Here is a 107,100-nt window from a genome sequence, read left to right on the forward strand (position 1 = left end):
CCGGCGACCATGGCGAAGCGTTTCGCATAGGCCTTCCGGTTCAGGCCGTTCCGTGTCGCCAGGATCAGGCTGAAGCCGACGATCGCGAGGAAGGAACCGGCGATCAGGCGGGCGAAGAGGCGCCAACCGGGATCGGAGACGACATCGACGCGGATCAGCCGGAAGAAGGAGAGATCATAGGCGAAATGGTAGACGAACATGGCGAGCAGGGCGATGCCGCGCGCCAGGTCGAGCAGTTCGATGCGGCCTCGGGCCGGGGCGGAGGTCTTGGCCGAGGCCGTGGCTTGCTCGCTCATGGGCTGAACTCTTAGGCGGTGAGCAGGGGCTGGGGAAGGGGCGTGTACCGGCGGCGCTTAGCTTGTTCAGGTCGTTCCGGCTCTGCGCTTCACTCCGGCCGGGACGACTCCAAGCGATGAGGGCGGGCGCGCGGCAGGGACGCCGCTGCATGCTGCCATGCCGATGGGCGCGGCTACCAAAACCCGCCCCGCCATGGCACAGCAGACGCAACAGTTTTCCAAAGAGCGGCGCGACGACATGCAGCGATTCGATTCCGACGGCGTCAGCCTCGCCTATCTCGACCTCGCCCCGACCGTCGAAGGTGGCTCGGGCGATCCCATCGTGCTGGTGCACGGCTTCGGCTCGAGCCACATGGTCAACTGGGTCAACACCCAGTGGAGCAAGACGCTGACCCATGCCGGCTACCGGGTGGTGCTGCTCGACAATCGCGGCCATGGCCAGAGCCAGAAGCTCTACGATCCCGCTGCCTACAACTCGAACATCATGGCCGAGGATGTGCGCCGGCTGATGGACCATCTGCGCATCGAGCGGGCCGATGTGATGGGCTATTCGATGGGCGCGCGCATCTCGGCGCATCTGGCGCTGGCGCATCCCGATCGGCTGCGCTCGCTGTTGCTCGGCGGACTCGGCATCCATCTCGTCGAGGGCGTCGGCCTGCCGCTCGGCATCGCCGATGCGATGGAGGCGCCCTCGCTCGCCGATCTGACCGACCCGATGCAGCGCATGTTCCGGGCCTTCGCCGAGAACACCGGCAGCGACCTGCGCGCGCTCGCCGCCTGCATCCGCGGCACCCGCCAGACGCTGACCGTCGCCGAGGCCGGCGCCATCGCGGTGCCGACCCTGGTCAGCGTCGGAACCAAGGACGATGTCGCCGGTTCCGGGCCGGAGCTCGCGGCGCTGATCCCGGGCGCCGAGAGCTTCGACATCATCGGCCGCGACCATAATCTGGCGGTCGGCGACAAGACCCATAAGCAGGCGGTGCTGGAGTTCCTGTCGCGCCGGGCCTGACCTTTGGTCCGGAGAATAACCTTCTCCTGAGAGAGAATATTATTCTCCATCAATGGCTTGCATGGAGCCGTTCGCATTTCGAGTCTTGTCCTTCACGGCTTGATTCAGCTAGAAGGCAGGCCCATCTCCTTCTGCGCGACGCCGTCGTGCCGGAAAAATCGCTCATCGAGCGCACCGTAGCGGAGAACGCCATGCCATCGGGACGCCCGAACATCGAAGCCCGTGATCCCGCCACCGGGCTCGATCGGGTCGATCCCGTCTGGTCGCGGCTGCGCCGCGAGGCCGAGCAGGCGATCGCCGCCGAGCCGGCGATGACCAGCTTCATCCTTTCGACCGTGCTGAACCAGCGCAGCTTCGAGGAGGCGGTCTCGCATCGCGTCTCGGCGCGCCTCGCCCATGCGGCGGTGCCGGCCGAGCTGATCGACCAGGCCTTCGAGGAGGCGCTCGCCGCCGATTCCGAGATCGGGCAGGGCATCCGTGCCGATGTCGTCGCCGTGCTCGACCGCGATCCCGCCTGCTACCGGCTGCTCGAGCCGGTGCTCTATTTCAAGGGCTTCCACGCTTTGCAGGCCCATCGCCTGGCGCATTGGCTGCTGAAGCAGGGCCGGCGCGATTTCGCGCTCTACCTGCAGAGCCGCTCCTCCGAGGTGTTCCAGACCGACATCAATCCGGCCGCGAGGATCGGCAAGGGCATCTTCCTCGACCACGCCACCGGCCTCGTCGTCGGCGAGACCACGGTGATCGAGGACAATGTCTCGATGCTGCAGGACGTCACGCTCGGCGGCACCGGCAAGCAGGGCGGCGACCGCCATCCGAAGATCCGCAAGGGCGTGCTGATCGGCGCCGGCGCCAAGATCCTCGGCAATATCGAGGTCGGGCAATGCGCCCGCGTCGCCGCCGGCTCGGTCGTGCTGGCGGCCGTGCCGCGCAACACCACGGTGGCGGGCGTCCCGGCCAAGGTGGTCGGCGAGGCCGGCTGTGCCGAGCCCGCCCGCTCGATGGACCAGATCCTGACCAGCGATTGCGGCGGCGGCATCTGAGGCGCCGCTAGAGGCTGTTCGCCAACCATTCCATGACCCGTGCCCGCAACGGGTGTGGCTTGCTGGCCGGCGCTGGCAGGATCGTCAGCCGGTCGCCGCTTCGCATCGCATCAGCGAAAGGCGTGGCCAGCCGGCCCTGGGTCAATAGCGGCGCGATCAGGCTCGTCCGGCCGATGAGGATGCCGGAGCCGCCGAGCGCGGCGTCGAGCGCCAGCGCATAGAGCGAATAGGACGGGCCGCGGCCGGGATCGATGCCGGTCACGCCGGCATGCCTCAGCCAGCGCGCCCAGTCGCCGCGCCAGACCGCATCATGCAGCAGGGTTTTTCCGCCGAGATCGGCGGGTGTGCGCAATTGCTGCGCCAGATGCGGCGAGCAGATCGGGACCAGGCTGTCTTCGGCAAGGGCGAGGGCGCCCGGCGGCGGCTCCGCCAGATAGAACAGAGCGAGGTCGAAGGCCTCGCGCGGCCCGCTCGGTGGCGCCTCCATCGCCGAGATCGAGATCTGCAACTCCGGAAAGTCCTGCTGCAAGGCCGGCAGGCGCGGCGAAAGCCAGAGCTGGGCGATGCAGGGCAAGGCGGCGATGGCGAGCGCCCGGCCGGCATGGCTTGCGCGCAGATCGTGCACCGCGAGCGAGAGCGCCTCGAAGGCCGCGCCGAGGCGCGGCTGCGCCTCGGCGCCGGCTTCCGTCAGCGCGACGCCCTGGGGCAGACGCCGGAACAGCGGAAAGCCGAGGAACGCTTCGAGCTGCCGGACCTGCTGGGCGATGGCGCCGGGCGTGACGCCGAGTTCCTCGGCGGCGCGGGCGAAGCTGCCGAGCCGCGCTGCCGCCTCGAAAGCGCGCAGCGCGTTGAGTGGCGGCATGGGCGGGCGCGGCGGTGCGACGGGCATGGTCAGGCTTCGGCTTTCCAGGCCTAGATTTTCTAGGCCTGGAGACGACGATAACTGGTTTGCGCAGGGCGCGCCAAGCCGTTCCAATGCGGGCACGAAACACAGATTGGGGCAGGGCAGGCGGATGAGCGCGAAACTGGCGAGGCGGGACTGGGTGCCGGCGGCGAGCGAGGACTATGTCCTGCGTGTTGCCGGAGAAATCGCCGGGCAGGATCGGGCGGCGACGGAGGCGCGGCTCGCCGGGCTCATCGCCGAGAATCGGGCGATCCATGAGCGCGACTGCGTCAACCTCAACCCGGCGACCAATGTGATGAACCCGCGTGCCGAATCCGTGCTCGGCCAGGGCATGGGGGCGCGGCCCTCGCTCGGCTATCCCGGCGACAAATACGAGATGGGGCTGGAGGCGATCGAGCAGATCGAGATCGTTACCGCCGAGCTCGCCGCCGAGGTTTTTGGCGCGGGCCATGCCGAGATCCGGGTGCCTTCCGGCGCGATCGCCAATCTCTATGTCTTCATGGCGGCGGCGAAGGCGGGCGACTGCATCATCGCGCCGCCGCCTTCGATCGGCGGCCATGTCACCCATCACGGTGCCGGCGCGGCCGGTCTCTACGGTATTGTCACCTATCCGGCGCCGGTCGATGCGCAGAACTACACGGTGGACCTCGATAAGCTGCGTGCCGACGCGCTGCGGCTGAGGCCGAAGCTGATCAGCATCGGCGGCAGTCTCAACCTGTTCCAGCACCCGATCCGCGAAATCCGCGCCATCGCCGACGAGGTCGGCGCCATCGTGCTGTTCGATGCGGCGCATCTCTCCGGCATGATCGCCGGCCACGCCTGGCAGCAGCCGCTGGCCGAGGGCGCCCATGTCATGACGATGAGCACCTATAAAAGCCTGGGCGGGCCGCCTTCCGGGCTGATCGTCACCAATGACGCGGCGATCGCCAAGAAGCTCGATGCCATCGCCTATCCTGGGCTGACGGCCAATTTCGACGTGGCGAAATCGGCCTCGCTCGCGATAACGCTGATGGACTGGCAGGAATTCGGGCGCGACTACGCGCAGATGATGGCGGCGACAGCCAAGGCGCTGGCCGAGGCGCTGGTCGAGCGGCAGGTGCCGGTCTTTGCCCGCGAGCGCGGCATGACGCAGTCGCACCAGTTCGCCATCGAGGCAGCGGCCTATGGCGGCGGTCAGGCGGCGGCGAAGCGGCTGCGCGCTGCCAACATCCTGAGCTGCGGCATCGGTCTGCCGATCGCGGAAGTGCCGGGGGATGTGAACGGGCTCCGGCTCGGCACGCCGGAGATCGTGCGTTTCGGCATGAAGCCCGAGCACATGCCGGAACTCGCCGGCTACATCGCCGATGGTCTGTCGGGCGCGCGTCCGGCGGCGGCGGTGGCGCAGGAGGTCACCGCCTTCCGCAAGCGTTTCACCGACTTGCACTACATGCGCTGAGGGCTGTTGCCTTCAGGATGAGGGGACGGGCGCTGGCGGCGAGCCGATCCTGCTGGCAAACACGCCGTCGTCCCGGGCCTGCCCCGGGACCCATCGCAGTGCGCCGCGCCTTACGATGGATCCCGGCGTTCCGCTTCGCTCCAGCCGGGATGACGGGCGGTTGCCGGGAAACCGGGCAGGCTCAGCCTTCTACCAGCTCGATCGCCGAGCGGATGGCGGTGGCGTAGCCGCGGGCGCCCAGGCCGGCGATGATCGCGGTCGCGGCCAGCGAGACATAGGATTTGTGGTAGTGCGCCTCGCGGCGATGGATGTTGGAGATGTGGAGCTCGATGATCGGGCCCGGGAACATCTTCAGCGCGTCGAGGATCGCGATCGAGGTGAAGGAATAGGCGGCGGGGTTGATGATGATCGCGCTGCCTTCGTCGATCGCTTCATGGATCCAGTCGACCAGCTCGTATTCGCGGTTGCTCTGCCGGAACTCGACCGGCCAGGCGCCGGCCGTCTCGCGGCACATGGTCTCGACCTCGGCGAGCGTGGTCTTGCCGTAGATATCCGGCTCGCGCTTGCCCAGGCGGTTGAGGTTCGGCCCGTTCAGGACATAGATCGGCTTGTTCACGGCAGCACCTGTTCGTGGTTTCCGTTCGTCCGGGTTCAGCCCTGGTAACCCATCAGCCGGGGCAGCCAGAGCACGAGCTCGGGAATGAAGGTGATGAGGGCCAGCGCCAGCAGCATCGCCCCGAGGAAGGGCATGCACTCGCGGACGATGTCGCGCAGCGGGACGCCGGTGATGTTGGTCATGACGAAGAGCAGCAGGCCATAGGGCGGAGTGATCAGCCCGAGCATGATGTTGACCACCACGACGACGCCGAAATGCACCATGTCGATGCCGAGCGCCTTGGCGGTCGGGATCAAGACCGGCACGACGATCAGCAGAATCGCGGTGCCTTCGAGCAGGCAGCCCAGGACCAGCAGGATCAGGTTGACCAGGATCAGGAAGCCGATCGGCGAAAGATCCCAGCCGGAGAGGAAGACCTTCAGGCTCTCCGGGATGTTCTCGATGGTGACGACGTAGTTGAAGACCAGCGCGCCGGCGATCAGCATGCCGATCGAGGCGGTGGTGCGGGCGCTGTAGGCGAGCGAGGCGTAGAAGGCGCGCAGCGAGACGCTGCGATAGAGCAGCACCGAGATCGCCAGCGCATAGGCGGCGGCAACCGCCGCGGCCTCGGTCGGCGTCGTCGCGCCGCCATAGATGCCGCCGAGCAGGACGACCGGCATCATCAGCGCCGGGAAGGCACGCCAGGTGATGCCGGGGAGCTCGCGCAACGGCACCGGAGCCTCGACCGGGAAATTGCGGCGGCGCGCGGTGGCGCCGATCAGGCTCATCTGCGCCAGGGCCATCAGCAGGCCGGGCACCACGCCGCCGAGGAAGAGGAAGCCGATCGAGGCATCCGAAACCAGAGCGTAGAGCACCATCGGGATCGAGGGCGGGATGATCGGCCCGATGACGGCCGTGACCGCCGTCAGCGCCGCGGCGAAGCTCGGCGGGTACTTGCCGTCCTTGGTCATCATCGCCTGCATCATCCGGCCGGTTCCGGCGGCGTCGGCGATGGCGGAGCCGGACATGCCGGCGAAGATCACGCTCTGGACGACGTTGACCTGGGCGAGGCCGCCGCGGAAACGGCCGACCAGCGCATCGCAGAAGCGCAGCAGACGCTCGGTCATGCTGCCGATGTTCATCAGCTCGGCCGCCAGGATGAAGAGCGGCACGGCGAGGATGACGTAGTTGGTGTACATGCCGTTGAGCAATTGCTCGGCGGCGATGGAGAGATCCTGGCCGGCGAGCAGCAGATAGAAGATCGAGCCGGCGATCATGGCATGGCCGATCGGCAGGCCGAGCAGCGACAGGGCGACGATCGTCGCGATGCAGAGGGCGAAGGGGCTCATACGCCGGAGCCCGCCTTGGTCGGGTCGAAGGCCTCCGGCGCCTTGCCGCGCAGCGCCCGTGCGCAAAGCCAGAGATAGCGGGCGATCGCGGCGACCGCGAAGGCGAGGTAGATCGAATAGACCCAGTTGAAGGGCAGCTTCAGATAGGCCGTGCGCTCGACCTTCATGAAGGAGACGTAGTCCGCCATGGCCGGCAGCGAGATCGTGTAGAGCACGATCAGGGGCACGGCGGTGAGCACCGCCATGACGCGCCGGGCCTTGGGGCCGACCGCGCCATAGATGATGTCGAAGCGGATCTCGTCGCTCTCGCGGGTGACGAAGGCGGCCCCGAACAGCACCAGCCAGAGCCAGAGCAGAACGCTGATCTCATGCGTCCAGCCGATCGGCAGGTTGAAGACGTAGCGGAAGACGATCTGCACCAGGAACACGGCGAACATCGCGCCGAGCATCAGCACGAGAACATTCTCGGCGCGGCGCGCCAGCCAGGCTCCGAGCGGTTTCAGCGAGCGCAGCATCGGTCCTCCCGTTAAATTCGGCGCGCCGACCCCTCAATCGGCGGGCCGCGCCGGCCTCGAAGGGCCGGCGCTGAAACTGGATCGCCCGGCGCGCCGGCCGAAGGCGGCTGATGACGGAGCCCGTGCCGGTCGGCCCGCAGGGCAGGCTGACCGGATGATGCGTTCCCTATCGATGGTTCAAAAGGCGGAGCTGCCGGCCGGACCGCCCCGACCCGGCCGGGACGGCTCTAAAGCGCGTTGATCTTTTCAAGCATGCCCGGCGTCCAGCCTTTGGCGAGGTCGGAGGCGAGGTATTTCTGCTGGGCGAAGTCGCGGAAGGCCTTGAGATCGGGCGTGTAGACCTCAAGCCCCTGCTTCTTGAAGAAGTCGACGAGCTCGACCTCCTTGGCGAGGTGCTCCTTGGTGCTCCAGTCGATCGCGGCATCGGCGGCGGCCTGGAAGGCGGCCTGCTTCTTGGCATCCATGCCGTCCCAGACGCGTTTGGTGACGCAGAGCAGGTCAAAGCCGACGAGATGCGAAGTCAGCACGATCTGCGAGGAGACCTCGTAGAACTTCATGTTCTGGACGTTGGGCAGCGGATTGTCCTGGCCGTCGATCGCGCCGCTTTGCAGGCCGGTATAGACCTCGGCATAGGCCATCGGCGTCGGATTGGCGCCGAGAGACTGACCGAGGAACTGCCAGGCGTCGCCGCCCGGCATGCGCAGCTTGATGCCGGCCATGTCGGCGGGGGTGTTGATCTTCTTCTTCGGCTTCAGGCCGACCTGGCGAGCGCCGAAATAGGTCGGGCCGAGGATTTTGATGTTGAGCTTGTCCTCGGCCATCTTCTTGAGCTCGGCGCCGACCGGGCTGGCGAAGACCTTCTTGAGATGGTCGGCGTCGCGGAAGAGATAGGCGGAGGTGACGATCGACCAGGCCGGGATCTGGTTCGAGACGTCCTGCGGCGCGATGTTCCCCATTTCGAGGTTGTTGCGCTGCATCGCGACCAGCTCGGTGCCCTGCTTGAACAGGTTGCCGCCGTAATAGGGCTGGAGCGTGAAGTCCTCTTTGATGGCCTCGCCGAACTTCTTCATCATCTCGGCGCGGATGTCCTGCTCGGAGAACACCGCGGAGAAGCGCAGATTGGGCTTGGCCTGGGCCATGGCCGCGCCGGTGAGGCCCATCGTCGCCGCAGCGGCGCCGCCGGCGAGCAAGGCGCGCCTGTCGATCCTGAATGTCATGCCGATCCCTCCCTCATGGCGGCTTATCGCTCCGCCTATTGCCGGCACTATCGCCAGAGGTTGGAAACTGCGCAACCTCGATTTTCGCTTTCGTATGAGATTTTCGGTTTCGACATAGGATTGTCTATTACGCTGAGGCTGCGCTAGCATCAGCCGGCGGCACGGGCGGGAGCTTCGGCGCCGGCATGATCCGTTCACCCGCATCGAGGCCGTGAAGATGCTCACCATCGCCCCGCCGGACGCGTCTGTCGGAGAGCTGGCTTATCGCCGTATCCGCGCCGACATCATCTTCGGCAGGCTGGCGCCCGGGCAGAAGCTCAAGCTCGAGGTGCTGCGCGAGGGCTATGGTGCCAGCGTCAGCACCTTGCGCGAATTGCTGAACCGGCTCGCCTCGGAAGGGCTGATCGCGGCCGAGGGCCAGAAGGGCTTCATGGTCTCGCCGGTCTCGGCGACCAATCTGCGCGAGATTGCGGCGATGCGGCTGCTGCTCGAAGGCCACGCGCTGGCCCAGTCCTTCGAAGCCGGCGACATGGAATGGGAGGGACGCGTCGTCGCCGCCCATCACAAGCTCGCCCAGATGGAAAAGCGCATGCTCGACAAGGACCGGGCCGATGCCGAGCTCTGGAAGCGCTATGACTGGGAGTTCCATCACGCGCTGATCTCGGCCTGCGGCTCGCAGGTGCTGCTCGAGACCCATGCCGCGATCTACGACAAATATCTGCGCTACCAGATGGTCGCGGTGATCTTTCGCGGGCAGATCGCCGCCGAGGAGCATCAGATCCTGCTCGATTCCGCGTTGAAGCGCGATCAGGAGCGGGCGGCCGCGGTGCTCGGCACCCATGTCAACGCCTGCGTCGAGCATACGCTGGGATTGAGCAAGCTCGGTTAGCTCCAGCGGTGGGCTGCTTTTGGGCAGCCGCGCGCTTACGATCCGGCATTTGCTGTCTTCATGCGAAACCTTCGCCGTCATTCCGGCCGCAGCGCAGCGGAGTGCCGGAATCCATCATAGGGCTCAGTGCCTTCCGATGGATTCCGGATCTGCGCGGCTAGCGCCGCTTGTCCGGAATGACGGCGTAGGTTTGGCGAAAAATTCGCAAGGCTAGCCGCTGGCCCCGCCATAGCGCTCAATCATCTCGGCGCGCAGCGCGTCCTCGCCGATCGCCTGGCCGCCGCCGAGCCAGACCGACGTGACCTTGCCCGCGCCGTCGCGCGCGAGCCGGGTGGGCTCCCCCGGGCTGTGGAAGGCCGAGGCTTTGACGATCCGGCCGCGATCGGGGGCCTCGACCGTGATCTCCGGGGCGTCGAGGAAGGGGGTGAACAGGGCCGGATTGGCGCAGAGCACCTTGCTCTCGCCCGGCACGAGGTCGCCGGCTCCCCAGATCGTCCACCAGCGGCCGGTCCAGTCCTGCGTCGTCCTGGAGGGGGCGCCGTGCTCGGAGAAGGCCTTGAGGATGTGGACGACGCCGTCGAGCCAGGGATGGGCGAGGCCGTCGATCGCATTGGTCAGCACCGAGACGGTCAGGTCCTGCTCGGGCAGGATGACGGTGCGGGTGATGAAGCCCTGGAAGCCGCCGGAATGGCCGACCCAGTGCCAGTCGCCTTCGCCGCCGGAGATGGTGCCGAGCCCGTAATGCCGGCCGAGGCCGCTTTCGCTGTCCGGCCAGAGCCGGCGCGTCATCTCGCGGCGGCTGAGCGGCGACAGGATGCTGGCTTCGGCGCGCGGCGAAAGCTGCGCGAAATAGCGGGCGACGTCGGCGGCGGTCGCGACGAAGCCGGCGGCAGCGGTCATGGCGTTGCCGGGATTGTCGGCCGGGATCACCACGCGCCGGCCGAGCGGCTGGGTGCCGCTATGGCCCTTGGCCATCGGGCCGGTCCACAGGCCGATATCGGGCTGCGTCTCGCGCAGGCCGGCGGGGGCGACGATCTCGCGGAGAATCCAGTCGGGATAGGTTTCGCCGGTGACCGCCTCGATCACCAGCCCGAGCAGGGCGAAGCCGTGATTGGAGTATTTCAGGCGCTGGGCCGGCGGGTAGACCGGCGGCTGCGCGAGGTCGGCCAGCAATTCCTCGCGGCGGCTATAGGGCCGACGATCGAAGAACTGGCTGGAATCGGCGCCGTCGCGAACGAGGCCGGCGCTGTTGGAGAGGAGCTGGGTGAGAGTGACCTTCGCGACGTCCTCGTGCAGACCCGGCACATGGGCGCCGACCTCGTCGTCGAGGCGCAGGCGGCCGGCCTCGGCGAGGCGCAGCAGGCCGGCGGCGGTGAAGCTCTTCGAATGCGAGGCGATGCGAAAGCCGTGGCGCGGCGTCAGCACCTCGTCGCTGGTGAGGTCGGCCTTGCCGAAGGCGGCCTCGAGCGCGATCTCGCCGCCGCTGGCGATGGCGAGCGCGCAGCCGGGCTGGTCGTGATGGCGACGCTGGAAGGCGAGCCAGCTTCCGATATAGTCGAGGGCGGCGGGCAACCAGGGTTTCATCGCAAGACCTATCCTTCGAGCCGGTTCAGCGGGAACATGTCACGCGCGGCGCCGTTGCGTCAGGTGCTCGGGCGGATGGGCCCATGCAGGTCGCGCTCGTCCGGGGGAGGTGCCGTTTCGCTTGCTCTCGCCGGCCTCGCATGGCATCCGTCCGCCCAACGCAAAAGGATCGCCCACGTGGACAAGACCGAACTCGCCAAGCTCGAAGCCTATCTTCGCCGCACCTTCTCGAACCATCAGATCAGCGTGCGGGCGCGGATGAAGAAGACCGATTCCGCCGAGGTCTACCTCGCCGACGAGTTCATCGGCATCATCCATGTCGACGACGAGGACGGCGACCGCTCCTTCAACTTCACCATGGCGATCCTCGACGTCGATCTCGACGATTGAGGCCGCCGAAGGCTTGGCGGAAACGTGCTTTCCGGCCGAGCCGAGCTCGCCATGCCGGCAGGCGGCGGAGCCGCTCAGCACCGGAAACTATCCTGGAACGCCGGAGTCCCGCGCTGGATTCCGGCGTTTCGCTTTGCTCCGGCCGAAATGCCGGCGCTTCCGGCGCTGACCCCTCTATAGCGTCGGACCGAAAGCGGACTCCGCTTTTCGGGAAATTCCGATGCCGTAACAATGAGATAGATCGCAGCGACCGCGTCCTGACGGACGCGCGGCGATCTAGCGCACCAGCCGGTCGACGGTGCGGCGGACGCCGCCGAGCATCAGTTCCCAATCGGCGATGATGGCGCGCGGGAAGCGGATGTTCACATCCATGCCGCGATGGCGGAAGGTCACCCGGCAGAGCTCTTCCAGGCCCGAGCCCGCCACCTCGACCGGGCAGCGTGCCGCAAAGCCGCGCCCGTCCGGCACCGAGACGAAGAGTTCGTCGCCTTCGAAAGGCGAGCCCTTGCGGAAGCCGCGCACCACCAGCCCGCCGGGATTGGACCAGACCGTGTGCGTCAGGAAGCGGGCATAGACCGAGAGCTGGGTCGCCGGCTCGTTGACCTTGTCCTGTGGGCTGAGGGTCACCAGCAGCCGGCGGCGCGTCTCCGGCGAGACCGGACCGAGATCCGGCCAGGCCAGCCGCAGCCTGGCCATGCCGACGAGGCGGCCTTCCTCGGAATCGGCACCGGTCAGATTCTCGGGGATCGCCAGCACGGTCGCGCCGACCCGTGTCGCCTGAAGCTCGTCGCCGGTGTCCTGCGGCGTGCGGCTCGCCAGCAGGGCGAGCCCGGTGCCGGCGATGCCGAGGGCGAGCACGGCGCCTGCGAGGCGCAGCAGCGCCCGGTCGCCGCTCGGCAGAACAGGGGCCGGCCGGCGCTGCAGCCGGTGGCGGATCAGCGTCGCGACATCGGCGGCGGCGTGGCCTGGATAGTGGCGTTCCGGTGTGGCGTGAAGGCTCATGATCGATGCATCCGGGCAGCCGGCGGCGCGGCCTTTGCCAAGACTGAATCAGAGCGGGCTTAACGCGGCGTAAACCATGTTGGCCGGGCCGGATCTCGCCGGCGGGAGGCGGCATGGTTAACCAAAGGTTACGAAGCTGCTTTCCGCTCCGGCCGGCTTGCGTCATGCTCCGGCATCGCCAGTCGCGTGAGGCCCGTGTTCCCGTGTCGCTCGAACCTGCCGCCGTGGAGGCGCTGAAATCGCTGTTCGTCGGCTTCGCCTTCGCCGGGCTGCTGGCCAGCGCCTTCGAGTTGTTCACGCAGCGTCGTGCCGGCTTCGAATTGCTCGAGACCGGCGGGGTGAGGGCGGTGGCGAGCGTTCCGGTCGTCGTCTTCAGCGCGCCCTTCCTGATCATTCGCAATACGGTGATCGGCCGGCGCCTCGAGGGACGTCCCTTCTTCTTCGTGATGGCGGCGAGCATGATCGCCTCGCTGTGGAGCCTGATCAGCGGCCGCGTCGTGCTCGACCTGCTGCTGCTGCTCGGCGCGGCTTGACGGCGGGGGCGCGGGCCCTGCAATCCTCGGCTTCCGCCAAACGAGGATCATGCCGATGCCGCTTTATTCGCTCGATGGGACCCAGCCGGAGACACCGCCGGAAGGAGAATGGTGGCTGGCTCCCGACGCCCATGTGATCGGCCGCGTCCGAATCGGCCGCGAGGTCGGGATCTGGTTCGGTGCGGTGCTGCGCGGCGATAATGAGTGGATCGAGATCGGCGAGCGCACCAACATCCAGGAAGGCTGTGTGCTGCACACCGATATGGGCTCGCCGCTCAGCATCGGCGCCGGCTGCACCATCGGCCACCGCGCCATCCTGCATGGCTGCACGATCGGCGAGAACAGCCTGGTCGGCATGGGCGCGACCATCCTCAACGGCGCAAAGATCGGCCGCAACTGCCTGGTCGGCGCCAATGCGCTGGTGACCGAGGGCAAGGAGTTTCCCGACAATTCGCTGATCGTCGGCTCGCCGGCTCGCGCGCTGCGCTCGCTCGACGAGGCCGCGGCCGCGGATCTGGGCGATTCGGCCGCCGGCTATGTCGCGAACTGGAAGCGCTTCGCCGCCGGGCTGAAGCAGATCGACTGAGACCGCCGCCCATCCGAAAACGAAGCGGGCCGGCCCCCCGGGGAAAGGGGGCCGGCCCTAGACGTCGCCCGGTCGGGGACGGGTGGGTGGGGACGTGACCGGGTCGCGCCATCGATCCGGCAGGGCGTCAGCGCTATGCGCGTCCGTCGCTGCCATTGTTCTCGATCGCGCCGGAGTCCCCGTCCGGCGCAGATCCGGTCCAGTTCAGCGCAGCGACGCCACGGTCGGCGTCGACAGGCCGCCGAGCGAGGTCCAGCCGACGCGGGCTTGCGACTCGCGCTTCACATAGGTGTAGCCGGTCTGGCTCCAGGGCAGGATCGCGTTGCGCTTGTTGTCGAGGATGAGGTCGCCGCGATCGGTGCGGATCATCAGCACCGCATGCCCGGCATTGTCTTCGTCGATCACCACGGTGACGCGCATGGCCCGGCGCGGGATGCCGGCCTCGGCGAGGCGCTTGCGCTTCAAGAGCACGTAATCCTCGCAGTCGCCCTTTCCGTCGGTCGGAATGTCCCAGCGGTCGACCACGCCCCAGTGATCCTGGTCGGTGATCGCCTCGATCTCGCGATTGGCCTTGAGATTGGTGGCGACGACGATCTTCCAGAGTTTCGGCGTCAGCTCGACCGTGTCGTCTTCCTGCGTGTTCACGGCGCATTCCGACGGGGTGCGCTTGCAGAAATCCGTCCAGGCATAGGGCGCACGGGCATCGCCATTGGCGATGATCGGCGCGCTGGCGACCGGCAAGCCCGCGCTCTGCGACTGAGCCTGTGCCGTGGTGGCGGCCAGACCGATCGCGGCGGCGAGCAGGCAGCTGTGAAATCCCCGAACCTTCGAAAACATGTCGTCCCCTTTCCTGTCCCGGGGATGACTTTGACTTGCGGCTATCCAGATCGCTTGAAGTGAAAGCGAGCAATTTTATCTAAATCGGCTTTTGCGCCGAGCATCCAATTCAGTACAAATCAAGTATAAATCTCATTGTAATAATTTTGAGCGCTCGCGCAAGGATTTGTTAACCAGCCGCGCGCCGCTGTCGGTGCAGCGCCGCCACGTCGGACATGATCGGGAACGCAGCGGGGGGAGGCTCGGCGGCCGGGCTTCGGCCGCTCGGGCGCAGCGCGGGAAGATCGCACGGGCGGAGCGCCGGGCGTGCTGGCGGACGCTGCCGGGCGATCTGACGCCCTGTCGGTGGGGATGTTCGGAGCGTTGCGGCCCTTTCCGGGCCGCGGCCGGCTCAGAGCTCGAGATTCTCGTCGAGCAGATCGGCGGAGAGGGGCATCCGGAACTCGGCGGCATAACCGCCGTCGAAGCGCCGCACGATCCTGGCAGGAGTGTTGCCGAGGCGCACGGGGGTGCCCATCGGCAGCTGGTGGTCGGTGGCGAAAGCGGCGCCGGAGAGCGAGAAGTCGATCAGCCGCACGGAATGCTCGGTGCCGTCCTCCAGCGTCACGACGCAGCGCGGATTGCGCGGCACGACGCGCTCATGGCGGCGATCCTCGGGCAGGCCCAGCTCGTCGCGGTTCGCGAGCCAGGTCAGCTGCGCCGTGAACTTCTCGCGCTTGCGGCTCGTCGCGGTGATGGTCATCGCGAAACCGTCCGGCGTATTGCGGACGGCGAAGCCCTCGACGCGGCCGAGATGTTCCAGATAGATGATGACGCGGTCGCCGGCCGAAGGCTTCGCCGGGGCGATGACGCGCAGGCCGCCGGGCGAGATGTCGGTGGTCTGGCAGGGGTATTCCATGCGGTTCGGCAGCATATAGCGGCCGAGAAGCACGACCTTCATGCGCTGATGGCGCCTGCGCTCGACAGGCGCCGCCGCTCTCCTCTGATTGTTCGGCGCGGTCAGCATGGCAGGTTCCGGTTCTTAACCGGAGTTACCCTAGGGTGACGCTGGTTAAGAGTTGGTTAGCCTTTTCAGGCACGACCGCCGGGCAGGAGCAGCAATTTCGGCCGCTTGTCGGAAGCCGGCGTCTCGATCTGGCGAGGAGAAGGGGTTCCGGGCCAGATCATCCTGAGCGAGATCATCCGCATCGAGTCGAGGGTGTCGAGCCCGAGCCATTCCGGCGTCACCGCCGGGGAGAGGGCGCCGAGAACGCGGGCATGGGTGCGGCCACGATAGCGCAGCGGCAGCAGGAGCAGCTCGAGATGCACGCTCGCGCCGGAGATGGTTTCGGCGGACAGCCCGGCGACCGCACCGGCGGTTTCATCCATTACGGTCTGGACCAGCCGGCGCATCTCACCCTGGGCCTCGACACCGGGCCAGAGCGCGGCGAAGGCGCGGCCGCGCTGCTCGCGGCCGAACAGGGCGCAGAGCCTCGTACCGGCGAGCCGGAAGACCGGGCCGATCGGCTCGTTCTCGAGAACGAAAGTGTCGGCCAGCGCGTGGCGCAGCGCACCGGGCTCGATCTCGCCGCGTTCCGGGGCGTTGCGCTCGCCGCGCAGCTCGTCCCAATAGTTAAAAACCAGACGGGTGCTGGGGTTCTTCATAGCATGGTCCAATCGGGGCCTCGCCCTTCGATCTGTGGCGGATGCGTTCCAAACCGGGGCGCATCCGTGCGAATCGGGGACGTTTGAGTCCTTGGCTGAGCGAGGGACGCAGAGTGCGTGCCGGGATGCCATGGCGGCGTGCCGAGATCGGCCGGCAGGGGGTTGTTAGGGTTAACAAATCGTTAGGATTGTGGATAACCGCTTAAAATGCGATCTATTCGGCCTGCGGAATTTGCCGTCGCGCGCTGCGTGCCGGCATCCGGCTCGAAGGGTGGCGTGGGGACGCGACCGGCCAAGGGGGCGGGAAGGGGAGGGCTCGCGCGCTCCCCTTTTCCTTTTCCCGCCTTTGCGATTGTCTGGCGCGCCAGCTTGAGCCAGTGAAGGACCCATGTCCGCGAACCCAGACGATCGCCTCCGGCTCCCTCCGCGCGAGCCCATCCTCAACCTGCCCGCCGCCGTGGTCTGGCTGATCGCGGCGCTGGTTCTGGTCCAGGGCGCGCGCGAATTCCTCGACGCCTATGACGATTTCGTCGTGATGTCCTGGCTCGCCTTCGTCCCGGCGCGGCTGAGCTTATGGCTCGAGCCGGAGCGGCTGAACGAGCTGGTACAGTCGCTCGGTACCTTCGGCAGCACCGAATTCGGCCAGCGTCTGCAATTGATCAGGTTGCTCCTGGCCGATGGTGGCCCGCGTCTGTGGACGCTGGTGAGCTATGGTCTGCTGCACGGTTCCTGGCTGCACCTGGTCTCGAACGTGGTCTGGCTCGCCGCCTTCGGCAGCCCGGTGGCAAGGCGCCTCGGGACCGCGCGCTTCCTCAATCTGATGGCGCTTTCGACGATCGCCGGAGCCTTGCTGCACTGGTGGTCGCGCGAGCTCGACGTGCTGCCGCTGGTCGGCATCTCGGCCGGCGTCTCGGGGGCGACGGCGGCGGCGATCCGCTTCGTCTTCTCGCCGGGCGTGCATTTCGGCGGACTCGGCCATGACGAGGCGGTGCGGGCGATCCCGGCCGAGCCGCTCGGCAGCCTCTGGCGCAATTCGCGGGCGCTCCTGTTCATCGTGATCTGGTTCGTCACCAACATCCTGTTCGGCGCCGGGCTGGTGCCGATCCTCGGCGAGGAGACCAGCATCGCCTGGGAGGCGCATATCGGCGGCTTCGTCGCCGGATTGCTGCTCTTCCCCTTGCTCGACCGCGGGCCGATCCGCCGGCGCTGAGGCCGGCAGCGGGATCGCAAGGACCGCCTTGCCGTCGCCGCAGAGTTCGCCCACATTCGAACCAGTCCAGCGTAACGCCGGATCGCAGATGGGGGCGACCTGTCGGCTGGCGGCGTTGCAGTGGTTCCAGTGGCCTGCGCGCCCTTTGCGGCGCCTATCGTCGGAGGAATACTCGATGAACGTCGCTCATATCCTCGGAAACAAGGGTCACGAAGTCGTCGCGCTGCAGCCGCATCGCACGCTGGGCGAAGCTGCCGGCACGCTCGCCGAAAAGCGCATCGGCGCCGTGGTCGTGACCGGGGCCGATGGCAGCCTGCTCGGCATCCTCTCGGAGCGCGACATCATCAAGGCGCTCGGCGCGAGCGGCGTCGATGCTCTGTCGAGCCCGGTGTCGCGGGCGATGACGGCCAAGGTGGTGACCTGTCGGCTGGAGACCAGCATCGACGAATTGATGGAGATCATGACCTCCGGCCGCTTCCGGCATGTGCCGGTGGTGGAGGACGGGCGCATCGCCGGGATCGTCTCGATCGGCGACGTCGTCAAGCACCGCGTCGCCGAGATCGAGGCCGAGAGCAAGGCGATGCGCGACTATATCGCCATGGCCTGAGGCTGGAGCCCCGATAGCGCGCTCAATTCTCCGCGCGTTGCACTGTCATCCCGGGCTTGTCCCGGGATCCATCGCAGAGCGTCGGAGCCTTCCGATGGATCCGGGATCGGCTCCGCTTCGTGGCTTGTCCGGGATGACGGCGTGGCTCCGCGCCCGCCTCAGGAAAGCGGCACCCGGTTGGCGGCGATGACGGCGGCGATCTCGTCGAGCGCGCGCTCGGTCGCCTGGCGTCCGAGCGCGATCGCCTCTTCGGCACGATGGAAATCGAACAGGCCGACACGGCCGAGCTTCGGGCCGATCATCACATCGGGCGGATCGCCGGCGAGACGCGAGCGCGAGATCCGGTCCTGGGTGATGTTGAAGGCGTCGATCATCACGCCGACCAGACCGGGCTGGTCGTTGTTGCGGCCGGTGAAGCCGCGCACGCGCTCGCGCACGCCGCCGAACCAGCCGGAAACCGCCGGCGCCGGCTCGCTGGCAAAGGTCTCGGGGTCGGGATCGGCACCGTGCGACTGGATGACGGTGCCGCGCCCGGCCATGTCGGTGTTCAGATTGACACAGAGCACGACATCGGCGCCGAGCGCCCGGGCTGCGGAGACCGGGACCGGATTGACCAGGGCGCCGTCCATCAGCCAGCGGCCGCCGAGCTTGACCGGGTCGAACACGCCGGGCAGCGCGTAGGAGGCGCGCAGGGCATCGACCAGCGAGCCGCGCGTCAGCCAGATCTCGTGGCCGGTGCCGAGCTCGGTCGCGATGGCGGCGAATTTCGGCGGGAGATCGGCGATCTGTAGCCCGGCCAGATCGCGCTCCAGCAGCCGCTTCAGCCGGCCACCGCCGATAAGCCCGGCGCCGCCGATATGGAAGTCCATCAGGCCGACGACGCGCCGCTTGGTCAGGCTGCGGGCGAATTCGGTGAGTTCCGCGAGCTTGCCGGCCGCGAAGCAGCCGCCGACGACCGCGCCGATCGAGGTGCCGGCGATCACGTCGGGGGCGTAGCCCGCCTCATCCAGGGCCTCGAGGACGCCGATATGGGCCCAGCCGCGGGCGGCGCCGCCGCCGAGCGCCAACCCGACCCGCGGCCGGCCGTAGCGGGCCCCGGTTTGGATGGTGAGATCGTTCATCACAGCTCCGCCGCCGCCCAAGCCGAAAGCGCGCCTGGCAATCTGATCCAGTCTCATTGGCACGGTCCTCCGCGAACCCAGAGAATCGCGCCGGCCGGTGAGCGCCAGGTGAATGCGCCTGGAGCGCGAGGCGGTTACCGGTCGCTTTTGAAATAAATATGAAAGCTTGGTTTAAGGATTGCCAATGCCCTGCCTCAGGCGAGGGTCAGGGGCGCTCCGGCCTCATGGCGCAGCGGCACCGAGCGGTAGAAGCAGCTGCGCCGGTGGGTATGGCAGCAACCGCCATCGCCGCCGACCTCGACCTTGATCCAGAGCGCGTCTTGGTCGCAGTCGACGCGCATCTCGACGATGGTCTGGACCTGGCCCGACGTGTCGCCCTTGTGCCAGAGCTCGCTGCGCGAGCGCGACCAGTACCAGGCCTCGCCGGTCTCGATGCTGCGCTTCAGCGATTCCGCGTTCATATGCGCGACCATCAGCAACTCGCCGGTCTTCGCATCGGTTGCGATGCAGGTGACGAGGCCGTCGCGGTCGAATTTCGGCGCGAGCACGGCGCCCTCTTCGATCGCCCGCTTGTCGGAAAGGGTGGGGAAGGCGGTCATGCTGGGCATTCCTGGCTGGGCTGGCATCGCTTGTCTGCTCTCGTGGTCATTCCGGACTAGCCGCCCTCGGGTCCGGCCTTTGGCCGGCCCAAGGACAGGCTCCGCGGCGACGACCCGGAAGCCATCGCAGGGCCGCGGCACTCTACGATGGATTCTGGGACTGCGCTGCGCTTGCCCGGAACGGCGGAGTGGTCAAAGCCCCGGCGATTTCACCATTGTGAAGAAGCGGACCTGTTCGGCGGCGTCGCGGAAGCGGCCGGTATACTGCGTCGTCAGGGTCGAGGAGCCCTGCTTCTGCACGCCGCGCATCGACATGCACATATGTTCGGCCTCGACCAGGACGGCGACGCCATGGGGCTTCAGCGACGTCTCGATCGCATGGGCGATCTGGGCGGTCATCGTCTCCTGCGTCTGCAGGCGTCTTGCGAAGACATCGACGACGCGGGCGAGCTTCGACAGGCCGACGACGCCGCCATTCGGGTAGTAGCCGATATGGACCTTGCCGACGAAGGGCACCATGTGGTGCTCGCAATGCGAATGGAACGGGATGTCGCGGACCAGGACCATGTCCTGATAGCCGTCGACCTCCTCGAAGACCCGGTCGAGGATCTCGCCGGCGTCCTGGTCATAGCCCCTGTACAATTCGCGATAGGCCTTGGCGACGCGGGCCGGGGTCTCGAGAAGCCCTTCCCGCGACGGATCGTCGCCCGCCCAGAGAATCAGGGTGCGGACCGCTTCCTCGACCTGAGCCTGCGTCGGCTGGGTGATGATGAACTTGTCTGCGGAGGGGCTGATCGCCCGCTCTACGGACAAGGACTTAACCACATTGTCCATGTGGAGCCTCCCGTTACGGTTTAGCCGGCCTGCTCGTGCGGGCCAGCGTGACAGACAAGTTCGCCCTGCTCGTCCAAAATACCGGGCGCCCTCCCCGAGAGAGCGCCGGCACTCTATATTGGGTGCGAAAGCCGGCAACTCCAGACCCGGCCGGGGCGGCCGATGCTGAACGAAGTCTATAACAAGCGTATCCTGGAACTGGCAGGAAACATTCCGCTGCTCGAGCGGCTGCCAGAACCGGACGCGACCGCGACGGCGCATTCGCGCCTGTGCGGCTCGACCGTGACGGTCGATCTCACCATGGCCGGCGATATCGTCACCGGCTTCGGGCATGATGTGCGCGCCTGCGCGCTCGGCCAGGCTTCCTCCTCGATCATGGCGCGCCATGTCGTCGGCTCGACGGCGGCTGAGCTGCGCGAGATCCGCGAGCGGGCGAGGGCGATCCTGAAGGAGAACGCCGAGCCGCCGGACGGCAAATGGGGCGACCTTGCCGTGCTGGTGCCGGTGCGCGAGTTCAAGGCCCGCCATGCCTCGACCATGCTGACCTTCGACGCGGTGGTCGATGCGATCGGCCAGATCGAGGCGAAGCGGGGCGAGACGGCGACGGGTTGAGCCGCTTATTTGAGCCCGAAGGCGAGGCGGATCTCCGGCAGCGTCTCGTTGTAGCGGACGCGGAAGGTCGGGTCGGCGAGAAGGGCCTTGCCGACGACGCGGCCGATCTTGTCTCCGGCCTCGAGGTCGCTGCGGAAATGGAAGCCGCAGACGAGCCGGCTCTCATTATAGGATTTCACCCGCTCCTCGAACCTGTCCGCGAGCTCCGGCACCGCTTCCGAGAGCAGGGTCGCATAGAGCGCGGCGGTCGCGGCATGGGCCGAGGGGAAGGAGGTGCCGCTCGGGCGCCCGCCCGGGCAGGGCTTGATGCGGACCTTGCTCCACATCAGGAAGGGCCGGGTGCGGTTGGTCAGGCGGTTGACGCTGCGCAGCAGGATGCTGAGCTCGATCTGCGCCTCGCGCATCAGGAGGCGCACCTCGCGATGGGTGTTCTCGACATAGGCGTGGTCGATGCCGTTCAGGAACGCGTTGAGTGTCTGGTACTGGTCGGCGATGGCGGCCTTCTCGCGCTCCGGCGTGCGGGCGCCGGAGATCGCCTGGACCTCCTCGAACTCGGCCTTGGCTTCGGGGGTGTTCTGGCCGGGCGGCAGGCCGATCACCTTGGCGACGTCGATTTTGGCGGCGTCGAGCCAGATCAGATAGGGTCGCTGCTGGGCTTGCGCCGGTACGGCCGCGGCCAGGGCAAGCATCAGCCCGGAGAGGGCGAGGGTGTTTGCGAAGGAGCGAGCGCGCATCATGTCCACTATTACAGAGGGCGGAATCGGCTGACGATGAAGCCGGTGCTATCAAGCCATGTCATACTTGCCTGAACATGCTGAAAAAAGCCTTTCATGGCGTCGCATGATCGCGCTGGCCCCGAGGCGGGCTGCGCATCTCATGATCCGCGCCTATCAGCTCAGCTTTTCCATGCTGGTCGGGCGGGGCTGCCGGCACTGGCCGAGCTGCTCGAGCTATACCGACGAGGCGATCCAGCGCCATGGGCTCTGGCGCGGCGGCTGGGTCGGTTTCGCGCGGATCTGCCGCTGCACGCCGCTCGGCACATCCGGCATCGACCTCGTCTGCGAGGAACTGCCGCCTGACAGCGCCTGGTATAGGCCCTGGTCCTATGGCCGCTGGCGCGGCGTCAACGCGCCGCCGGTCGAGCCGGAATGATGGCGCACGGCGCAACAAGCGCCCCGACATGGCCCTGGGGCCCTCATCCTGAGGAGCAGCCGATAGGCTGCGTCTCGAAAGATGTTCCAGAGAGCTCGGGCGCCTCCTGAGCCATCCTTCGAGACTCGCTCTGCGAGCGCTCCTCAGGATGGGGGCTGCGGGGGCAACTGTCCTTGAGCAGGCGCTCCGCCACTCTATTCCGCGATTGCCTGCGCCCTCCCGCTCGTATAGGCCTCGCCGGCGCGCGCCGATCCGGCTGCCGGCCGCGCCCTTCAAAGGCAGCCGGCCTTGACTTACGGGGCTCGTATCCCCGAGTGAGCAGGAGCGCGATCGATGACGATCTCCCTGACTTTTCCCGACGGCGCCAAGCGCGAATTCCCCTCCGGCATCACCGGCAAGGAGATCGCGGGCGGCATTTCCCCCTCGCTGCTGAAGCGCACCGTCGCCATGGTTCTCGACGGCACGATCGTCGATCTCGCCGACCCGATCACCGCCGATGCCAGGATCGAGTTCCTGAATCGCGAGGATCCGCGCGCGCTGGAGCTGATCCGGCATGATTGCGCCCACGTCCTCGCCGAGGCGGTGCAGGAGCTCTATCCCGGCACGCAGGTCACCATCGGCCCGGTGATCGAGAACGGCTTCTTTTATGATTTCTTCCGCAACGAGCCGTTCACGCCGGAGGATTTCGCGCCGATCGAGAAGAAGATGCGCGAGATCATCGCGCGCGACAAACCCTTCACCAAGGAGGAATGGAGCCGCGACCGGGCGAAGCAGTTCTTCCGCGACAAGGGCGAGGCCTTCAAGGTCGAGCTGGTCGACGCCATCCCGGAAGACCAGACGCTGAAGATGTATGCGCAGGGCGACTGGATCGACCTCTGCCGCGGCCCGCACATGACCTCGGTCGGCAAGGTCGGCAACGCCTTCAAGCTGATGAAGGTGGCCGGCGCCTATTGGCGCGGCGATTCCAAGAACCCGATGCTGACCCGGCTCTACGGCACGGCCTTCGCCAAGCAGGAGGAGCTCGACGCCCATCTCAAGCAGATCGAGGAGGCGGAGAAGCGCGACCATCGCCGCATCGGCCGCGAGATGGACCTGTTCCACTTCCAGGAGGAGGGGCCGGGCGTCGTCTTCTGGCACTCCAAGGGCTGGCGCCTGTTCCAGGAGATCCTGACCTATATGCGCCGGCGCCTCGCCGCCGACTATGAGGAGGTCAACGCCCCGCAGGTGCTCGACAAGTCGCTCTGGGAAACCTCGGGCCACTGGGGCTGGTACCAGGACAACATGTTCGCGGTGAAGTCGGCCTCGGCCTTCGAGAACCCGGCCGACCAGGAGCGCGACCACAAGGTCTTCGCCCTGAAGCCGATGAACTGCCCGGGCCATGTCCAGATCTTCAAGCACGGGCTGAAGAGCTATCGCGACCTGCCGATCCGGCTGGCCGAGTTCGGCAATGTCCACCGCTACGAGCCGTCCGGCGCACTGCATGGGCTGATGCGCGTGCGCGGCTTCACCCAGGATGATGCGCATATCTTCTGCACCGAGGAGCAGCTCGCGGCCGAGTGCCTGAAGATCAACGAGCTGATCCTCTCGGTCTACGAGGATTTCGGCTTCACCGACGACCTCGTCATCAAGCTCTCGACGCGGCCGGAGAAGCGCGTCGGTTCGGACGAATCCTGGGATCACGCCGAGGACGTCATGAACAAGGTGCTGGAGACGATCGCGGCGCAGTCCGGCAACCGGATCAAGACCGAGATCAATCCGGGCGAGGGCGCCTTCTACGGGCCGAAGTTCGAATATGTGCTGCGCGACGCCATAGGCCGCGACTGGCAGTGCGGCACGACGCAGGTCGACTTCAACCTGCCGGAACGCTTCGGCGCCTTCTATATCGGCTCGGACGGCGAGAAGAAGCAGCCGGTGATGGTCCACCGCGCCATCTGCGGCTCGCTCGAGCGCTTCGCCGGCATCCTGATCGAGCATCATGCCGGGCATTTCCCGCTCTGGCTGGCGCCGGAGCAGATCGTCGTCTGCCCGATCACCTCGGAGGCGGACGCCTATGGTGAGGACGTGACCATGGCGCTGCTCTCGGCCGGCCTGCGCGCCCGCGCCGATCTGCGCAACGAGAAGATCAGCTACAAGGTTCGCGAGCACTCGCTGGCCAAGGTCCCGGTCATCCTCGCCGTCGGCAAGCGCGAGGCCGAGGAGAAGACGGTGACCGTGCGCCGCCTCGGCAGCCAGGCCCAGACGGTGATGAGCCTCGAGGCCGTGATCGCGGCGCTGAGCGAGGAGGCGATGCCGCCCGACCTCGCGCGGGTGAAGAAGGTGCGGGCGGGCTGACGAGGCCGCTTTCCGTCAGGCGATCGCCTTTAAGCGTCATTCCGGCTGGAGCGAAGCGGCGCTGCTCCGGAATGACGTTTCCGCCAGAGCGAATTTCGCTCTGGAATCATGCCGCTCCGGCGTTCCTGTTCGGACTCCGGGTGCGACGCAGATCGGCCGTGCGCGAGAGCAATTGCTCAGCCCTCGCCAAACCACCTCTGACCATGCCAAATGGCCGGCGATGTTGACAGGTTCCTATCGCAAGCGGCTCGACGCCGATCTCAACCGCTGGGTGGGCGAGGGGCTTGTCAGCCTCGAGAGCGCGACCACCATCCGCCGCTCGCTGACACAGGAGGGCGGTTTCCGGCTTCCGGCCCTGCTCGGCCTGTTCGGCGGCCTGCTGATCGCCGCCAGCGTCTCCGCCTTCGTCGCGGCGAACTGGGAGGAGATGCCGCGGCTGCTGAAGCTCGGCCTGATCCTTTTCGGCCTCGCCGGCTCGTTTGCCGTCGCGGCCCGGCTGGAGAGCCGCGGCTCGACCGGCGGCGCCGATGCCGCCGCGACCTGCGGCACGCTGATCTTCGCCGCCGGCGTCGCGCTGGTCGGGCAGATGTATCATCTGCCGACCGACTGGCCGGGCGGTGCCCTGCTGATCGCCGTCGGCGCGCTGGTCGCCGCCTTCCTGCTGCGCTCCAACGGCGCGCTGGTCATCGCCCTGATCGCGATCTGCGCCTGGGCTGGCGGGCGCTGGGACGAAAGCAACGGCCAGATCGGCTACGGCTTCTGGCTCGCCTTCCTGCCGGCCTTGTGGCTGGCCTGGAACAGGCGGAACCGGCTCGTCCACCATATCGCCGTGCTGGCGGCGCTGCTCTGGTTCGTCACGCTGCCCGGCCAGACCATCTTCATGCATTTCGACTACGGGCTTCTCGCCTATGGCCTGGCGCTCTCCGTGCTGTTCGTCGTGCTCGGCGCCTTCGCGCTCGACCGGGGCGGGCCGGAGCTGTTGACCGCCTGCCTGCCCTGGGGGCTGATCAGCCTGGTGCTGATCCTCAATCTCGAGCTCGGCCGCATCCTCGACATGCATCAGGCGCGGGCGGGCACCGCGATGTCGCTCAACTATTTCGCCTATGCGCTGGCCGTCCCGGCGCTGACCGGGCTGGCCTTGCTCGGGCGCGAGCGCCGCTTCGTCTGGCCGCTGGCGTTGGCGCTGCTGCTTTCGCTGATGGTGCCGGTGGTATTCTGGAGCGGTGGCGTCGTCGCATTGGCCGGCAAGATCGCGATCGCGACGCTCGTCCTGGTGATCGCGATCGCGCTCGTCCTCGCCGGCGCGGGCGGGGGCGTGCGCCGCCTGACCATCGCCGGCTCCGCCCTGTTCGCCATCGCCGTCCTGATCCTGCTCTGGCAGACGATCGGCACATTGCTCGACCAGTCGCTGTTCTTCCTGGCGGCCGGTGCGATCCTGATCGGGCTCGCCAGCGGCGCCAGGCGGTTGCTGGCGAAATTCGCCAAGCCGATGGAGGCCTCGCCGTGATCCGCCTTCCGGCCGCAGACCAACTCGTCGGCCGCCTGCCGGTGCTCTGGCGGGCGCTTGCCGCGATCCTGATCCTCGGTGGGCTGATCCTGCTGCTGGTCGAATCCCGCGCCCGCATCCTGCGTTCGGGTACCGAGGTCCGGCTGGCGACGGCTCCGGTCGATCCGCGCGACCTGTTCCGCGGCGACTATGTCATCCTGAGCTACAAGATCAGCACGCTCGATCCGGCAGCGCTCGACGGCGAGAAGGCGCTGAAGCGCAATCAGACGGTCTATGTCCGCCTCGCGCCGGGAGCCGACGGTTTCGCCGAGGCCAAGGGCATCTATCTCAGCAAGCCGGTGGCGGCTCCCGGCGAGAGCGTGATCGAAGGCCGCGTCACCTCGACCAGTAGCTGCCTGACCGGCGCCGATGGCGAACCGGACTGCAAACTCGGCACTCGTGCCATCCGGGTCGCCTATGGGCTGGAGAGCTATTTCGTGCCGCAGGGCACGGGCAAGGCGATCGAGAGGACCGAGCGCAAGCGGATCGAGATCGTCGCGGCCGTCGCGGCCTCCGGCCAGGCCGCGATCAAGCGCCTGCTGATCGACGGCAAGCTCGTCCATGCGGAGCCGCCATACTAGAGCCTTGTCCGATCAGGTCGGACCAAGCTGATCTGAACGGGCTCCGGAAGAGCGGGCAGCCGCAGTCCTCAGGATGAGGCAGCAGAAGGCCCCAAACAGCCTCGGAGGCGGGGCCGGAACGCACCGGCGCCTGCCGCGTTCATCTCCCCAAGCACAGTGTCGTGATCGCCGCCGGCGGAGCCTTGTCGGTGACACAATGTTAAGATGAACGTCAGATGAACGAGAGGCTGGCGGCCTTCCGATTCAGCCTTTTGACGGAGCGGTGTGACGTGAGCGGTTTCTGGCGCCTGATGCTGTTCGGGAAGGGGCCGCGTGAAGCGGCCTTGCCCGGGCGCGATCTGCGCATCGACGCCATTCGCGGCCTGATCCTGCTGATCATTTTCGTCAACCACATGCCGGGCAATGTCGTCTCGGCCTGGATGCCGCATAATTACGGTTTTTCCGACGCCGCCGACATCTTCGTGCTGCTCGCCGGCGTCTCGGCCGCCTTCGCCTATGGCCGGCTGATCGACCAGCGCGGCATGTTCGTCGGCGCGCTCAAGGTCGGCGCCCGGATCTGGACGCTCTACATCGCCCATCTCGCGCTGTTCGTGCTGGTCTGCGGCATCATCGCCACTGCGATCGTGCGCACGCAGAACTCGCTCTACATGGAAGCGATCAACATCCAGCCCTTCTTCAGCGACACGCCGGCTGCGGTGATCAACGCGCTCGGGCTGACTTATCAGCCCTATTATCTCGACATCCTGCCGCTCTATATCGTGCTCTTGGCGCTATTCCCGCTGATCTATGTCGCGGCGCGCACCAGCCCCTTGCCGACGCTGCTGGCTTCGCTCGCGCTCTGGCAGGTCGCCACGCATCTCGGCTGGAACCTGCCGAACCATCCCGGTGAGGCTGGCTGGTTCTTCAATCCCTTCGCCTGGCAGGTGACCTTCGTCCTCGGTGTCGTTCTCGGCCGGCTGGCGCTGGTCGGCGCGAGGCTGCCGCGGCTCGCCCTGATCGATCTGATGGCGCTTAGCGTGCTGGTTTTCGCCGCTTCGGTGAAGCTTGCCTCCGGCAACTTCCTCGCCGGCGTGCCGATGCTCGGCGAATGGGTCGACGGATTGCAGATCGGCATCGACAAGACCAATCTGGCGCCGGTTCGGCTCGTCCATCTCCTGGCCCTGGTCTGGCTCGTGCTGCGCTATCTGCGCCCGGGCTCGCCGATCCTGCGCAGCCGGATCGGCGGCGGGCTTGCCGTGATCGGGCGCCATTCCCTGGAGGTCTTCTGCGCTGGCATCGTGCTCGCCATCGCCGGACAGATCATCCTGGCCGAGACCTCTTTTGCCCTGTGGGTGCAATTGCTTGTCAACTTCGCAGGGATTACGATCCTGGCCGGGCTAGGAATGTTTCTGTCGTGGTACAAGACGCTTACGGCTCGCGCCGCCGGCGCCCCTCGCGAGCAGCCTGTCGCGGCCTGATCGCCGTCGCCTTCGCATTGGCGTGCGCGCCGGTGCTCGCGGCGCCGAAGCCGTTTGCCCCCGCCAATGACGTGCGCTGCCGGGCCGGCGCCAGCCAGCACCCCTTCGTGCCGGTTCTGCCTGCCGCGAAGCGCGCCCTGACCGAGACCAATCAGCTCGTCATCGTCGCCTTGGGATCCTCGACCACAGCGGGTTCCGGCGCGAGCGAGGCCAATAGCAGTTACCCGGCCGTGCTCGAGGCCGAGTTGCGCCGGCGCCTGCCGGGGCGCGAGATCAGGGTGATCAACAAGGGCGTCGGCGGCCAGTCCGCCTATGACATGCTGCTGCGCATGGAGAGCGATGTCATCGCCGAAAAGCCCTCGCTGCTGATCTGGCAGACGGCGGTGAACGACGCGATCCGCGATATCGGCGAGGAGAAGCTGGCGAAAATCCTGAAGAAGGGCATCCGCCAGGTACAGGGCGCCGGCATCGACCTCGTGCTGATGGACCTGCAATGGCTGCCGCGCGAGGGTCGCTATCCGAAATATGACGACTACCGGGCCGTGCTCGCCAAGACGGCCGCCGAGAACAATGTCTCGGTGTTTCCGCGCTACGGCATGATGCGGAGCTGGTCGCGCAGCAAGCAGTTCACCGCGGAGGAGCTGGTCGGCATGGATGGCGACCTGCATCTCGTCGATGCCGGCTATCGCTGTCTCGCCGTGCGCCTCGCCGACGGGATCGCGGCGGCGCTGACCGGGACGCGATCCGACGGCAAGCCGACCAATTGAGGCCGTGAAGCGCCCGGATCAGCGGGCGATCACCTCGATGTCGCGGTCGCGGCCGGCCTCGACCTTGAAGTCGCGCGAGAAGACCTGCCCCTCCTGCCGGGCGATCAGGACATAGTCGCCTTCGGCGAGGATGACCTGCGGGAAGGCACCGATCGCCTCGCGGATGATGTCGCCGCCGGGGGTGAGCACGCTGAAGGCGGTTCCGGCGAAGGCTTCGCCGCCGGGGCCGGCGACGAGCTTGAGCGTCACCATCGCCGCCCGGTGGTGAAGGGTCGCCTGCGTCACCTTGCCGGCTTCGACGCGGACATCGGCGCGCTGGATGGCGTTCGAGTCACCATAGGTCGAGACGATGTGGTAGGTGCCCTCGGGCAGCCGGATCAATTCGCCGGCCTTGGCGTTGGCGACGACGAGGCGGCCTTCCGAATTGCCTTGCAGCGGCACGAAAACCGAGAAGGTGAGCTGCGCCGGAGGGATCGGCGTCTCGCCGATCGAGCCGGCCAGCGAGAGGGCGCCGGCGCTGATGCTGATCCTGTCGCTCAGGCCTTGCGGGCCGAGCGTGACGCGCCGCGTGCCGCTGGCGAAGCCATAGGCGGCGTGCAGCAGATAGACGCCGGGCTCGAGCTGGAACACCGGCTCGGCATCGTTCGAGCGGGCGACGATGCGCGGCGGCGTTCCGTCCGCGGTCTCGACGAGAACGCGCCAGACCAGGCCGGAGCGGATCGGCTTGCGATCGGCAGAGAATTGCGCGCCGAGCGCCAGCGTCGCCTGGCCGGTGCGCGTGCCGAGGAAGCTGTTCGTGGCCGGGGCGGGGCCGGGGGCCGGCGGCGCAGGGGATTGCGCCTGCGCCAGGGCGGGCATGGCGACGAGAGCCGCCAGGAGGATGGCTGCGCAACGGCGGGCAGCCCGCTCGCCGCCAAGCTTGAACTCTTCGGTTTGAAACATGCGCCGTGCCGTCATCATCCTTGCGCCGGAGTAGGAGCAGGCTCGCTTGTCCTCATCATGGCAAAACCTTAACTCAGGAGCGGCCGCCAGCGGCGTTCGCCCTGCCATCCTCTCCTGCCTGGATCGTTCATGACCGACACGCTCGCCCTGCTCAAGCTCCGCCGCTCGGTTCCGCCGCAATTTCTGGCCGCGCCCGGCCCGGATGAGCGCCAGCTTTCCGAACTCCTGACCATCGCGGCGCGGGTGCCCGACCATGGCAAGCTCGTGCCCTGGCGCTTCATCGTCTTCTCGGGCGCGGCCAAGGCGAAGGCCGCCGCGCTGGTCGGCGAGGTCTTCCGCAAGCGCAATCCCGATGCGCCGGAGGACAAGGTCGCGTTCGAGGCCAAGCGTCTCGCCCATGCGCCGGTCGTCATCGCCGTGGTCTCGCGCGCCCGCCAGCATGAGAAGATCCCGCTCTGGGAGCAGGAGCTCTCGGCCGGCGCCGTCTGCTTCAATCTGCTCGTCGCCGCCGAGGCGATGGGCTTTTCCGGCTCCTGGCTGACCAACTGGTTCGCCTTCGACCGCGACGTTCTGGATGCCTTCGGCCTCGCCGCCGACGAGCGCATCGCCGGCTTCGTGCATCTCGGCACCGCCGACACCAAGCCGGCCGATCGCGAGCGGCCGGATCTCGCCGCCATCGTCAGCCATTACGGGCAGTGAGCGCGGCGATGGTCTATTCGAGCAGCGGCGAGCCGCACGACCTCAAGCACGATCCGTTCAAGGCGATCGTGGCGCCCCGGCCGATCGGCTGGATCAGCGCGGTGAGCGCCAAGGGCGAGGTCAATCTCTCGCCCTACAGCTTCTTCAACGCGATCTCCTCGCGGCCCAACATCGTGATGTTCTCCTCGGAGAACCGGAAGGACGCGGTCGCCTTCATCGAGGAGACCGGCGAGTTCACCTGCAGCCTGGTCACAAGGGCGCTCGCCGAGCAGATGAACCTGACCTCGGCGCCGCTGCCGCGCGGGGAGAGCGAATACGCCCATGCCGGGCTCGCAATGGCGCCGTCGCGCTTCGTCAAGCCGCCGCGCGTGGCGGCGAGCCCCGCCGCGCTCGAATGCAAGCTGCTCTCGGTGCAGCAATTGCGCGATCTCGACGGGCAGGAGGTGCCGCGCTGGATGGTGCTCGGCCAGGTCGTCGGCGTCTTCATCGACGAGGCCTATATTCGCGATGGCCGCTTCGACACCGCCGGCGCCAACCTGATCGCGCGCTGCGGCTATGCCGACTATGCCGAGGTGACCGAGCTGTTCTCGATCGCGCGTCCGCCCGGCGGCTAGACGCGGATGCCGCCGCCCGATGACGAGCAGGACCCGGACTGGCGGATGACCGTCAACCTGCTCGCCATCGTCGCGGTGCTGGCGCTGCTCGGCCTCGGCTTCTGGCTGCTGCGCGAGCTCAACGAGAGCCGCAAGGCGCAGGATTGCCTGTCCTCGGGACAACGCAGCTGCCGCCAGATCAGGACGCTGTGACGGCCTGCCATGTGGGCGATGCGCCGCCCGCAAGGCCGGGCCGCAATCGCCAAAGCCTGATCGTCCGAATCGGTTGGCGGCTTCGCTTAATCTCTCGTGCCAACCCGTGCGGCGGGCTGACGCAACCGGCGCGGTACCGCGCCACCGGAGCCTTGCGTGGCTTCGATGATCAGCCGCCCGAGCTCGCGGGCGCAGGGCGTCTTGCCGCCGGGCGACCAGATCAGCGCGAATTCCAGGTCCGGCAAGGGCGGCAGGCCATAGGCGGGCCCGAGCACCCTCATGCCCGGCTCGAGCTCGTCATGCGCGATGATCGAGGCGCCGAGCCCGGCCAGCATCGCCGCCCGCAGGCCGTGCAGATTGGCCGAGGTGAAGCCGGTGTGCCATTCGACGCCGGTATCGGCGAGGGACTCGATCGCGATCGTGCGGCACAGGCAGGGCGGATTCGAGAGCGCGAGCGGCAGCGAGGCGCCCGGCGGGACGGCGAAGTCATCGGAGGCGGCCCAGACGAAGCACTGCCGCCGCAGCACCGTTCCGCCGCTCTCGCCGGCCCGGCGCATCGCCACCGCAAGGTCGAGCTCGCCATTCTCGATCCTGGCACTGAAATCCTGGCAGACGCTGACCGAGGCTTCGAGACGCACGGCCGGGAAGGCGCGGGCGAAGCGGCACAGCAATTGCGGCAGCTCGTCGCCGAGAAAGTTCTCCGGCACGCCGAAGCGGATCGAGCCGGCAAGCGCCGAGATCCGGAAGCGCTGCGCCAAGGCCGCATGGGCCTGCAGGATCTGCCTGGCATGGCGCAGGAAATCCTCGCCATCCTCGGTCAGGGCCAGCTTGCGCGTGGTCCGGGTGAAGAGCGGGCGGCCGACCTGCTCCTCCAGCCGGCGGATCTGATGGCTGACCGCCGATTGCGTCAGGTGCAGGCGCTCGGCGGCGCGGGTGAAGCCGCCGGCCTCCTCGACTGCGACCAGGGCGCGCAAAAGCTCGGGGGCGAAATCCATGATCGAGATTTATTACAGAGCTCACTGAAATGCGAGAAATTAAATCATTTCCGTCATGCTGTAGCTGCCCCTAGACGAGTGCCTCCATCGATCCCGCCGCGGCGGCGGATCGCGAAAGGTGCTTGCGATGACCAGCTCTTCGAACGCGCGTGACAGGGCGGCACTGGCCGGAATCTGCCTGGCATCCCTGATGTTCGGCCTCGAGATCTCCAGCATTCCGGTGATCCTGCCGATCCTGGAATCGACGCTGCCGGCTGATTTCCGGGCGCTGCAATGGATCATGAACGCCTACACCATCGCTTGTACCGCGGTGCTGATGGCGACCGGCACGTTCGCCGACCGCTATGGCCGCAAGCGCGTATTCATGGCGACCACCGCCGCCTTCGGGGTGACCTCGCTGATCTGCGGGCTGGCGCAGAGCGCCCCGGTGCTGATCGCCGGCCGGTTCCTGCAGGGCATGGCGGGCGGCGCGATGCTGACCTGCGCCATCGCGATCATCTCGCACCAGTTCCCGGACGGGCGCGAGCGCGGCAGGGCCTTCACCCTCTGGGGCGTCGTCAGCGGTGTCGGCTTGGGTTTCGGTCCGGTGGTCGGCGGCATGATCGCGACGCTGGCCGGCTGGCAATGGGTGTTCCTGGTCCATGTGCCGCTGACCGTGCTGGCGCTGGTGCCGGCTGCGGTCGGCATCCGCGAATCGCGCGATCCGCAGGCGAAGCAGCTCGACCTTGCTGGCATCGTCACGCTGACCCTCGCGGTCTTCGGGCTTGCCTTCGTCATCACGCAGGGTGCCGAGCTCGGCCTGTTTTTGTCGCTCGGGCTTGCCGGTCTGGCCCTGGCCAGCTTCACCGCCTTCCTGTTCGTGGAGAAGCGTGCGCCGCAGCCGATGTTCGATTTCTCGGTGTTCCGGATCCGCCGCTTCAGCGGCGCGATCATCGGCTGCGCCGCGATGAATTTCAGCTACTGGCCCTTCATCATCTACCTGCCGATCTACTTCCAGAGCGGGCTCGGCCTCGGCGCCGAGGCGACCGGCCTGCTGCTGCTGGCCTATACCGTGCCGTTCATGGTGATGCCGGCGATCTCGGATCATCTGCTGCGCCGCCATGGCCCGCAGCTGGTGGTTCCGCTCGGCATGCTCACCATGGCGGCCGGCTTCATCGCCCTGTGGCTGGGCAGCGGCGTCGCCGAGCCCGGCTGGTCGACCGTGCTGCCAGGCGCGCTGCTCGCCGGGATCGGACTCGGCCTGACCAATACGGCGGTGACCAACACCACGACCGGCGCGGTGCCGAGCAACCGCGCGGGGATGGCGTCCGGCATCGACATCAGCGCCCGGCTGATCGCGCTGGCGATCAACATCCCGGTGATGGGGCTGATCCTGGTCGAGGGCATCCGCCGGTCGCTGCCTGCCGGGCTCTCCGGCGTGCTCGATGCTTCGCAGCTGCAGGCGCTGGCGACCTCTGTCGCCGCCGGCAATCTCGGCGCGCTGCCGCAGAGCTATCCGGCCCTGGCGCTGCACGATGCGTCCGGCGCCGGGGTGCATGCGGCGCTGGTCCGCGGCTTCGGCTGGGTGATGCTCTATGGCGGCATCAGCGCAGGCCTGCTGGCCGTGGTCAGCTTCGTGATCTTCGGCGGGTTCCGGCTCCGGGCGGAAGGCGGCGCGGTCGCGGCCTGCGCCGCTTCCGCCGAGCCCGAGGGCTGACCCGGCTTCGGGTCACCCCAGCTTGTCGGCGCGGGCCTTGAGGCGGCGGGCGCGCATCAGATGGGGGCGGTCGAGCATTTCGCCGTCGAGGCCGATGACGCCGAGGCCGGGATTGGCGTCGAACAGGGCGATGATCGCCTCGGCCCGCGCCAGCGCCTCGGGAGAGGGCGAGAAGACCTCGTTGATCACGGCGACCTGCGCCGGATGGATCGCCATCTTGCCGGTGAAGCCGTCGCGCCGGCCGGCGAGGCATTCGGCCCGCAGGCCCTCGCTGTCGCGGAAGGCGGTGAAGACGCTGTCGATGGCGTCGACCTGGGCGGCGGCGGCGGCGAACAGGGTGAGCGAGCGCGCCATGCGGTAGGGGTCGGCATAGCTGCCATCCTCCAGCCGGTTGGTCTCGGCGCCGAGATCGGCCGAGAGGTCCTCGGCGCCCCAGGTCAGGCCTTCGAGCCGGTGGCTGGCGCCGGCATAGCTGCCGAGTGCGAAGATGCCCTTGCCGGTCTCGGTGGCGATGGCGATGATCCGGGTCGCCCCGTCGGCGAGGTCGCATTCGGCTTCGCGCACCGCGATCTGGGCGGCGAGATGGGTGAGGTCCGGGCCGCCTTCGGCCTTGGGCAGCATGATCGCGTCCGGCGCGCCGGGCATGATCGCGTCGAGATCGGCCTCGGTCAGCCCGGTCGAGAGCGCGTTGACGCGCACGATCAGGCGCGGGCGGCGCGCCAGCGCGCCGGTTTCCTTGAGAAAGTCGCGGGTGAGTTCACGCGCCTGCGGCTTGGCGTCGAGCGCGACCGAATCCTCGAGATCGAGGATCAGCGCGTCGGCGCCGCTCTCCAGGCCCTTCTGCAGCTTCTTCGGGCTGTCGCCGGGAACGAACAGGAGCGAGCGCATCAGGCCTGTCCCCCTTCTGCCGGCCGCTTCTTCATGAAGGCCTGGCGGCGGCACTGGGCCACCAGCGTGCCGTCCTGCTTGAAGGCACGATGGTGGAACTCGACGATGCCGGCGTCGGGCCGCGATTTCGACTCGCGCTTGGCGACGATCTCGGTGACGCAGTTGATGGTGTCGCCCTCGAAGAGTGGGGCGGGGAAGGTCACGTCGGTCATGCCGAGATTGCCGATCGTGGTGCCGATGGTGGTGTCGTTGACGGAGATGCCGATCATCAGGCCGAGCGTGAACAGCGAGTTCATCAGCGGCTTGCCCCATTCGGTCTCGGTCGCGCAAAAATGTGCATCGATATGAAGGGGTTGCGGGTTCAGGGTCATGTTGGAGAACAACATGTTGTCCATCTGCGTGACCGTGCGGGTCAGGCCGTGCTCGATCGAGGCGCCGACCGTGAAGTCCTCGAAATAGAGCCCGCCGCGCTTATGTCGTTTCGGTTCCGTCATCATCCTGCTCCCAAGATCGCGCTGCATTCGGACGGAAACGTCAAACTGCAGATAACGTGATCGATTCTCATGATTTAGAGCATGCTTGGCGCGAAAAGCCGTCGCCCCTCTTTCGCAGCATGCTCCAGGCCTTTTTCTGCGTCCGCAAGCCGGCTCACGGCAGGCGCTTTAACGGTTCGCTTACCATAATCGGTCCAGTCTTCTCAGGTGCTTCCGCCCGATCGGAGCGGCTGCAGCCCGAGTGGTTTTCATGTTCCTTTTCAGCACGCCGAGCACCCGCGAGACAACGCCCGTCAATCCGGTCGTCAGCGCCATCAAGCAGGGCGCCGACCGGACCGGTGCCGGTTTCGACTATCTGCTGAAGACGGCGCAACGTGAATCCTCGCTCGAGCCCGATGCCAAGGCGCGCACTTCGAGCGCGACCGGGCTGTTCCAGTTCATCGAGCAGACCTGGCTCTCGATCATGCGCCAGGAAGGCCCGAAGCAGGGCATGGCCAATTATGCCGGCGCGATCAGCGAAAGCGAGAATGGCCGCCTGACTGTCTCCGATCCGGCCATGCGCGAAAAAATCCTGCAATTGCGCAACGATCCGCAGGTCGCGGCCGTGATGGCCGGCGCCCTGACCCAGAAGAATGGCGAGCAGCTTGGCGCGGCGCTCGGTCGCCAGCCCCATGCCGGCGAGCTCTACATCGCCCATGTGCTGGGTGCACGCGGCGCCAGCGACCTGATCCGGACCGCGAGCAGCGATCCCGGCCGCTCGGCTGCCAGCCAGTTTCCGGAAGCCGCCGCGGCCAACAAAGCGATCTTCTTCGACAAGAGCGGGCGGGCGCGCAGCGTCCAGGAGGTCTACGGCGTGCTCGCGGCCAGCCATGCCAACACCCAGGTCGCGGCTTCGAGCGGCGCGATGCTGGCGCAGGCCCGCCCCAACGGGACGAGCGCGACGGCCTATGCGTCCGAGCCGGCGGTGGTGCCGATCGCCGCCGCGCTGGCGCCGGGGCGCGCCAAGGGGCTGATCGGATTGTTCTCGACCGAGGGGCCGCGCACGCCGGTTTCGCGCGCCGTCGCCGATCTCTGGACGACGCCGCGCAGCGGCGGTGCCTCGCGTGCAGCCGATGCCGACCCCGCCACGCGCTATTTCCCGCGCCGCGGCGCCGCGGCGGAGGGCGAGGCTGTCGCGAACGCGGCGGCTGCGGGCGAAACCCAGGCCGCCACCCAGGCGCCTGTCGCGATGCGCGCGCCATTGCCGCCGGCGCGGCCTCGCGAACTCGCCACCGACAGCCAGCCGGCCGTCGCGACTGTGGCGGACAAGGCAGTGCGGTCATCTCCGGCTCGCCGCGGCCCGCTCGATCTGAGCACCTTCATGACGCATGGCAGGCGCGGATGATCGTACGCCGTTTCCTTCTCTGGGCTCGCACCGCTCCGGCCGAGGCGCGCGCCGCCGGCGCTGCGGCGCTGGCTGGTGCTTATCTGCGCTCGGCGATGTCGCCCGAGGACCGGCGCGAGGCCGAGACGGCGCTGATCTCGCTGGTCGACGATCCTTCGCCGCTGGTGCGGCGGGCGCTCGCCGAGGAACTCGCCGGGGCGAGCGGTGCGCCGCGCACTCTCGTGCTCGCATTGATCGCCGAGCAGAGCGACATCGCCGCCTTGCTGCTGGCCCAGTCGCCGGTGCTCGGCGAGGCCGATCTCGTCGATGCCGCGGCGATCGGCGACGGGCTGGCTCAGCGCGCCATCGCCCAGCGGCCGCATCTGCCGCTGGGAGTCGCGGCTGCTCTGGCCGAGGTCGGTGTCGAGGAGGCGCTGCTCGCGCTGCTCGCCAATCCGACGGCCGAGATTCCGGAGTTCTCCCTGGAGCGCATCTTCGAGCGCGAGGGTGAATCCGGCGCGGTGCGCGAGGCCTTGCTGGCACGGCTCGATCTGCCGGCGGGCCTGCGTCAGGCCATCGCCGCCAAGGTGTCGGATGCACTGGCCGCCTTCGTTGCCGGTTGTGGCTGGCTGACCGGGGAACGCAGCGCGCGGCTCGCGCGCGAGGCGACCGAGCGCGTCGCCGTGGCGCTCGCCGCCGGCGGCGAGGAGAGCGACGCGCCGGCGATCGTCGAATGCCTGCGCGAGACCGGACGGCTGACGCCGGGCGTGATCCTGCGCTCGCTGCTGAGCGGCGAGCCCGCTCTGGCGGAGGCCGCGTTCGCGACGCTCTCCGAGCTGCCGCTGGGGCGCGTGCGGGCGCTGCTCTGGGACAGGAACGGCTCGGGGCTGAAGGCGCTCTATCGCCGGGCCGCGATGCCGGCCGTGCTACTGCCGGCTTTCGCTGCGGTCGTGGCGGCGCTGAAGCGCGGCGGCTACGCTGCCGCCTCCGGCGCGAGCGGCATCAACCGGACGCTGCTCGCCGAGGTGCTGATCGCCTGCGACGGCCTGGAAGGTGCCGAGACGCATGCGCTGATGGCGCTGCTGCGCCGTCTCGACGCAGAGGCGGCCCGCGAGGAGGCGAGGGGGCTCGCCGATTCGCTCGCCGACGATGCGGCTCTGGCGCTGCTGGTCGAGGCCGATCCGCAATTCCTGGTCGAGCTCGAACTCGGCGATCTGCGCGAGGTCGCGTAGCCTGGAGCGCGTCATGCTCGGGCTTGGCCCGAGCATCTCAGGCCGGAGGAAGCTCCAGTCGGCGCCTTCCCTTCCCTGGGCCTCCCGAGTCCGCGCAGCGCCTCGCCCGGGAATGACGATAGCCTCAGTACCCGAACTGTTCCCGCAAGATGCGCTCGTCCAGGCTATGGCCGGGATCGTGAAGCATGACGAGGTCGAGCGAGCGGTCGATGGCGATCGCGACCGAGGCGACGTTCTCGATCTGGGTATGGTCGGCGACGGCGCTGACCGGCCGCTTCTGCGCCTCCAGCACCTCGATCGTCACCTGCGCCTGGTCGGGCAGGAGCGCGCCGCGCCAGCGCCGCGGCCGGAAGGGCGAGAGCGGCGTCAGGGCCAGGAGCGGCGCATCGAGCGGCAGGATCGGGCCATTGGCCGAGAGATTATAGGCGGTCGAGCCAGCCGGCGTCGCCAGGAGCACGCCGTCGGCGACGAGTTCCTCGAGCCGGACCTGGCCGTCGACGGAGAGGCGCAGTTTCGCCGCCTGATAGGAGCGGCGCAGCAGCGAGACCTCGTTGATGGCGCGGGCCTCGACCTTGTGGCCGTCGCGGTCGATCGCGGTCATCACCAGCGGGTGCACGACGCTGCGCTGCGCCGCTTCGAGCCGCTTGCGCAGGCCGCGTTCCTTGAATTCGTTCATCAGGAAGCCGACCGAGCCGCGATTCATGCCGTAGATCGGCTTGGCGGTACCCATGAAGCGATGCAGCGTCTGCAGCATCAGCCCATCGCCGCCGAGGGCGACGACGATATCCGCCACATCCGGATCGGCGTCGCCATAGCGCTCGACCAGCTTGAAGCGCGCAGCCTGGGCCTCGGGCGTCTCGCTGGCGACGAAGGCGATGGTGCCGCGGCGTTCGGTCATCGCGGAAACACTTCAGGAGAGCGCATGCGCTGCGCGAAAACCCGTGCCATACCTAGCGCCATCCTCCCAGCCGCCAGTCGAACCCCGCCATAGCATGGTCCGGCGGCGGATCGCGAGCCATGGCGCCAAAAGAAAAGGCCGGGGCGTTGGCCCCGGCCGGAGGATCGTCACTGCGCCGATTTCAGATCGTGCTGCTCCACTGTACCGGCACCAGCTCGAAGCCGTTGCCATCCTTGGCGATGTGGCCGGTGGCCGGGAAGGGGGCGTGATAGAACGCGACCTGCATCTTCTCGGCCGAGACCATGTCGAGCAGCTTGCGGCGGGTGGCGGCCGCCTGCGGGCCATCCATGTCGAAAACCGCAGACCAATCGGGATTGCGGACGAACAGGGCCGGATGGTTGGTGGTGTCCGACATGATCATCAGCTTGCCGGTGCCGGAGGCGACGGCGAAGACCGTGTGGCCGGGCGTATGGCCGGGCGCGGCGACCGCGGTGATGCCGGGCAGGATCTCCTTGCCGGCCTCGAACTGCTTCACATCCTTGGCGACCGGGCCGAAGACGCGGCGCACGCCGGCGAAGGCGCCTTTCATCGCGTCCGGAGCGGCACTCGCCTTGGCGTCGTCCATCCAGAAGGCCCATTCGGCGGCGGGCACCATCACTTCGGCATTGGGGAAGACAGCTGTGCCGTCCTTGAGCCGGAAGCCGTTGATGTGGTCGCCATGGAAATGGCTGAACACCACCGAGGAGACGTCCTTCGGATCGAAGCCGGCGGCGCGGAAATTCTTCATCCAGGCGCCGGAGGTCGGGGCACCGGAATCGCCATTGCCGGTGTCGATCAAAGTCAGCTTGCCGCCGGCCTGGATGGCAAGGGTGGTGAAGGAGATCGAGAGCGCGTCGTTCGGCAGATAGGCTTGCTCCATCGCCTTCCTGACGTCGGCGAGCTCGGCATTGCGGACGAAGCCTTCGAGCGGGCGCCGGGCGAAGCCGTCATTGATGGCGGTGACGGTGATGTCGCCGACCTTGTAGCGATAGAAGCCTGGATTCTGGTTCACGGGGGCTCCTTGCGCATGGGCCGGGGCGATACCGAAAGGCAGGTCGAGCGTAGAAGCTGCCGCGAGCGCGCCGGCACCCGCCATCAGGGTGCGGCGCGAAAGGTCCAAACGGGTCATGATCGGGCTCCACCGGTGAGTGAGGGCACGCCTCCCCGGTGACGCTGCCCGCCATCCGGAAACGTGTCCTGGGCTGGGCTCAGCCTGAGCAGCAAACTAGCGGGCGGAGCGACGGCTTCAACCGCCGCCGGTTGGCGCAGGGTCAACTTTCCGTGATCTTGCCGCCGCGCGCCGCGAAGGCCTTGAGCAGGGCGGCGCAGAGGGCGAGCGAGGCGAGCGCGCCATGGCCGCTCGAGCCGGCGACGAGCGCCTCGAAGGTCTGCTCCTCGGCGACGATGGAATGCAGGCTCCAGTTCCAGTCGGGCGCCTTCTGCCGGAGCACGCCGACAGCGACGTCGATCTCGGCGCTGATCTTGCCGATCGCCTTCCAGAGTGCGCCCTGCTGGTAGATGCCGCCCGGTGGCGTGCGCGGCCCAGCCAGTAGCGTCGGCTTGCGACGCACGGTGTAGCCCAGCGCCTCGTAGATCTCGGCGTCGAGATTGCGGTCGGGGCGACCGGTGGTTTCGCATTGCTCTGCGAGAGCCAGGAGCTTCTCGCGCCGCTCGACAGAGGTCATCGTTTCAGGGCGCTCCGTTCAGCACGCCGCCGGCCACGCAAATTCCGGGCCGGCTCCGCAGGAATCTATGGCCGTCTGTCCGGTCCGCCAAGCGATGGCTCGGCCTTGCCGCCGCTTTCGGGCCATGGCGACCGTCGGATCGGGCGGATGCTAGCCTTTCCGTCCGTCCTCGCTCATCGCCGTGTCGAGCATCGTCACGGCCTCGTCGAGGCCTTCCTTGACGCCGAGCATGAAGTCCTTGCCGAAACCGATGATGGTGTCGGGCGGCTCGCCCTTGTGGGTGTAGACGACGCTGACCTGAGCGGGATTGACATAGACCGGCTTGCCGTCGATCGGCGAGGTGAACTTGCAAAGCTTCGGCATGGAACGCTCTCCGGCGCGATTCGGGCGGAGAGCTATACGACAGAGTGTGGTTCCTGCGAATTTCTGCGGGCAGGGGCGGGGTGCGCACGCCATTCCGGAAAGGCGGGCGCGCAACCGCGATGGAACGCCGCGACCAGCGCGAACGATCAGGGCAGGCCAAGGCATTTCCGCGTTTCGCCGAAGCGCGGAAACGCCTTGATCTTTCATGCTATCGGATTTTCCTCGCGCGAACCGGTGCCCGTTTCGCTCGGGATGATCTAGCGGCGGGCGACGTAGGCGACCTGGCGCTTGGCGCGCTTGTGGCCATACCAGGAGATTTCGCGATCCCCGACATCGGCGTGGATCAGCCCGTTCGGATAGGAGCCGACGCCGCCGGTGCTGGCGAGGGCCTTGGTCGCAGCGACCGCCTTGCGGGTCGAGGTCGCCAGCGGCCGGAAGTCGATGGCATTGCCGCGATAGTGCTGAGAGCGCCTTGCATGGCGGCCGCCGCAGGTGGAGGTGATCTGGATCGGACCGATCTTGTCGACCAGCTCCTTGATCATGGCCAGTGTCTCAGGCTTGAGACAGGATAAGCCTTTGACCTGGGGCTGAAACGAGATCTTGTCGGTGGGGGTATTCGCCTGGGCGTAAACGGGTACGGATGCCGCAACGAGTGCAGCCAAAACAACGCGACGCATGCTCTACTCTACAAGGGGGAATGGGAGCTCAGGCCACCAAATCCTGGTCTGGCCGAACCGTCTCGGCGCTGCATCTAGATTTGGCGCAAGGCGAAAAGATGGCTTCGCCGCAAATCCTATACGGAGGGCGCGCGCCGAGGGCTTGAAACGAAGGTGCGAAAGCGCCTCGCCAGCCCAGCGCGGCGGCGTGGGATCGGGATGCTCACGCAGGGATTCCGCGGCGGCGCGGAGGCCTGCGGTTCTGTCGACATTTCCGGGGCGAAATGCTGCCGAAAGCCGGCCCAAGCCGGGAAAGCCCAGGCCAGGCCCGCAGTATCGCTCGGCAGGGATGCGGGAAGAATGGTGCCGGCGGAGAGGATCGAACTCCCGACCTTCGGTTTACAAAACCGGCACGAAGACGTTGATCTAAAAGGGTTATTGCTGATTATTGGTTCGCGGACAGCCGCTTGCGCGACATCATCGTCGATGTACGCTGATCCGTAAAGGTCTCCGTACGGTGCTCCACACAGTGCTCCGGGAGAAGACAAAATGGCTGTCCTGAACCTCACCGAGGCCCGCATCCGGGACCTCGAACTCGGCTCCGGCATCTGGCGCGACGAACAGGTCAAGGGCCTGATGGTCGTCTGCCATGCCACCACCAAGACCTACGCCGTCCAAGGCGATGTCCGGCGAAACGGCCGGCACATCCGGACGGTGCGGGTCAAGATCGACCGCGTGGACCGGATCGGCCTGCGCGAGGCCCGAAACCGGGCCAAGGCGATCATGTCGCAAATCCAAAGCGGCGTGGACCCTACCGCGAGGCCGGAGGAGAGCGGCATGACCATCTCTCAGGCTCTCGACATTCACCTCGGCGAGAAGCCTTTTCGGGCGGCGACGGAGGAGAGCTATCGCTACAACGTCGATCATTACCTCGCCCGCTACCGGAACCGCGCCGTGACCGACCTCAGCCGAACGGAGGTGCGGGACGTCTACGACCGGCTTCGCGAGAAGAGCGGACAGACCACCGCAACCTGCGTGATGCGGACTTTGCGGGCCGTGATCAACACCGCCATGCGGATGGACGAGACAATCACGGCCAATCCGGTCTCGGCCCTTCGCATCCCGAGCCCGAAGCGGCGCGAGGTCGACGGCCTCGACCTTGCCGCTTGGTGGCGGGCTGCCGAGCCCGCACGAATACCGCCACCATGCCCGCACGATGTTCATCGCCGCGGGCGTGCCCTATGCCGAGAGCGCGCTGCTTCTAGGCCAGCGGCTTCCCGGCGCATCCGGCGGATACGTCCATGCCGAACATCTCGTCGAGCACCTGCGGCCGCACGCGCAAGCGTTGGAGAACAAGGTTCTTGCCGGTCGCCGGCCGGTCCTCTCCGTCGTCGAGCCGATGGAGGTTCTCGATGCGGCATGAACCGGCAGCTTCGGAACCTGCCGAACCTTGGCTGGATACGGCTGCGGCCGCCCGGCATCTCGGAAAGGAGCCGGGAACGCTGCGAGGCTGGCGCTCGATCGGCAAGGGCCCGGCTTTTCACCTCGTAAGCGGGCAGTTCGTCCGCTATCGCCTCGACGACCTCGACGCCTTCAAGAGGTGGAAGACGGCAAAAAATCTTTCCGCCGCCGATACCGCATCACGATAAATCAACGACTTAGGCACTGCGAATAATGATCCTCGTCGATCCAGATCGGTGATTATTAGACGACGCGCGCTGCGAGGAGCCGAAACGGCGAAGCGCGTGACCGGGGTGATCCCGGTCCTCCTCAGACAGAAACCCATGTCTGAAACCGGCCGCGGCGATGCCCGGCCCATTGGAGGTCATTGCCATGCAGGCAACTCTCACCAAGAACGACGTCGAGGACGCGATGCGCCGCGTTCTCGACACCCACTCCCGCAGCCCTTGGTACGACACCGAGGCGGCGGCGATCTATCTGAGCTCTACGCCCGGAACCCTTCGCTCGTGGCGCGGTAGCGGTGCCGGGCCGCGCTACCATGTCTTTCACGGCAAGACGGTTCGCTACAACGTTGCCGACCTCGACGCCTTCATTCGCGGGGAGGACGGTCGATGAGCGATCTCATGGAAAATGAAGAAGGGCGCGCCGAGGGGATCGGCGCGCCTGCAGGAGCTTGGGAGAAGACTGTCGCGTTCGACTTCGACAAGGTTGAGGATGCCACCGGGTTGGCATTCGAGACGCCGTTGTCGCACGATCCCGATGCTCTCGATGCCCATGCCGCCGCCGGTCACGACTTGATCCCGATCGACGGCAAGGTGCCGGTCGAAAAGGGATGGCGTCGTTCGATCGCGCTGCCGATCGCGAAGGCGAAGGCTCGTCTGAAGGCCGGTGGCAATGTCGGCATTCGCCTGCGCGAGTCGGACCTCGTGATCGACGTGGACCCTCGGCACTTCGCCAAGGACGACGATCCGCTCGCGCGCCTGACGCGGGACTTTGCCTTGCCGGATGCTCCGGTCGTGAAGACCGGTGGCGGCGGTCTGCACCTCTACCTGCGCAAGCCGGTCGGTGCCGAAATCGTCAACGGTCTGCCGAACTACGAGGGGATCGAGTTCAAGTCGTTCGGCCGTCAGGTCGTGGCGGCAGGTTCGATCCATCCGGGCACAGGCAAGCGATATCGCCTCGACGACGATGCGCTCGCGCTGTCGCTCTCCGAAGCGCCCGAGGCCACCACGGCTCTCCTGAACGCGATTGCGAGGCGTTCGGCCGAGGCATCGACCGATGCGCACGGCGAAATCACCCCGGAGCAGTTGGAACGACTGCTCTCGAAGCTCGATGTCATGAACTACAACCGTCTTCATGAGGCTTGGCTGGCGATCATGATGTCTTGCCACTACGGCACGCGTGGCGCCGGTGTGGACGAGTTTGTCGCCTGGTCGATCTCCGATCCGGACTATGCGGATGAGGAGGCTCATATCCGCGATCGCTGGCGCAGGCTGGCGATCAAGCCGGACGCTGTGAAGCTCGGGACCTTGCTCAAAGCGCTCTCTGACGCAGGCCATAGCGCCTGGATCGAGGAGGTGCTTCGCTCGCCTGCCGAGGAGGATTTCGACGAGGCGCCCGAAATGCCCCGCTCGATGGCCGACTTGGCGCTCACGCGCATGAACCGCAATCACTTCACGGTCCTGCACGGGGGCAAGTATCTCGTCGGTCGCGAGCGCAATCATCCGACTCTCGGTCACGTCGAGGTCGAATGGTTCTCGGCCGGCGCGGTCAGCGCGCATTTCGACAGCAGGACGGTGGAGGTCGAGGACGGCAAGCCGAAGCCGCTCGGCTCTTGGTGGGTGAAGCATCCGAGGCGGCGTCGGTATGACGGCGTTGTGTTCGATCCCTCGCCTGAGCGGACGCATACCTCGCTCTACAATCTCTGGCGCGGCTGGGCAGTTGAGCCGAAGGCGGGCGACTGGTCCCTGATGAAGCGGCTGTTGAAGGAGGTTTTATGTCGGGGAGACGCCGAATCCCTCGACTATGTTATGCGCTGGTCCGCCTTCATGGTGCAGAAGCCCGAGGTGCCTGCGGAGGTGGCGCTTGTCTTCAAGGGCTCGAAGGGTGCCGGCAAGGGTACGTTCGCGCGGGCGCTGAAGTCGCTTGCGGGCATGCACGGTAAGCAGGTCGCGCAGTCGGAGCACTTCGTCGGTCGCTTCAACGAGCACCTGATGGACTGCATTCTGCTCTTCGTCGATGAGGGCTATTGGGCTGGCGATCCGAAGGCCGCGGGCGCGCTCAAGAACCTGATCACCGAACCTGTCCTGAGCTTCGAGCCGAAGGGGCGGCCCATCGTTTCTGGGCCGAACATGCTGCATGTCGTGATCGCATCGAACGAGGACTGGATCGTGCCGGCCTCGGCGGACGAGAGGCGCTTTGCCGTCTTCGAGGCAGATACCGAGGCCCGCAGGCGGCTTCCCTCGGGCTTCTTCGACGCATTGAACGCACAGATGGCGAATGGCGGTCTGTCTGCGATGCTGCACGACCTCCAGAATCTCGATCTCGGCGACTGGCATCCGCGCATAGCGATCCCGAACACGCAGGCGTTGATCGAACAGAAGGTGCAGGCGTTTCGTCGGGAGCCTCTGTCGTTCTGGTGGTTCAGGACCCTCGAGGCTGCCGGCAACGACTTGTCGCTGAACGAAAAAGACTGGTCGAAGCACCACGTCGACATCGCGCCTCCGCAGAAGGAGGACATGGTGGCGGAGGTCTGTGCGGTGGCGAAGGCGATGAACAGGACCGGGCAGTTCTCGAAGAAGGCCGTCGCGCAGTTCCTGAAGTCGGTGGGCGTGGCCGAGAGAGCGCAGACCGGCGGCAGCGCAGGAACGATCGATGGTGGCGCGACGATGGCGAACGGGGCGAGAAGGCTTCGGCGGCATGCCTGGGCGGCGCAGGGAAGGTCGGCACCAGAGCATTGAACATATGATTGGGCGCTCTGAGGTCGGAAGATGAGCCGGATCAAGGGCATGGTCGGCGGCCGAGCCGAAAGCACCGGGCCAGGCACCGGCAAAGCCTCCTCTGCCAGAACAACCCACTTCCCATGGCGACGGAGGCCGCGTCCTGGGATCGCCGTCGGCACAACGGCTCCTCCCGCATGGAAAGGAGGCCGGTGGGCCAGTTTTCCAAAAATTTGCGAGGTCGTTTCGATGGCTCCCCGCAACCTCCGCACATCGCATGGTCGCAGTAATTCACGCGAGGAATTGCGCCATGTCGGACAGGTCGTCGGAGAAGCGGGAGGTTCGCCGTCCCGAGAAGGATCGGCGGTGGTCGCCAACGATAGAGGCGCGAGTCCTGGACATCGTCGCTCGCACCGGCTCGCCTAAGATGGCCTCAGAGGCGGTGGGCGTTTCGGTCGCCACAATCCATGACCATCGTAGGCGCGACGCCGATTTCGGTGCGCGGTACGGCGCCGCCATGGATACGGCGTTTCACCAGGTGCTGAGCAAGGCCTTCGAGCGGTCCATGGCCGACGAGGAGCCTTCGGATCGTCTGATCGAGGTGTTGCTGAAGTTCCGGTGGCCCGAGCGGTTGAACGGTTTCCTTGCCTTCACGGCCGAGGGCGGCTCGGCTGCTACGGCGCCTGCCGGTCTCGATCCCCGCATCATCGCCAGGATGGAGCCCGCCGATCGAACTGCCTTGATTGGCTTGCTCGGCAAGTATCTCACTGCCGAGACGGAGGCTGCCACGAATGGCGCGCTCATCCCCGTCAACTGATGCCGTCGTGATCATGCTGCGCGATCTGGTCGAGGCCGAGGCTTTGGCGGGCTCGCTTGCCGCCACCGCGCCGTTGGTGGTCGCCGCAGCGGGAGGCGCACATGCGCTTGTGGCCGAGCGTGGCCGCCGCACCGGCGCCTGGTTCTGGTCGATCGCGCCGGTGCCGGTTGCCTTGTGGGAACGCATGGCGGACGAGCACCAGGCTCCGCACCGGACGAATGTGGGCGGAGATGACTGATCCATCAGCGTCAATAATATTTGGTCATGACCCGATATTTACGGCGCTGATCGGAGTGTTGCCGGCCAGCAACCACTACGAAAATCGGCATCTAAAACGCCCGAAAACCGAGGTCATGTGAGTAATCTCCTTTGGACGGGAGTGGGTTCCCTGATCATTGATTTGTTCCGGCCCATTCCGGGTCCAGGAGCAAGACCGATGAACAAGACCTACGTAGTTAATCTCCGCATCGTTGGCGAGGTGAGCCTTGTCGACGGTGACAACCCCGCGGACAAGACGGTCGACGTCGCGTCCATCCGCAAGGACTTCGGCAAGATCGCGGAGGCGATCTGCGAATCCTCCGACCTCGATGCCATGTTGCCGCGTGAAACCACCCTGGTCCCGTGCATCGACAAGTCGCTGCCGGAGTTGATGATCTTCATGCTTCATCTCGCCCGCGACATGGACATGGGCAAGTTCCGCGGCGAGGCCTTTGCCGAAGCCGTGAAGGACGATGTACTATCGGGCGGCAGCCTGCGCGGCGACGTTGCACCCGAAATGCTGCGGCAGCTCGAGCGAATGGGCCTGACCAAGGTGTCGCGTTTGGTCGCCACGTCCAAGTTGAACTGAGTGGACGACGAAACGACGGCGCGGCTTCTTCAGCGCGAACGACATCGTCATCCTGTCCGAGCCGGTAGTGATCGGCCCGTACCGCGATGGCGGTGACGAAAGGCGGCTGAGCCGCGCCTGTTTCGGCTCCCTCCCTGTCGCGTGACGCAACAGGCAGGAGAATGGACATGGCTATCAGGAAGGCGACGCTTGCCTCGCGCTGGATGTCGGTGAGCGATATCTCCGCGAGGCTGATGCAGGCCCGCGACAATCGCGAGCGGCAGAGAAAGCTGCTCGACACCTTGGAAGGCCAGGCGACGGCCGTCGCGAAGAGATCGAGCGCAGTCTGGCCGACCTTCCTTCATCACATCGCACGCAGTTTGTGAGCCGCGCGGTCGGCGGCTTTCGCGGCGAGCTCAAGCGCGCCAGTGCCGACGAGCGTCTAAAGCTGGTGCGCGAGATCGGCCGCCTTCGCGAGGAGACGCAGGCCGTGCGCGAACTTTATGGCTCGGCGGCGCAGCTTCTGGCGCGCGAGGGGCTCGGCTCGGAACGCCGCAGCCGCCTGCAGCAGCAGGTCGAGAAGTCCGGCCCGACCGAGCTTGCGGCGCTCGCCGCCTTCGCTGCCGCGACGAAGGACAAGGAACTCGGCGCCGTGCTGTGCGCCCGCGTGTCCGACTTGATGCCGAACGAGCGGCCGTTCAGTCGGCAGGAGCTGGCCGAGGCCCTGGTCGGCGACGAACACTGCGCCGTGACGCAGGCACTGATGGAGATCGACCGTCTAGCCGAAGAGACGGCGCATGCCGACAGCGCCTTTGAACGGGGCAGCGCGAACCTCATCCGCACCCTCGGCATCGCCCGCATGAAGCGCGACGAGGCCGACATCGGGGCCGATCTCTCGCTTCTCGAAACTGAGCCTGGTCGGGAGGGCTGAGTCATGCCGAACCGCGAGCAGCACATCCGGGACGCGCTCGCCGGGGTGTTCGCCACGACGCCGATGACGGTGCACATCTACCTCGGCGGCACGCCGGCGACCTTCGACGACCGCGCCCGGCTCATGGCCGAGTGGCACCTCCGGGCTCACCGCTACCTCGAATGCCCGGTCAATCCGCGCTCCGCGGCGCGGGGCCGGACGGTGTGGGTCCGCTCAATGCGGGAGCCCGCCCTCTGGCCGGAGGACCGGCAGTACATGACGGTCGATCCCGAGGCCGACCCGATCCTGCGGGCCACCGTCCAACGGTATGCCGAGGCCGAAGCCCTTCATGAGGTATCGGGTCATGGCCGGGCTTGACGATTTCGCCAAGCGGATCGACCGCATCGCCGTGCTGGTCGAGAGCAACGTCGAGCGGGCAGTGAAGGACTGCGCCCATGCCGTCCTTCGCTCCGCCGTCGAGGCGACGCCGGTCGACACCGGCATGGCTCGCTCGAACTGGACGCCCGAGCTCGACCGCGCCTTCGAGGGACTGTTTCCGGCACGGGTTCCGGGCGCGGGCGGATCGACGGCGGCGGACAACGCCGCAGCGGCGATCGAGGCTGGCGCACCGACCATCGAGTCCTTCGACATCGGAAAGAACGGGTCGATCCACATCAGCAACAACGCCCCGCACATTCGGCCGCTCAACGACGGCCACTCGAAGCAGGCGCCGGCCGGCTTCGTGCGGATCGCGGTGATGGAGGGGCTGGCGACGGTGAGGGGCGCGAAGATCGTCGAGGGTTAGGAGCGGTTCTTTGGCGGCGTCAGCAATTCGCCGGGGCTCATTTTGAGGCCATCGGCAAGCTTGACGATTAGTTTCAGGGAGGGGTTTCGCACCGCCCGCTCAATGCCGCTGACATAGGTTCTATCGATGCCGGTCCTATGGGCGAGTTCCTCCTGAGACAGGTCGAGCTTCTCTCTCGCCTCCTTCACGTTTACCGCCAGAATCTTAGCGTAGTCCGCCATCCCTTCATGGCGGGCTACTGTCGATTATAATCCACGGACTATGAGTCACATTTTGGGTTCGCGAGAGGCCATGTAGACGATAATCTACAGGCGAAAACCGAGCCGGTGGACGCCTTGGACGCAATCTCGACTGTCGGGACCTGGATCTATGCCGGCATCGCCACCTGGTACGGCGCAGCGATCCTCGGCGGCGTGCTCATCCTGCTCTTTGAGCGGCTCGACCGTAGACGCGAACCGTCCGATGTCGATGTGAGGCGCGCGGCTGCGCGCTATCGGGAATGGTACGGCGAGGACGCCTTCCGTGTCATCGGCGACCACATGCTGGCGGCGTCTTTTGCGCCGGACGGCCGGCACAGACGCTTCCTCAAGCGGGTGTCCGCCGAGCTTCTGGCTTCGGCGGTCACGCCAGAGGACCGCACCCGCGCCATTGAGCACTGAAGAAGATCTCCCACGGGATCGGCTCGAGGATTGCGATTTATTGCCAAATTCGCTCGATGCTATAGGGAGACATGGCTCCAAATATTGAAGCAACACGACTCAAGCTGGCAAAACTCGAAGCTGCAATAGCGTCTGGCGCATCGCGCAAGCGATGCCTGCATCTATGGAGCCAGTTCGTTCGCGAGCGCGATGAACATCGTTGTGTCGATTGCCATTCCCGACTTCGGCTGTCCGCACATCACATTTGCCGCAAGTCCTTCCTGGAGGCGGCAGAATTTCAAACCGGCAATGGCATAACGCTGTGCGCCTCATGTCACCGAGAGGCACACCGCGGCTTCAATGGACGGCCCGACTTAAGCTTGCCGGTAGACACACAGAATGGTGAAAAGTTGAAGGGAATGGAGCGCCTTTACAGCATCCTCACGGATGACGCCGTCGAGCGCGAGTTGATGCGGGAAGAGTTTTACTTTTTGAGCGACGAGCTACTCGACTGCTTCAAACGGATGCAGGGATATAGTTGGGCAAGTTTTCCAGGCGCGCCGGTCGAACAGGCGTATTTGATACTTGCTGAATGCGAGTATGGCGTTCGGACGAGCATGGCGAAAGCAGAAGGCGTGCCGGCACCGGATCGCCCGCTGCTGCCAGGCGGTATGTATTTAGTTTTTGCTGATCAGCGTGGACGGGCGCACAAAGCGATTGTTGTTCAGACATACGTGCCACGCTGGAGGGTTTAGCGTCGGGTCAAGTTTCAGGGTGCCGACGCGGATTACCGAAGGTTCGGGCAAGCTTTTCTCCGACCCTCTCGGGCCTCTTGGTTTCGCACTCCCAAATCGTCAGAACGGACCAACCCTGATCCTGCAAAAGCTTTGCATTTCTCTCGTCACGCTGGACGTTCGAATCAAATTTGCCTTGCCAGAAATCGGTCCTGCTTTTGGGAGTACTTGCCTTCGCGCAGCCAGGATGTCGGTGCCAAAAGCAACCGTGAACGAATATCGCAATCTTCCATCTGGGAAATACGATATCTGGAGTTCCTGGAAGATCCTTCCGATGCAGGCGGAACCGTAGACCCAACGAGTGCGCCATCCGTCTCACGACCATTTCGGGCGTAGTATTCTTACCTCCGACGCGCGACATCAGCCAAGATCGCCGCTCTGGCGTCAGCCGATCAACCAAGATGCCTACTCCGCAGCTATCGGGAAATGCTTTGCCGCCTCCATACGCTCCGCAATGATCGAAAATATGACTTTGGACATGATGGGCGACACGCTGTTGCCGATCATTCGGAAGCTATGCCAGACGGTTGGATGGAATTTGAAGCTGTCAGGGAAGCCTTGTAGTCGCGCGCCCTCCCTAACAGTAATCACGCGCGGCTCGTCGGGATGAATCGGACGGACGGACTGAAAAGACCCGCGATCATTGCCAGTGCCTGCGCGTAACGTCGGACACTGGCCATTCCAATTTAGACGAGGATGCCGACCGACCGTTTCGACGCCGCCCTGTGCGATCTTCTCGAAGCGCTCTATGACTTTGGGGGTATGCGCAGTGCGTTTGTGTCCGGTGAAAGTTCCATCCGCTGCCCTGAGACCCGCCGCATAAGGATTCGGCCGTCCTCTCCGCTTGATTTTCCATCGATCGAACTTGCCGTCGTCGTCGATCTGAACCGCCGTGGCTAGGTCGCCTATCGCGGCGCGAACGGTAGCAGGGGCTTGCTTCTTGGCTTCGATATCTGAAAGCGTAATCGCGCCAAAGCGGTCTGGATCGTAGCCGATGATGAAGAGGCGAGGTCGTCGTGTAGCTGCGCCGAAGTCGGCTGCGTCCAATATAGTTGGGCCTAGAAGGCGGTACCGGTTTGGCACCAAATCAAGCGCCTTGTCCAGGACGGGGCGCGCATCCGCGTATCCCAGTCCCTTTACGTTCTCCATCACAAAGAACGCGGGTTCCAACTCGGCGATCAGCCGGAAAAAATGTCCCAGCAAGGACCGTCTAGGATCGTCGGCTCTACGGTGGCCGATATCACTGAATGCCTGGCAGGGTGGTCCACCGAACACGCCATCGATGGTTGGGCCCAGTTCGCGGCGTATGGCTGCTCCGCTCACCTCCGCGAGATCAGCCAAAACTAGCTTTGTTCTCGGGTGATTCGTCGATACCGAGGACGTCAGAATCGGGTCTACGTCGAACGCCAAGCTGGGACCGAGGCCTGCGGCCTCCGCACCGAGGGAAAACCCTCCGCAACCGCAGAATAGGTCGACAATTTTAGGCCCCCCTTGCACAACGACACCTTCCCCCTATCATGCTCTCGGGAGTGCATACCCGATTTGTCAAGTGTCGTCGAATGAGATTTGCGCCCCGTCACCTCCTTCTTTCTATGTCGTGATCTGTGCGAAGGCTGGGTAATATCGATAGTATCGTTCGAAGGCTTTGATTTGCTCCTCCTCGAGATCAAAACCGAGGCGTTGAACCGCTTTTCGATCAAGCGAGCGTTTCCTTGGCAGCTCGGCCTGCAGCACGGCGGTCTCCCGTAAAGTTAGGTGCGGCGCAATGATGGGTATTTGCGGAAATCCAAGCCACGTTGCGCTTTTGGTTGCCTCCCTTGCGGCGGGTACTGCCCCCTTGGCCGGCAGTAGCCCACCGACCGTAACCATGGGAGCTCCATCTTTGTAGATGAGGCGGAAAGCCGGTATAAAACCGCCAGGCCGAGCCGCTGATACAGCGGTCGATATCATAAAATCTTCAAGCAGCTTTCCAAGCGTCGAAGGAAGTTGATCTTCTTGACAAGCCTCTTGCGATAGATCGTCTGGAACGACAGCGCCAAGCAGTGCTTTGATACGTTGCGGTCGACTTTTCGGCGCTTTGGCGATTGGTCCTCCGGAGGCATTTATGGTCATCAAGAATATGCTATTCTGAGGGGCTCCCTCGATGACCGTCCGAATGTCATCTACCGTTGTCTCTTCCAATGACCGATCATAGTCGAGCCAGATTAGCCAAGGCTTCGATTGAAGCTTCTTGTCCGCCAAGAGCTTCGGAATCACATCATTCGAAAAGCCGGCTTCGACGCGAACTGTCTTAAAGGGCCGATTGAAGTTTGCCCGCTTCGCGCCAATCTCGTCGCCCTCGATAGAGATCATATCGCGAATGCGCAGCTCTCGATGTGCTAGTGTGAAATCAGTGAACCAGATGGACCCAAATCCGATATAGATAAGTTCGTCGACATCCAGGCAGGCCTGTAGTGTCTTAACTCCGTCAAAGACTAAACTTCTCTGAATGGATTTGTTGGGTCGGAGGTTGTAGTTAACAATGTTAAACGAAACCATCACTCATCCCCGACAAGATCAGTGTATGCGTGCTCAAATGAGCTGATACCTACGTCTCTATAGCTCATGTTTATGTTTCCCAGTCCCTCAGCAAGAGATCTAACTCTCTGCAGGGGCATGGAGTAGCTAATATTGGCCATCTTTATTTTAGGCTTTGCTACTATTTGGGGCAACGAAACCGAATCTCTTTGCACGACATCAAATATCGATTTCGGTTTAGCTTGATTTTCTTGCCGCTTCGCTTCGTCGATCGCTTGCTTGCGGACGTTGGTATAACTGATCCATTGTTTGGAGGCGTCGCGCATTCGAGGTCTCGCGCGCCTATAAACGCCAGACGAAACATCAACACTTCGCTTTGTTGTAGTAAGCGGTAGCAGGCTCGCATTCTTCGACGAGAAAACGATTATTCCCATGAAGCCAGAATATTGCGGATGCCACTGAGGCCAACCATCCGTACCCCATCCCGAAATATCACCCTTGTCGGCAGCAAGAACAATTCGTCCGTTGCAGACAACATACCAACCGAATCGGTTGTCTCCGTCCGAAGTTTCGTCCGGTTCGGAGCTTTCTGGAGGAGGGGCAGCCATGCCAGCTAGAACTTCGACATTGACCGGGTCGCCATTCTCTCCGTCTGAGTATGCAATTCTCATTGGCTCCATCCCGCCACCCTGGAGCAATTCTATCTTCCAGCCCTTTATGTTTTCGCCGTTGACCAGAACTGACAATCCACGACGAATATGTAGAGCATAATCACGACCGATCGTTCGTTTAAGATCTTGAATAAATACGGGACTGCTGAATGATGCTGCGATCCCCTCATGGAGGGCTTCTACGGCGATTTCAACGCCCATGGAGGGAAGGGAAGCCGCTGTCTCAATGTCAAAATCCCAGTCGCGCTTCTGATCAGCAAGCCATGTTGGAACATCGATGGGTACTCGGAACGATTCCGTCTTTCCGTCCTTGGAGGTGTACGTGCTTCTAATTGCAATCTTTTCGCCTATCTTAAAGACTGCGCGTTTCATGCCTATTCCGTAAACGCCGATGCTGTAGCTATCAGGCGTATCCTTATCTTTTCTGCCGAATGTAAACGCATACTCGACAGCGTCGTCTAACGTTATTCCTCCACAATTATCTCTTATCGAAAAATGCTTTGGAGAGGCTTCAATTTCGATTCGATATTTCGAGAGATCGGCACCATCAGCTAGGCTCATTGGCCTGCCGCCTTCGAGTTTCCAAGCCCCATCGACGCTATTGTCGATTAGATCTAAGATGCAATCTTCAAGTGAAATATCGCGCGTGATCATCCGCACGAAGAAAGCCTTCGTCGGATTCGCGTCTACCTTACCAGTTTGCACCATGCAGCCCCCCGCGCAAAAATGCTCTACGGACAATCAATAGTTGACGCATTCCCCTGAAACAACTGTCTTGTCGGTGCAATTTGCTGCCGCAACCCTGCGATCGCAAAAACTCGCTGGATCATCACCATATGAGACAGTTGTCCCTTCCGTTTAACGAGCAGGAGAGAACTGAGCGTCGGCCCCGGCCATCGGTGGCGTTGTGCATCTATTGCGGGTCAGTCGCGAGCACGAAAGACCACGTGCCTCCGAAGGCGCTTCTTGAAAAGCCGTTTCCAATCAACCTCAAGACGGTGCCTGCATGCCGTTCCTGCAATGTTGGATGGTCACTGGACGAAGAGTACATGGCTGTTACCCTAGCCCAAGTTGGCCACCATCGGCACTTGATCGCAAAGGTGGAGGCCGGCGGAACGGCAGATCGTGCGCTTTCCGCTTCTCCTGGTCTGGAGGAAGCAATAACCAGCGCCTTGCAGGTGGCCGAGGACGGTCGCGTCTGGTTTCAACCTGAGCTCGGTCGGATCGGCAAAGTCGCGGCGAAGCTCGCTTGCGGGCTCTTCTGTTTGAAGCATGGCCCAGGCGCAGCCCTGCGAGATTTCTCTACCCATTGGCTCGCTGGTCCTGGAGAGGAAGTCCCCCAGCACCTTGTGGCCGCCCATTGGATGTGGCCCGGTACCCGCCGCAAGCGGAGGACGATAGTTCAGAAGGGAGTGTTCAGTTTTCTGTTTGCTCAGGGATGGATGGCAGGCGACCCACCTCTCTATTGCATGATGGATTTCCACGAGACGATATTTGCTGCCGTGTCCTGCCCAGCGCCCATTGGGCGACCGGCTCATAAACGCCTGCGTTCAAAGCCATGGAAATAGGAAGGAGCAGTGCTCCCGATCGGCGCGCACCCGGCCATAGAGGAGGAGGCTGGTGCCGGAAGAGGGGATCGAACCCCCGACCTTCGGTTTACAAAACCGCTGCACTACCGCTGTGCTATTCCGGCCCATGGGACACCGATTCCGGTGCCTATTCGGTACTTGTCCGGGTCAGGCGCAGCCTAAGCGCATGATCCGAATCGCCTTTCCGCCTCAAGGCCCTCCAATTACAAAACCGCTGCACTACCGCTGTGCTACGCCGGCTCCGGCGCTGCGGTATCAGCCCGGCGCCGCCAGAGCAAGCGTGCCGTGCGGCCCATGCAAGAGTCGTCGGCGCTCAAGGCTGGTCTTGCGGCTGCGACTGGCGGAGCCGCGCGGTTCGGTGGAGCCGGCCATCACCCGCTCCTTCGTGCCCGCATCCGCCCTGCCGCATTGTCTCCAGGTTGTCGCTGGAGATCGCCAGAGCATTTTTCCGCTGTTTTGAGCCGGGTGCATGCTCCAATTCTTTGTTTTGCTGCACTTCTTGATGCAGCTTGGTGCTCATCCGATCAAAATGCTCCGACTGTCATGGCCCACAATTGCGCTGCATCATGATTTTCGTTGTTCCTGGGGGGCGAGGCGGCTCGGGCGCAGGAAAATAAAGCCGACGTCATTGAGTTGTTGAACGAAGCCGATGCTGAAATCCAGGCGGCGATAAATGGGATGTTCTATGGATATCCTGTCTTCGGGCCCTGCCGGTCTGATGAAGGGCCGCGCGCAGGCCGTATAGGTCTGGCACATATAGTTGCAGTCATCCTCCAGCCGCCTCGTATTGACGACAGCGATGTTCGCGATGGGGGATCGGAGCAGGCGCAGCATCGCCCGCAGGCCCATCTGGCGGGCGATCTGCCATGACGGGCCTGGCGGTTGAGCATGGGAGGCGCGGACCGCGCCCTCGGCGATCAGGGCTCCCTGAACATCCCGAAATTCGAAAGCCCATCGGCTGCGCTCGAACCTGACTTCGCTCTGAGTCAGCCTGGCGTTGAGAAGCAGATGTTCGGCGTTGTAGCGAACAACCCGTTCAGTGTTGTTCCAGAGTCCATGGCAGACCATCAGAAGGTCAGACCGCGTCGCCAGCGCACGAAAGAAGGCGAAGGGATCGGCCGGTAGCGGTGGCGAGCTGCGGGGCGTCGCGAACAGGGATATCTGCAGTTCGTGATGGGCGCCCAGATTGGCGTCGGCGAAGTCGCATACCCAGATGGCGGCGAGCGCCCGTCCCTGCGTATCCGATAGCGGCGTCAGTTCTTCCCGCGCCAGCAAATCGGCGGCGACGCTCCGATCGACGGTGCCGCCCAGACACAGCATGGTCCCGTTATTGACGTGATAGGGAGTGGTCAATTCCTCCCCCGCGATCGTGACGCTGCCATCCAGCGGAAAGCGTCGAAACAGGTCCTGCTTGCCCCTCATGGCGCGGCCTCTGCGAAGGTCGGCAGCTCGCATGGCCGTGGCAGGTGGTGGTGTTGAAGAAGACCAGGCAGCATCAGGTCGTTGACCCCGTTCTCGCAGCGGCGGACATGAGCGCCGAGCATTCTTCTCCGGCGGCGGGGCGTATAGAACGAAAGCGACAATGTCCTTGGGAGACATGACCTATGGGGGACATGCCCCGCGCCCGCCTGCATCTCCCGCATTCGTCCATGTTTTCCTGCATTCATCTGGCAGTGGAACGGGATACGCGTGGGGCCCAACTCTCCGATGCCGAGCGGTTCAACTATTTTCCGGCCACGCCTTTCCCGACCCTTTCGTGGATATTCGAAGGCGATCTGCACATGGTCGAGGATGCGCGTGATCCTGGCGCTGTCCGGCTCTCGCAGCCCATGCGCGGGGTGGTGTTTGCGGGGCCGAGGCGCAGGCCGTCCGCCAGCTGGTCACCCGGCCCGGTGCATGCGCTGACGGTGAGCTTCTATCCCGAAGCCTTGTCCAGACTGCTCGGGATCGACATCCAGAAATATCTCGATGCGATCCTGCCGCTTGGATCCGTTCTCTCGCGCGGCGGTCTGGAGCCGCTCCTGCATGCCGAAACGCTCGAGGGGGACGAGCCGTATCTGCGGTTGCAGGACATGCTCAGGCCTCACTGGCGGAACCGGCCCGCGATCGACCGTGCGGTCGATCTCAGGGGCTGGCTGACTTCGCTCGCCAGCCGGGCTGCATTTGCAGCGGCAGGTGGTGGGCTGCGCCAGCTACAGCGACGCGTCAAAGACTGGACCGGCCAGAGCTATCGCGATCTGCAACTCTATGCGCGGGTCGAGGAGGCGATGTGCCACGGAGCCGAAATCTCGGCCGCAGGCGGGTTCGATCTGGCCGCGATCGCGGCGGAGACGGGCTTTTCGGATCAATCGCATCTGGGCAGGAAGATCCGAAGGGTGACCGGGCTCTCTCCGGCGAAACTCAATGCTCTGGTGCGCAGCCATGAGGCGTTCTGGTTCTATGGGCTGCTGGGCGCGCGCTCCGGGAATGGCGGATATCCTATTCGGAAGCGCTGATGTCGCAGCGCAAACGAGCAATGCGGACTGGGCCACGCGTCAGCCTCGATCCCGCCTCATGCTCCGCCGTCGGCGAAGGTTCGTGTGCCTCTTGACGAGCACGTTCCCCGATCTGCGGTCGCCGAGGCTTGCCGCCAACAAAAAAGCCCCGCCACGAGGGCGGGGCTCGGCAGCCGGCGGGGCCGGCCGATCGCAAGGTCGATCAGTGGTCGTAGGTCATGATGTCGCGATCCTTGGTCTCGGGCACGAAGAGCATGCCGACGACGAAGGTCATCATCGCGATCACGATCGGGTACCAGAGGCCGTAGTAGATGTCGCCGGTGCCGGCCACCATGGCGAACGAGGTCGCCGGGAGCAGGCCGCCGAACCAGCCATTGCCGATATGGTAGGGCAGCGACATGCCGGTATAGCGGATGCGGGTCGGGAAGAGCTCGACCAGGGCCGCGGCGATCGGGCCGTAGACCATCGTCACATAGATGACGAGGATGGTCAGGATCGCGATGATGGTCAGCGACTGGCCGTTGAACAGCGCGCTCAGGAAGCCGGTCTTGACGATGCGGGCATCGCCGGCGGCCGGATAGCCGGCGGCGACGGCCTCGGTCGCGATGTTCTTGGCGAAGTTGGCATCGATCGCGACGTCCTTGCCGTTGACCGTCACCTTGGCCGGGGTGCCAGCGGGCGCGGCGACCTGGGTGTAGACGATCGCCTGCGTCGCGAGCGTGCGGCGGGCGACGTCGCAAGGCTGGGTGAAGGTACGCACGCCGACCGGATCGAAGACCGAGCCGCAGGTGGCGGGATCGGCGACGACCTGGACCTTGACGTTCTCATGCGCCGCGGCGAGGCCCGGATTGGCGGCCTTGGTGAGGGCGCCGAACAGCGGGAAATAGGTCAGCGCCGCGATCAGGCAGCCCGCCAGGATGATCGGCTTGCGGCCGATCTTGTCGGAGAGCGCGCCGAACACGATGAACCCGCCGGTGCCGAGGATGAGCGACCAGGCGATCAGCACGTTGGCCGAGTAGAGATCGACCTTCAGGATGCTCTGGATGAAGAACAGGGCGTAGAACTGGCCGGTATACCAGACGACGGCCTGGCCGGCGGTGAGGCCGAACAGCGCGAGCAGGGCGATCCTGGCGTTCTTCCATTGGCCGAAGGCCTCGGAGAGCGGCGCCTTCGAGCCGGTGCCTTCTTCCTTCATCTTCTTGAAGGCGGGGGATTCCTGCATCTGCAGACGGATCCAGACCGAGATCGCCAGCAGGAAGATCGAGACCAGGAACGGAATGCGCCAGCCCCAGGCGGTGAACTCGGCCTCGCCCATGGTGGTGCGGATGCTGAGAATGACGATCAGCGAAAGCAGCAGGCCGAGCGTCGCCGTGGTCTGGATCCAGGAAGTGTAGAAGCCGCGGCGACCAACCGGAGCATGCTCGGCGACGTAGACCGCCGCGCCGCCATACTCGCCGCCGAGGGCGAGGCCCTGCAGCATGCGCAGCGCGATCAGGATGACCGGCGCGATCCAGCCGATGGTGTTGTAGCCGGGCAGCAGGCCGACCAGGAAGGTCGAGGCGCCCATGATCACGATGGTGACGAGGAAGGTGTATTTGCGGCCGATCAGGTCACCCAGGCGACCGAAGAACAGCGCGCCGAAGGGACGAACGAGGAAGCCGGCGGCGAAGGCAAGCAGCGCGAAGATGGCGCGCGTATTCGGATCGAAGGCCGAGAAGAAATGCGCGCCGATCATCACGGCGAGCGAACCGTAGAGATAGAAGTCGTACCATTCGAATACTGTGCCCAGGGAGGAGGCGAGGATGACCCGCTTCTCTTCCCTGGTCATCGGGCGTGGGCCGGCGGCCCCTGATGCTTGCGCAATGCTCATGATGCACTCCGTCGTTCGTTCCCCCGACGCAGCGGACCACCCACCGCGCCTCGACGCCGCCTTGCAGCGGTCTTTGCGTTGGAGTCGGACGTGGCCGACCCGCGAAGCCCTAGAAAAGACAAGTTTGATGGGGAACGAATGAGCCCACAGCCCGAAACCTTCAAGCAGGCACTTGGTCTTGCACCAAAGGGTGTAAGACTAACGACTCATTAACAAATGAGGTCCGTCTTCCGCCGCCCGCAGGCGCCCGACTCGCCTTCCGGGCGCAAGACGGATAGCCTTTCCGACCAGCGGCGATTCCGAAGGACAGGAGGGGGAGCGACATGGTCCGCATCCCGATTTTCCGTCTGGCCTGCATTGTGGGCGCCGTGCTGGCGCTCGGCTCGAATGTCTCCGCCAGGCCTGCCGGCGGCCCTGCCGCACCGGCCGGTGTCAGGGCGCCGGCCCTGGCCTCGGCGGCCCCGGGCCGCATGCTGGCCCGGCCGATGCGGCCAGTCCGCCCGGGTCTGCGCGCCCATGGTCGCCATGTCCCAGGGTTCGCCTACGGCTACGGCCTCGGGGGCTATGGTCCGGGCTTCTACGATTCCTCGCTCAATGTCCTGCTGGGTACTGCCGCGCCGGACTACCAGTTCGAGCGTCTCGAGCCGCCGTCGATTCCGGTCGCGGTCGGCATCCAGCGCCCGCCGGCTGCTGATCCGGTGATCTACCGGATCGAGAACCGGGGTGGGCGACAGGTGGCGCGGGTCATCCGGATCGGCGCCGACGGCATCGTGCCGATCGATACCGGCGAGCGGCGAAACCCGGCCGGGAAGCGCTGAGCCGCTTCAGCGCTGCCGCGTCGCGGCGTAGAGCGCGATCGCGGTGGCGTTGGAGACGTTGAGGCTCTTGATCGCGCCGGGCATGTCGAGCCGGGCGAGATGGTCGCAGAGTTCGCGGCTGCGCTGGCGCAGGCCCTTGCCTTCGGCACCCATGACCATGACGAGCGGACGTCGCAGAGCGACGTCGTCGAGCGAGACATCCCCCTCCGAATCGAAGCCGAGGCGCAGGAAGCCGCGCTTTCCGAGCTTGTCGAGCGCATCCCCGAGATTCTTCACGGCGATCAGCGGCACATGCTCGAGCGCGCCCGAGGCCGATTTGGCGAGGACACCGGTCGCCGCCGGCGAGTGCCGGATGGTGACGATCACGGCGGCGACAGCGAAGGCCGCTGCCGAGCGCAGGATCGCTCCGACATTGTGCGGATCGGTGATCTGGTCGAGCGCCAGCACGACCGCGTCGTCCGGCAGGCTGTCGAGATCGGGCGAGGGCAGGGGATCGCAGACGAGATAGAGCCCCTGATGCACGGCGTCGGGCGTCAGCAGGCGGTCGATCTCGGAGGGGCGGACCAGTTCGGGCGCGATCGGCAAGTCGCCGATCTCCTCGCCGAGGCGCTTCAGGGCGTTCTCGGTGGCGAGCAGCTTGCGGAAACGCCGGCGCGGATTGCGCAGCGCCTCGATCACCGGATGGGCGCCGTAGAGGATCGCCTCGTCGATATCGCCCGGGCGATGCGGCGGCGGCCCGTCCTGGCGCGGGCGGAAGCCGCGGCCGGAAGGCTTGCCGGTGGGGCGCGGGCGGAAAGGGGCGGGCATGGGAACTCCCGAATTGTCGAGCGACTGCCCTGCCACGATGCGCGGCGCTTGGCCAGTGCGGAAGCGCGCCCTGTCAGCAACCAACCGAAGGGAAGAGATCTGACATGACCAATGACGACCACGCCTTCTTCGTGATCACCGGTGGACCGGGAGCCGGCAAGACCACATTGCTGTCCGCACTCGCGGCGGAGGGTTTTGCGACCGCGCCGGAAGGCGGGCGGGCGATCATCCGCGATCAGGTGGCGATTGACGGACCGGCACTGCCCTGGCGTGACCGGGCCCTGTTCGCCGAGCTGATGCTGGGCTGGGACATGCGCTCGCATGCCGAGGCGCGCAAGCGGGGCGGCCTCGTGCTGTTCGACCGCGGCGTGCCCGATATCGCCGGCTACCTCTCCCTGTCGGGGCTCGCGATCCCCGCGCATCTGGAGCGAGCGGCGCGCCAGATCCGCTATCGTCCCCTCGTCTTCGCGGCGCCGCCCTGGCGCGCGATCTTCGCTGGGGACGCAGAGCGCAAACAGGATTTCGCGGAAGCGGAACGCACCTTTGCGGCGGTGACCGGCGCCTATCGCGATTTCGGCTATGAGCCGGTCGAGCTGCCGCTCGCCGGCGTCGCCGAGCGTGTCGCCTTCGTCAGGGCGCGAATCGCGGCGGCAGGCTGAAGCGCTCGCATTCCGTTGCGGGCCGGTCGGCGCTATTCTGGCGGCCCACTCCGTTCTCCGGGGGAGGGCTCATGGACGCGATGCCGGAAGCCGGGGCGATGCGCGCCGGGCGGACGCTGAACCATCTGACGCCGGGGCGCGAATGCGGCGATTGCGTCGCCTGCTGCGAGGTGCTGCGCATCGTCGACCCGGAGGTCGGCAAGCCGGCCGGGGTTATGTGCCGCCACAACACCGGCAAAGGCTGCGGCATCCATGCGACACGGCCACAGATCTGCCGGAGCTGGTTCTGCCTGTGGCGGCGAATCGACGCGATGCCGGACGAGGCCCGGCCGGATCGAAGCGGCGTGATCTTCTGCCTGGAAGGCGAGGCGAGCCACCCGAATCCGTTCGCGCGATTCTGCGTGGTGGCGCGCCCGGTCGGCAAATCGCGGGCCTTGCGCAGTCCGCTCGTCAGAGAGGTCATCGCGATGTTCGTGCGCCAGGGCACGCTGCCGGTCTGGCAGCACCGCCACGGCGTGCGCACGCTGATCTATCCGCCGCCTGATCTCGCCGATGCGATCGAGCGGCCGGAAACCACGCCATTTCAGGCCCTGATGCCGGCGGCGAAGGCCTGGCTGCGCCGGCAGGGCGCGGCGCGAGCGGTGGATTGAAATGCGCCTTGTCGCGGATCGATCGTTTTAGGCGTTGACAGGCGGGCGCCCTCTCACCATAAGTCCGGCCGCGCCTGCCGCCCTTCACAAAAGTGAAACAGCGGCTGCGGCCGGCCTTCGGGCCAGCCAGCGAAAAGGCGGGGGAATGTCCCGAGCGGCAAAGGGGGCGGACTGTAAATCCGCTGGCTATGCCTTCGCAGGTTCGAGTCCTGCTTCCCCCACCACCTTCGCCCTGCGGGACGAAGCAGGCGCGCCTTCCTGAAAGACGCGCCGAACGACCAGGCGGTGACAGCGCAGCGCTTTCACCGCGACGTCCGCGGCCCTTGCCGGCAGCTGGCGATGACGGGTTGACACCGGGCCGCGCGATGCGGAACTTGTCGCCCTGCGCGGGTGTAGCTCAATGGTAGAGCAGCAGCCTTCCAAGCTGAATACCCGGGTTCGATTCCCGGTACCCGCTCCAATCTCTCTCCCGATGTTCCAGCTTTGCGCGCCGCGCCGCGACGATGGCCGTTTCGCGGTGATGCCGCGAGCGTGAGGGCCGACCGAATCGAGGCGGATTGCGCCCGCCGGACAACCGACGTGATCGCGCGGCGCGCCCGCACGGCCGATATCGGCATTTCAAGAACAAGAAGTTCAGCGAGCTCAGCGGCGACTCCGTCTATGTCGGCTTCGGCATGTGATGCGGGCCGATCCCGGCTGCGCCCGCCTCGACCGAGCCGAGGCAGGCAGTCTGGCAGTTCGCGCGCTCAGGCCTCGGTGGCTTGCGCCTTGTGGCCGTCAAGATGGCCGAGGTCGCGGGCCGGGTCGAGCCGGTCGCGGACGCGCTGCTTGAGCTGCTTCACATCGGGGAAGCCGCCATCGACCGTCCGGTCCCAGATCAGCTCGCCGTCATAGTGGATCTGGAAAATGCCGCCGGTGCGCGGGATCAGTACGACCTCGCCGAGATCCTGGCCGAAGGTCTGGAGCAGTTCCTGCGCCATCCAGGCCGAGCGCAGCAGCCAATTGCACATGCTGCAATAGGTGATGGCGATGCGGGGCAGGGGCTTGGGGGCGGATGTGGTGACGGTCATGGCGGAGGCTCCGGGGACGCGAGGTGGCGCTGGTGGCGCCGTTTTGCGCCTGCGGGCCTCGCTTGCCAAGCGGCCGGGCGCGGCTCCGGACGGGGAAAGGAGCGGCCACCGCAAGGGCGTGACGGCACGGCGTTGCGGGACGGGGCGATCCGGCAGGCCGGAGCGCTTGCATCGTCAGGCAAAAACCCCTAATTCCACCGCGCTTTCCGGCCCCCAGCGGCCGCCTTCGAGGATAAAGGTGTCATGGCCAAAGAGAAGTTCTCCCGCACGAAGCCGCACTGCAACATCGGCACGATTGGTCACGTTGACCATGGCAAGACGTCTTTGACGGCTGCGATCACGAAGGTTCTGGCGGAGGCTGGCGGCGCTTCGTTCACGGCTTATGACCAGATCGACAAGGCTCCTGAGGAGAAGGCGCGCGGGATCACGATCTCGACGTCGCATGTCGAGTACGAGACGCCTGCGCGTCACTATGCTCACGTCGACTGCCCCGGTCACGCCGACTATGTGAAGAACATGATCACGGGCGCGGCGCAGATGGACGGCGCGATCCTTGTTGTTTCGGCTGCCGACGGCCCGATGCCGCAGACCCGCGAGCACATCCTGCTGGCGCGCCAGGTCGGCGTTCCCGCGCTTGTGGTGTTCATGAACAAGGTCGACCTGGTCGACGACGCCGAGCTGCTCGAGCTGGTCGAGATGGAGATCCGCGAGCTTCTGTCGAAGTACGATTTCCCGGGCGACGACATTCCGATCACCAAGGGCTCGGCCAAGGCCGCGCTGGACGGCGTGACGCCTGAGATCGGGCATGACGCGGTGATCGCGCTGATGAAGACGGTGGACGACTACATCCCGCAGCCTGAGCGTCCGATCGACCAGCCGTTCCTGATGCCGGTGGAAGACGTGTTCTCGATCTCTGGCCGCGGCACGGTCGTGACCGGTCGCGTCGAGCGCGGCATCGTCAAGGTCGGCGAGGAAATCGAGATCGTCGGTCTGAAGGACACGGTGAAGACGACCGTCACGGGCGTCGAGATGTTCCGCAAGCTGCTGGACCAGGGCCAGGCCGGCGACAACATCGGCGCGCTGCTGCGCGGCACGAAGCGCGAGGACGTCGAGCGCGGCCAGGTGCTGTGCAAGCCGGGCTCGGTGAAGCCGCACACCAAGTTCAAGGCCGAGGCCTACATCCTGACCAAGGAAGAGGGCGGTCGCCACACCCCGTTCTTCACCAATTACCGCCCGCAGTTCTACTTCCGCACGACGGACGTGACCGGCGTGGTGCACCTGCCGGAAGGCACGGAGATGGTGATGCCGGGCGACAACATCTCGATGGAAGTGCACCTGATCGTGCCGATCGCGATGGAAGAGAAGCTGCGCTTCGCCATCCGTGAAGGCGGCCGCACCGTCGGTGCCGGCGTCGTCGCAACGATCCTCGCCTGATCGAAGCAACAACGACGTTCGCGGAAACCGCAAACTTTGCGGTGCAGGCGTCGTCGCTACGATCCTCACGTAAGCGCAAGGCATCGCCCCGGCCTTTCCGGCCGGGACGGAATCCGGGAAGGGCGGTGGCGACACCGCCCTTTTCCTTTATGCATGCGCGGCCCGGGCAGGGCCCCGTCGCAAACGCCGCTGCACGCGCGGCGCGCCCCATGCTCAATGGGGCTGAAACGGCGGGACAGCCCGCACGAATCTCAGGGAGGAATTCGAGATGGCCTTCAAGCCGCCCTTCACCGGCATTCATGCCATCGCCTTCGCGCTGTTCGACGCGCAGGAGCGGCTCGACCGGGCGGCGATGAAGCGCCAGACGGAAATCTGCCTCGGGCTCGGCGTTCACGGCATGGCGGCGCTCGGGCTTGCGACCGAGGTCTCGAAGCTCAGCCTGGCCGAGCGCCGGACGGTGATCGACTGGGTGGCGGAGGACGTTGCCGGCAAGGTGCCGCTCGCCTTCACCATGTTCGGCGGCTCGGTCGCCGAGCAGGTCGAGCAGGTCAAGGCGGCCGAAGCGGCCAAGGCCGACTGGGTGATTCTGCAGCCGCCGATGGTCGGCTCCTTTGGCGCGGCCGAATATATCCGCTTCTTCGGGCGAATCGCCGAGGCGACCTCGCTGCCGGTCGCGATCCAGAACGCGCCGGCCTATATGGGCCGCGGGCTCTCCTCGGAGGATATCCGCGAGCTGGTGCGCCAGCACCCGAATATCTGCCTGATCAAGGGCGAGGGGCCGGCCACCGATATCCAGCAGCTGATCTCGGTGACCGAGGGCCGCCTGCCGGTGATGAACGGCCGCGGCGGGCTGGAACTCGCCGACAATCTGCGGGCGGGCTGCGTCGGCCTGCTGCTGGCGCCCGATACGATCGACTACGCGCTGCGCGCCTATAATCGATTCCTCGCCGGCGATGCCGAGGGCGCCGAAGAGGCCTATCGCGAGGTGCTGCCGGCGATCGTCTTCATCATGCAGTCGATCGAGAGCCTGCTCTGCTACGGAAAGCGCATTTTCGGGGCCCGCGCCGGCATCGAGATCCATGATCGCAGCCCGGCGCAGCGGCCGAGCGCCTTCGGGCTGGAGCTGGTCAAGCGCTATGCCGAGCAGCTCGGGCCCTATGCCGCCTGAGCGAGCCTGTGAACTTTCCACGGCGCCGTGTGTTTTCGACTTGAAATGCCGGCGTCGTTCGGGCTAAGCAACCCGCGACTACAGGGGTGTAGCTCAGTTGGTAGAGTACCGGTCTCCAAAACCGGGTGTCGCAGGTTCGAGCCCTGCCGCCCCTGCCAGGACTTCATCGCGATGAGCGATCGAAAAGGGCGGTTCCACTGCGGTGGAGCCGCCCTTTCTCGTTGCGGGGCCGCGGCGTCGCGCGACTGTCATGGGCGGGGGCTACCGGGACGGGCAATCCCCGGACCCGAGCCATGCATCATCTGCCGCCAGACGCCATCGCCAGCCTTTCGCTCTTCGCCCTCTCGGCCATGGGCATCCTGACCTGGCTCTGTATCGCCTAGATCACCGCGCGTCCGTTTGGACGCGGCCACGATGATCCATCTCACTGCCATAGGCAGTCGGCCTTGCCTCTTCCCCGGCATGCAAAGGCACGCTGCGGGAGGATCGTCTCGAGCGGGCTCCCGACCCGGCTTTCGGGCGCTGCCGCGAAAGCGCTTGGCTAGCGCGCCATAGCGTTGTAAGAAGCGGCTCACGACGGCGCGCGGCTCCCTGAGCCCCGCGCCGCGAATCTTTCAGGACGTACCGAATCGTCGCTTGCGCGCTTGGTCGCGGCGGCGTTCCGGAACCTTAAGGTGACGGCCCGATGGCGAAGACGAACCCGTTCAGCTTCCTGCAGCAGGTGCGCAGCGAAGCCTCCAAGGTGACCTGGCCCTCGCGCCGCGAGACCCTGATCACCACCGGGATGGTGCTGGTCATGGTGCTGGTCTTCAGCCTGTTTTTCCTCTTTGCCGATACGATGATCCGCTGGGGTCTCGGCCTCATCCTCGGCGCGCGCTGAACGGAACCCACGAACGTGAACACTCGCTGGTACATCGTCCACGCCTATTCGAACTTCGAGAACAAGGTCGCCCAGTCGATCAAGGACCAGGCGGCGCAGCGCAATCTCGCCGACAAGTTCGAAGAGGTGCTGGTCCCGACCGAGAAGGTCGTCGAGGTCCGCCGCGGCCGCAAGGTCGACGCCGAGCGCAAATTCTTCCCCGGCTATGTGCTGGTGAAGTGCGAGATGACCGACGAGGTCTACCACCTCATCAAGAACACGCCGAAGGTCACCGGCTTCCTCGGGGCCGACAAGGCCAAGCCGATGCCGATCCCCGAGAACGAGGCGCTGCGCATCAAGGGTCAGGTCGCCGAGGGCATCGAGCGTCCGAAGCCGACGGTGGTCTTCGAGGTCGGCGAGCAGGTCAAGGTCGCCGACGGCCCCTTCGCCTCCTTCAACGGCGTCGTCGAGGATGTCGACCATGGTCGCGCCCGCCTCAAGGTCGCGGTCTCGATCTTCGGCCGCGCCACGCCGGTCGAGCTCGAATACGGCCAGGTCGAGAAGCTCTGACGTCGATTCGGGGCAGGCTGCCCGGCCGGGCGCCTCTCGCCACCGAACATGAAGGCCCGCGCCGCATACCGGCGCGGGCCTTCGCATTTGCGGGCATTCCCGGGCGCGTCGAGCCGGAAAGGGCGGTCCGCCGCCGCATGCTGGCGGGGCTTCCCTTTCCGGCCGGGTTGTGCGATAGGGCGCCCCTCACATGCGTGGGAGGTCGGCCGGCCGCCAACCGGGATTCCCTGCCGTACCACGCTCTGCAACCACCCCGTTCCGGAACGAACTCGGTTTCCGGATGGGGCGTCGTCGTTCCGGTAGGCGCCGGGATGGACGGCAGGAGCAGCCATCATGGCAAAGAAGATCACGGGCTACGTGAAGCTTCAGGTTCCGGCGGGCGCGGCCAATCCGTCGCCGCCGATCGGTCCCGCGCTCGGTCAGCGCGGCCTCAACATCATGGAATTCTGCAAGGCCTTCAATGCGAAGACCGCGCAGATGGAAAAGGGCATGCCGATCCCGGTGATCATCACCGCGTATCAGGACCGCTCCTTCACCTTCGAGATGAAGCAGCCGCCCGTGTCCTACTTCCTGAAGAAGGCCGCCGGCCTGACCTCGGGTTCGAAGACCCCGGGCAAGGGTGGCGCCGCCGGCAAGGTCACCGCCGCGCAGGTCCAGGAGATCGCCGAGAAGAAGATGGCCGATCTCAACTGCAACGACGTCGATGCCGCCATGACCATGATCCGCGGCTCCGCCCGGTCCATGGGCCTGGAAGTCGTCGGCTGAGGGGGGACTGAACATGGCTCATGTTGGAAAGCGCGTCGTCAAGGCCCGTGAGGGCATCGACCGGACCAAGCTCTACCCGCTCGCCGAAGCCGTCGCGATGATCAAGGATCGCGCCAGCGCCAAGTTCGACGAGACCGTCGAGGTCGCGATGAATCTCGGTGTCGACCCGCGTCATGCCGATCAGATGGTCCGCGGCGTCTGCAACCTGCCGAACGGTTCGGGCCGTACCCTGCGCGTCGCGGTGTTCGCTCGCGGCGCCAAGGCCGAGGAAGCCAAGAAGGCCGGTGCCGACATCGTCGGCGCCGAGGACCTGGTCGAGGCCGTGCAGAAGGGCGAGATCAATTTCGACCGCTGCATCGCCACCCCGGACATGATGGGTCTGGTCGGCCGTCTCGGTAAGGTGCTCGGCCCGCGCGGCCTGATGCCGAACCCGCGCGTCGGCACGGTCACCATGGACCTGGTCAACGCCGTCGCCGCCTCGAAGGGCGGGTCGGTCGAGTTCCGCGTCGAGAAGGCCGGCATCGTGCATGCCGCCGTCGGCAAGGTCTCGTTCGACGCCGAGAAGCTCTCGGAGAACATCAAGGCGTTCGTCGATTCGGTCTCGAAGGCCAAGCCGGCCGGCGCCAAGGGCACCTATATCCAGCGCGTCGCGATCTCCTCGACCATGGGTCCGGGCGTCAAGATCGAGCCGAACACGGTGATGGGCGGCTGAAGCCGTCCTGGGGCAGGGCGCGAAGGGCCGATTTCCGCGCTTCGTATCCTGCTTTCGCGGCCGCCTCATGCGGCCGCTGCCCCACCTTGCGAAAGCTCGCAAGGATTGCCACTTGGCAGAAGCCGGGGGAGAGGCTATGAGCTTCCCCGTGTTTCCATAAGTGTCGGGGCTTCCGCGTGCTTTGCACGAGGGGGTCCGTTTCGCGTTTTTCGGTGGTTCGCCACCGAAGAATGGATGCCGGGAGCGAGGAAAGCGATTTCCTGGGGCCTGGCGTCCAGTCCTGTCTGAGACTGCAGGTGCTCCCGGTTCGTCCGAGGGCATAATTTCGCCAAGAGGCCTGCATAGACGGTGCAAGAACTCTGCCGGAGCCGAAAGGCGCCGAACGAGGTTCGAACCATCTCGCCCGATCACGGCTTCGGCCATGGCTGGGGACAGGGCACTGAGCGTCGCTCTGGCGAGGGGTCGGTGTCAACCGGCTCTCGCGAAGAGCGGCACGTGCAACTGGCGGCGGGTGTGAAAGCCTGTCGCCTACCGGAGAGAGCCCAGTGGATAGAGCGGCAAAATCTGATGCCGTCGCGACGCTGAACGATGTCTTCTCGAAGACGTCGGTCGTCGTCGTGGCCCACTATGCGGGCTTGACGGTGGCCCAGTTCCAGAAGCTTCGTCGCGAGATGAAGGCCAATGGCGCCACCGTGAAGGTCGCAAAGAACCGGCTTGCCAAGATCGCTCTTGAAGGCACCGACGTCGCGTCCATCAGCCCGCTGCTGAAGGGACCCACCCTGATCGCTTATTCCAGCGATCCGGTCGCGGCGCCGAAGGTCGCCGTCGCCTTCGCCAAGGACCACGACAAGCTCGTGATCCTGGGCGGCGCGATGGGCACGACCGCCCTGAACCCCGATGGTGTCAAGGCCCTGGCCACGATGCCCTCGCTCGATGAACTGCGTGCCAAGATCGTCGGCCTCGTCCAGGCCCCGGCGACCAAGCTCGCGCAGCTCACGAACGCGCCTGCCGGAAAGCTGGCGCGCGTGGTCAAGGCCTACGCCGACAAGAACGCTGCCTGAGCAGCCGTCAAACCCTAATCGTTCGAACCTCTTACATCAGGAAGCTGAAAAATGGCCGATCTCGCCAAGCTCGTCGACGAACTTTCGTCGCTCACCGTTCTCGAGGCCGCTGACCTCGCCAAGATGCTCGAAGAGAAGTGGGGCGTCTCCGCCGCCGCCGCCGTCGCCGTTGCGGCTGGCCCGGCCGCTGGCGCTGCCGCCGCCGCCGTCGAAGAGCAGACCGAGTTCACCGTTGTCCTGGCCTCGGCCGGCGACAAGAAGATCGAGGTGATCAAGGAAGTCCGCGCCATCACCGGCCTGGGCCTCAAGGAAGCCAAGGATCTGGTCGAAGCCGCTCCGAAGCCGGTCAAGGAAGCCGTCGCCAAGGACGAGGCCGAGAAGCTCAAGAAGCAGCTCGAGGCCGTCGGCGCCAAGGTCGAGCTCAAGTGAGCAGGGCCGGCTGATGCCGGTCCGAAACTAGTCGACAAGCACAGTCCCGGGGCGGCTCGCCGCCTCCGGGGCTGTTGCGTCGTTTCCGCGGGGCGGGGCGACGTGTGCAGGGATCATCGCGCAGCGGCGTGACGGTTCATCCAGTTGAAAGTCGGCGCCGAGGCGCCGAACGGCTCACCCGGCGGCCCGACCGCCAGAACCCGGACCGCCGGGTGAGCCGTCCGAGATTGCGAGGAACACCATGGTCAATTCTCTCCAGGGCCGCAGGCGCGTCCGGAAGTTCTTCGGCAAGCTCAAGGAAGTGGCGGAGATGCCGAACCTCATCGAGGTTCAGAAGGCGTCCTATGACCAGTTCCTGATGATCGACGAGCCGAAGGGCGGCCGCAGCGACGAAGGCCTGCAGTCGGTCTTCAAGTCGGTGTTCCCGATCGGCGACTTCTCGGGCGCCTCGCTGCTCGAATTCGTGAAGTACACCTTCGAGCCGCCGAAATACGACGTCGACGAGTGCCGCCAGCGCGGCATGACCTTCTCGGCGCCGCTCAAGGTGACCCTGCGCCTGATCGTGTTCGATATCGACCCGGACACCCAGGCCAAGTCGGTCAAGGACATCAAGGAGCAGGACGTCTACATGGGCGAGATGCCGCTCATGACCGACAACGGCACCTTCATCGTCAACGGCACCGAGCGCGTCATCGTCTCGCAGATGCACCGTTCGCCGGGCGTGTTCTTCGATCACGACAAGGGCAAGACCCATTCCTCGGGCAAGCTGCTCTTCGCCGCCCGCATCATCCCCTATCGCGGCTCCTGGCTCGACATCGAGTTCGACGCCAAGGACATCGTCTACGCGCGCATCGACCGCAAGCGTAAGATCCCGGTGACCTCGCTGCTGTTCGCGCTCGGCATGGACGGCGAGGAGATCCTCAACCGCTTCTACAACCACATCTCCTACACCCGCGACGGCGATGGCTGGCGCGTGCCCTACGACGCCGAGCGCATGAAGGGCTTCAAGGCGAGCGTCGACCTGATCGACGCCGACACCGGCGAGGTCGTGGTCGAGGCGGGCAAGAAGCTCGTCGCGCGTACCGCGCGCCAGCTCGCCGAGAAGGGCCTGAAGTTCCTGCGTGCCAGCGATGACGATCTCTACGGCCAGTATATCGCCGAGGACCTCGTCAACCCGCAGACCGGCGAGGTCTTCGCCGAGGCCGGCGACGAGATCGACGAGAAGAGCCTCAAGGCCCTGCTCGATGCGGGCTTCGAGGAGCTGCCGGTGCTCGACATCGACCACATCACGGTCGGCCCCTATATCCGCAACACCCTCAAGGTCGACAAGAACTCGCGCCGCGAGGAAGCGCTGTTCGACATCTACCGGGTGATGCGTCCGGGCGAGCCGCCGACGCTCGAGACGGCCGAGAACATGTTCCAGTCGCTGTTCTTCGACGCCGAGCGCTACGACCTTTCGGCCGTCGGCCGCGTTAAGATGAACATGCGCCTCGACCTCGACGCCGAGGACACCGTGCGCATCCTGCGCAAGGAAGACATCTTCGCCGTGGTCAAGGCGCTGGTCGACCTGCGTGACGGCAAGGGCGAGATCGACGACATCGACCATCTCGGCAACCGGCGCGTGCGCTCGGTCGGCGAGCTCATGGAGAACCAGTATCGCCTGGGTCTGCTGCGCATGGAGCGCGCCATCAAGGAGCGCATGTCCTCGGTCGACATCGACACCGTGATGCCGCAGGACCTGATCAACGCGAAGCCCGCGGCCGCCGCGGTGCGCGAGTTCTTCGGCTCCTCGCAGCTCTCGCAGTTCATGGACCAGACGAACCCGCTCTCGGAAGTCACTCACAAGCGTCGTCTTTCGGCGCTTGGACCGGGTGGTCTGACCCGCGAGCGCGCCGGCTTCGAGGTGCGCGACGTGCACACCACGCATTACGGCCGCATCTGCCCGATCGAGACGCCGGAAGGCCCGAATATCGGCCTGATCAACTCGCTCGCGACCTTCGCCCGCGTCAATAAGTACGGCTTCATCGAGAGCCCGTACCGCCGCATCCGCGACGGCAAGCAGACCGACGAGATCATCTATCTCTCGGCGATGGAGGAGGCGAAGTACAACGTCGCCCAGGCGAATGCCGCGGTCGACGCTGAAGGCCGCCTGACCGATGATCTGATCGTTTGCCGCCGCGCCGGCGAAGTTATCGTCACGCCGGTCGACAAGGTCGACTTCATGGACGTCTCGCCGAAGCAGGTCGTCTCCGTCGCCGCCGCGCTGATCCCGTTCCTCGAGAACGACGACGCGAACCGCGCGCTGATGGGCTCGAACATGCAGCGCCAGGCGGTGCCGCTGGTCCGCGCCGACGCGCCCTTCGTCGGCACCGGCATGGAGGCCGCGGTCGCCCGCGACTCCGGCGCCGCCATCGCGGCCCGCCGCGCCGGTATCGTCGACCAGGTCGACGCGACCCGTATCGTCATCCGCGCTTCCGACGAGATGGACCCGACCAAGCCGGGCGTCGACATCTATCGTCTGCAGAAGTTCCAGCGCTCGAACCAGTCGACCTGCATCACGCAGCGCCCGCTGGTCCGTGTCGGCGACATCGTCAAGAAGGGCGACATCGTCGCGGACGGCCCGTCGACCGAGTTCGGCGAGCTCGCTCTCGGCCGCAACGTGCTCGTCGCGTTCATGCCGTGGAACGGCTACAACTTCGAGGACTCGATCCTGCTCTCGGAGAAGATCGTCTCGGAAGACATCTTCACCTCGATCCATATCGAGGAATTCGAGGTCATGGCCCGCGACACCAAGCTCGGCCCTGAGGAAATTACGCGCGACATTCCGAACGTCTCGGAAGAGGCGCTGAAGAACCTCGACGAAGCCGGCATCGTCTATATCGGTGCGGAAGTCGCCGCCGGCGACATCCTGGTCGGCAAGATCACGCCGAAGGGCGAGAGCCCGATGACGCCGGAAGAGAAGCTGCTGCGCGCCATCTTCGGCGAGAAGGCTTCCGATGTCCGCGACACCTCGCTGCGCGTCCCGCCGGGCGTGCAGGGCACGATCGTCGAAGTGCGCGTCTTCAACCGCCATGGCGTCGACAAGGACGAGCGCGCCCAGGCGATCGAGCGCGAGGAGATCGAGCGTCTCGCCAAGGACCGCGATGACGAGCAGGCGATCCTCGACCGCAACACCTTCGCGCGTCTGGCCGAGATCCTGACTGGCAAGACCGGTCTCGCCGGTCCGAAGGGCTTCAAGAAGGACACGGTCATCACCCGCGAGGCGATGAGCGAGTTCCCGCGTTCGCAGTGGTGGCTGTTCGCCACGGCGGACGACGCCCTGATGACCGAAATCGAGGCGATGCGGAAGCAGTACGACGAGTCGAAGAAGCGCCTCGAGCAGCGCTTCCTCGACAAGGTCGAGAAGTTGCAGCGTGGCGACGAACTGCCTCCGGGCGTGATGAAGATGGTCAAGGTCTTCGTCGCGGTGAAGCGCAAGATCCAGCCGGGCGACAAGATGGCCGGCCGTCACGGCAACAAGGGCGTGGTCTCGCGCATCGTGCCGGCGGAGGACATGCCGTTCCTCGAGGACGGTACCCATGCCGACATCGTGCTGAACCCGCTCGGCGTGCCCTCGCGCATGAACGTCGGACAGATCCTGGAGACCCATCTGGGCTGGGCCGCGGCAGGCCTCGGCAAGCAGATCGGCAAGGCGCTCGACGCCTATCGCAAGGCGCATGATTCCAAGGCGCTGAGGGCCTCGTTCGAAGCGGTCTACGAGGACAACGAGATCGTTGCCTCGATGAACGACGACGAACTGGTCGAGATGGGCCAGAACCTGCGTCGCGGCGTGCCGATGGCGACGCCGGTGTTCAACGGCGCCAAGGAGGCCGATATCGAGCGGCTCCTGGAGCAGGCCGGGCTGCACAGCTCTGGGCAGTCCACGCTGTATGATGGCAGGACCGGCGAGCCTTTCGACCGCAAGGTGACGATGGGCTACATCTACATGCTGAAGCTGCACCACCTGGTCGACGACAAGATCCATGCGCGCTCGATCGGCCCGTACTCGCTCGTCACCCAGCAGCCGCTCGGCGGCAAGGCGCAGTTCGGCGGCCAGCGCTTCGGCGAGATGGAGGTCTGGGCCCTCGAAGCCTACGGCGCCGCCTACACGCTGCAGGAAATGCTGACCGTGAAGTCGGACGACGTCGCGGGCCGCACCAAGGTCTACGAGTCGATCGTGCGTGGCGAAGACAATTTCGAGGCCGGCATCCCGGAGAGCTTCAACGTGCTCGTCAAGGAAATGCGTTCGCTCGGTCTCAATGTCGAGCTGATCAGCAACAAGCCGAGGCCGGGCGAGCTGCCCCCGGCCGAGGCGGCCGAGTAAGCCGCCGCGCCCCGAGGGCACGGCAGCGTTCGTTACTCATGCCGGCGGCACTCACGCCGCCGGCCGATGGATCAAAGGCCGGGCAGGGCGGTTTCCCTTGAAACCCCACCGGCCATAGGAGACAGGCTATGAAGCAAGAGGTCATGAACCTTTTCGGCCAGCAGCCGGTGCAGCAGGCGTTCGATGCGATCAAGATCTCGATCGCCAGCCCGGAAAAGATCGCGTCCTGGTCGTTCGGCGAGATCAAGAAGCCCGAGACCATCAACTACCGGACCTTCAAGCCGGAGCGCGACGGGCTGTTCTGCGCCCGCATCTTCGGGCCGATCAAGGACTATGAGTGCCTGTGCGGCAAGTACAAGCGCATGAAGTTCAAGGGCGTGATCTGCGAGAAGTGCGGCGTCGAGGTGACGCTGGCACGCGTCCGGCGCGAGCGCATGGGCCATATCGAGCTCGCGGCGCCGGTCGCCCATATCTGGTTCCTGAAGTCGCTGCCCTCGCGCATCGGCCTGCTGATGGACATGCCGCTCAAGGACCTCGAGCGCATCCTCTATTTCGAGTCGTATGTGGTGCTGGAGCCGGGCCTGACCCCGCTCAAGGACCGCCAGCTGCTCTCCGAGGAGGAGTATGTCCGCTGCCAGGAGGAGTATGGCGCGGATACCTTCACGGCGATGATCGGCGCGGAAGCGATCCGCGAGATGCTGCGCGCGCTCGATCTCGACCAGATCAACGCCGATCTGAAGCATGAGATCGCGACGACGACGTCCGAGCTCAAGCCGAAGAAGCTGATGAAGCGCCTCAAGATCATCGAGGCCTTCCAGGAGTCCGGCAACAAGCCGGAATGGATGGTGATGACCATGATCCCGGTCATCCCGCCGGATCTGCGTCCGCTGGTGCCGCTCGATGGCGGCCGTTTCGCGACCTCCGACCTGAACGACCTCTATCGCCGCGTCATCAACCGCAACAACCGCCTGAAGCGGCTGATCGAGCTGCGCGCGCCGGACATCATCATCCGCAACGAGAAGCGGATGCTGCAGGAATCGGTCGACGCCCTGTTCGACAACGGCCGTCGCGGCCGCGTCATCACCGGCGCCAACAAGCGCCCGCTGAAGTCGCTCGCCGACATGCTGAAGGGCAAGCAGGGGCGGTTCCGCCAGAACCTGCTCGGCAAGCGCGTCGACTATTCCGGCCGTTCGGTCATCGTGGTCGGCCCGGAGATGAAGCTGCACCAGTGCGGCCTGCCGAAGAAGATGGCGCTCGAGCTGTTCAAGCCGTTCATCTATGCGCGCCTCGACGCCAAGGGCTACTCGACCACGGTCAAGCAGGCCAAGAAGCTCGTCGAGAAGGAGAAGCCCGAGGTCTGGGATATCCTGGACGAGGTCATCCGCGAGCATCCGGTGCTGCTGAACCGCGCGCCGACGCTGCACCGCCTGGGCATCCAGGCCTTCGAGCCGGTCCTGATCGAGGGCAAGGCGATCCAGCTGCACCCGCTGGTCTGCGCCGCGTTCAACGCCGACTTCGACGGCGACCAGATGGCCGTGCACGTCCCGCTGTCGCTCGAGGCGCAGCTGGAAGCGCGCGTGCTGATGATGTCGACCAACAACATCCTGCACCCGGCGAACGGCCTACCGATCATCGTGCCGTCGCAGGACATCGTGCTCGGCCTCTACTACCTGTCGATCATCTCCGATGGTGAGCCGGGCCAGGGCAAGATCTTCGGCGATTTCGGCGAGCTCGAGCACGCGCTGCACGAGAAGGTCGTGACGCTGCACTCGAAGATCAAATATCGCTGGACCGGCGTCGGCCAGGACGGCAACCCCTATACGAAGATCTACGAGACCACGCCCGGCCGCGTGATCCTTTCGACCGCGCTGCCGGAGCATCCGGCCGTGTCCTTCGACGTCGTCAACAAGCTGATGACCAAGAAGGAGATCTCCAACATGATCGACGCCGTCTATCGCGGCTGCGGTCAGAAGGAGTCGGTGATCTTCTGCGATCGCGTCATGGGCCTCGGCTTCAAGCACGCCTTCAAGGCCGGCATCTCGTTCGGCAAGGACGACATGGTCATCCCCGAGAACAAGTGGGAGATCGTCGATACCACCCGCGTCCTCGCCAAGGATTACGAGCAGCAGTATCAGGACGGCCTGATCACGCAGGGCGAGAAGTACAACAAGGTCGTCGACGCCTGGGCGAAGTGCTCCGACAAGCTCGCCCAGGAGATGATGGCCCGCATCTCGACCGTGAAGAAGGACGAGAACGGCCGCGACAAGCCGATCAACTCGATCTACATGATGAGCCATTCGGGTGCCCGTGGCTCGCCGGCCCAGATGCGCCAGCTCGCCGCCATGCGCGGCCTGATGGCCAAGCCGTCGGGCGAGATCATCGAGAGCCCGATCATCTCGAACTTCAAGGAAGGCCTCGACGTTCTCGAGTACTTCAACTCGACCCACGGCGCCCGCAAGGGCCTCGCCGACACCGCGCTGAAGACGGCGAACTCGGGTTACCTGACCCGCCGCCTCGTCGACGTGGCGCAGGATGCGATCATCTCCGAGACGGATTGCGGCTCGGATAACGGCATCAAGATGCGCGCCATCATCGATGCCGGCCAGGTCGTGGCGTCGCTCGGCATCCGCATCCTCGGCCGCTCGGCGGCGGAGGACGTGACGGATATCGACGGCAACGTCCTCGTGGCCAAGGGCACGATGATCGAGGAAAGCCATATCGAGAAGATCAACGCCGCCGGTGTCCAGGAGGTGAAGATCCGCTCGGTGCTGACCTGCGAGACCAAGAACGGCGTCTGCGCGACCTGCTATGGCCGCGACCTCGCTCGCGGCACGCCCGTCAACATGGGCGAGGCCGTCGGCGTCATCGCGGCGCAGTCGATCGGCGAGCCGGGCACGCAGCTCACCATGCGTACCTTCCACATCGGTGGCGCCGCGACGATCGCGGACCAGTCCTTCGTCGAGTCCAACTTCGAAGGCGTCGTGAAGATGCGCAACCGCAACGTTGCGCGGAACTCCGACGGCGACCTGATCGCCATGGCGCGCAACATCGCCATCGTGATCGTCGGTCCGGACGGGGCGGAGCGCGCGGTGCACCGCGTCCAGTTCGGCTCGAAGCTGCGGGTCGACGAGGGCGACAAGGTCAAGCGCGGCCAGCGCCTGATCGAGTGGGACCCCTATTCCCGTCCGATCCTGGCGGAAGTGGACGGCAATGTCGGCTACGAGGATCTCGTGGACGGCATGTCGATCACCGAGACGACCGACGAGGCGACCGGCATCTCCAAGCGCGTCGTCATCGACTGGCGCGGCTCGGCCCGCACGTCGGACCTTAAGCCGGCGCTCACCGTGCATGGGCCGGATGGCAAGATCGCCAGGCTGGCGCGTGGCGGCGACGCCCGCTACATCCTGCCCGTCGACGGCATCATCTCGGTGGAGCCGGGGGCCTCGATCAAGGCTGGCGACGTGCTCGCCCGTGTCTCGACCGACTCGGCCAAGACCCGCGACATCACCGGCGGTCTGCCGCGGGTGGCGGAGCTGTTCGAGGCACGTCGTCCGAAGGATGCGGCGATCATCGCCGAGAAGGCCGGCGTCATCGGCTTCGGCAAGGACTACAAGAACAAGCGGCGCGTCACGCTGACGCCGCATGACGGCTCGGATGGGCTCGAATACCTGATCCCGAAGGGCAAGCACATCCATCTCCAGGACGGCGACGTCGTCGAGATGGGCGACTACATCCTCGACGGCAACCCGGCCCCGCACGACATCCTGGCGATCAAGGGCGTCGAGGAGCTGGCGGCTTATCTGGTGAACGAAATCCAGGAGGTCTATCGCCTCCAGGGCGTCGGCATCAACGACAAGCACATCGAGGTGATCGTCCGGCAGATGCTGCAGAAGGTCGAGATCACGGATGGCGGCGACACCGACATCCTGACCGGCGACCAGATCGACCGCATCGAGCTGGAAGAGGTCAATGCCAAGATGCGCGAAGAGGGCAAGAAGCCGGCTTCTGGCGTTCCGGTCCTGCTCGGCATCACCAAGGCCTCGCTGCAGACGCGCTCCTTCATCTCGGCGGCGTCCTTCCAGGAGACCACCCGCGTTCTCACCGAGGCGGCGGTCAACGGCAAGCAGGACACGCTCGAGGGCCTGAAGGAGAACGTCATCGTCGGCTCGCTGATCCCGGCCGGTACGGGCGCGCAGGTCGCCCGCATCAAGCAGGTGGCGACGCGCCGCGACGATCTGATCGTCGGACAGAAGGCGGATGCGGCGGCCAAGGCCGCGGCCGCGGTGCTGCCGGCCGCCGAGTAAGCTCGGCTCAAGGCTTCGACTTATGTGGAACGGCCGCCTTCGGGCGGCCGTTCTGCTTTGGCTTGACGCTCGGGGGACCGATCTGCCTAGATTCCAGCAGCGAAACGCGCCGGGGGGCGAGCGATGTGCTGCTGGTGGGGCTGGGGCAATGGACGAGCGTTTCCTGGAAAGCCTCTATGAGGCGGCAATCGTTCCCGAGCTCTGGCCCGGGGTCCTGAAACGGTTCCAGAGCCAGACGCGGGGGGCCGGAGCGGTCCTGGTCACGGTCGCGGCCGGCCGGGCGCGCTGGATTTCCTCCTCGCCTGAATTCGACGAGGTCGTGGCGACGCATTTCGAGCGCTTCCCCGACAATGCGCGTACGGCCCGGTTGCTCGGGCGCAATCATGCCGGCTTCCTGCGCGACGTCGACATTTTCAGCAGTGACGAGATGGCGCTGGAGCCGGTCTATGCGGATTTCCTGCTGCCGCGCGGCCTCGGCATCGGTGTCGCGACCTCGATCGTCTCGCCGAGCGGCGAGGCCTTCATCCTGCACGCCGAACGCGAATGGAAGGAAGGCCCCGTCGATGCGGCGCAGATCCGCCGGCTCGACGGGCTGCGCCCGCATCTGGCGCGGGCCATGGTGCTCTCGGCGCGCCTGGATTTCGAACGGGCTCGGAGCGCGACGCAAGCGCTCGAGACGATGGGGTTGCCGGCGGCGGTACTGGATCGCAGCGGGCGGCCCGTCGCGATGAACCCGCTGCTCGCGGCGATGCTGCCGGAGGTGGCGCAGGACCGCATCGCCCGTCTGACCTTGACCAACGCACCGGCGGACGCACTCTTCGCCGCTGCGCTCGCGGCGATCGGCTCGGCGCCGGCGGATGCGGCGGTGCGTTCGATCCCGATCGCGCAGCAGGGCGATCGTCCGCCGCTGATCCTGCATCTTTCGCCGATCCGCGGCGCGGCCCATGACATCTTCACGCGTGCCGCGACGATCCTGGTGGTGACGCCGGTCGTGCTCGGGGAGCTGCCCAGCGCCAGCGTCGTCCAGGGCCTGTTCGACCTGACTCCGTCGGAGGCGAAGCTCGCGGCCTTGATCGCCGCCGGCATCCGACCGCGCGACGCGGCCGCGACGCTCGGCGTCACCGAGTCGACGGCACGCACGACATTGAAGCGCGTCATGGCCAAGACCGGCCTGCATCGCCAGGCCGAGCTCGTCGGTCTGCTGCGTGGCGCGCGGCTCGGGCCGGCGGGCGGGCAGGCCGACTGAAGAGGCGGCGGTCACGCGGAAGCGGGCCCGCCGGACAGGCGCGCTCTGCGCAGGATCCGCAAGGCAGCAGGCATGGTCCATGGCCATGCCGGTCAAAACACGGGAGAGCGGCGCGAGAACGAAGGCGGGCCTTGCTGGCCCCGATGTTCCTGCGCTAGGGTTCCTCGGCAGGCTCCCCTCGCGAGGGGGTGCGGGATACTCCGGCGCGCCCGATGGCGCCGTAGAGGCAGGTCCGCCATGCACGGGCCGGAGACTTCGTAAATCCGGGGTTGACGCGAATCTCCGGCTGAGTCATAAGCGCGCCACTGTCGACGGTTGTCGGACACGTTTGTCGCTCATCCCTAGTATGAGCGAATTTCGCGACCGAAACTCCGTCGGAATTCCAGCGTCGATAGACGACATGGCAGGACGCATGAATGCGGGTCACCCGTGTTCCTCTGCATGGCGAGCGCGCCTGAGGCCTCTTTAAAGGGCGCCGATGGCGCGGCTTCGTTTGTGTCATGGCTTCGCCGGCGCCGGAAGGACCATGAGATTTTTCAAAGCGCTCAGGGGAGCGAGAGGCCTTAAATGCCGACAATCAGCCAGCTGATCCGCAAGCCGCGTTCGCCCGTCAAGGCGCGCAACTCCGCTCCGGCACTTGAGAATTGCCCGCAGAAGCGGGGCGTTTGCACGCGCGTCTATACGACGACGCCGAAGAAGCCGAACTCGGCGCTCCGCAAGGTCGCCAAGGTGCGCCTGACCAATGGCTTCGAGGTCATCGGTTACATTCCTGGCGAGGGTCACAACCTCCAGGAGCACTCCGTCGTCATGATCCGCGGCGGCCGCGTCAAGGACCTTCCCGGCGTGCGCTACCACATCCTGCGCGGCGTGCTCGATACGCAGGGCGTCAAGAACCGTAAGCAGCGTCGTTCGAAGTACGGCGCCAAGCGTCCGAAGTGATTTGTGCCGAACCGGCGGGGCAGGGGCCCGGCCGGTTCGCAGTTTAGAGATTTGACCGGAGACTAGACGATGTCCCGCCGCCATAGCGCCGAAAAACGCGAGATCATCCCGGACGCCAAGTATGGCGACGTGATCCTGACGAAGTTCATGAACTCCGTCATGTACGAAGGTAAGAAGTCGACGGCCGAAGGCATCGTCTACGGCGCCTTCGACATCATCGAGGGCAAGATGAAGAGCGACCCGCTCGCCGTCTTCAAGAGCGCTCTCGAGAACGTCGCTCCGGCGATCGAGGTCCGCTCCCGCCGCGTCGGCGGTGCGACCTACCAGGTCCCCGTCGAGGTTCGCTCGGAGCGTCGTCAGGCGCTGGCGATCCGCTGGCTCATCGCCGCGGCCCGTGCGCGCAACGACCGTACGATGGTCGAGCGTCTCTCGGCCGAGCTGATGGATGCCGCCAACAACCGCGGCAACGCCGTGAAGAAGCGCGAAGACACGCACCGGATGGCGGAAGCCAACCGCGCCTTCTCGCACTATCGCTGGTAATCCGTCCGCGACACCCCGGAAAAACAGAGCACTTCCATGGCCCGTTCCCACCCCATCGAGAGCTATCGCAACTTCGGCATCATGGCCCACATTGATGCGGGCAAGACGACGACGACCGAGCGCATCCTGTTTTACACGGGCAAGAACCATAAGCTCGGCGAGACGCATGACGGCTCGGCGACCATGGACTGGATGACCCAGGAGCAGGAGCGCGGCATCACGATCACGTCCGCCGCGACGACCTGCTTCTGGCGCGACAACCGCCTGAACATCATCGACACCCCCGGTCACGTCGACTTCACCATCGAAGTCGAGCGTTCGCTGCGCGTGCTCGACGGTGCCGTCTGCGTGCTCGACGGCAACCAGGGCGTCGAGCCCCAGACCGAGACCGTCTGGCGCCAGGCCGACAAGTACGACGTTCCGCGCGTCGTCTTCGTCAACAAGATGGACAAGATCGGCGCCGATTTTTTCCGCTGCGTCCAGGACATCATCGACCGCGTCGCCGGCAAGCCGGTCTGCCTGCAGATCCCGATCGGGGCCGAGTCGGACTTCCAGGGCGTCGTCGACCTGATCAAGATGAAGGCGATCGTCTGGGACGGCGAGGCTCTCGGCGCGTCCTATAACGAGCGCGACATTCCGGCCGATCTCGCCGACAAGGCCGCCGAGTATCGCAACAAGCTGATCGAAGCCGCCGTCGAGATGGACGATGCGGCGATGGAAGCCTATCTCGAAGGCAACGAGCCGGACGCCGACACGCTGCGCAGGCTGATCCGCACCGCGGTTCAGCGCCGTGCGTTCCACCCGGTGCTTTGCGGCTCGGCCTTCAAGAACAAGGGCGTGCAGCCGCTGCTCGACGCCGTCGTCGACTTCCTGCCGTCGCCGGTCGATCGCGGCGAGATCAAGGCCATCGACTTCAAGACCGAGGAAGAGACCGTTCGTCGTCCGACGGACGAGGATCCCTTCTCCATGCTCGCCTTCAAGATCATGGACGACCCCTTCGTCGGCACCATCACCTTCTGCCGCGTCTATTCGGGCAAGGTCGAGGCTGGCGCTAGCGTCATCAACTCGACGCGCGACAAGAAGGAACGTGTCGGCCGCATGCTGCTGATGCATGCGAACAACCGTGAGGACATCAAGGAGGCTTTCGCCGGCGACATCGTCGCCCTGGCCGGCCTCAAGGACGTCCGCACCGGCGACACGCTGTGCGATCCCGTCAAGGCGGTGATCCTGGAGCGCATGGAGTTCCCCGAGCCGGTCATCACGATCGCGATCGAGCCGAAGTCCAAGGCCGACCAGGAGAAGCTGGGCCTGGCCCTGTCGAAGCTCGCGAACGAGGATCCGTCCTTCCGCGTCTCGACCGACCAGGAGAGCGGCCAGACCATTCTCAAGGGCATGGGCGAGCTGCATCTCGACATCAAGGTCGACATCCTGCGCCGCACCTACAAGGTCGACGCCAATATCGGCGCGCCGCAGGTGGCCTATCGCGAGACCATCACCAAGAAGGTCGACGTCGACTACACCCACAAGAAGCAGACCGGCGGTACCGGCCAGTTCGCCCGTGTCAAGTTCACGGTCGAGCCGAACGAGACCGGCAAGGGCTTCGAGTTCGAGTCGAAGATCGTCGGCGGAACGGTTCCCAAGGAGTACATCCCGGGCGTCGAGAAGGGCCTCAACTCGGTCATCGGCTCCGGCGTGCTCGCCGGCTTCCCGGTGGTCGACGTCAAGGTCACCCTGACCGACGGCGCCTTCCACGAGGTCGACTCGTCGGCTCTGGCCTTCGAAATCGCCTCGCGTGCCGGTCTGCGCGAAGCGCTGCAGAAGGCTGGCGCGGTGCTGCTCGAGCCGATCATGAAGGTCGAGGTCGTGACCCCGGAGGACTATACCGGTTCGGTCATCGGCGACCTGAACTCGCGTCGCGGTCAGATCCAGGGCCAGGACATGCGTGGCAACGCCGTCGTGATCAACGCGATGGTGCCGCTCGCCAACATGTTCGGCTATGTCAACCAGCTGCGTTCGTTCAGCCAGGGGCGTGCCAACTACACCATGCAGTTCGACCACTATGAGCAGGTTCCTTCGGCGGTGGCCGCCGAGGTCCAGGCCAAGTACGCCTGAGCTGACAAAGACTTAAACCGAACACTTGAACAAGATTTGACGGACGGAGGCTGACATGGCCAAAGAGAAGTTCTCCCGCACGAAGCCGCACTGCAACATCGGCACGATTGGTCACGTTGACCATGGCAAGACGTCTTTGACGGCTGCGATCACGAAGGTTCTGGCGGAGGCTGGCGGCGCTTCGTTCACGGCTTATGACCAGATCGACAAGGCTCCTGAGGAGAAGGCGCGCGGGATCACGATCTCGACGTCGCATGTCGAGTACGAGACGCCTGCGCGTCACTATGCTCACGTCGACTGCCCCGGTCACGCCGACTATGTGAAGAACATGATCACGGGCGCGGCGCAGATGGACGGCGCGATCCTTGTTGTTTCGGCTGCCGACGGCCCGATGCCGCAGACCCGCGAGCACATCCTGCTGGCGCGCCAGGTCGGCGTTCCCGCGCTTGTGGTGTTCATGAACAAGGTCGACCTGGTCGACGACGCCGAGCTGCTCGAGCTGGTCGAGATGGAGATCCGCGAGCTTCTGTCGAAGTACGATTTCCCGGGCGACGACATTCCGATCACCAAGGGCTCGGCCAAGGCCGCGCTGGACGGCGTGACGCCTGAGATCGGGCATGACGCGGTGATCGCGCTGATGAAGACGGTGGACGACTACATCCCGCAGCCTGAGCGTCCGATCGACCAGCCGTTCCTGATGCCGGTGGAAGACGTGTTCTCGATCTCTGGCCGCGGCACGGTCGTGACCGGTCGCGTCGAGCGCGGCATCGTCAAGGTCGGCGAGGAAATCGAGATCGTCGGTCTGAAGGACACGGTGAAGACGACCGTCACGGGCGTCGAGATGTTCCGCAAGCTGCTGGACCAGGGCCAGGCCGGCGACAACATCGGCGCGCTGCTGCGCGGCACGAAGCGCGAGGACGTCGAGCGCGGCCAGGTGCTGTGCAAGCCGGGCTCGGTGAAGCCGCACACCAAGTTCAAGGCCGAGGCCTACATCCTGACCAAGGAAGAGGGCGGTCGCCACACCCCGTTCTTCACCAATTACCGCCCGCAGTTCTACTTCCGCACGACGGACGTGACCGGCGTGGTGCACCTGCCGGAAGGCACGGAGATGGTGATGCCGGGCGACAACATCTCGATGGAAGTGCACCTGATCGTGCCGATCGCGATGGAAGAGAAGCTGCGCTTCGCCATCCGTGAAGGCGGCCGCACCGTCGGTGCCGGCGTCGTCGCAACGATCCTCGCGTAACGCTGGCTGATCTGAGGGCGAAGGCCCTTTGCGGGCCTTCGCCTTTTCACGTCACGGAGATAACAAGACCATGAACGGTCAGAATATCCGGATCCGCCTCAAGGCGTTCGATCATCGCATCCTCGATGCTTCGACTCGCGAGATCGTCTCGACCGCGAAGCGGACTGGCGCCCAGGTTCGCGGCCCGATCCCGCTGCCGACGCTGATCGAGAAGTTCACCGTCAACCGCTCGCCGCACATCGACAAGAAGTCGCGCGAGCAGTTCGAGATGCGGACCCATAAGCGGGTTCTCGATATCGTCGACCCGACCCCGCAGACGGTCGACGCCCTCATGAAGCTCGATCTCGCCGCCGGCGTCGACGTCGAAATCAAGCTCTGATCCATCATCGGGTCCTCTGTTTCCGGGTGCTTTCCCGGATGGACATGACCCCAAGGGAAGGTGTGCACCGATGCGTTCCGGTGTGATTGCACAGAAAGTCGGGATGACCCGCATCTTCACCGATGCCGGCGAGCATATCCCGGTCACGGTGTTGAAGCTCGACAACTGCCAGGTTGTCGCGCATCGCACGGTCGAGAAGAACGGCTATGTCGCCGTGCAGCTCGGGTCGGGCTTGGCCAAGGTCAAGAACGTCTCGAAGGCGCAGCGCGGCCATTTCGCCGTCGCCAAGATCGAGCCGAAGCAGAAGCTCGTCGAGTTCCGCGTCAGCAACGACGCGCTGATCCCGGTCGGCGCCGAGCTCACCGCCGACCATTTCGTCGTCGGCCAGTTCGTCGATGTCAGCGGCACCACCACCGGTAAGGGTTTCGCCGGCGGCATGAAGCGCTGGAACTTCGGTGGTCTGCGCGCCACGCACGGCGTCTCGATCTCGCATCGCTCGATCGGTTCGACCGGCGGTCGCCAGGATCCCGGCAAGACCTTCAAGAACAAGAAGATGCCCGGCCATATGGGTGTCGATCGCGTGACCACGCAGAACCTGCGCGTCGTCCAGACGGATGTCGAGCGCGGTCTGATCCTGGTCGAGGGCGCGGTCCCCGGCGTGGCTGGTGGCTGGATCCATGTCCGCGATGCGGTCAAGCGCGCTTTGCCGAAGGACGCTCCGCTTCCGGGCAAGTTCAAGGTCGCCGGTGGCGACGCCCAGGCTCCTGCGGCCGAGACGGTTGAGGAGAACGCGTGATGAAGCTCGATATCACCACTCTCGAAGGCGGTAACGCCGGTTCCGTCGAGCTTTCGGACGCGATCTTCGGCCTCGAGCCGCGCGCCGACCTGCTCGCCCGCATGGTCCGCTATCAGCTCGCCAAGCGTCGCGCCGGTACGCACAAGACCAAGGGCCGCTCGGAGATCGATCGCACCCGCAAGAAGATCTACAAGCAGAAGGGCACTGGCGGCGCTCGCCACGGCGCCGCTTCGGCCCCGCAGTTCCGCGGCGGCGGCAAGGCCTTCGGGCCGGTGGTGCGCGATCACGCGCACGACCTGCCGAAGAAGGTGAAGGCCCTGGCCCTGCGCCATGCGCTTTCGGCCAAGGCCAAGGATGACGGCCTGATCATCATCGACGATGCGAAGCTCGCAGAGCCGAAGACCAAGATCCTGCTCGGCCATTTCAGCAAGCTCGACCTGTCGAGCGCGCTGGTGATCGGCGGCGCCGAGATCGATGCGAACTTCGGCCTGGCCGCGCGCTCGATCCCGAATGTCGACGTCCTGCCGGTTCAGGGTATCAACGTCTATGACATCCTGCGTCGCGACAAGCTCGTGTTGACGCGCTCGGCTGTCGATGCGCTGGAGGCGCGCTTCAAATGAGCCAGTCCAAGAACATGGATCCGCGGCACTACGACGTCATCGTCAGCCCGGTGATCACCGAGAAGGCGACCATGCTCTCCGAGCACAACAAGGTCGTTTTCGAGGTTGCCAAGACCGCGACGAAGCCGCAGATCAAGGCGGCGGTCGAGAAGCTGTTCGACGTCAAGGTGAAGAGCGTCAACACGCTGGTCACCGAGGGCAAGGTCAAGGTCTTCCGGGGCCGGCTCGGCCAGCGCTCGGACGTCAAGAAGGCGGTCGTGACCCTCGAAGAAGGTCACTCCATCGACGTGACCACGGGCCTGTAAGAGAGGATCGACAACATGGCTTTGAAGCATTTCAAGCCGGTCACGCCGAGCCTTCGCCAGCTCGTGATCGTCGACCGCAGCGAGCTCTACAAGGGCAAGCCCGTCAAGGCGCTGACCGAGGGCAAGTCGTCCTCGGGCGGCCGCAACAACAACGGCCGCATCACCGTCCGCTTCCGCGGCGGTGGCCACAAGCGCACGCTGCGTCTGATCGACTTCAAGCGTCGCGGCAAGGCCGGCATCCCGGCGACCGTGGAGCGGATCGAGTATGATCCGAACCGCAGCGCCTTCATCGCGCTGATCACCTATACCGACGGCGTCCAGTCCTACATCCTGGCGCCGCAGCGCCTGGCGGTCGGCGACACCGTGATCTCCGGCGACTCGGTCGACGTGAAGCCCGGCAACGCCGCCCCGATGGGCTCGCTGCCGATCGGCACGATCGTCCACAATGTCGAGCTGAAGATCGGCAAGGGCGGGGCGCTCGCGCGTTCGGCCGGCAACTACGCCCAGATCGTCGGTCGCGACCAGGGCTATGTCGTGGTTCGTCTGAACTCCGGCGAGCAGCGCCTGATCAGCGGCCAGTGCTATGCGACCGTCGGTGCGGTTTCGAACCCGGACCACATGAACACGAACGACGGCAAGGCAGGGCGCTCGCGCTGGCTGGGTCGCCGTCCGCACAACCGTGGCGTCTCGATGAACCCGGTCGACCACCCGCATGGCGGCGGTGAAGGCCGCACCTCGGGCGGCCGTCATCCGGTCACGCCCTGGGGTCTGCCGACCAAGGGTAAGAAGACCCGCTCGAACAAGCGGACCGACACCTTCATCGTGTCGAGCCGTCACGCCCGCAAGAAGAAGAACTGAGGTCCGTCATGGCGCGTTCGCTTTGGAAAGGTCCGTTTGTCGACGGATACCTTCTGAAAAAGGCCGAGGTCGCCCGTTCGGCGACCCGGCAGGAAGTCATCAAGATCTGGAGCCGCCGCTCCACGATCCTGCCGCAGTTCGTCGGTCTGACGTTCGGCGTCTACAACGGCCACAAGCATGTGCCGGTCGCCGTGTCCGAGGAGATGGTGGGTCACAAGTTCGGCGAGTTCTCGCCGACCCGCACCTTCCACGGCCACGCTGCCGACAAGAAGGCGAAGAGGAAGTAAGCCATGGGAAAGCCCTCCGCCCCCCGTGCGCTGCCTGAGAACGAGGCGGTTGCGGTTGCCCGCAACCTCCGCGTCTCCCCGCAGAAGCTGAATCTTCTCGCCCAGCTCATCCGTGGCAAGAAGGTCTCGACCGCGCTCGCCGATCTCGAGTTCTCGCGCAAGCGGATCTCGACCGATGTGCGCAAGTGCCTGCAGAGCGCGATCGCCAACGCCGAGAACAATCATGATCTCGACGTCGACGATCTCGTCGTCGCCCAGGCTTTCGTCGGCAAGGCGCTGGTCATGAAGCGCTTCCACGCCCGCGCCCGCGGCCGTGGCGCCCGCATCATGAAGCCCTTCGCCAACATCACGATCGTGGTGCGCGAAGTCCAGGCGGCCAAGGCCTGAGGAGAGAACGATGGGTCAGAAAATCAATCCGATCGGCCTTCGTCTCGGCATCAACCGGACCTGGGATTCGCGCTGGTTCGCCAACAAGGGCGAATATGGCAAGCTGCTCCACGAGGACATGGCGATCCGCGCCGCCCTCATGAAGCTGCTGAAGCAGGCCGCCGTCTCGAAGATCATCATCGAGCGCCCGCACAAGAAGTGCCGCGTCACCATCCACTCGGCTCGCCCGGGCGTGGTGATCGGCAAGAAGGGCGCCGACATCGAGAAGCTCCGCAAGGCGGTGATGAAGCTGACGAACGCCGACGTCACCATCAACATCGTCGAGGTGCGCAAGCCGGAGATCGACGCGACCCTGGTCGCCGACTCGATCGCCCAGCAGCTCGAGCGCCGCGTCGCTTTCCGTCGCGCCATGAAGCGGGCCGTTCAGTCGGCCATGCGTCTGGGCGCCGAGGGCATCCGCATCAACTGCTCGGGCCGTCTCGGCGGGGCTGAGATCGCGCGCCTGGAATGGTATCGCGAAGGTCGCGTGCCGCTGCATACGCTGCGCGCCGATGTCGACTACGGTGTCGGCACCGCCTTCACGACCTACGGGACGTGCGGCATCAAGGTCTGGATCTTCAAGGGCGAGATCCTGGAACACGACCCGATGGCCCAGGACAAGCGCCTCTCGGACGAGGGCGGCCGCTCCGGTGGTGAGCGTCGCGAACGTCGCGAGCAGGCTGCGTAAGGCTGATCGAGAAGAGCCATGCTGCAACCAAAGCGCACTAAATTCCGTAAGCAGTTCAAGGGGCGCATCTCCGGCGCCGCCAAGGGCGGCACGGACCTCAACTTCGGCCAGTTCGGCCTGAAGGCGATGATGCCCGAGCGCATCACTGCCCGTCAGATCGAGGCTGCCCGTCGTGCCATCACCCGCGCCATGAAGCGCGCCGGCCGCGTCTGGATCCGCGTGTTCCCTGACGTGCCGGTTTCCAAGAAGCCGACCGAAGTCCGCATGGGTAAAGGCAAGGGCTCGCCCGAGTATTGGGCGGCCAAGGTCAAGCCGGGCCGGATCATGTTCGAGATCGACGGCGTCGCCGAGGACACCGCCCGCGAGGCGCTGCGTCTCGGGGCGGCCAAGCTCCCGATCAAGACCCGCTTCATCCAGCGCATCGCCGAGTAAGGAGGGCGACATGAAAGCTACGCAACGCCTTTCCGATCTCAAGGTGATGAGCACGGACCAGCTCCAGGAAGAGCTCCTGAAGCTCAAGAAGGAGCAGTTCAACCTGCGTTTCCAGCGCGCCACCGGCCAGCTCGAGAACACCTCGCGCGTCACCGAGGTCCGCAAGGAGATCGCCCGCATCAAGACGCTGCAGCGGTCCAAGACCGTCGCCGCGAGCGCCTGAGGAGTTAGACCATGCCGAAGCGCGTGCTGCAGGGCGTCGTCGTCAGCGACAAGCAGAACAAAACTGTTGTGGTTAAGGTGGAGCGGCGGTATACGCACCCGCTCCTCAAGAAGACGGTTCGCCGTTCGAAAAACTACCACGCCCACGATGAGGGCGAGGTGGCCAAGATCGGTGATCAGGTCTGGATCGAGGAATCCAAGCCCATCTCTAAGTTGAAGAGCTGGGTTGTGCTCGACGGCGCGCCGAAAGCGTAAAGTCATTTCGAGGCCAGGGGGCGATCGACCCCCGTCAGTCGTAGTCCGGGCGGAGCCTAAAGCTCTCGTCCGGAAACCGCGCTGATATGGAATGGAAGGATCAAGGCCATGATCCAGGTGCAGACGAATCTCGAGGTCGCCGACAATTCTGGCGCCCGCCGCGTGATGTGCATCAAGGTTCTCGGCGGCTCGAAGCGGCGCTATGCCCGCATCGGCGACATTATCGTGGTCTCCATCAAGGAAGCCATCCCGCGCGGCCGCGTGAAGAAGGGCGACGTCATGAAGGCGGTCGTCGTTCGCACGGCCAAGGACGTCAAGCGTCCGGACGGTTCGGTGATTCGGTTCGACCGCAATGCGGCCGTTCTGATCAACAACCAGAAGGAGCCTGTGGGCACCCGTATCTTCGGACCGGTTCCGCGCGAGCTGCGCGCCAAGAACCACATGAAGATCATTTCGCTCGCTCCTGAGGTGCTGTAATGGCTGCGAAAATCAAGAAGGGCGACAAGGTCGTCGTGCTCGCCGGCCGCGACAAGGGCAAGGATGGCGAAGTCCTCCAGGTCCTGCCGAAGGACGGCCGCGCCGTCGTGCGTGGCGTCAATCTGGTGAAGAAGCACACCAAGGCCACGGCGCAGTCCGAGGGCGGCATCATCAGCAAGGAAGCCACGATCGACCTGTCGAACCTGGCCGTCGCCGATCCGAAGGACGGCAAGCCGACCCGCGTCGGCTTCAAGGTGCTCGATGACGGCCGCAAGGTCCGTTTCGCCAAGCGTTCGGGGGATCTGATCGATGGCTGACAATCAGCAGGCGGCCCTGACGCCGCGTATGAAGAAGCACTACGAGGACGTTGTCCGTCCGGCCATGATCGCCGAGTTCGGCTACAAGAACGTCATGGAAGTGCCGACGATCGAGAAGATCGTCATCAATATGGGCGTTGGTGAAGCGACGGCCGACCGCAAGAAGGTCGACAACGCCGCCGGCGACCTCGCCCTGATCGCCGGTCAGCGGCCGGTCATCACCAAGTCCCGCCTCGCCATCGCCGGCTTCAAGCTGCGCGAGAACATGGCGGTGGGCTGCAAGGTCACGCTGCGCAAGACCAAGATGTTCGAGTTCGTCGACCGGCTCGTCACCATCGCCTTGCCGCGCGTGCGCGACTTCCGCGGTCTCAACCCGAAGTCGTTCGACGGGCGCGGCAATTTCGCGCTCGGGATCAAGGAGCACATCGTGTTTCCGGAGATCAACTACGACAAGGTCGACCAGGTCTGGGGTATGGACGTGATCGTCTGCACGACTGCGAAGTCGGACGACGAAGCTCGCGCCCTGCTCAAGCACTTCAACTTCCCGTTCCGGCAGTGAGCCGACCGGCTCATACGCGGAAACCAGGAGACATCGATGGCTAAGAAAAGCTCCGTCGAGAATAACAACCGCCGCAAGGCGCTCGTGAAGAAGTTCGCGGGCCGGCGCGCGCGGCTTCTCGCGATCGCCAATGACGAAAGCCAGTCCATGGACGAGCGCTTCCTCGCTCGCCTCAAGCTGGCCGAACTGCCCCGCAACTCCGCCGGCATTCGCGTGCGGAACCGTTGCGAAGTCACCGGCCGCCCGCGGGCGTTCTACCGCAAGCTGAAGATGTCGCGCGTTGCTTTGCGCGAGCTCGGCAACAAGGGGCTGGTTCCCGGCCTTGTCAAGTCGAGCTGGTGAGGAGGTAGCATCATGGCGATCATCGATCCGCTCGGAGATATGCTGACCCGCATCCGCAACGCTCAGTTGCGGCGCAAGTCGCGCGTCTCGACCCCTGGCTCGAAGCTGCGCGCCCGCGTGCTCGACGTGCTTCAGTCCGAGGGTTACATCCGCGGCTACACCCAGACCGAGTTCGGCAATGGCCGGACCGAGTTCGACATCGAGCTGAAGTACCATGAGGGCCAGCCGGTCATCCGGTCGATCTCTCGGGTCTCCAAGCCCGGCCGCCGTGTCTACTCTTCGGTCGAGACGATGCCGCGCGTGGCCGATGGCCTCGGCGTCACCATCATCTCGACGCCGAAGGGTGTCATGCCCGATCACCTTGCCCGCGAGCAGAACGTGGGCGGCGAAGTGCTCTGCAAGGTCTTCTGACCTTTCAGGCACGGCTGCTCATCAGGAGAAATCCAATGTCTCGTATCGGTAAGAGGCCGGTTCTGGTCCCCGCTGGCGTCACCGCCAACGTTTCCGGCCAGTTGGTCAAGATCAAGGGTTCGAAGGGCGAGATGTCCTTCGAGGTTCCCGACGACGTCTCGGTCGCGCTGGAGAACGGCGCCATCGCCGTCCAGCCGCGTTCGCAGAGCAAGCGCGCCCGCTCGCTCTGGGGCACCTCGCGTGCCCGCATCAACAACCTGGTCATCGGCACCACTGCGGGCTTCGAGAAGAAGCTCGAGATCAACGGCGTCGGTTACAAGGCTGCGGTTGCCGGCAAGGTTCTGAAGCTGTCGCTCGGCTTCAGCCATGACGTCGACTACACGATCCCGGAAGGCGTCACGATCACGACGCCGAAGCCGACGGAAATCGTCGTCGCCGGCATCGACAAGCAGGTCGTCGGCCAGACCGCCGCGGAGATCCGCGAGTATCGTGGCCCCGAGCCCTATAAGGGCAAGGGCGTCAAGTACGCTGGCGAGTTCATCTTCCGCAAGGAAGGCAAGAAGAAGTAAGGACGGCAGGGATGAGCAAGCAGACAGTTGCGACTGCGCGCCGCAAGGCCCGCGTCCGCCGCGCGATCAAGGCGGTTGCCAATGGTCGCGCCCGCCTGTCGGTGCACCGCACTGGCAAGCAGATCTACGCCCAGATCATCGACGACGGGAAGGGCGTGACGCTCGCTTCCGCTTCGTCGCTGGACAAGGACATCCGTGGCGACATCAAGTCGGGCGCGAATGTCGTGGCGGCTGCGCAGATCGGCAAGATCATTGCCGAGCGTGCGCTCAAGGCCGGCGTCAAGGAAGTGGTCTTCGACCGCGGTTCCTATATGTATCACGGCCGCGTCAAGGCGCTGGCCGATGCCGCTCGCGAAGGCGGGCTGAGCTTCTGACGTTCAGGAATTGCGGTGCGCGGGGAACCCGGTGGGTTCTCCGCGCACCGCATTGTAGTGGCTGCCCCATCCGGGGCGCTCGAGCGAGCGGCGGGGTCCCTGGCCCTGGTCCGCGCAAGTAAGAGGATGACATGGCGAGAGAACCTCGTGACCGTCAGGATCGCGAAGAGCGCGATTCCGAATTCGTGGACCGTCTGGTCCACATCAACCGCGTCGCCAAGGTGGTGAAGGGCGGGCGTCGCTTCGGCTTCGCTGCGCTCGTCGTCGTCGGCGACCAGAAGGGCCGCGTCGGCTTCGGCCACGGCAAGGCCCGTGAAGTTCCCGAGGCGATCCGCAAGGCCACGGAAGCCGCCAAGCGCGGTCTCGTCCGTATCCCGCTGCGCGAGGGCCGCACCCTGCATCACGACGTCCACGGCCGCCACGGCGCCGGCAAGGTCGTGCTGCGCGCTGCCCCGGCCGGTACCGGCATCATCGCCGGCGGCCCGATGCGCGCCGTCTTCGAGGCGGTCGGCATGCAGGACGTCGTGTCGAAGTCGCTCGGCTCTTCGAACCCTTACAACCTCGTGCGCGCCACCTTCGACGCGCTGAAGAACGAGGATTCGCCGCGCAGCGTCGCCGCCCGGCGTTCGCTGAAGGTCTCGGCCCTGCAGACGCGTCGTCGCGATGCCGGCACCGATGCCGCGGCCGAAGCGTGAGGAGGGTTCTATGGCAAAGTCCGAGAAGACCCTCACCGTCGAGCAGATCGGTAGCCCGATCCGCCGCGACGCGTCGCAGCGCCAGACCCTGATCGGTCTCGGCCTGAACAAGATCCGCCGCCAGTCGACCCTGCAGGACACGCCGGCCGTGCGTGGCATGGTCGAGAAGGTCAAGCACCTCGTCCGCGTCGTCGACGCGAAGTGAGGAGGGGCGAACATGAAACTCACTGATATCCGTGACAACGTCGGTGCCGCCAAGTCGCGCATCCGCGTCGGCCGTGGCATTGGCTCCGGCAAGGGCAAGACCGGCGGGCGTGGCGTCAAGGGCCAGACCTCCCGCGCTGGTGTCGCGATCAACGGCTTCGAGGGCGGCCAGATGCCGCTTTATCGGCGCCTGCCGAAGCGCGGCTTCCACAACCTGTTCGCCCGCGAGCTGAACGAGGTCAATCTCGGCCGGATCCAGCAGGCGGTCGAGGCCGGCAAGCTGGATGCCAAGGGGGCCGTCACGCTCGAGGCGCTCGTCGCCGCCGGCGTGATCACCAAGGCTGCGCGCGACGGCGTCAAGATCCTCGGCGTGGGCGAGCTCAAGACCAAGCTCGCCTTCGAGGTCGCCGGTGCGTCGAAGTCCGCCGTCGAGGCGATCGAGAAGGCCGGCGGTTCGGTCAAGATCCTGACGGCCGCCGCTTCACAGGCGTGATCGCTACGCTTACATGACTGAACGCGAACGGCGGCCGGGCCTGAAGCCCTGGCCGCCGTTCGACTGTCTGACTATCACCGAAGGACCGGACGCATGGCATCGGCGGCTGAACAGCTTGCTTCAAACCTGAATTTCGCCGCGTTCGCCAAGGCGGACGAACTGAAGAAGCGAATCTGGTTCACCCTGGGCGCGCTGATCGTCTTCCGGCTCGGTACTTATATTCCGCTGCCCGGCATGAACCCGGACGCGGTCGCCGATCTCTTCAAGCAGACCCAGCAGGGTGTGCTCGGCATGTTCAACATGTTCTCGGGCGGCGCCGTCGGCCGTCTGGCGATCTTCGCCCTGAACATCATGCCCTACATCTCGGCCTCGATCATCGTGCAGCTGCTCTCCAGCGTTGTGCCGACCTTCGAGGCGCTGAAGAAGGAAGGCGAGGCGGGTCGCAAGATCCTCAACCAGTACACCCGCTATCTGACCCTGGTGCTGGCGCTGTTCCAGGCCTGGGCGATCGCGGTCGGCCTGCAGGGCTCGGGCAATCTCGTCCTGGAGCCGGGGCCGTTCTTCCTGGTCTCTACCACCATCACCCTGGTCGGCGGCACGATGTTCCTGCTCTGGCTCGGCGAGCAGATCACCAGCCGCGGCATCGGCAACGGCACCTCGATCATCATCTTCGGCGGCATCATCGCCGAGTTCCCGGCGCAGCTGGCGCAGACCCTCGAGCTCGGCCGCCAGGGCGCGATCTCGACCGGCCTGCTGCTCGGCGTGATGGTCATGGCGGTCGTCGTCATCGCCTTCGTCGTGTTCATCGAGCGCGCCCAGCGCCGGCTGCTGATCAACTATCCGAAGCGCCAGGTCGGCAACCGCATGTATGAGGGCCAGACCTCGTTCCTGCCGCTGAAGCTCAACACCGCCGGCGTGATTCCGCCGATCTTCGCCTCGTCGCTGCTGCTGCTGCCGACGACGATCGCGAGCTTCTCGCAGGCGTCTGGCGGAACGGGCGTGCTGGCGACGATCGCCACCTATCTCGCCCATGGCCGGCCGCTGTTCATGATTCTCTATGCGGCGCTGATCATCTTCTTCTGCTTCTTCTACACCGCGATCGTGTTCAATCCGGTCGAGACGGCGGACAACCTCAAGAAGCATGGCGGCTTCATGCCGGGCATCCGCCCGGGCGAGCGCACCGCGGAGCATATCGACCGCGTGCTGACGCGCATCACCGTGCTCGGCGCCGGCTATTTGACTATCGTCTGCTTGATCCCGGAGATGATGATCTCCTATGCCCAGATTCCGATCATCCTCTTGGGCGGCACTTCGCTGCTCATCGTGGTGACGACGACGATGGATACCGTGGCGCAGGTCCACGGGCATCTGCTGGCCCATCAGTATGAAGGGCTGGTCAAGAAGGCGAAGCTGCGGGGGGCAAAGCGCTGATGAGACTGATCTTCCTGGGGCCGCCAGGGGCGGGGAAGGGCACTCAGGCGGTACGCATCGTCGAGAAGCACGGCATTCCGCAGCTCTCGACGGGCGACATGCTGCGGGCTGCGGTCGCGGCCGGAACGCCGGTCGGCGTCAAGGCCAAGGCGGTGATGGATGCCGGCGGGCTGGTCTCCGACGAGATCGTCATCGGCATCGTCGCCGATCGGATCGAGGAGGCGGACGCCAAGAAGGGCTTCATCCTGGACGGGTTTCCGCGGACGCTGGCCCAGGCCGAGGCGCTCGACGAGATGCTGGCCTCCAAGGGGCTGAAGCTCGACAAGGTGCTGGAGCTCAAGGTCGACCAGAGCAAGCTCGTCGACCGGATCGTGCGGCGCGCCGAAGAGGCGAAGGCCGCCGGGCAGCCGGTGCGCAAGGACGATGATCCCGAGGTCTTCAAGACAAGGCTGCAGGCCTATAACCGCGACACCGCGGTGGTCGCGCCCTATTACGAGAAGCGTGGCCAGCTGACCGCGATCGACGGCATGCAGCCGATCGACCATGTGACCTCGGCGATCGAGAAGGCGCTGGCGGGCTGAGAGCCTCGCGCAGGTTTCAAGTTCACAAGCCGCGCGGTGCTCGCCGCGCGGCTTTTTCAATGGAGTGGAATGATGGCCGACGACGATTACGTCTATGACGAGGCGACTGGCGAATGGCGCCCGGCTTCGGAGATGGCGGCTGCCGCCGCCGCGGTGCCGGAGGTGCGCGACGCGTCCGGCAACGTCCTCGCCGATGGCGACTCGGTGACGCTGATCAAGGACCTCAAGGTCAAGGGCGCGAACCAGACGCTGAAGCAGGGCACGGTGATCCGCTCGATCCGGCTGACGGGCAATCCCGAGGAGATCGACTGCCGCTATGAGGGCATCAAGGGCCTCGTCCTGCGCACGGAGTTCGTTCGCAAGCGGTGAGGCCTTGGGCTCCGCAAATCAGGGTTGTGCGGATTTGCGGCAGCGCGGGCACGGTTTCGCGCTCCGCTGAGGCAATTGACACATCTCCTTCCGGAAACTGAACTCGGCACAGGCCCATGAAGGCCGAGACACGGACCGGCGACAGTCGAGCGCGGTGGCGATCCGCCATCGCCGGCGGGCCGGCCGGAGACGGGAGGACAGCATGAAACGGGTTGCTTGCATTGTGGCGGCTGCGCTGCTGGCAGCCGCGCCGACCGCGCGGGCACAGGATGCGGTCAAGATCGGCGTTCTCAACGATCAGTCGGGAAATTATGCCGAATTCGGCGGGCTCGGCTCGGTCGAGGCGGCGAAGCTGGCGATCGAGGATTTCGGCGGCTCGGTGCTGGGCAAGCCGATCGAGATCGTCGCCGCCGATCACCAGAACAAGCCCGACATCGCGGCGGGCCTCGCCCGGCGCTGGTATGATGTCGACGGCGTCACCGCGATCGCCGACCTGACCAATTCGGCGGTCGCGCTCGCGGTCGCCGGCATCGCCAAGGAGCGGCAGAAGGTCACGCTCTACAACGGGCCGGCGACGACGCGCCTCTTCAACGAGGACTGTTCGGCGACCGGCTTCATGTGGACCTTCGACACCGCGACCTCCGCCAAGGGCACGGCGCTGTCGATCCTGCGCGAGGGCGGGGACAGCTGGTACATCATCGCCGCCGACTATGCCTTCGGCCATCAGCTCACGGCCGATATCGAGAGGATCGTCGCGGCCAATGGCGGCAAGACGCTCGGCACCGTCAGGGCTCCGCTCTCGACGCCGGACTTCTCGTCCTTCCTGCTGCAGGCGCAGGCCTCCAAGGCCAAGATCGTCGCCTTCGCCAATGCCGGTACCGACACGATCAACTCGATCAAGCAGGCTGGCGAATTCGGCCTGGTCGACGGCGGCCAGAAGCTCGCGGCGATGGTCGTGGTGCTGAGCGACGTGCACGGGCTCGGCCTCGACAAGGCCAAGGGGCTGATCACCACCACCGCTTATTATCACGATGCCGACAAGCCGAGCCGCGACTGGGCCGATCGCTATATGGCGCGGACCAAGAAGATGCCGGGCATGATCCAGGCCAGCGTCTATTCCTCGGTGCTGCACTATCTCAAGGCGGTGAAGGCGGCCGGCACCGCCGCCGGCCCGGCCGTCGCGGCGAAGATGCGGGAGCTGCCGGTCGAGGATTTCTACGCGCCGGGCGCGAAGATCCGCGAGGATGGCCGGCTGCTGAACGACATGCTGCTGGTCGAGGCCAAGGCTCCCTCGGCGTCCAAGGCGCCCTGGGACTATTTCAAGGTCGTCCGCAAGATCCCGGCTTCCGAGATCATCGCGCCGCTCTCCGAGAGCAAGTGCAACCTCGTGAAGAAGTGAGGGCTGGGTACCCGCCCAGGGCTCCGGTCCGGCTTGACAGCCCGGGCCGGAGCGACTAACAGCCGGCCATCCGGTTTCATAGAGCGATGCCGACGCCTTCGCGAGAAGGGGCGGTGTCGCATTCTCGCATGGAACGGATTCAACGCCTCGCAGGGGCCGGCCTCCACCGGACGCGGGGTTCTTTCAATTGCCGCGAACGCCATCGGGCATCGCGGCCGACATGGAGAGGTGAAGCCATGGCTCGTATTGCGGGCGTCAACATTCCGACCGGCAAGCGCGTCGTCATCGCGCTGCAGTACATTCACGGCATCGGCGCCGCCAAGGCGCAGGAGATCTGCGAGAAGGTCGGTATCGTGGCCGAGCGCCGCGTCAACCAGCTGACCGACGCCGAGGTGCTGCAGATCCGCGAGACGATCGACCGCGACTACCTCGTCGAGGGCGATCTGCGCCGCGAAGTCACCATGAACATCAAGCGTCTGATGGACCTCGGCTGCTATCGCGGCCTGCGTCATCGCCGCTCGCTGCCGGTGCGCGGTCAGCGCACCCATACCAACGCCCGCACCCGCAAGGGCAAGGCGAAGCCGATCGCCGGCAAGAAGAAGTAAGGTTCGGCCGAGCCGAACGTCATGGCCGGGCTCGACCCGGCCATCTCGTGACGAGGTCGCCACGCTGCGCCTCTCCGGCCGGAGATGCCCGGGTCAAGCCCGGGCATGACGGCCGAAAGTTCTCTCCCCAGCGCCTGGCATGACGGGCGCGCCTGAAGGATGAAAGAAAGACCATGGCCAAGGAAGCCCAGCGCATTCGTCGTCGCGAGCGCAAGAACATCGTCTCCGGCGTCGCGCATGTGAACGCCTCGTTCAACAACACCATGATCACCATCACCGACGCGCAGGGCAACACGATCTCGTGGTCGTCAGCCGGCACGATGGGCTTCAAGGGCTCGCGCAAGTCGACCCCCTATGCCGCCCAGATCGCGGCCGAGGATGCCGCCCGCAAGGCCGCCGAGCATGGCATGCGTACCCTCGAGGTCGAGGTCACCGGTCCCGGTTCGGGCCGCGAGTCGGCGCTGCGTGCGCTGCAGGCCGCCGGCTTCACCGTCACCTCGATCCGTGACGTGACCCCGATCCCGCACAATGGCTGCCGGCCGCGCAAGCGTCGCCGCGTCTGAGCCGCGGATCGGATTGCGGCACCCGCAAGGGCGGGTGCCGGTACGGGGCGGCCCGCCGTCGCCATTGCATTGAAGCACCAGGAGTGCGGTCGTGATCAGCAAGAACTGGCAGGATTTGTCCAAGCCGAACAAGCTCGAAGTGAAGGTCGGGGACGACCCGAAGCGTCAAGCCACCGTGATCGCGCGCCCGCTGGAGCGCGGCTTCGGCATGACGCTCGGCAACGCCCTGCGCCGCGTGCTGCTCTCCTCGCTCCAGGGTGCGGCGGTCACCGCCGTCCAGATCGACGGCGTGCTGCATGAGTTCTCTTCGATCCCGGGCGTTCGCGAGGACGTCACCGACATCGTCCTCAACATCAAGGCCATCGCGCTGAAGATGCAGGGCGAGGGGCCGAAGCGCATGACCCTGCGCAAGACCGGTCCGGGCGTCGTCACCGCCGGCGACATCAACACCGTCGGCGACGTGTCGATCCTGAACCCCGAGCTGGCGCTCTGCACGCTGGACGACGGCGCCGAGATCCGCATGGAGTTCACGGTCAACACCGGCAAGGGCTATGTCCCGGCCGAGCAGAACCGTCCCGAGGACGCGCCGATCGGCCTGATCCCGGTCGACAGCCTGTACTCGCCGGTCAAGAAGGTCTCCTATCGCGTCGAGAACACCCGCGAGGGCCAGAACCTCGACCGCGACATGCTGACCATGGCGATCGAGACCAATGGCTCGGTCTCGCCGGAGGACGCGCTGGCGCTCGCCGCCCGCATCCTGCAGGACCAGCTCGCCGTGTTCATCACCTTCGAGGAGCCGCGCAAGGAAGAGGCCGTCTCGACCGCGCCGCAGCTGCCCTTCAACCCGGCGCTGCTCAAGAAGGTCGACGAGCTCGAGCTTTCGGTGCGTTCGGCGAACTGCCTGAAGAACGACAACATCGTCTATATCGGCGACCTCATCCAGAAGTCGGAGGGCGAGATGCTGCGCACCCCGAACTTCGGCCGCAAGTCGCTGAACGAGATCAAGGAAGTGCTCGCCACCATGGGCCTGCATCTCGGCATGGACGTCACCGGCTGGCCGCCGGAGAACATCGAAGAGCTGGCGAAGCGCTTCGAAGAGCACTACTGAGAGTTCAACAAGGCGCAGGCTCAGGCCTGCGCCTTTCGGCACGGCGCATTCCGCGCCGGAGCATAAGGGACGGCCGTTCCGTGGCACGGCGGCCGTAAGCAACGAAGGAGCCAATCATGCGTCACGGTTTTCGCGGTCGTCGTTTCAACCGCTCGGCTGAGCATCGCAAGGCGATGTTCGCCAACATGGCTCAGGCCCTGATCAAGCACGAGCAGATCACCACCACTTTGCCGAAGGCCAAGGACCTGCGTCCGGTCGTCGAGAAGCTGGTGACCCTCGGCAAGCGCGGCGACCTGCATGCCCGCCGCCAGGCGATCGCGCAGATCAAGGACGTCGCCCTGGTCGGCAAGCTCTTCGAGGTGCTCGGCCCGCGCTACAAGGAGCGCAATGGCGGCTATCTGCGCATCATGAAGGCGGGCTTCCGCTTCGGCGACAACGCTCCGCTCGCGGTGATCGAGTTCGTCGATCGCGACGTCGAGGCCAAGGGCAAGGATTCCGGCCCGGTCTTCACGGCCGAGGACGAGCAGGCCGCCTGAGGCCGACAAGCACGGTTTTCGAAAGGGCGGCCTCCGGGCCGCCCTTTTTCGTTGCGCCGCAACAAAAGACCGGAATGGGGCGGCTGAGAGCGCAGGCTTCGCAGATTATGCGGTCCCGGGCTGAGATCGGGGTGCTTTCGGGTGCGGCGGGTCGTCGCTGCCGCATTTTTGTATGGTTCGAACTGCGTGGTTCGCCCTTGTACCCGCCGTGCCTTCTGATTATGCGATTGCCTCTTCCTCGCTCACGTACAGGAAACTTCGATGTCCGAAGACAGCCTCCTCGACCATGCGCTCGTCCGACTGGATGACGCGGCCCGGCATCTCAATATCGACCCGGACGTGATCGAGAAGCTGAAATTCGCACGCGAGACGACCAAAGCCCGGCTGATGATCCGCATGGATGACGGCTCGCGGAAATCCTTCCTGGCCTGGCGCTGCCGCTATGACGACACGCGCGGCCCGACCAAGGGCGGCATCCGCTTCCACCCGTCCTCGACCATCGACGAGGTCGAGACGCTCGCCTTCTGGATGACCTTCAAATGCGCCGTGATGAACCTGCCCTATGGCGGCGGCAAGGGCGCGGTCCAGGTCGACCCGCGGCAGCTCTCGAAGGCTGAACTGGAGCGCCTGGCGCGCGCCTATATCCAGGCCTTCGCGCGCATCATCGGCCCCGATCGCGACATCCCGGCGCCGGACGTCTACACCAACGCCATGATCATGGGCTGGATGGCCGACGAATACGCGCAGATCGTCGGTCAGGCGGAGCCGGCCGTGATCACCGGCAAGCCGATCGCGCTCGGTGGCTCGCTCGGCCGCAACGACGCGACGGCGCGCGGCGGCTATTACCTCGTGCGGCATCTTGCCGGTGAACTCGGCCTCGGCGACGGCATGCGCGTCGCGGTGCAGGGCTTCGGCAATGCCGGCCAGTTCATCGCGCGCCTGCTCGACGGCGACGGGCACAAGATCGTCGCCGTCTCGGATTCGGAAGGCGCCGTGTTCGCGCCGAACGGGCTCGATATCGGGGCGCTGCTCTCGGCCAAGGCGAGCGGCAAGTCGGTGCTCTCCACCGTCGGAGCCCATGGCCACGAAGCGCTTTCGGCGGATGCGCTGATCGGCGTCGATTGCGATCTGCTGGTCCCGGCGGCGCTGGAGAACATGATCCACGAGGACAATGCCGCGCAGGTCAAGGCGCGCATCGTCCTCGAACTCGCCAACGGGCCGATCACCAGCGAGGCCGATGCCATCCTCGACGAGCGCGGCGTGATCGTCCTGCCGGACATCCTCGCCAATGCCGGTGGCGTCACCGTCTCCTATTTCGAGTGGGTGCAGAACCGCCAGGGCTTCTATTGGCCGCTCGAGGAGATCCATGACCGGCTGCGCACCATCATGGAGCGCGAGGGCAGGGCGATCTGGGGCGTCTCGAAGGAGAAGGGCGTCTCGATGCGCACCGCCGCCTATGTACATGCGCTGAGCCGCCTGGCGGAGGCGATCGAGGCCCATGGCACGCAGAGCTTCTTCGTGACCTGAGCCCTGCGCAGCAGGCGACAGCCACCGGAAGGGGCGGCCTTTGCCGCCCCTTTTTCATGTCGGGATAGGGTTCACCTGATCTGGCTGGCGAGCTCGCCGGCGAGATCGAGCAGGGTGTCGGTCGGCTGGGCGTAGAGATCGGCCTCCGGCGTCACGCCATAGAGCGAGAAGATGAAGTCATTGGTCTCGTCCTGCTCGGAGAGGGCCATCGACCAGTCGGCGAAGCCGCGCCGCTCGATCGGCTCCCGGGCCAGCAGGCGCAGATTGGCGTGGCGCGGATCGACCACGATGCGGCCATAGGTTTCGGCGACATTCTCCGCCTCGCCCTCGAGAACCTGCGCGAAGGCGCCGGGTGTCGCCAGGAGAAAACCGGTTACATGATTGTCGGCATTGAGCCGCTGCGCCGTCGCGAGCATCCGGGCGAGTTCCATACGACGATTGACCTCGACGAGGCGGCTTTCGCTGGCATAAACAAGGCGCACGAGGCTCACGAAGCCGGTCCTTTCTCGTCAGGCTGGCCGGCAGGTCGTGCCGGGCCGGCCGGGTTCCTCCGGAAACCGCACGCAATGCGCCGGTTCGGACAGGTTATGGCGGTAGTGCGGCCATGAAAACGCAAATGCAGTCGATACGCTTCATGAAAGGTTCTGGGATGTCGGGCCGAATCAAGCTTTCCGGTGCAGGCGTCGCGGCCGCTCTTCTGGCCTCGACCATGCTCGCCGGGGCGCCGTCCTCGCCGGCTTTCGCGCAGGACCGCCAGGTGCCGGAGACGCGCCAGCAGGTTTCGCTGTCCTTTGCGCCGGTGGTCAAGAAGACCGCCCCCTCCGTGGTCAACGTCTATGGCGCGCGCATCGAGCGGCGGCCGCAGAACCCGTTCATGGACGATCCGTTCTTCCGCCGCTTCTTCGGCGATGGCGGCTTCGGCGTGCCGCGCGAACAGGTGCAGCGCTCGCTCGGCTCGGGCGTGATCGTCGATGCAACCGGGCTGGTGGTGACCAATAATCACGTCATCGAGGGGATGAGCGAGGTCAAGGTCGCGCTCGCCGACAAGCGCGAATTCGAGGCGACGATCCTGCTGCGCGATCCGCGCACCGATCTTGCCGTGCTGAAGATCCAGGCCAAGGACCTGAGCGCGCTGGAACTCGCCGATTCCGACAAGGTCGAGATCGGCGATCTTTCGCTGGCGATCGGCAACCCCTTCGGCGTCGGCCAGACGGTGACGCAGGGCATCATCTCCGCCCTGGCGCGCACCCAGGTCGGCGTCGGTGACGCGCAGTCCTTCATCCAGACGGACGCCGCGATCAACCCGGGCAATTCCGGCGGCGCGCTGGTCGACATGCAGGGCCGGCTGGTCGGCATCAACACCGCGATCTTCTCGCGGTCCGGCGGCAGCGTCGGCATCGGCTTCGCCATTCCCTCCTCTATGGTCCAGGTCGTGGTCGCCAGTGCCAAGGCCGGGGCGAAGACGGTGCGTCGCCCCTGGTTCGGGGCGCGCCTGCAGGTGCTGACCGCCGACGTCGCCGACGGGCTCGGGCTCGATCGCCCGGCTGGCTCCGTCGTCGCCAGCGTGGTCGAGAAGGGCCCGGCGGCCGAGGGCGGCCTCAAGCGCTCCGATGTGATCCTGGCGGTCGACGGTGTCGCCGTCGACGACCCCGAGAGCTTCGGCTACCGCTTCGCGACGCGCCCGCTCGGCGGGGTGACCTCGCTCACCGTGCTGCGCGGCGGCAAGCGCATCGTCGTGCCGATCAAGCTTTCGCCGGCGCCGGAGACGCGGCCGCGCGAGCCGGTCAAGCTCGGCGGACGCACGCCGCTTGCCGGGCTCACCGTGATGAACCTCTCGCCGGCCCTGGCCGAGGAACTCTCGGTCGAGACCGGGAACGAGGGGGTCATCGTCGGCGCGATCGAGGAGGGCAGCCCCTCGGCGCGCGTCGGCTTCCAGAAGGGCGACCTGATCCTCGCCATCAATGGCGAGCGCATCGCGACCTCGCGCGAGCTCGAGAGCGCGACCCGCGAGCGCAAGCGCGCCTGGGAGGTGACGATCTCGCGCGGCGGCAAGACCGTGACCTCCGTCTTCGGCGGATGAGGTGAGCGATCTCTTCGCCGCTTCCGGCCTCGACAAGGCCGGTCCGAGACCGCTGGCCGACCGTTTGCGACCGACCACTTTCGGCGAGGTCGCGGGCCAAGAACACCTGACCGGGCCGGACGGGGTGCTGTCGCGCCTCGTCGCCTCGCGCTCGCTCGGCAGCCTGATCTTCTGGGGCCCGCCCGGCACCGGCAAGACCACGGTGGCACGGCTGCTCGCCGGCATGGTCGACCTCGGTTTCGAGCAGATCAGCGCGATCTTCTCCGGCGTCGCCGATCTCAAGAAGGCCTTCGACAGCGCCCGCGGCCGCCGGCTCGGCGGCAAGGGAACGCTGCTCTTCGTCGACGAGATCCACCGTTTCAACCGGGCCCAGCAGGACGCCTTCCTGCCGGTGATGGAGGACGGCACGATCACGCTGGTCGGCGCCACCACCGAGAACCCGTCCTTCGCGCTCAACGCCGCACTGCTCTCGCGGGCGCGCGTCCTGACCTTCAAGGCGCTGGACGAGGCAGCGCTGCTCTTCCTGCTCGGCCGGGCCGAGGTGCTGGAGGGCCGCGAACTGCCGCTGACGCCCGAGGCGCGGCAGCAATTGGCGCGCTTCGCCGATGGCGACGGGCGGGCGGTGCTGACGCTGGCCGAGGAGATCTGGCGCGCCGCCAAGCCGGGCGAGGTCTTCGACGAGGCCGGGCTCGCCGAGGTGATCCAGCGGCGGGCGCCGATCTACGACAAGGCGCAGGACGGCCACTACAACCTGATCTCGGCGCTGCACAAGACGATCCGCGGCTCCGATCCGGACGCGGCGCTCTACTATTTCGCCCGCATGCTCGATGCCGGCGAGGACCCGCGCTTCCTGGCGCGCCGGCTGGTGCGCATGGCGGTCGAGGATATCGGCCTCGCCGATCCGCAGGCGCTGATCCATGCCCGCGCCGCGGCCGAGACCTATGAGCAGCTCGGCTCGCCGGAAGGGGAGCTCGCGCTCGCCAATTGCGTGATCTATCTCGCCACGGCGCCAAAATCGAACGCGGCCTATCTCGCCTACAAGGCGGCGATGCGCACCGCCAAGCAGGCGGGCTCGCTGACCCCGCCCAAGACGATCCTCAACGCGCCGACCAAGCTGATGAAGGAAGAGGGCTACGGCGCCGATTACGCCTATGACCATGACGCGCCCGACGCCTTCTCCGGCCAGAATTACTGGCCCGACGCGCTCGGGCGGCAGTATTTCTACGACCCGCCGGAACGCGGCTTCGAGCGCGAGATCAGGAAGCGGCTGGAATACTGGGAGAAGCTCAGGCAGGAGCGGGGCGGGTAGGGCGCCGCGCCAATCGGAGCCGAGGCGGCGTCCGCGCCTGTGTCCGGTGCATGGCGGCCAGCCCCATGCAACGGAACCGCGATCGGCAGGCATCCGCTAGATGCCGTGCATGTCCAGCTCGTCGCCTTCCCGACATCCGCTGCGCGGCATCCTGCTGATGCTGGGTGGGATCGCCTGCCTCGCCGCTTCCGATGCCGCCTCCAAGCTGCTCGCGGCGACGGTGCCGACGGCGCAGATCATGTGGATCCGCTTCGTCGTTTTCGCACCCCTTGCCGTGCTGATCGCGCTGCGCGCCGTCGGTCGTGCCGGCCTGCGCTCCCGGCAGCCGCTGCTGCAGGTCATCCGCGGCATCGGACTGCTCGGCTCGGGCTTCGGCTTCATCGCCGGCATGCAGTTCCTGC

Annotated in this window: 124 protein-coding genes and 4 tRNA genes (2 of these 128 running past the window's edge); 90 read left to right on the top strand and 38 right to left on the bottom strand. The window is 65.8% G+C overall.

The window, feature by feature from the left end; all coding sequences use genetic code 11:
* Positions 1-296 carry the 5' portion of an acetyltransferase domain-containing protein gene (locus AC3RCC_RS12680; RefSeq protein ID WP_291638524.1) on the bottom strand. 685 nt of this gene lie to the left of the window's left edge, so 296 of the gene's 981 nt are visible here — the first part of the coding sequence; its start codon is at positions 294-296; the stop codon falls past the left edge of the window.
* A 238-nt stretch (positions 297-534) separates the two neighbouring features.
* Between AC3RCC_RS12680 and AC3RCC_RS12685 the strand changes: the two genes are divergently transcribed.
* Both AC3RCC_RS12685 and cysE read left to right on the top strand, forming a co-directional pair.
* On the top strand, positions 535-1,305 hold the full coding sequence (locus tag AC3RCC_RS12685) for an alpha/beta fold hydrolase (protein WP_492258615.1): 771 nt from the start codon (positions 535-537) through the stop codon (positions 1,303-1,305).
* A 191-nt stretch (positions 1,306-1,496) separates the two neighbouring features.
* A complete protein-coding gene (gene cysE / locus AC3RCC_RS12690) occupies positions 1,497-2,345 on the top strand; it encodes a serine O-acetyltransferase (RefSeq protein ID WP_291638522.1) in 849 nt (282 codons plus the stop codon).
* Between the two features lie 7 nt (positions 2,346-2,352).
* Here the strand turns inward: cysE and AC3RCC_RS12695 are convergent, their stop codons facing one another.
* Positions 2,353-3,234 carry a LysR substrate-binding domain-containing protein gene (locus AC3RCC_RS12695; RefSeq protein WP_492258616.1) on the bottom strand — a complete coding sequence of 294 codons (882 nt, stop codon included), beginning with the start codon at positions 3,232-3,234 and terminating at the stop codon, positions 2,353-2,355.
* 124 nt (positions 3,235-3,358) lie between these two features.
* Between AC3RCC_RS12695 and glyA the strand changes: the two genes are divergently transcribed.
* Positions 3,359-4,684 carry a serine hydroxymethyltransferase gene (glyA, locus tag AC3RCC_RS12700; protein ID WP_492258617.1) on the top strand — a complete coding sequence of 442 codons (1,326 nt, stop codon included), beginning with the start codon at positions 3,359-3,361 and terminating at the stop codon, positions 4,682-4,684.
* A 181-nt stretch (positions 4,685-4,865) separates the two neighbouring features.
* Here the strand turns inward: glyA and AC3RCC_RS12705 are convergent, their stop codons facing one another.
* The 4 genes from AC3RCC_RS12705 to dctP form a co-directional block, all read right to left on the bottom strand.
* Positions 4,866-5,300 carry a type II 3-dehydroquinate dehydratase gene (locus AC3RCC_RS12705; protein ID WP_291638519.1) on the bottom strand — a complete coding sequence of 145 codons (435 nt, stop codon included), beginning with the start codon at positions 5,298-5,300 and terminating at the stop codon, positions 4,866-4,868.
* A gap of 35 nt (positions 5,301-5,335) precedes the next feature.
* Complete coding sequence (locus tag AC3RCC_RS12710; RefSeq protein ID WP_492258618.1) at positions 5,336-6,628, bottom strand: TRAP transporter large permease; 1,293 nt, start codon at positions 6,626-6,628, stop codon at positions 5,336-5,338.
* The gene (locus AC3RCC_RS12715; protein ID WP_492258619.1) at positions 6,625-7,143 is read right to left on the bottom strand and encodes a TRAP transporter small permease; all 519 of its coding nucleotides are present in this window, start codon (positions 7,141-7,143) and stop codon (positions 6,625-6,627) included. Before AC3RCC_RS12715 ends, AC3RCC_RS12710 begins: the two co-directional genes overlap by 4 nt.
* Before the next feature lie 227 nt (positions 7,144-7,370).
* On the bottom strand, positions 7,371-8,360 hold the full coding sequence (gene dctP, locus AC3RCC_RS12720) for a TRAP transporter substrate-binding protein DctP (protein WP_492258620.1): 990 nt from the start codon (positions 8,358-8,360) through the stop codon (positions 7,371-7,373).
* Between the two features lie 217 nt (positions 8,361-8,577).
* On the opposite strand from dctP, the gene AC3RCC_RS12725 reads away from it, so the two are divergent.
* Positions 8,578-9,249, top strand: a complete 672-nt coding sequence (locus AC3RCC_RS12725; protein ID WP_492258621.1) for a GntR family transcriptional regulator — start codon at positions 8,578-8,580, stop codon at positions 9,247-9,249.
* A 210-nt stretch (positions 9,250-9,459) separates the two neighbouring features.
* Here AC3RCC_RS12725 and AC3RCC_RS12730 read toward each other — a convergent pair whose 3' ends face one another.
* Positions 9,460-10,833 carry a serine hydrolase domain-containing protein gene (locus AC3RCC_RS12730; protein ID WP_492258622.1) on the bottom strand — a complete coding sequence of 458 codons (1,374 nt, stop codon included), beginning with the start codon at positions 10,831-10,833 and terminating at the stop codon, positions 9,460-9,462.
* 177 nt (positions 10,834-11,010) lie between these two features.
* Here AC3RCC_RS12730 and AC3RCC_RS12735 point away from each other — a divergent pair, with 177 nt between their 5' ends.
* Positions 11,011-11,223, top strand: a complete 213-nt coding sequence (locus tag AC3RCC_RS12735; protein ID WP_066469761.1) for a DUF3126 family protein — start codon at positions 11,011-11,013, stop codon at positions 11,221-11,223.
* Between the two features lie 276 nt (positions 11,224-11,499).
* Here the strand turns inward: AC3RCC_RS12735 and AC3RCC_RS12740 are convergent, their stop codons facing one another.
* Positions 11,500-12,225 carry a hypothetical protein gene (locus AC3RCC_RS12740; RefSeq protein WP_291638514.1) on the bottom strand — a complete coding sequence of 242 codons (726 nt, stop codon included), beginning with the start codon at positions 12,223-12,225 and terminating at the stop codon, positions 11,500-11,502.
* Positions 12,226-12,428: 203 nt separating this feature from the next.
* Between AC3RCC_RS12740 and AC3RCC_RS12745 the strand changes: the two genes are divergently transcribed.
* Both AC3RCC_RS12745 and AC3RCC_RS12750 read left to right on the top strand, forming a co-directional pair.
* The gene (locus tag AC3RCC_RS12745; protein ID WP_291647392.1) at positions 12,429-12,758 is read left to right on the top strand and encodes a DUF6949 family protein; all 330 of its coding nucleotides are present in this window, start codon (positions 12,429-12,431) and stop codon (positions 12,756-12,758) included.
* Positions 12,759-12,813: 55 nt separating this feature from the next.
* Positions 12,814-13,344 (top strand): gamma carbonic anhydrase family protein, encoded by a 531-nt coding sequence (locus AC3RCC_RS12750; protein ID WP_291638512.1) that lies wholly within the window; start codon positions 12,814-12,816, stop codon positions 13,342-13,344.
* Positions 13,345-13,548: 204 nt separating this feature from the next.
* Here the strand turns inward: AC3RCC_RS12750 and AC3RCC_RS12755 are convergent, their stop codons facing one another.
* The 3 genes from AC3RCC_RS12755 to AC3RCC_RS12765 all read right to left on the bottom strand — a co-directional run bounded on the left by AC3RCC_RS12755 (position 13,549) and on the right by AC3RCC_RS12765 (position 15,825).
* Positions 13,549-14,181, bottom strand: coding sequence for a transglutaminase-like cysteine peptidase (locus tag AC3RCC_RS12755; protein ID WP_492258623.1), 633 nt, complete (start codon positions 14,179-14,181; stop codon positions 13,549-13,551).
* A 391-nt stretch (positions 14,182-14,572) separates the two neighbouring features.
* On the bottom strand, positions 14,573-15,187 hold the full coding sequence (locus AC3RCC_RS12760) for a PilZ domain-containing protein (RefSeq protein ID WP_291638510.1): 615 nt from the start codon (positions 15,185-15,187) through the stop codon (positions 14,573-14,575).
* Positions 15,188-15,252: 65 nt separating this feature from the next.
* Positions 15,253-15,825, bottom strand: a complete 573-nt coding sequence (locus AC3RCC_RS12765; RefSeq protein ID WP_291638509.1) for a PAS domain-containing protein — start codon at positions 15,823-15,825, stop codon at positions 15,253-15,255.
* Between the two features lie 388 nt (positions 15,826-16,213).
* On the opposite strand from AC3RCC_RS12765, the gene AC3RCC_RS12770 reads away from it, so the two are divergent.
* Together AC3RCC_RS12770 and AC3RCC_RS12775 are read left to right on the top strand one after the other, a co-directional pair.
* Entirely contained in the window at positions 16,214-17,035 is an 822-nt protein-coding gene (locus tag AC3RCC_RS12770) for a rhomboid family intramembrane serine protease (protein ID WP_492258624.1), read from the top strand.
* Positions 17,036-17,210: 175 nt separating this feature from the next.
* Positions 17,211-17,642 carry a CBS domain-containing protein gene (locus AC3RCC_RS12775; protein ID WP_291638507.1) on the top strand — a complete coding sequence of 144 codons (432 nt, stop codon included), beginning with the start codon at positions 17,211-17,213 and terminating at the stop codon, positions 17,640-17,642.
* A gap of 158 nt (positions 17,643-17,800) precedes the next feature.
* On the opposite strand, the gene AC3RCC_RS12780 is transcribed toward AC3RCC_RS12775, so the two are convergent.
* The 3 genes from AC3RCC_RS12780 to folE all read right to left on the bottom strand — a co-directional run bounded on the left by AC3RCC_RS12780 (position 17,801) and on the right by folE (position 20,196).
* On the bottom strand, positions 17,801-18,763 hold the full coding sequence (locus tag AC3RCC_RS12780; protein ID WP_291647388.1) for a patatin-like phospholipase family protein: 963 nt from the start codon (positions 18,761-18,763) through the stop codon (positions 17,801-17,803).
* 194 nt (positions 18,764-18,957) lie between these two features.
* Complete coding sequence (gene hisI, locus AC3RCC_RS12785) at positions 18,958-19,362, bottom strand: phosphoribosyl-AMP cyclohydrolase (protein ID WP_492258625.1); 405 nt, start codon at positions 19,360-19,362, stop codon at positions 18,958-18,960.
* Between the two features lie 192 nt (positions 19,363-19,554).
* Positions 19,555-20,196, bottom strand: a complete 642-nt coding sequence (folE, locus tag AC3RCC_RS12790; RefSeq protein WP_291633086.1) for a GTP cyclohydrolase I FolE — start codon at positions 20,194-20,196, stop codon at positions 19,555-19,557.
* A 162-nt stretch (positions 20,197-20,358) separates the two neighbouring features.
* On the opposite strand from folE, the gene AC3RCC_RS12795 reads away from it, so the two are divergent.
* Entirely contained in the window at positions 20,359-20,808 is a 450-nt protein-coding gene (locus AC3RCC_RS12795; RefSeq protein ID WP_291633088.1) for an iron-sulfur cluster assembly scaffold protein, read from the top strand.
* A 5-nt stretch (positions 20,809-20,813) separates the two neighbouring features.
* Here AC3RCC_RS12795 and AC3RCC_RS12800 read toward each other — a convergent pair whose 3' ends face one another.
* The gene (locus AC3RCC_RS12800) at positions 20,814-21,545 is read right to left on the bottom strand and encodes a phosphatase PAP2 family protein (RefSeq protein WP_291633090.1); all 732 of its coding nucleotides are present in this window, start codon (positions 21,543-21,545) and stop codon (positions 20,814-20,816) included.
* 103 nt (positions 21,546-21,648) lie between these two features.
* Here AC3RCC_RS12800 and yidD point away from each other — a divergent pair, with 103 nt between their 5' ends.
* The 6 genes from yidD to AC3RCC_RS12830 all read left to right on the top strand — a co-directional run bounded on the left by yidD (position 21,649) and on the right by AC3RCC_RS12830 (position 28,642).
* Complete coding sequence (yidD, locus tag AC3RCC_RS12805) at positions 21,649-21,960, top strand: membrane protein insertion efficiency factor YidD (protein WP_291633092.1); 312 nt, start codon at positions 21,649-21,651, stop codon at positions 21,958-21,960.
* 333 nt (positions 21,961-22,293) lie between these two features.
* Positions 22,294-24,291 carry a threonine--tRNA ligase gene (thrS, locus tag AC3RCC_RS12810; protein ID WP_492258626.1) on the top strand — a complete coding sequence of 666 codons (1,998 nt, stop codon included), beginning with the start codon at positions 22,294-22,296 and terminating at the stop codon, positions 24,289-24,291.
* A gap of 220 nt (positions 24,292-24,511) precedes the next feature.
* Complete coding sequence (locus AC3RCC_RS12815) at positions 24,512-25,798, top strand: DUF2157 domain-containing protein (protein ID WP_492258627.1); 1,287 nt, start codon at positions 24,512-24,514, stop codon at positions 25,796-25,798.
* Positions 25,795-26,418 carry a GDYXXLXY domain-containing protein gene (locus AC3RCC_RS12820; protein ID WP_492258628.1) on the top strand — a complete coding sequence of 208 codons (624 nt, stop codon included), beginning with the start codon at positions 25,795-25,797 and terminating at the stop codon, positions 26,416-26,418. The genes AC3RCC_RS12815 and AC3RCC_RS12820 overlap by 4 nt, the downstream gene beginning before the upstream one ends.
* Before the next feature lie 269 nt (positions 26,419-26,687).
* On the top strand, positions 26,688-27,875 hold the full coding sequence (locus AC3RCC_RS12825; protein WP_492258629.1) for an OpgC family protein: 1,188 nt from the start codon (positions 26,688-26,690) through the stop codon (positions 27,873-27,875).
* Entirely contained in the window at positions 27,812-28,642 is an 831-nt protein-coding gene (locus tag AC3RCC_RS12830; RefSeq protein WP_291642280.1) for an SGNH/GDSL hydrolase family protein, read from the top strand. Before AC3RCC_RS12825 ends, AC3RCC_RS12830 begins: the two co-directional genes overlap by 64 nt.
* 18 nt (positions 28,643-28,660) lie before the next feature.
* On the opposite strand, the gene AC3RCC_RS12835 is transcribed toward AC3RCC_RS12830, so the two are convergent.
* Entirely contained in the window at positions 28,661-29,584 is a 924-nt protein-coding gene (locus AC3RCC_RS12835) for an RgsD C-terminal domain-containing protein (RefSeq protein WP_291642282.1), read from the bottom strand.
* A 129-nt stretch (positions 29,585-29,713) separates the two neighbouring features.
* On the opposite strand from AC3RCC_RS12835, the gene AC3RCC_RS12840 reads away from it, so the two are divergent.
* The 3 genes from AC3RCC_RS12840 to AC3RCC_RS12850 are packed head-to-tail and all read left to right on the top strand — an operon-like array spanning position 29,714 to position 31,089.
* Positions 29,714-30,283, top strand: coding sequence for a nitroreductase family protein (locus AC3RCC_RS12840; protein ID WP_291647381.1), 570 nt, complete (start codon positions 29,714-29,716; stop codon positions 30,281-30,283).
* Between the two features lie 8 nt (positions 30,284-30,291).
* The gene (locus AC3RCC_RS12845; RefSeq protein WP_492258630.1) at positions 30,292-30,897 is read left to right on the top strand and encodes a flavin reductase family protein; all 606 of its coding nucleotides are present in this window, start codon (positions 30,292-30,294) and stop codon (positions 30,895-30,897) included.
* A gap of 6 nt (positions 30,898-30,903) precedes the next feature.
* Entirely contained in the window at positions 30,904-31,089 is a 186-nt protein-coding gene (locus AC3RCC_RS12850; RefSeq protein ID WP_452118850.1) for a hypothetical protein, read from the top strand.
* 86 nt (positions 31,090-31,175) lie between these two features.
* On the opposite strand, the gene AC3RCC_RS12855 is transcribed toward AC3RCC_RS12850, so the two are convergent.
* A complete protein-coding gene (locus tag AC3RCC_RS12855) occupies positions 31,176-32,084 on the bottom strand; it encodes a LysR family transcriptional regulator (protein ID WP_492258631.1) in 909 nt (302 codons plus the stop codon).
* Between the two features lie 127 nt (positions 32,085-32,211).
* Here AC3RCC_RS12855 and AC3RCC_RS12860 point away from each other — a divergent pair, with 127 nt between their 5' ends.
* Positions 32,212-33,780: an MFS transporter gene (locus AC3RCC_RS12860; protein WP_492258632.1), complete on the top strand. Its 1,569-nt coding sequence runs from the start codon at positions 32,212-32,214 to the stop codon at positions 33,778-33,780.
* Between the two features lie 12 nt (positions 33,781-33,792).
* On the opposite strand, the gene AC3RCC_RS12865 is transcribed toward AC3RCC_RS12860, so the two are convergent.
* Together AC3RCC_RS12865 and AC3RCC_RS12870 are read right to left on the bottom strand one after the other, a co-directional pair.
* Positions 33,793-34,668, bottom strand: coding sequence for an HpcH/HpaI aldolase/citrate lyase family protein (locus tag AC3RCC_RS12865; protein WP_492258633.1), 876 nt, complete (start codon positions 34,666-34,668; stop codon positions 33,793-33,795).
* Positions 34,668-35,162 (bottom strand): MaoC family dehydratase, encoded by a 495-nt coding sequence (locus AC3RCC_RS12870; protein ID WP_492258634.1) that lies wholly within the window; start codon positions 35,160-35,162, stop codon positions 34,668-34,670. The genes AC3RCC_RS12865 and AC3RCC_RS12870 overlap by 1 nt, the downstream gene beginning before the upstream one ends.
* Positions 35,163-35,412: 250 nt before the next feature.
* On the opposite strand from AC3RCC_RS12870, the gene AC3RCC_RS12875 reads away from it, so the two are divergent.
* Both AC3RCC_RS12875 and AC3RCC_RS12880 read left to right on the top strand, forming a co-directional pair.
* Positions 35,413-36,546, top strand: a complete 1,134-nt coding sequence (locus AC3RCC_RS12875) for a lytic transglycosylase domain-containing protein (protein ID WP_492258635.1) — start codon at positions 35,413-35,415, stop codon at positions 36,544-36,546.
* On the top strand, positions 36,543-37,757 hold the full coding sequence (locus tag AC3RCC_RS12880; protein ID WP_492258636.1) for a DUF2336 domain-containing protein: 1,215 nt from the start codon (positions 36,543-36,545) through the stop codon (positions 37,755-37,757). Before AC3RCC_RS12875 ends, AC3RCC_RS12880 begins: the two co-directional genes overlap by 4 nt.
* Positions 37,758-37,881: 124 nt before the next feature.
* On the opposite strand, the gene AC3RCC_RS12885 is transcribed toward AC3RCC_RS12880, so the two are convergent.
* From AC3RCC_RS12885 to AC3RCC_RS12910, 6 genes are all read right to left on the bottom strand, one after another.
* Positions 37,882-38,655 (bottom strand): NAD kinase, encoded by a 774-nt coding sequence (locus tag AC3RCC_RS12885; protein ID WP_452118843.1) that lies wholly within the window; start codon positions 38,653-38,655, stop codon positions 37,882-37,884.
* A gap of 181 nt (positions 38,656-38,836) precedes the next feature.
* Positions 38,837-39,823: an MBL fold metallo-hydrolase gene (locus AC3RCC_RS12890; protein ID WP_291642142.1), complete on the bottom strand. Its 987-nt coding sequence runs from the start codon at positions 39,821-39,823 to the stop codon at positions 38,837-38,839.
* Between the two features lie 142 nt (positions 39,824-39,965).
* Entirely contained in the window at positions 39,966-40,379 is a 414-nt protein-coding gene (locus AC3RCC_RS12895; RefSeq protein WP_492258637.1) for a hypothetical protein, read from the bottom strand.
* Positions 40,380-40,529: 150 nt separating this feature from the next.
* Positions 40,530-40,742 carry a hypothetical protein gene (locus AC3RCC_RS12900; RefSeq protein ID WP_291642146.1) on the bottom strand — a complete coding sequence of 71 codons (213 nt, stop codon included), beginning with the start codon at positions 40,740-40,742 and terminating at the stop codon, positions 40,530-40,532.
* Positions 40,743-40,999: 257 nt separating this feature from the next.
* Positions 41,000-41,284, bottom strand: a complete 285-nt coding sequence (locus tag AC3RCC_RS12905) for a peptidoglycan L,D-endopeptidase MepK (RefSeq protein WP_291642148.1) — start codon at positions 41,282-41,284, stop codon at positions 41,000-41,002.
* A 591-nt stretch (positions 41,285-41,875) separates the two neighbouring features.
* On the bottom strand, positions 41,876-42,325 hold the full coding sequence (locus AC3RCC_RS12910; RefSeq protein ID WP_492258638.1) for a hypothetical protein: 450 nt from the start codon (positions 42,323-42,325) through the stop codon (positions 41,876-41,878).
* 289 nt (positions 42,326-42,614) lie between these two features.
* Here AC3RCC_RS12910 and AC3RCC_RS12915 point away from each other — a divergent pair, with 289 nt between their 5' ends.
* The 11 genes from AC3RCC_RS12915 to AC3RCC_RS12965 all read left to right on the top strand — a co-directional run bounded on the left by AC3RCC_RS12915 (position 42,615) and on the right by AC3RCC_RS12965 (position 49,156).
* Positions 42,615-42,821, top strand: coding sequence for a hypothetical protein (locus AC3RCC_RS12915; protein ID WP_492258639.1), 207 nt, complete (start codon positions 42,615-42,617; stop codon positions 42,819-42,821).
* 79 nt (positions 42,822-42,900) lie between these two features.
* On the top strand, positions 42,901-43,047 hold the full coding sequence (locus tag AC3RCC_RS12920; RefSeq protein ID WP_492258783.1) for a hypothetical protein: 147 nt from the start codon (positions 42,901-42,903) through the stop codon (positions 43,045-43,047).
* Positions 43,048-43,231: 184 nt separating this feature from the next.
* A complete protein-coding gene (locus AC3RCC_RS12925) occupies positions 43,232-43,474 on the top strand; it encodes a helix-turn-helix domain-containing protein (protein WP_492258640.1) in 243 nt (80 codons plus the stop codon).
* Positions 43,471-45,819: a DUF5906 domain-containing protein gene (locus AC3RCC_RS12930; RefSeq protein WP_492258641.1), complete on the top strand. Its 2,349-nt coding sequence runs from the start codon at positions 43,471-43,473 to the stop codon at positions 45,817-45,819. The genes AC3RCC_RS12925 and AC3RCC_RS12930 overlap by 4 nt, the downstream gene beginning before the upstream one ends.
* 289 nt (positions 45,820-46,108) lie before the next feature.
* Positions 46,109-46,615 carry a hypothetical protein gene (locus AC3RCC_RS12935; protein WP_492258642.1) on the top strand — a complete coding sequence of 169 codons (507 nt, stop codon included), beginning with the start codon at positions 46,109-46,111 and terminating at the stop codon, positions 46,613-46,615.
* A gap of 7 nt (positions 46,616-46,622) precedes the next feature.
* Positions 46,623-46,853, top strand: coding sequence for a hypothetical protein (locus AC3RCC_RS12940; protein WP_492258643.1), 231 nt, complete (start codon positions 46,623-46,625; stop codon positions 46,851-46,853).
* A gap of 198 nt (positions 46,854-47,051) precedes the next feature.
* The gene (locus tag AC3RCC_RS12945; RefSeq protein WP_492258644.1) at positions 47,052-47,462 is read left to right on the top strand and encodes a hypothetical protein; all 411 of its coding nucleotides are present in this window, start codon (positions 47,052-47,054) and stop codon (positions 47,460-47,462) included.
* 161 nt (positions 47,463-47,623) lie between these two features.
* On the top strand, positions 47,624-47,827 hold the full coding sequence (locus tag AC3RCC_RS12950; protein WP_492258645.1) for a hypothetical protein: 204 nt from the start codon (positions 47,624-47,626) through the stop codon (positions 47,825-47,827).
* Positions 47,824-48,372, top strand: coding sequence for a hypothetical protein (locus AC3RCC_RS12955; RefSeq protein ID WP_492258646.1), 549 nt, complete (start codon positions 47,824-47,826; stop codon positions 48,370-48,372). Before AC3RCC_RS12950 ends, AC3RCC_RS12955 begins: the two co-directional genes overlap by 4 nt.
* Before the next feature lie 3 nt (positions 48,373-48,375).
* The gene (locus AC3RCC_RS12960; protein ID WP_492258647.1) at positions 48,376-48,729 is read left to right on the top strand and encodes a hypothetical protein; all 354 of its coding nucleotides are present in this window, start codon (positions 48,376-48,378) and stop codon (positions 48,727-48,729) included.
* Entirely contained in the window at positions 48,701-49,156 is a 456-nt protein-coding gene (locus tag AC3RCC_RS12965; RefSeq protein WP_492258648.1) for an HK97 gp10 family phage protein, read from the top strand. The genes AC3RCC_RS12960 and AC3RCC_RS12965 overlap by 29 nt, the downstream gene beginning before the upstream one ends.
* Here the strand turns inward: AC3RCC_RS12965 and AC3RCC_RS12970 are convergent.
* Complete coding sequence (locus AC3RCC_RS12970) at positions 49,153-49,377, bottom strand: helix-turn-helix domain-containing protein (RefSeq protein ID WP_492258649.1); 225 nt, start codon at positions 49,375-49,377, stop codon at positions 49,153-49,155. The genes AC3RCC_RS12965 and AC3RCC_RS12970 overlap by 4 nt on opposite strands.
* Positions 49,378-49,491: 114 nt before the next feature.
* Between AC3RCC_RS12970 and AC3RCC_RS12975 the strand changes: the two genes are divergently transcribed.
* Entirely contained in the window at positions 49,492-49,815 is a 324-nt protein-coding gene (locus AC3RCC_RS12975) for a hypothetical protein (protein ID WP_492258650.1), read from the top strand.
* Between the two features lie 71 nt (positions 49,816-49,886).
* Positions 49,887-50,549, top strand: a complete 663-nt coding sequence (locus AC3RCC_RS12980; RefSeq protein WP_492258651.1) for an HNH endonuclease — start codon at positions 49,887-49,889, stop codon at positions 50,547-50,549.
* Positions 50,550-50,556: 7 nt separating this feature from the next.
* Here the strand turns inward: AC3RCC_RS12980 and AC3RCC_RS12985 are convergent, their stop codons facing one another.
* The 7 genes from AC3RCC_RS12985 to AC3RCC_RS13015 form a co-directional block, all read right to left on the bottom strand.
* Complete coding sequence (locus AC3RCC_RS12985; RefSeq protein ID WP_492258784.1) at positions 50,557-50,949, bottom strand: very short patch repair endonuclease; 393 nt, start codon at positions 50,947-50,949, stop codon at positions 50,557-50,559.
* Between the two features lie 44 nt (positions 50,950-50,993).
* The gene (locus AC3RCC_RS12990; RefSeq protein WP_492258652.1) at positions 50,994-52,085 is read right to left on the bottom strand and encodes a DNA cytosine methyltransferase; all 1,092 of its coding nucleotides are present in this window, start codon (positions 52,083-52,085) and stop codon (positions 50,994-50,996) included.
* Between the two features lie 93 nt (positions 52,086-52,178).
* A complete protein-coding gene (locus AC3RCC_RS12995; protein ID WP_492258653.1) occupies positions 52,179-53,126 on the bottom strand; it encodes an O-methyltransferase in 948 nt (315 codons plus the stop codon).
* A complete protein-coding gene (locus AC3RCC_RS13000) occupies positions 53,126-54,484 on the bottom strand; it encodes an ATP-binding protein (RefSeq protein ID WP_492258654.1) in 1,359 nt (452 codons plus the stop codon). The genes AC3RCC_RS12995 and AC3RCC_RS13000 overlap by 1 nt, the downstream gene beginning before the upstream one ends.
* A 910-nt stretch (positions 54,485-55,394) precedes the next feature.
* A tRNA-Thr gene (locus AC3RCC_RS13005) sits at positions 55,395-55,469 on the bottom strand.
* Positions 55,470-55,678: 209 nt separating this feature from the next.
* Positions 55,679-55,885, bottom strand: coding sequence for a hypothetical protein (locus AC3RCC_RS13010; protein ID WP_291642160.1), 207 nt, complete (start codon positions 55,883-55,885; stop codon positions 55,679-55,681).
* Between the two features lie 44 nt (positions 55,886-55,929).
* The gene (locus AC3RCC_RS13015; protein ID WP_492258655.1) at positions 55,930-56,787 is read right to left on the bottom strand and encodes a hypothetical protein; all 858 of its coding nucleotides are present in this window, start codon (positions 56,785-56,787) and stop codon (positions 55,930-55,932) included.
* Between the two features lie 182 nt (positions 56,788-56,969).
* On the opposite strand from AC3RCC_RS13015, the gene AC3RCC_RS13020 reads away from it, so the two are divergent.
* Positions 56,970-57,860, top strand: coding sequence for a helix-turn-helix domain-containing protein (locus tag AC3RCC_RS13020; RefSeq protein WP_492258656.1), 891 nt, complete (start codon positions 56,970-56,972; stop codon positions 57,858-57,860).
* 202 nt (positions 57,861-58,062) lie between these two features.
* On the opposite strand, the gene AC3RCC_RS13025 is transcribed toward AC3RCC_RS13020, so the two are convergent.
* A complete protein-coding gene (locus AC3RCC_RS13025) occupies positions 58,063-59,730 on the bottom strand; it encodes an MFS transporter (RefSeq protein ID WP_492258657.1) in 1,668 nt (555 codons plus the stop codon).
* Between the two features lie 323 nt (positions 59,731-60,053).
* On the opposite strand from AC3RCC_RS13025, the gene AC3RCC_RS13030 reads away from it, so the two are divergent.
* Positions 60,054-60,548, top strand: a complete 495-nt coding sequence (locus AC3RCC_RS13030; protein ID WP_492258658.1) for a hypothetical protein — start codon at positions 60,054-60,056, stop codon at positions 60,546-60,548.
* A gap of 6 nt (positions 60,549-60,554) precedes the next feature.
* Here the strand turns inward: AC3RCC_RS13030 and rlmB are convergent, their stop codons facing one another.
* Entirely contained in the window at positions 60,555-61,355 is an 801-nt protein-coding gene (rlmB, locus tag AC3RCC_RS13035) for a 23S rRNA (guanosine(2251)-2'-O)-methyltransferase RlmB (protein ID WP_291647350.1), read from the bottom strand.
* 104 nt (positions 61,356-61,459) lie between these two features.
* Here rlmB and AC3RCC_RS13040 point away from each other — a divergent pair, with 104 nt between their 5' ends.
* From AC3RCC_RS13040 to AC3RCC_RS13055, 4 genes are all read left to right on the top strand, one after another.
* The gene (locus AC3RCC_RS13040; RefSeq protein WP_492258659.1) at positions 61,460-62,014 is read left to right on the top strand and encodes an AAA family ATPase; all 555 of its coding nucleotides are present in this window, start codon (positions 61,460-61,462) and stop codon (positions 62,012-62,014) included.
* A gap of 71 nt (positions 62,015-62,085) precedes the next feature.
* On the top strand, positions 62,086-62,664 hold the full coding sequence (locus AC3RCC_RS13045; protein ID WP_492258660.1) for a hypothetical protein: 579 nt from the start codon (positions 62,086-62,088) through the stop codon (positions 62,662-62,664).
* A 139-nt stretch (positions 62,665-62,803) separates the two neighbouring features.
* Positions 62,804-62,888: transfer RNA gene (locus tag AC3RCC_RS13050), tRNA-Tyr, on the top strand.
* Between the two features lie 162 nt (positions 62,889-63,050).
* Positions 63,051-63,124 (top strand) — tRNA-Gly (locus AC3RCC_RS13055).
* Positions 63,125-63,410: 286 nt separating this feature from the next.
* Here the strand turns inward: AC3RCC_RS13055 and AC3RCC_RS13060 are convergent.
* Positions 63,411-63,734 (bottom strand): Rdx family protein, encoded by a 324-nt coding sequence (locus AC3RCC_RS13060; RefSeq protein ID WP_492258661.1) that lies wholly within the window; start codon positions 63,732-63,734, stop codon positions 63,411-63,413.
* Positions 63,735-63,908: 174 nt separating this feature from the next.
* Positions 63,909-64,046, bottom strand: coding sequence for a hypothetical protein (locus tag AC3RCC_RS13065; protein WP_492258848.1), 138 nt, complete (start codon positions 64,044-64,046; stop codon positions 63,909-63,911).
* On the opposite strand from AC3RCC_RS13065, the gene tuf (AC3RCC_RS13070) reads away from it, so the two are divergent.
* The 46 genes from tuf (AC3RCC_RS13070) (at position 63,978) to AC3RCC_RS13295 (ending at position 103,310) form a co-directional block, all read left to right on the top strand.
* Positions 63,978-65,168 carry an elongation factor Tu gene (gene tuf, locus AC3RCC_RS13070; RefSeq protein ID WP_492258662.1) on the top strand — a complete coding sequence of 397 codons (1,191 nt, stop codon included), beginning with the start codon at positions 63,978-63,980 and terminating at the stop codon, positions 65,166-65,168. The two genes, AC3RCC_RS13065 and tuf (AC3RCC_RS13070), sit on opposite strands and share 69 nt — an antisense overlap.
* A 268-nt stretch (positions 65,169-65,436) precedes the next feature.
* Entirely contained in the window at positions 65,437-66,336 is a 900-nt protein-coding gene (locus AC3RCC_RS13075) for a dihydrodipicolinate synthase family protein (RefSeq protein WP_291644373.1), read from the top strand.
* A gap of 82 nt (positions 66,337-66,418) precedes the next feature.
* Positions 66,419-66,494: transfer RNA gene (locus AC3RCC_RS13080), tRNA-Trp, on the top strand.
* A gap of 527 nt (positions 66,495-67,021) precedes the next feature.
* Complete coding sequence (gene secE, locus AC3RCC_RS13085) at positions 67,022-67,216, top strand: preprotein translocase subunit SecE (RefSeq protein ID WP_066480198.1); 195 nt, start codon at positions 67,022-67,024, stop codon at positions 67,214-67,216.
* A gap of 15 nt (positions 67,217-67,231) precedes the next feature.
* The gene (gene nusG / locus AC3RCC_RS13090) at positions 67,232-67,765 is read left to right on the top strand and encodes a transcription termination/antitermination protein NusG (protein ID WP_291633118.1); all 534 of its coding nucleotides are present in this window, start codon (positions 67,232-67,234) and stop codon (positions 67,763-67,765) included.
* 333 nt (positions 67,766-68,098) lie between these two features.
* Positions 68,099-68,530: a 50S ribosomal protein L11 gene (rplK, locus tag AC3RCC_RS13095; RefSeq protein ID WP_291644375.1), complete on the top strand. Its 432-nt coding sequence runs from the start codon at positions 68,099-68,101 to the stop codon at positions 68,528-68,530.
* A 13-nt stretch (positions 68,531-68,543) separates the two neighbouring features.
* The gene (gene rplA, locus AC3RCC_RS13100) at positions 68,544-69,242 is read left to right on the top strand and encodes a 50S ribosomal protein L1 (RefSeq protein WP_291642180.1); all 699 of its coding nucleotides are present in this window, start codon (positions 68,544-68,546) and stop codon (positions 69,240-69,242) included.
* Between the two features lie 545 nt (positions 69,243-69,787).
* Positions 69,788-70,303 (top strand): 50S ribosomal protein L10, encoded by a 516-nt coding sequence (rplJ, locus tag AC3RCC_RS13105; protein ID WP_291642182.1) that lies wholly within the window; start codon positions 69,788-69,790, stop codon positions 70,301-70,303.
* Between the two features lie 51 nt (positions 70,304-70,354).
* Positions 70,355-70,732, top strand: coding sequence for a 50S ribosomal protein L7/L12 (rplL, locus tag AC3RCC_RS13110; RefSeq protein ID WP_291642183.1), 378 nt, complete (start codon positions 70,355-70,357; stop codon positions 70,730-70,732).
* Positions 70,733-70,973: 241 nt separating this feature from the next.
* On the top strand, positions 70,974-75,095 hold the full coding sequence (rpoB, locus tag AC3RCC_RS13115; protein ID WP_291642185.1) for a DNA-directed RNA polymerase subunit beta: 4,122 nt from the start codon (positions 70,974-70,976) through the stop codon (positions 75,093-75,095).
* 128 nt (positions 75,096-75,223) lie between these two features.
* Entirely contained in the window at positions 75,224-79,399 is a 4,176-nt protein-coding gene (gene rpoC / locus AC3RCC_RS13120; protein ID WP_291642188.1) for a DNA-directed RNA polymerase subunit beta', read from the top strand.
* 148 nt (positions 79,400-79,547) lie between these two features.
* A complete protein-coding gene (locus AC3RCC_RS13125) occupies positions 79,548-80,645 on the top strand; it encodes a helix-turn-helix transcriptional regulator (protein ID WP_291644452.1) in 1,098 nt (365 codons plus the stop codon).
* Positions 80,646-81,212: 567 nt separating this feature from the next.
* Positions 81,213-81,584 carry a 30S ribosomal protein S12 gene (gene rpsL / locus AC3RCC_RS13130; protein ID WP_066480217.1) on the top strand — a complete coding sequence of 124 codons (372 nt, stop codon included), beginning with the start codon at positions 81,213-81,215 and terminating at the stop codon, positions 81,582-81,584.
* Positions 81,585-81,653: 69 nt separating this feature from the next.
* Positions 81,654-82,124, top strand: a complete 471-nt coding sequence (gene rpsG / locus AC3RCC_RS13135) for a 30S ribosomal protein S7 (RefSeq protein WP_291642193.1) — start codon at positions 81,654-81,656, stop codon at positions 82,122-82,124.
* A 36-nt stretch (positions 82,125-82,160) separates the two neighbouring features.
* Positions 82,161-84,236, top strand: coding sequence for an elongation factor G (gene fusA, locus AC3RCC_RS13140; RefSeq protein ID WP_291642195.1), 2,076 nt, complete (start codon positions 82,161-82,163; stop codon positions 84,234-84,236).
* 55 nt (positions 84,237-84,291) lie between these two features.
* Positions 84,292-85,482 carry an elongation factor Tu gene (gene tuf, locus AC3RCC_RS13145; protein WP_492258662.1) on the top strand — a complete coding sequence of 397 codons (1,191 nt, stop codon included), beginning with the start codon at positions 84,292-84,294 and terminating at the stop codon, positions 85,480-85,482.
* A gap of 70 nt (positions 85,483-85,552) precedes the next feature.
* Entirely contained in the window at positions 85,553-85,861 is a 309-nt protein-coding gene (gene rpsJ / locus AC3RCC_RS13150) for a 30S ribosomal protein S10 (RefSeq protein WP_043237115.1), read from the top strand.
* Between the two features lie 70 nt (positions 85,862-85,931).
* Positions 85,932-86,657: a 50S ribosomal protein L3 gene (rplC, locus tag AC3RCC_RS13155; RefSeq protein WP_492258663.1), complete on the top strand. Its 726-nt coding sequence runs from the start codon at positions 85,932-85,934 to the stop codon at positions 86,655-86,657.
* Positions 86,657-87,277, top strand: coding sequence for a 50S ribosomal protein L4 (gene rplD / locus AC3RCC_RS13160; protein WP_492258664.1), 621 nt, complete (start codon positions 86,657-86,659; stop codon positions 87,275-87,277). The genes rplC and rplD overlap by 1 nt, the downstream gene beginning before the upstream one ends.
* On the top strand, positions 87,274-87,582 hold the full coding sequence (locus tag AC3RCC_RS13165; RefSeq protein ID WP_291641576.1) for a 50S ribosomal protein L23: 309 nt from the start codon (positions 87,274-87,276) through the stop codon (positions 87,580-87,582). Before rplD ends, AC3RCC_RS13165 begins: the two co-directional genes overlap by 4 nt.
* A gap of 15 nt (positions 87,583-87,597) precedes the next feature.
* Positions 87,598-88,440 carry a 50S ribosomal protein L2 gene (gene rplB, locus AC3RCC_RS13170; protein WP_291641573.1) on the top strand — a complete coding sequence of 281 codons (843 nt, stop codon included), beginning with the start codon at positions 87,598-87,600 and terminating at the stop codon, positions 88,438-88,440.
* An 8-nt stretch (positions 88,441-88,448) separates the two neighbouring features.
* Positions 88,449-88,727, top strand: a complete 279-nt coding sequence (gene rpsS / locus AC3RCC_RS13175; protein WP_066480075.1) for a 30S ribosomal protein S19 — start codon at positions 88,449-88,451, stop codon at positions 88,725-88,727.
* Between the two features lie 3 nt (positions 88,728-88,730).
* Positions 88,731-89,114, top strand: coding sequence for a 50S ribosomal protein L22 (rplV, locus tag AC3RCC_RS13180; protein WP_066480071.1), 384 nt, complete (start codon positions 88,731-88,733; stop codon positions 89,112-89,114).
* Positions 89,115-89,124: 10 nt separating this feature from the next.
* On the top strand, positions 89,125-89,841 hold the full coding sequence (gene rpsC, locus AC3RCC_RS13185; protein ID WP_291641570.1) for a 30S ribosomal protein S3: 717 nt from the start codon (positions 89,125-89,127) through the stop codon (positions 89,839-89,841).
* Positions 89,842-89,859: 18 nt separating this feature from the next.
* Positions 89,860-90,273 (top strand): 50S ribosomal protein L16, encoded by a 414-nt coding sequence (rplP, locus tag AC3RCC_RS13190; RefSeq protein WP_291641568.1) that lies wholly within the window; start codon positions 89,860-89,862, stop codon positions 90,271-90,273.
* 10 nt (positions 90,274-90,283) lie between these two features.
* Positions 90,284-90,496 (top strand): 50S ribosomal protein L29, encoded by a 213-nt coding sequence (rpmC, locus tag AC3RCC_RS13195; RefSeq protein ID WP_291641566.1) that lies wholly within the window; start codon positions 90,284-90,286, stop codon positions 90,494-90,496.
* Between the two features lie 11 nt (positions 90,497-90,507).
* Complete coding sequence (gene rpsQ, locus AC3RCC_RS13200; protein WP_066480058.1) at positions 90,508-90,750, top strand: 30S ribosomal protein S17; 243 nt, start codon at positions 90,508-90,510, stop codon at positions 90,748-90,750.
* A gap of 108 nt (positions 90,751-90,858) precedes the next feature.
* Positions 90,859-91,227 carry a 50S ribosomal protein L14 gene (rplN, locus tag AC3RCC_RS13205; protein WP_066480057.1) on the top strand — a complete coding sequence of 123 codons (369 nt, stop codon included), beginning with the start codon at positions 90,859-90,861 and terminating at the stop codon, positions 91,225-91,227.
* Positions 91,227-91,544: a 50S ribosomal protein L24 gene (gene rplX, locus AC3RCC_RS13210; protein WP_066480055.1), complete on the top strand. Its 318-nt coding sequence runs from the start codon at positions 91,227-91,229 to the stop codon at positions 91,542-91,544. The genes rplN and rplX overlap by 1 nt, the downstream gene beginning before the upstream one ends.
* A complete protein-coding gene (rplE, locus tag AC3RCC_RS13215) occupies positions 91,537-92,103 on the top strand; it encodes a 50S ribosomal protein L5 (RefSeq protein ID WP_291641560.1) in 567 nt (188 codons plus the stop codon). Before rplX ends, rplE begins: the two co-directional genes overlap by 8 nt.
* 36 nt (positions 92,104-92,139) lie before the next feature.
* Complete coding sequence (rpsN, locus tag AC3RCC_RS13220) at positions 92,140-92,445, top strand: 30S ribosomal protein S14 (RefSeq protein ID WP_110489257.1); 306 nt, start codon at positions 92,140-92,142, stop codon at positions 92,443-92,445.
* Positions 92,446-92,457: 12 nt separating this feature from the next.
* A complete protein-coding gene (rpsH, locus tag AC3RCC_RS13225; protein WP_291641555.1) occupies positions 92,458-92,856 on the top strand; it encodes a 30S ribosomal protein S8 in 399 nt (132 codons plus the stop codon).
* Positions 92,857-92,891: 35 nt separating this feature from the next.
* Positions 92,892-93,425, top strand: a complete 534-nt coding sequence (gene rplF / locus AC3RCC_RS13230) for a 50S ribosomal protein L6 (RefSeq protein ID WP_291641553.1) — start codon at positions 92,892-92,894, stop codon at positions 93,423-93,425.
* An 11-nt stretch (positions 93,426-93,436) separates the two neighbouring features.
* Entirely contained in the window at positions 93,437-93,799 is a 363-nt protein-coding gene (gene rplR / locus AC3RCC_RS13235) for a 50S ribosomal protein L18 (protein WP_291641550.1), read from the top strand.
* Positions 93,800-93,930: 131 nt separating this feature from the next.
* Entirely contained in the window at positions 93,931-94,494 is a 564-nt protein-coding gene (gene rpsE, locus AC3RCC_RS13240) for a 30S ribosomal protein S5 (RefSeq protein ID WP_066480040.1), read from the top strand.
* Positions 94,495-94,504: 10 nt separating this feature from the next.
* Positions 94,505-94,699 (top strand): 50S ribosomal protein L30, encoded by a 195-nt coding sequence (rpmD, locus tag AC3RCC_RS13245; protein ID WP_291641546.1) that lies wholly within the window; start codon positions 94,505-94,507, stop codon positions 94,697-94,699.
* Between the two features lie 12 nt (positions 94,700-94,711).
* Positions 94,712-95,191, top strand: coding sequence for a 50S ribosomal protein L15 (rplO, locus tag AC3RCC_RS13250; protein ID WP_492258665.1), 480 nt, complete (start codon positions 94,712-94,714; stop codon positions 95,189-95,191).
* 93 nt (positions 95,192-95,284) lie between these two features.
* Positions 95,285-96,622: a preprotein translocase subunit SecY gene (gene secY / locus AC3RCC_RS13255; RefSeq protein ID WP_492258666.1), complete on the top strand. Its 1,338-nt coding sequence runs from the start codon at positions 95,285-95,287 to the stop codon at positions 96,620-96,622.
* Positions 96,622-97,203, top strand: coding sequence for an adenylate kinase (locus AC3RCC_RS13260; RefSeq protein WP_291641540.1), 582 nt, complete (start codon positions 96,622-96,624; stop codon positions 97,201-97,203). Before secY ends, AC3RCC_RS13260 begins: the two co-directional genes overlap by 1 nt.
* A gap of 72 nt (positions 97,204-97,275) precedes the next feature.
* Positions 97,276-97,572: an alkylphosphonate utilization protein gene (locus AC3RCC_RS13265; protein ID WP_291641538.1), complete on the top strand. Its 297-nt coding sequence runs from the start codon at positions 97,276-97,278 to the stop codon at positions 97,570-97,572.
* Between the two features lie 202 nt (positions 97,573-97,774).
* Positions 97,775-98,971 (top strand): ABC transporter substrate-binding protein, encoded by a 1,197-nt coding sequence (locus tag AC3RCC_RS13270; protein WP_492258667.1) that lies wholly within the window; start codon positions 97,775-97,777, stop codon positions 98,969-98,971.
* Between the two features lie 236 nt (positions 98,972-99,207).
* Complete coding sequence (gene rpsM / locus AC3RCC_RS13275) at positions 99,208-99,576, top strand: 30S ribosomal protein S13 (protein ID WP_291641533.1); 369 nt, start codon at positions 99,208-99,210, stop codon at positions 99,574-99,576.
* A 173-nt stretch (positions 99,577-99,749) separates the two neighbouring features.
* Complete coding sequence (rpsK, locus tag AC3RCC_RS13280) at positions 99,750-100,139, top strand: 30S ribosomal protein S11 (protein ID WP_291641531.1); 390 nt, start codon at positions 99,750-99,752, stop codon at positions 100,137-100,139.
* A gap of 91 nt (positions 100,140-100,230) precedes the next feature.
* Entirely contained in the window at positions 100,231-101,247 is a 1,017-nt protein-coding gene (locus AC3RCC_RS13285; protein ID WP_291641529.1) for a DNA-directed RNA polymerase subunit alpha, read from the top strand.
* A gap of 116 nt (positions 101,248-101,363) precedes the next feature.
* Positions 101,364-101,783 (top strand): 50S ribosomal protein L17, encoded by a 420-nt coding sequence (gene rplQ, locus AC3RCC_RS13290; RefSeq protein ID WP_291641527.1) that lies wholly within the window; start codon positions 101,364-101,366, stop codon positions 101,781-101,783.
* Positions 101,784-102,044: 261 nt separating this feature from the next.
* A complete protein-coding gene (locus tag AC3RCC_RS13295; protein ID WP_291641525.1) occupies positions 102,045-103,310 on the top strand; it encodes a Glu/Leu/Phe/Val family dehydrogenase in 1,266 nt (421 codons plus the stop codon).
* A gap of 71 nt (positions 103,311-103,381) precedes the next feature.
* Here the strand turns inward: AC3RCC_RS13295 and AC3RCC_RS13300 are convergent, their stop codons facing one another.
* The gene (locus AC3RCC_RS13300; protein ID WP_492258668.1) at positions 103,382-103,801 is read right to left on the bottom strand and encodes a BLUF domain-containing protein; all 420 of its coding nucleotides are present in this window, start codon (positions 103,799-103,801) and stop codon (positions 103,382-103,384) included.
* Positions 103,802-103,959: 158 nt separating this feature from the next.
* Between AC3RCC_RS13300 and AC3RCC_RS13305 the strand changes: the two genes are divergently transcribed.
* The 3 genes from AC3RCC_RS13305 to AC3RCC_RS13315 form a co-directional block, all read left to right on the top strand.
* Positions 103,960-105,390, top strand: coding sequence for a DegQ family serine endoprotease (locus tag AC3RCC_RS13305; protein WP_492258669.1), 1,431 nt, complete (start codon positions 103,960-103,962; stop codon positions 105,388-105,390).
* Position 105,391: 1 nt separating this feature from the next.
* The gene (locus AC3RCC_RS13310) at positions 105,392-106,699 is read left to right on the top strand and encodes a replication-associated recombination protein A (RefSeq protein WP_492258670.1); all 1,308 of its coding nucleotides are present in this window, start codon (positions 105,392-105,394) and stop codon (positions 106,697-106,699) included.
* 109 nt (positions 106,700-106,808) lie between these two features.
* A protein-coding gene (locus AC3RCC_RS13315; protein ID WP_492258671.1) for a DMT family transporter crosses the window boundary here: on the top strand, positions 106,809-107,100 show its start. 587 nt of this gene lie beyond the right edge of the window; only the first 292 of its 879 coding nucleotides appear in the window; its start codon is at positions 106,809-106,811; its stop codon lies off the right edge, out of view.

This window comes from Allobosea sp. GW823-FHT01F03 (assembly GCF_058798075.1).

What these genes read in the sequence shown, in the direction of transcription:
- AC3RCC_RS12725 (WP_492258621.1), top strand. Translation starts at nt 8,578, where the DNA reads ATGCTCACCATCGCCCCGCCGGACGCGTCTGTCGGAGAGCTGGCTTAT.
- rpsH (WP_291641555.1), top strand. Translation starts at nt 92,458, where the DNA reads ATGGCGATCATCGATCCGCTCGGAGATATGCTGACCCGCATCCGCAAC.
- AC3RCC_RS12910 (WP_492258638.1), bottom strand. Translation starts at nt 42,325, where the DNA reads ATGATCGACGTTGTAGCGATAGCTCTCCTCCGTCGCCGCCCGAAAAGG.
- AC3RCC_RS13025 (WP_492258657.1), bottom strand. Translation starts at nt 59,730, where the DNA reads ATGAGCATTGCGCAAGCATCAGGGGCCGCCGGCCCACGCCCGATGACC.
- AC3RCC_RS13265 (WP_291641538.1), top strand. Translation starts at nt 97,276, where the DNA reads ATGGCCGACGACGATTACGTCTATGACGAGGCGACTGGCGAATGGCGC.
- AC3RCC_RS13015 (WP_492258655.1), bottom strand. Translation starts at nt 56,787, where the DNA reads ATGAGGGGCAAGCAGGACCTGTTTCGACGCTTTCCGCTGGATGGCAGC.
- AC3RCC_RS12935 (WP_492258642.1), top strand. Translation starts at nt 46,109, where the DNA reads ATGTCGGACAGGTCGTCGGAGAAGCGGGAGGTTCGCCGTCCCGAGAAG.
- AC3RCC_RS12985 (WP_492258784.1), bottom strand. Translation starts at nt 50,949, where the DNA reads ATGTCGCGCGTCGGAGGTAAGAATACTACGCCCGAAATGGTCGTGAGA.
- rplR (WP_291641550.1), top strand. Translation starts at nt 93,437, where the DNA reads ATGAGCAAGCAGACAGTTGCGACTGCGCGCCGCAAGGCCCGCGTCCGC.
- AC3RCC_RS12885 (WP_452118843.1), bottom strand. Translation starts at nt 38,655, where the DNA reads ATGACCGAACGCCGCGGCACCATCGCCTTCGTCGCCAGCGAGACGCCC.
- AC3RCC_RS12815 (WP_492258627.1), top strand. Translation starts at nt 24,512, where the DNA reads ATGTTGACAGGTTCCTATCGCAAGCGGCTCGACGCCGATCTCAACCGC.
- AC3RCC_RS12850 (WP_452118850.1), top strand. Translation starts at nt 30,904, where the DNA reads ATGCCGCCGCCCGATGACGAGCAGGACCCGGACTGGCGGATGACCGTC.
- AC3RCC_RS12775 (WP_291638507.1), top strand. Translation starts at nt 17,211, where the DNA reads ATGAACGTCGCTCATATCCTCGGAAACAAGGGTCACGAAGTCGTCGCG.
- rplO (WP_492258665.1), top strand. Translation starts at nt 94,712, where the DNA reads ATGAAACTCACTGATATCCGTGACAACGTCGGTGCCGCCAAGTCGCGC.
- rplB (WP_291641573.1), top strand. Translation starts at nt 87,598, where the DNA reads ATGGCTTTGAAGCATTTCAAGCCGGTCACGCCGAGCCTTCGCCAGCTC.
- AC3RCC_RS12770 (WP_492258624.1), top strand. Translation starts at nt 16,214, where the DNA reads ATGTCCGCGAACCCAGACGATCGCCTCCGGCTCCCTCCGCGCGAGCCC.
- AC3RCC_RS12855 (WP_492258631.1), bottom strand. Translation starts at nt 32,084, where the DNA reads ATGGATTTCGCCCCCGAGCTTTTGCGCGCCCTGGTCGCAGTCGAGGAG.
- rpsC (WP_291641570.1), top strand. Translation starts at nt 89,125, where the DNA reads ATGGGTCAGAAAATCAATCCGATCGGCCTTCGTCTCGGCATCAACCGG.
- rpoB (WP_291642185.1), top strand. Translation starts at nt 70,974, where the DNA reads ATGGTCAATTCTCTCCAGGGCCGCAGGCGCGTCCGGAAGTTCTTCGGC.
- rplC (WP_492258663.1), top strand. Translation starts at nt 85,932, where the DNA reads ATGCGTTCCGGTGTGATTGCACAGAAAGTCGGGATGACCCGCATCTTC.
- yidD (WP_291633092.1), top strand. Translation starts at nt 21,649, where the DNA reads ATGATCGCGCTGGCCCCGAGGCGGGCTGCGCATCTCATGATCCGCGCC.
- AC3RCC_RS13125 (WP_291644452.1), top strand. Translation starts at nt 79,548, where the DNA reads ATGGACGAGCGTTTCCTGGAAAGCCTCTATGAGGCGGCAATCGTTCCC.
- AC3RCC_RS12900 (WP_291642146.1), bottom strand. Translation starts at nt 40,742, where the DNA reads ATGCCGAAGCTTTGCAAGTTCACCTCGCCGATCGACGGCAAGCCGGTC.
- rlmB (WP_291647350.1), bottom strand. Translation starts at nt 61,355, where the DNA reads ATGCCCGCCCCTTTCCGCCCGCGCCCCACCGGCAAGCCTTCCGGCCGC.
- rplE (WP_291641560.1), top strand. Translation starts at nt 91,537, where the DNA reads ATGGCTGACAATCAGCAGGCGGCCCTGACGCCGCGTATGAAGAAGCAC.
- AC3RCC_RS13000 (WP_492258654.1), bottom strand. Translation starts at nt 54,484, where the DNA reads ATGGTGCAAACTGGTAAGGTAGACGCGAATCCGACGAAGGCTTTCTTC.
- AC3RCC_RS13030 (WP_492258658.1), top strand. Translation starts at nt 60,054, where the DNA reads ATGGTCCGCATCCCGATTTTCCGTCTGGCCTGCATTGTGGGCGCCGTG.
- AC3RCC_RS13045 (WP_492258660.1), top strand. Translation starts at nt 62,086, where the DNA reads ATGGACGCGATGCCGGAAGCCGGGGCGATGCGCGCCGGGCGGACGCTG.
- rpsG (WP_291642193.1), top strand. Translation starts at nt 81,654, where the DNA reads ATGTCCCGCCGCCATAGCGCCGAAAAACGCGAGATCATCCCGGACGCC.
- AC3RCC_RS12905 (WP_291642148.1), bottom strand. Translation starts at nt 41,284, where the DNA reads ATGATCAAGGAGCTGGTCGACAAGATCGGTCCGATCCAGATCACCTCC.
- tuf (WP_492258662.1), top strand. Translation starts at nt 84,292, where the DNA reads ATGGCCAAAGAGAAGTTCTCCCGCACGAAGCCGCACTGCAACATCGGC.
- rplN (WP_066480057.1), top strand. Translation starts at nt 90,859, where the DNA reads ATGATCCAGGTGCAGACGAATCTCGAGGTCGCCGACAATTCTGGCGCC.
- AC3RCC_RS12870 (WP_492258634.1), bottom strand. Translation starts at nt 35,162, where the DNA reads ATGACGGAACCGAAACGACATAAGCGCGGCGGGCTCTATTTCGAGGAC.
- rpsS (WP_066480075.1), top strand. Translation starts at nt 88,449, where the DNA reads ATGGCGCGTTCGCTTTGGAAAGGTCCGTTTGTCGACGGATACCTTCTG.
- rpmC (WP_291641566.1), top strand. Translation starts at nt 90,284, where the DNA reads ATGAAAGCTACGCAACGCCTTTCCGATCTCAAGGTGATGAGCACGGAC.
- rpsK (WP_291641531.1), top strand. Translation starts at nt 99,750, where the DNA reads ATGGCCAAGGAAGCCCAGCGCATTCGTCGTCGCGAGCGCAAGAACATC.
- fusA (WP_291642195.1), top strand. Translation starts at nt 82,161, where the DNA reads ATGGCCCGTTCCCACCCCATCGAGAGCTATCGCAACTTCGGCATCATG.
- AC3RCC_RS12965 (WP_492258648.1), top strand. Translation starts at nt 48,701, where the DNA reads ATGAGGTATCGGGTCATGGCCGGGCTTGACGATTTCGCCAAGCGGATC.
- AC3RCC_RS13305 (WP_492258669.1), top strand. Translation starts at nt 103,960, where the DNA reads ATGTCGGGCCGAATCAAGCTTTCCGGTGCAGGCGTCGCGGCCGCTCTT.
- folE (WP_291633086.1), bottom strand. Translation starts at nt 20,196, where the DNA reads ATGGACAATGTGGTTAAGTCCTTGTCCGTAGAGCGGGCGATCAGCCCC.
- AC3RCC_RS12980 (WP_492258651.1), top strand. Translation starts at nt 49,887, where the DNA reads ATGGCTCCAAATATTGAAGCAACACGACTCAAGCTGGCAAAACTCGAA.
- AC3RCC_RS12760 (WP_291638510.1), bottom strand. Translation starts at nt 15,187, where the DNA reads ATGCTGACCGCGCCGAACAATCAGAGGAGAGCGGCGGCGCCTGTCGAG.
- rpmD (WP_291641546.1), top strand. Translation starts at nt 94,505, where the DNA reads ATGGCAAAGTCCGAGAAGACCCTCACCGTCGAGCAGATCGGTAGCCCG.
- cysE (WP_291638522.1), top strand. Translation starts at nt 1,497, where the DNA reads ATGCCATCGGGACGCCCGAACATCGAAGCCCGTGATCCCGCCACCGGG.
- AC3RCC_RS12995 (WP_492258653.1), bottom strand. Translation starts at nt 53,126, where the DNA reads ATGGTTTCGTTTAACATTGTTAACTACAACCTCCGACCCAACAAATCC.
- AC3RCC_RS12930 (WP_492258641.1), top strand. Translation starts at nt 43,471, where the DNA reads ATGAGCGATCTCATGGAAAATGAAGAAGGGCGCGCCGAGGGGATCGGC.
- AC3RCC_RS13040 (WP_492258659.1), top strand. Translation starts at nt 61,460, where the DNA reads ATGACCAATGACGACCACGCCTTCTTCGTGATCACCGGTGGACCGGGA.
- AC3RCC_RS12880 (WP_492258636.1), top strand. Translation starts at nt 36,543, where the DNA reads ATGATCGTACGCCGTTTCCTTCTCTGGGCTCGCACCGCTCCGGCCGAG.
- AC3RCC_RS13295 (WP_291641525.1), top strand. Translation starts at nt 102,045, where the DNA reads ATGTCCGAAGACAGCCTCCTCGACCATGCGCTCGTCCGACTGGATGAC.
- secE (WP_066480198.1), top strand. Translation starts at nt 67,022, where the DNA reads ATGGCGAAGACGAACCCGTTCAGCTTCCTGCAGCAGGTGCGCAGCGAA.
- AC3RCC_RS12950 (WP_492258645.1), top strand. Translation starts at nt 47,624, where the DNA reads ATGGACATGGCTATCAGGAAGGCGACGCTTGCCTCGCGCTGGATGTCG.
- rplX (WP_066480055.1), top strand. Translation starts at nt 91,227, where the DNA reads ATGGCTGCGAAAATCAAGAAGGGCGACAAGGTCGTCGTGCTCGCCGGC.
- AC3RCC_RS12845 (WP_492258630.1), top strand. Translation starts at nt 30,292, where the DNA reads ATGGTCTATTCGAGCAGCGGCGAGCCGCACGACCTCAAGCACGATCCG.
- rpsN (WP_110489257.1), top strand. Translation starts at nt 92,140, where the DNA reads ATGGCTAAGAAAAGCTCCGTCGAGAATAACAACCGCCGCAAGGCGCTC.
- secY (WP_492258666.1), top strand. Translation starts at nt 95,285, where the DNA reads ATGGCATCGGCGGCTGAACAGCTTGCTTCAAACCTGAATTTCGCCGCG.
- AC3RCC_RS12890 (WP_291642142.1), bottom strand. Translation starts at nt 39,823, where the DNA reads ATGACCCGTTTGGACCTTTCGCGCCGCACCCTGATGGCGGGTGCCGGC.
- AC3RCC_RS13270 (WP_492258667.1), top strand. Translation starts at nt 97,775, where the DNA reads ATGAAACGGGTTGCTTGCATTGTGGCGGCTGCGCTGCTGGCAGCCGCG.
- rpsL (WP_066480217.1), top strand. Translation starts at nt 81,213, where the DNA reads ATGCCGACAATCAGCCAGCTGATCCGCAAGCCGCGTTCGCCCGTCAAG.
- AC3RCC_RS12780 (WP_291647388.1), bottom strand. Translation starts at nt 18,763, where the DNA reads ATGAACGATCTCACCATCCAAACCGGGGCCCGCTACGGCCGGCCGCGG.
- AC3RCC_RS13010 (WP_291642160.1), bottom strand. Translation starts at nt 55,885, where the DNA reads ATGAGCACCAAGCTGCATCAAGAAGTGCAGCAAAACAAAGAATTGGAG.
- rplL (WP_291642183.1), top strand. Translation starts at nt 70,355, where the DNA reads ATGGCCGATCTCGCCAAGCTCGTCGACGAACTTTCGTCGCTCACCGTT.
- rpoC (WP_291642188.1), top strand. Translation starts at nt 75,224, where the DNA reads ATGAAGCAAGAGGTCATGAACCTTTTCGGCCAGCAGCCGGTGCAGCAG.
- AC3RCC_RS12695 (WP_492258616.1), bottom strand. Translation starts at nt 3,234, where the DNA reads ATGCCCGTCGCACCGCCGCGCCCGCCCATGCCGCCACTCAACGCGCTG.
- rplQ (WP_291641527.1), top strand. Translation starts at nt 101,364, where the DNA reads ATGCGTCACGGTTTTCGCGGTCGTCGTTTCAACCGCTCGGCTGAGCAT.
- rpsM (WP_291641533.1), top strand. Translation starts at nt 99,208, where the DNA reads ATGGCTCGTATTGCGGGCGTCAACATTCCGACCGGCAAGCGCGTCGTC.
- AC3RCC_RS12960 (WP_492258647.1), top strand. Translation starts at nt 48,376, where the DNA reads ATGCCGAACCGCGAGCAGCACATCCGGGACGCGCTCGCCGGGGTGTTC.
- AC3RCC_RS12970 (WP_492258649.1), bottom strand. Translation starts at nt 49,377, where the DNA reads ATGGCGGACTACGCTAAGATTCTGGCGGTAAACGTGAAGGAGGCGAGA.
- AC3RCC_RS12840 (WP_291647381.1), top strand. Translation starts at nt 29,714, where the DNA reads ATGACCGACACGCTCGCCCTGCTCAAGCTCCGCCGCTCGGTTCCGCCG.
- rpsQ (WP_066480058.1), top strand. Translation starts at nt 90,508, where the DNA reads ATGCCGAAGCGCGTGCTGCAGGGCGTCGTCGTCAGCGACAAGCAGAAC.
- AC3RCC_RS12710 (WP_492258618.1), bottom strand. Translation starts at nt 6,628, where the DNA reads ATGAGCCCCTTCGCCCTCTGCATCGCGACGATCGTCGCCCTGTCGCTG.
- AC3RCC_RS12895 (WP_492258637.1), bottom strand. Translation starts at nt 40,379, where the DNA reads ATGACCTCTGTCGAGCGGCGCGAGAAGCTCCTGGCTCTCGCAGAGCAA.
- AC3RCC_RS12865 (WP_492258633.1), bottom strand. Translation starts at nt 34,668, where the DNA reads ATGCGCTCGCTCCTGTTCGTTCCCGGCGACAGCCCGAAGAAGCTGCAG.
- rplK (WP_291644375.1), top strand. Translation starts at nt 68,099, where the DNA reads ATGGCAAAGAAGATCACGGGCTACGTGAAGCTTCAGGTTCCGGCGGGC.
- glyA (WP_492258617.1), top strand. Translation starts at nt 3,359, where the DNA reads ATGAGCGCGAAACTGGCGAGGCGGGACTGGGTGCCGGCGGCGAGCGAG.
- AC3RCC_RS12915 (WP_492258639.1), top strand. Translation starts at nt 42,615, where the DNA reads ATGTTCATCGCCGCGGGCGTGCCCTATGCCGAGAGCGCGCTGCTTCTA.
- hisI (WP_492258625.1), bottom strand. Translation starts at nt 19,362, where the DNA reads ATGACCGCCTTCCCCACCCTTTCCGACAAGCGGGCGATCGAAGAGGGC.
- AC3RCC_RS13060 (WP_492258661.1), bottom strand. Translation starts at nt 63,734, where the DNA reads ATGACCGTCACCACATCCGCCCCCAAGCCCCTGCCCCGCATCGCCATC.
- AC3RCC_RS12860 (WP_492258632.1), top strand. Translation starts at nt 32,212, where the DNA reads ATGACCAGCTCTTCGAACGCGCGTGACAGGGCGGCACTGGCCGGAATC.
- rplA (WP_291642180.1), top strand. Translation starts at nt 68,544, where the DNA reads ATGGCTCATGTTGGAAAGCGCGTCGTCAAGGCCCGTGAGGGCATCGAC.
- AC3RCC_RS12740 (WP_291638514.1), bottom strand. Translation starts at nt 12,225, where the DNA reads ATGAGCCTTCACGCCACACCGGAACGCCACTATCCAGGCCACGCCGCC.
- rplV (WP_066480071.1), top strand. Translation starts at nt 88,731, where the DNA reads ATGGGAAAGCCCTCCGCCCCCCGTGCGCTGCCTGAGAACGAGGCGGTT.
- dctP (WP_492258620.1), bottom strand. Translation starts at nt 8,360, where the DNA reads ATGACATTCAGGATCGACAGGCGCGCCTTGCTCGCCGGCGGCGCCGCT.
- AC3RCC_RS12685 (WP_492258615.1), top strand. Translation starts at nt 535, where the DNA reads ATGCAGCGATTCGATTCCGACGGCGTCAGCCTCGCCTATCTCGACCTC.
- AC3RCC_RS13165 (WP_291641576.1), top strand. Translation starts at nt 87,274, where the DNA reads ATGAGCCAGTCCAAGAACATGGATCCGCGGCACTACGACGTCATCGTC.
- AC3RCC_RS12795 (WP_291633088.1), top strand. Translation starts at nt 20,359, where the DNA reads ATGCTGAACGAAGTCTATAACAAGCGTATCCTGGAACTGGCAGGAAAC.
- AC3RCC_RS12835 (WP_291642282.1), bottom strand. Translation starts at nt 29,584, where the DNA reads ATGTTTCAAACCGAAGAGTTCAAGCTTGGCGGCGAGCGGGCTGCCCGC.
- tuf (WP_492258662.1), top strand. Translation starts at nt 63,978, where the DNA reads ATGGCCAAAGAGAAGTTCTCCCGCACGAAGCCGCACTGCAACATCGGC.
- AC3RCC_RS12800 (WP_291633090.1), bottom strand. Translation starts at nt 21,545, where the DNA reads ATGATGCGCGCTCGCTCCTTCGCAAACACCCTCGCCCTCTCCGGGCTG.
- AC3RCC_RS13075 (WP_291644373.1), top strand. Translation starts at nt 65,437, where the DNA reads ATGGCCTTCAAGCCGCCCTTCACCGGCATTCATGCCATCGCCTTCGCG.
- AC3RCC_RS12765 (WP_291638509.1), bottom strand. Translation starts at nt 15,825, where the DNA reads ATGAAGAACCCCAGCACCCGTCTGGTTTTTAACTATTGGGACGAGCTG.
- rpsE (WP_066480040.1), top strand. Translation starts at nt 93,931, where the DNA reads ATGGCGAGAGAACCTCGTGACCGTCAGGATCGCGAAGAGCGCGATTCC.
- thrS (WP_492258626.1), top strand. Translation starts at nt 22,294, where the DNA reads ATGACGATCTCCCTGACTTTTCCCGACGGCGCCAAGCGCGAATTCCCC.
- AC3RCC_RS12755 (WP_492258623.1), bottom strand. Translation starts at nt 14,181, where the DNA reads ATGTTTTCGAAGGTTCGGGGATTTCACAGCTGCCTGCTCGCCGCCGCG.
- AC3RCC_RS12875 (WP_492258635.1), top strand. Translation starts at nt 35,413, where the DNA reads ATGTTCCTTTTCAGCACGCCGAGCACCCGCGAGACAACGCCCGTCAAT.
- AC3RCC_RS12945 (WP_492258644.1), top strand. Translation starts at nt 47,052, where the DNA reads ATGAACAAGACCTACGTAGTTAATCTCCGCATCGTTGGCGAGGTGAGC.
- rplP (WP_291641568.1), top strand. Translation starts at nt 89,860, where the DNA reads ATGCTGCAACCAAAGCGCACTAAATTCCGTAAGCAGTTCAAGGGGCGC.
- AC3RCC_RS12750 (WP_291638512.1), top strand. Translation starts at nt 12,814, where the DNA reads ATGCCGCTTTATTCGCTCGATGGGACCCAGCCGGAGACACCGCCGGAA.
- AC3RCC_RS12715 (WP_492258619.1), bottom strand. Translation starts at nt 7,143, where the DNA reads ATGCTGCGCTCGCTGAAACCGCTCGGAGCCTGGCTGGCGCGCCGCGCC.
- AC3RCC_RS12925 (WP_492258640.1), top strand. Translation starts at nt 43,232, where the DNA reads ATGCAGGCAACTCTCACCAAGAACGACGTCGAGGACGCGATGCGCCGC.
- rplD (WP_492258664.1), top strand. Translation starts at nt 86,657, where the DNA reads ATGAAGCTCGATATCACCACTCTCGAAGGCGGTAACGCCGGTTCCGTC.
- AC3RCC_RS13260 (WP_291641540.1), top strand. Translation starts at nt 96,622, where the DNA reads ATGAGACTGATCTTCCTGGGGCCGCCAGGGGCGGGGAAGGGCACTCAG.
- AC3RCC_RS13020 (WP_492258656.1), top strand. Translation starts at nt 56,970, where the DNA reads ATGGGGGACATGCCCCGCGCCCGCCTGCATCTCCCGCATTCGTCCATG.
- AC3RCC_RS12730 (WP_492258622.1), bottom strand. Translation starts at nt 10,833, where the DNA reads ATGAAACCCTGGTTGCCCGCCGCCCTCGACTATATCGGAAGCTGGCTC.
- AC3RCC_RS13065 (WP_492258848.1), bottom strand. Translation starts at nt 64,046, where the DNA reads ATGGTCAACGTGACCAATCGTGCCGATGTTGCAGTGCGGCTTCGTGCG.
- rpsJ (WP_043237115.1), top strand. Translation starts at nt 85,553, where the DNA reads ATGAACGGTCAGAATATCCGGATCCGCCTCAAGGCGTTCGATCATCGC.
- rplF (WP_291641553.1), top strand. Translation starts at nt 92,892, where the DNA reads ATGTCTCGTATCGGTAAGAGGCCGGTTCTGGTCCCCGCTGGCGTCACC.